The organism is Halomonas sp. CSM-2 (assembly GCF_002119345.1).
Taxonomy (GTDB): Bacteria; Pseudomonadota; Gammaproteobacteria; order Pseudomonadales; family Halomonadaceae; genus Vreelandella; species Vreelandella janggokensis.
The window spans coordinates 114402-229744 of the sequence record NZ_NBYR01000005.1 but is presented as its reverse complement, the minus strand read 5'-3'; the positions used below and the strand labels follow the sequence as shown (position 1 = coordinate 229744).

Sequence of the window (115343 nt, the reverse complement as noted above, 5' to 3'; positions counted from 1 at the left end):
CCAATTGTTCGGCGGTCGCTAAGTCGACATGATTGAACCCCGCCGAGCGCAACGCCACCAGCCGTGTTCCGCTGTCGTGAAGAAGGTGTAGAACGGTGGAATCCAGATGGTCGTTCACAAACACGCAGACCCCTTCATAGCCTCTCGCCAGCATCGCCGTATCAGCGTTTAGACGCACGTCAAAAAAACTCAGCTCGTGATGCTTGTCCTCATTGGCAAGGGTCAGAAAGGTTTGGTCATAAGGCTTGGCGCTAAACACGGCGATGCGCATGGCGGTTGCTCCTGTCGAGGTTTCAAGGTCAGCATAGGCAAAGCGCCTATTATCTGCCTGAACAGCGCAGGGCGTTGTTGGCAAGGATCAAGAAAGTGGTTATTAGAAAAAAGAAAGCCGCTCCAGAGGAGCGGCAAAAGACCGTGACTAGCAATGAGAGGGAGAAACCATGACAGGAAAGTGGTAATGATTGCCAAATCTGTCGTGGTCTGTGGCGTCTCATCAAACGCCACAATCACAATGTAATAGTTCTCATTTACCTCGTCAACACAAATACGAATATTTTTTATTTGCTTTTTCATCCGCTCGCCAATTGAAGCCAAACCGGTAGCGTCAGCATCGCCAGTAGCGTCTGACCGGTGATGATCGCAGCCATCAATTCGGCATCGCCACCCAGCTGGCGAGCCAGAATATACGCTGACGTCGCCGTGGGCAGTGCGGCAAACAACAGCGCGACGTCGCGACTCACCGTATCCAGGCCAACCAGCCACGCAAGCCCCAGCACTAACGCAGGCATCAGCAACAGCTTGACGCTGTTCGTCGCCAGCACGCCACGATCAACGCGCAGCAGCGCTGCCGGGCGCAATGCCACCCCCACAGCAACCAGCCCAAGCGGCAAGGCAGCACGGCCTAGTAGATCGACGGTATCGTGGCTCCAGCCCGGCAGCCCTATGCCGGAAAGATTCAACACAATACCCAGCAAGCACGCCAGAATCAGGGGGTTCTTGATCAGTGCCATGATGCTTTTGCCAATGCTGGCGTTGCCGAGCGTGCCGGCGGCAACAAAGCTGGCCACGCACATGATATTGACCACTGGCACCATCAGCGCCACCGCCACGGCGGCGGTGGTGGCGCCGGCGCTGCCGTGCAGGGCCGCCGCCCCGGCAACGCCCACATAGGTATTGAAACGCACCGCGCCCTGAAACACCGAGGTAAATGCCGCCGGCGTCAGCTTCAATCTTGCGCGCAGCCGCCAGAGCAGCAGCCCAAACGCGGCCATCGCGCCGAGCAGCACCAGCGCCAGGCGGGTCACCGGCACCTGGCTGACATCCGCTGTCGACAGCGTCGCCACCAGCATGGCCGGGAAAAGCACAAAGTAGATCAGCCTCTCCATGTGCGGCCAGAACGTATCGCTGGGCCAGCGTTTGACGCCCAGCGCAGCGCCCAGCAAGATCAATAGAAACAGGGGGCCGAGGGCACCGCTAATGCTTGCCATTGGACTTCCTTATCCTTTTGTTGGCCCACGCCGTGACAGGTGCGGGTTTACTGTTACTATGAACATAGCTACCCAGTCGTCAATAGGGTCGAGTTCATCGCCTGCAGGGAGATACCATGGCCTATCCGAAACTATGGCTTGGTGTCGGCGCTGCCGCCGCACTGGTTGTGGCGAGTGGTGCCGTGTTCTACAAGGCCACGCTGACGCCGCAAAGCGACATGCCGCCTGGCGGTGAGATTGAACTGCCGTCCACCCGAGGCGACTTTTCGCTGTCCCAGCTTGCTGATGACCAGATTGCGCTGCTGTCGTTCGGCTATACCTATTGCCCTGACGTATGCCCTATGACGCAGTCGGTCAAGCGCCAGGCGCTGGCTGAGCTTTCAGCCTCGCAACGCGAAAAAGTGGTGCCTGTCATGGTCACCGTCGACCCCCAGCGCGATACCCTGAAACGGCTCGAAGAGTACCTGGCGTTTTTCGGCGAGGACTTTATCGGGGCCAGCGGCAACCAGGCCGAACTGAATGACGTGATGTCCCGTTACGGAGTCATTACGCGGCGCGTTGAGGCGCCCGACTCCGCCATCGAGTACACCATTGACCATAGCTCATCACTCTACCTAGTCGACCGCGACGGCGATATCTTGCAACGTGTACTGTATTCGCCAACGCCGCAAGGGCTTACGGCTGCCCTATCGCATGAACTGGGTCGTTAATCCTGCCCAGGTGTTGCTTGCAGTCGTTCCAGCATGGCCACTAGTGCCTGGACCTGCACGCCTTCACGGGTATCGTGCATCGGGGCTAACTGTGAGGAACGCTCGGCATAACCCCACCAGTCCCAGCAGCCTTGAGGGTTCATCATGCTGCTCTCCGCCTGGGGGTAAAGCACGACCTGCTGATGCAACGCTGCCCAGTCATTGAGCCCGCTGTGGCGTACAAATGCATCGCCAATCGCGTCTTCATTCATCTGACAGCCGTGAAGTGCCACCGTGACCTGACATCCGCCCTGTTCGCAACCTTCGGGTATAAAAACAAAGCCGCTATCGGCCAGCCCGGCCACGGCGAAGTCGGACTGATCAAAGGCGCTTAAGTGACCCTGGCCCTCATCGTTCCTTCCGCGCTCGGGGTACAGAAAGCGCATCATGGCCCCAGCGACATCGTCATCGCAGGCAAGCAGGTAGCTGCCACCCCCCTGCTGACAGTCGCCCAAGGCTCGTGGAGGCGGCAACTCATCGTCCAGCCTGACCGGCCAGCCATGGCCGGTGTCTTCACGCCGAACGACGCGCAGCTGATCGGCACCGGACAGCCAGCGCTCCCATTGGGCTGCCAATAAATCGCCCAAATCAGGATCCACGACATCGTCATCCTCGCCGTGCCACAAAAACACCCTTAATTGACTGAGCGTTTCCCGTGGCCCCACCTGACCTGCCGCCTCGTAGCGGCGACGGCGATTTTCAAGCCTGTCGAGGGATGGCTCGCCGCCCGATGTCGTCATGCAGGTACTCAGCGCCCGGCTTAACGAGCCTTCCGCACATCCCCAAGGGCCCGCCGCCAATACGCCCACTGCACTGAAGCGCTCAGGAAAGGCCACGGCCAACTGCGTGGCCATGTACCCACCGGACGAAATACCCACGACGCTGACAGCCCTCTTGTCAGCGCCTAGCGCGGCTAACGGCTCGGGCGCTGCCTGAACAACCGTCGCTCCCTCCAAGCCACCGATAAACAGCAACCCACTGATCCAACAGCGCGGAGATAGACACGACGGCAATGGCATCACTTATTCAACGTCCAACAGTTCTACACGGAAGGTGAGCACCTCGTTGGGACCAATCGGGCCCTGGCCACTTTCACCGTAGGCTAGGTCGGAAGGGATATACAGCATCCAGCTGTCGCCCACACTCATTGCTTGAAGGGCTTCTTGCCAACCTTCGATTACCTGATTGACCTGGAAGCTGACCGACTCGCCGCGTTCATAGGAACTATCAAAGACCGTGCCATCCAGCAGCATGCCTTCGTAATTCACCTCGACGGTGTCTTCGGGGCCAGGCGACTCGCCCTCGCCTGACTCAAGCACTTCGTACTGGAGGCCTGACTCGGTGACGGTCACCTCATCGCGCTCGGCGTTTTCGGCGAGGAAAGCTTCACCGGCTTCACGGTTCGCTTCACTGGCTTGCGCCGCTTCCTCTTGGCGGGCCGCCATGGATTGCTCCTGAAAAGCCATCAATGCTTCGCTCATTTGCGCTTCATCAAGCGCCAGATCATTACCTTCAAACACATCGCGTATGCCGTCGGTAAAGGTGTCGATATCCAGGTCTTCGACATCGGCCTGCATGCTTTCACCCAGCGTAACGCCCAGGCTATAGGCCAAACGCTCTTCTTCTGTTTCCGGCGCCGCAGCGGCCAAGGGAGCCACCAGTAGTAAGCCAACCAGGGCCGTTGAGGAAATCGCTACGTTCATAGAACACCTTTTTTGCGTGGTGCGAAGCACCGTGATGAGGGTAATGGATGCGTATTGAAAGGACACTTAAAAGAGTAACACCCGCCGCCCCAGGCTGCATCTGCCGAGGCGGCGGGTGTTATTACCCTGCGATATCTCCGGGGAAGAGCGTTACACCACCATCGTGGGGCAGTGAGCTGAGCCTGCCACTCGCTGGGAAACACTGCCCAACAACAGGTTTTTATCGCCGTTGGTGCCTTGGGCACCGATAACGATCAAGTCACACTCACGTTTGCGGGCAAAGCGAACGATGGTTCGCGATGGTCGACCTCCCTTGACGAAGGCCCGCACGCTCCCGCTATCAGCCCCCATCTCTATCGCATGGGACTTGGCGTGTACCGCGATTTCCGTGGCGTACTCCTTCAACGCATCGTCAGGAATGTCCAGCTTGCTGGGCCGCACCATGGAAAGCGATGCCTCAAGCAGGCTGTGGTGCTTGAACACACATAGCAAGTACAGCTCTGCGCCGGTCAGCATGTGCAGGCCTACGGCTTTCTCAAGCGCCTTGAGGGCGCCCTTGGAGCCATCCACCGGCACTAATATGCGGTTGAACATTGGCGTTCTCCTTGTGACGACTTAGCGAAACGCTATATCGCGCAGGAACAGGGCAATTTGCGGGAACATGATCAGGAGCACGGCCGCCAGAATCAACATAAAGATAAACGGCGGGGTGCCCTTGATCACATCCCAATACGGGCGCTTGAAGATCGCAATGGCGGTAAAGATATCGCACCCAAAGGGCGGCGTCGCCGAGCCGATGGCCACCTGCAGGGTAATCAAAATCCCGACCAAAACAGGATCCAGCCCGGTGGAGGCAATTGCTGGCGCAAAGATGGGTGTCAGTACCAGGATCACCACAATCGGGTCGACAAACATGCATGCCACGAAGAACGCGATACAAATGGCAATCAGCACGCCGGTGGGGCCTGCTTCATTGACGCCCACTGCCTCCAGAATCGCCTGGGGAATCTGCGCAAACGAGATGATCCACGAAAAGCTGTTACCCACGGCCACGAGAATAAACACCACGGCGGTAATCAAGCCCGTCGATTTGGCAATGGCGTAAATATCATTCACTTTCAGCGAACGGAATACCAGGAACTCGAGGAAGACGGCATACAGCACACAGGCCGCAGCAGCTTCAGTGGGGCTGAAAATACCGCCATAAATACCGCCAACGATAATGACCGGGAAACCCAGCGGCCAAAGCGCCATGCGCACGGCCCTACCGCGCTCTCCCCAGGTCGACTTTGGCTCGGTAGGGACGTTTTTCACCGTCGCATAAATCATGCTGTAGGCAGCGAACATCATCAGAATCATCAAGCCAGGTCCGATCCCGGCAATAAACAGCTCACCAATAGACGTACCTGAAATGACCCCGTAAATAATCATGCCGATACTCGGCGGAATCAAAAAGGCAATATCACTGGAGTTGATAATCAACGCCAGGGTGAACGAATCCGAATACCCCGCTTTCAACATACGCGGCCGCAACGGCGAACCAACGGCCACTACCGTGGCCTGCGTCGATCCCGACACTGCCCCGAACAGCGTACACGAAGCGGCCGTGCTGACGGCCAGGCCGCCTTTCACATGGCCGATAAACGACATGACCATGTCGATCAGCCGACTGGCTGACTGGCCCCGGGTCATGATATCGGCGGCCAGAATAAACATCGGTACCGCGATCAGCGATGCGGGACGTATCCCCGCCATCATCTGCTGAATCAGGGTTTCCATCTGCCCCAGCCCGTTGAACATCATGTAAAAGCCAATGGCCGAGGCGGTGATCAACGGGATCATCATCGGAAAGCCCAGCAACAGCAGGGCAATCATCGTAGTGACCATTATTGTCGTCATAGCGGTTCCCCTAGGCAGCGTTGCCCTGCGTTAGACTTCCGTTTCGGTATCTTTATAACCATCCACCACCCCGGTGGAGAGGTACACATCCCGGGAGGTCATGTTCTTAATTGCCGTTAGCAGGTATTGAATGCCGGTAATCAAAAAGCCCATCGGTACCCAGAGATAAATGATCCAGATGGGTAGCCCCAAGGATGGCAGCACGCGCCCTTTGCTATACAAATCGATGATGTAAAACACCGAGTAGTAAAGCAAAAAGAACATGACCATCGAGGTAAACAAGGCAATGACGATCATCAGTAATTTGCGACCTCCAGTGGGGAGGGCATCGTAGATGGCCGACATGCGAATATGCCGACCGTGCCGGGCGGCGTAGCCAATACCGGCAAACGTAATCATGATAATCAGGATACGGTTAATCTCACCTGTAAACATGATGCTGTGGCCGAACACAAAGCGTGTAACCACGTTAGTGACCGTATTCAGAGCCATGAGCAAAACACCCATCGCCAAAATGACGGCTTCTAATTTGCTGATAGCTGTATCAATCACCCCTAAAAAACCGGGCAAGCCAGAGCGGTAGCTTTTCTCAGACTCTTCTTCGGTCATGGCCGGACTCCTTTTATCACGCAGCCTTGCGCTAGCGATTTCACCTTTCCACACCGATCTAAATGCCGGAAATTGTTGTGCCATCCACGGCTAACATAATTAGCCTAGCGGTAACCCAACGTTACTGGTTCAACGCTGGATGAACGAATTACTTTCCAACAAGCGAATTGATATTGCTATTGATCATATGAGAAAGGGGCAGCCGCTGGCCGCCCCTTTGGTCCTTCCGTTGCAGCACCTTGTATGGCGAGGGCTGCTTATTCTTCGTCGCTGGAGACTTCTTCCAAGTCTTCCTTGAACTGATTGAGCAACTCTTCACCGCGCTCACCGGTCATTTCCAGAAATGCTTCCTCAACCTGAGGCGCACGTTCACGGAAGGCCTGAATCTGCTCTTCATTCAAACGCGTGACGGTGACTTCATCAGAGGCTTCCTGAATTTTGGCAAGCGATTCTTCGGCTAAGCCCTGGATATGCTCGATGGTATGATCATAAGCCACTTCAGAGGCTTCCTGGACCAGTTGCTGATCTTCTTCGGAAAGACCTTCGTAGAAGTCCTGGTTGGCCATCATCGCAGTGGTAAACCAGCCGTGACCGGTAAAGGTCAGGTGCGGAGACACTTCATACAGACCGCCGGACTCGATCCAGAAAATCGGGTTTTCTTGACCGTCGATAACGCCGGTCTGTAGGCCACCATAGACTTCACCCCAGGGCAACGGCGTTGGCGTAGCCCCGAACGCGTCGTAGGTTTCCGACAACAGCGGGTTGGTCATGGTACGGATTTTCTTGTTATCCAGCCCCTCGGGAGAGGTGAACGGCTCGTTGGTCGTCACGACCATCTCACCTTCCGGATACATTTGCAGTAGCTCTAAGCCTTGCTCAGCATAAAGCTCTGGGAACATCTCGTTGATGGCTTCGCTCTCGTCGAAGAACTCAAGTACGGTTTCTTCGTCGGTGGGAAGCAGGTAGGGAATGAAAAAGATTTGTGCTTCAGGGATGAGCGAGCCGGTGAAACCAGGCGACTGGTTGACGAACTGGAGAATACCGTTCTGGGTCTGCTCCATGATGTCATCGGACTCGCCCAGCTCGCCAAAGCGATAGACTTGGACGGTATGATCGGAATTGTCTTCGATGTGCTCTTTGAACGCATAGGCGAAAACGTCCTGAACATCACCTTCATATTCTTCGTGCGCGTAACGCCAGTTGTCTGCCTGAGCGACGCCCGACATACCAACCAACAGTGCACTGACGCTCGCCGTCGTTACTAACTTGCTTGCCTTCATGCGGTGTTCCCCTTGCAGTGGTAAGCGCGCTGTACGAGTGCGCAGGAATCTGCTTTGATCGGCGCGTCTCACAACGCGCAGTGTTGTGGCCACTGTGCAATCGCTGAATGGCGCTGCACATCTCAGAGGCCGAATAACAGTTAGTTATTCAAAAGCAGCTAATTTTCAGGCTAGCGCGCCCGCCGTAAGGGGTCAAGTTGCTGACCTAGCACGCTAAAGGCGTGTTGAAGGGCCTGTCGTGTTTTTGACCCACAACCTTCCATTTTCGCATCTTGTGGCAATAAAACGTTTTCTTGCAGCCATCTTCCCGTATCTTGCGAGCTAACTGGCACATTTCTCAGGCGTGCAGTGGGCTGCTCGTTGTCCAATGCCCACGTTTGCCAACGTTGAAGGTTTTCACGCTCGGCGAGCAGCTCTGCCTGTTTGATCCGCTCACGCAGGGCGGTAACGGTCTCACTTGAGGCATCGTGATGCTTTAAATCGCGCCTTAGCCCGCGCAGCACTTCTGTCACCCCAGTCTGCCAATCACGGCGCGCCTGGCGCAGCGCTTCAAGCGACTCTGGTAACGCCTCGAGTCCATGCACATAAAGCCAGCCATGAAACAACAGCTCGCAGACATCCACGCCTGCGTCGTCCTGTAGCGTCAGGCACGCCTGCTCGACGCCGGGGCGACTATAAAAGGTTAGCGCGAAATCCCACAGCGGTGTCTGCTGAAGCGCCGCGAATCGGGTAGAATCAAGCGCACTAGAATCTGGCATTGTATGACCCACCTTATTCGGGAGAACGCATGATCGCACTGCGCCAAGTCGCCCTGCAACGCGGCACGCAAACGTTACTCGACAACGCCGACCTCACCCTACCCGACGGGGTGAAAGCGGGGATTATCGGGGCTAACGGTGCAGGCAAATCGAGCCTCTTTAAACTACTCCTGGGCGAACTCGGCCCGGACCAGGGCGACGTCGAACTGAGCGGTGGACAGCGTATCGCTCACATGGCTCAGGAGGTCGATGCGCTGGACCGGCCGATTATCGAGTATGTACTGGATGGCGACATCGCCCTTCGCCAGGCCGAAACGGACCTACAGGCCGCCAGGGATGCAGGGCATGCCCACCGGGAGGCTGAACTGCACGGCTTGATTGAAACCCTCGACGGTTATCGCGCCGAATCCCGCGCAGCACAGCTGCTGGTCGGGCTCGGCTTTTTTCAGGCGGACCTCGATCGACCGCTTTCGGCGTTTTCCGGGGGCTGGCGGATGCGCGTCAACCTGGCCCGCACGCTGTTCATGCCCTCCGACCTGCTACTGCTCGATGAGCCCACCAACCACCTGGACCTTGATGCGTTGCTGTGGCTGGAGCAATGGCTCACCCGCTATCCCGGCACATTGCTGTTGATTTCCCACGACCGCGATTTTCTTGATGCCGTCTGCGATCACATTGTGCATATGCATCACCAAACGATGGAACTTTACCGCGGCAACTATTCACTTTTTGAGCGCACCCGCGCCGAAAAGCTTGCCCTCCAGCGGGCAGAAGCCGCCAAGCAGCAGGCACGACGCGAGGAAATCGAGCGCTTTATCGCGCGTTTCCGTGCCCAGGCCACCAAGGCCAAGCAGGCCCAAAGCCGCGTCAAGATGCTGGAGCGCATGGAAGATATTGCCGTCGCCCATGTCGATTCGCCCTTTCATTTCACCCTGCCCGCCTCGGATAAAACCTCTCACCCGCTACTGGTGCTCGACCAGGCCACGCTGGGTTATCGCGGCGATGCGGGCGATATCGTCCAGCTAGACAAGGTCAATGTTACCCTCCTGCCGGGTAGTCGGATCGGTCTGCTAGGCCCCAACGGGGCGGGTAAATCAACGCTGATCAAATCACTCACTGGCGAGCTCGAATTGCTGAATGGCAAGCGGGTGCCCGGCGAGCACTTGGCGATTGGTTACTTTGCCCAGCATCAGTTGGAAGGGCTCGACGTGACCACCACCCCATTCGTGCATGTACAGCGGCTATCGCCCACCGTCAGCGACCAGGAAATCCGCAACTTCCTGGGTGGGTTCGGCTTTAAAGGCGACGACGCCTTTGGTCAGGTAGCCACCTTTTCAGGCGGCGAGAAGGCGCGTTTGGCGCTGGCCCTGGTGGCGTGGCAAAAACCCAACCTGCTGCTGCTGGATGAGCCCACCAACCACCTGGACCTGGAAATGCGTGAGGCACTGACCCAGGCGCTGGCCAGCTTCGAAGGCACCGTCATCCTGGTATCCCACGACCGTCACCTGCTGCGCGCCACGGTGGATGAGTTCTGGCGGGTCGCCGACCATCGCGTCGAGCCTTTTGACGGCGACCTGGACGACTACCGAGCGTGGCTGAAAGCACGCCTTGAAGAAAGCCGCCGCGACAGCCGCAGCGAGAAAAACGAACGCCAGGCCCAACAGCCCAGCGGTGATCGCAAGGCGGCTCGCAAAGCAGCCGCTGAATTACGTGAGAAGTTGCGTCCACTGAAAAAGCAGCGTGACCAGGCGGAAAAAGCGATGGAGAAAACCCAGCAGTCACTGGAAAAGGTCGAGGAAATACTGGCCGACCCTGAGCTTTACACCGACAACGCTCGAAAAGCTGAATTGACCGATGCCCTGGCCCGCCAAGCTGATATCAAGGCGCGCTTGAACGACGCCGAAGCTGAGTGGCTGGCCGCCGAGGAGGCACTGGAAGCCATGGAAGCTGAGTTAGTGGCCAGCGAGAACGCCTGAAGACCCGCTCAGCTCTCCAGCAAGAAGGTCACCGGCCCGTCGTTCACCAGCGAGACCTGCATATTGCCGCCAAATTCGCCGGTAGCGACGTTCTGCCAGGCGGATTGCGCCTGGGCCACCAGATAGTTAAACAGCTGCTCGCCTTCATCGGGGGGCGCGGCGCTGGAAAAACTGGGCCGCAGGCCTTTATGGGTATCAGCGGCCAGAGTGAACTGTGACACCAGTAGCAGGCCGCCCTCGGCCTGTTGCACATTCAGATTCATCTTGCCATTGGCATCGCTGAACACACGGTAGTTCAGCAACTTGTGCAACAGCTTGTCGGCATCCGCCTGGCTATCGCCCTTTTCAATGCCCACCAGCGCCAACAGCCCGTGGTCAATGGCGCCCACGTTATCACCTTCGATATCAACGCTTGCCCTGGTTACCCGCTGAATCAATGCTTTCACGCTATGCCTCGCTCGCAAAAGCGCCAGTATAACGCGCTTGCCAATACCTGATTACCGCCCTAACAGCGCATCGCGGAAGTCTTCACCCAGAGGACGTTCGCCTAGCCAGATACCAAAGAGAGCACTGGCCAGTTCTGCATTACCGCCCTCGAATAGAATCTCGTCATTCAATGCCAAGCGCAGCGTATCGCCGTCCCAGCTCAAGACATAGCGGTCCTGTGGCTCGACATCCTGATAACGTTGGTTAAAGGTATTAATATCGGCTTCCAGCTGCGAGTACTCATAGGCGGTCAGGTTTTTTTGCAGCGTTTCTGTGGTGGCGTCGGCAAACTCTTCGGCCTCGATATCATGGAAGTAAGCTAACTCGAGGCGGCGGGGTATATCGCTTTGCGGCTGGGGATCAGTCTCGCCTTCTGCCTGGTAATACGCCCCGGCATAGGCGGTCCAGATCATGTAGGTAAAAACGCCGCTGCCGATAAGCGCATAGCGCTGGCCGTTCTCTTCCAGGGTTCGCTCGAAGCGCTCACCTTTTTCGCTGACTGTCTGCGCCCAAAGGTCTGAAGACCCAAACAGCAGCAACGCGCCCGCCAGCCATACACCAACGCGATACCCGCAAGGCTTGAGAAAACCGACATGTAACGACATAGCAAGGCACCTCTTATTGTTGCAAGACAGCACCTATACTACATAAAAACCAAATAAAAGTTCCGTATAATTACGCCCTGCATAGCATCACGTCACAGTGAGGCTCACTCAATAGCATATCGGTCATCTGGCTCGCATGGTGCGGTTGGTCGCGGCTGCCGATCACCACCAAATCAGGGGTGTGGCGCTTGATGTAAGCATTCAAGACCTCACACGGGGAGCCGTGCTCCAGCACCAGCTCAACGTCGGGAACGCCCGCCAGCTCGTCCATCAAACTGTCAATTTCCTGAGCGAGCCGTTCGCGCAGCCGCGTCACCTCGTGATCTCGCCATTGCGCATAGTAAGGGTGCGAGCCAAGTTCACGCTCGCCCGGCAAGCTCCAGGCATGCAATAACGTCAGTGATGCATCAGGAAAACGCTGCAACGCTTCCCGCAGACTGTGCCGAGCCGTCAGAGAGAAATCGACGGGCACCAGTATCGACCCCCACGGCTGGGTAGGCGGCTGCGAGGCAACCACCACAGGGCAAGGCGCACTGCGGATAATGCGCATCAGGGTAGTCCCCGCAAGCAGGTCTTTCTGTCCGCGCTTGCGATGCATACCCACTACGACCAGGTCTGCCTGGCGCTCATGGGCCTCGCGGATAATTTCAACGTAAGGCGCGCCAGCCACCGTCTGGATCAGCGTCTTGGGTTCTTCGAGGGCGTAATCTTCACGGACATCTTTGAGAGTGGCGGCGATATCGTCTACCACCGCCGCTTCAACCTCGTGAAAGACGCGACGGGGCAGGTAGGGATCGAGCACATGGACGATATCGAGCTGCGCGCCGTCGGCGTAAGCCAGGCGCAGCGCTCTGGCAAAGGCGGCGCGGTTTTCGGCAGAGAGGTCAGTGGCAAACAGTAGGGTACGGGTCATCGCAAACGCTCCTCGGCCTGCTAGCAACACCCTTCAGCATGGTGCGCAACGGTCCATTGCGCAAGCTAAACGGTGACGCCACCCCGGCGAGCAGCGCTGTGCTTTACCACCAGGCGTGAAAGTGATGCACCGGGCCGCGCCCGTTACCCACATTCAGCCTGACACTGGCCTCCAAACCGGCATGCAGCCATTGCTTGGCCTCGGCAATCGCAGCAACTGGGGCGTCATTTTCAGCACCTGCCGGGAGCTTGGCGAGGCAGGCCGCAATAGCTGAAGAAAGCGCGCAGCCGGTGCCGTGCAGGTTTTCCGTGGCGATCCGTGACGCTGGCAGCCAGCGGTGCTCATTGGGCGTCGCCAGCAAATCGGGGCAGGTCTCGCCCCGCAGGTGGCCCCCTTTGAGCACCACATAGGGCGCGCCAAGCTGCGTCAAGCCCGGCAGCATCGCTTCCATCTCATCCAGTCCGGTGGGCGATGGTGCGTCGAGCAGAACAGCGGCCTCGGGCAGGTTGGGGGTAATCACGTCCGCCAGTGGCACCAGGATATCGCGCACCGCCCGGATACCTTCATTATCGACCAGAATATCGCCGCTTTTGGCCACCATTACCGGGTCGAGCACGATCCAGCGTGGCCGGCGTCGACCCAGCACCTCGGCGATCACCTCGGCCACGTCGCGGCTGGCGACCATACCGATCTTGACGGCATCGATCTCGACATCGTCGAGCAGGTTCTCCAACTGCTCGCGAATCGCCTGGGGCGACACCGGATATACCGAGGCGACACCGCAGGTATTCTGGGCGATCACCGCCGTAATCACATTGGTACCGTAGACCCCGAGTGCCGAGAAGGTTTTCAAATCGCCCTGCAGCCCAGCGCCACCGGAGGGGTCGGAGCCGGCGATGGTAAGCACATTGCGCAGGCGGGAATCAGTAGACATGAGGATCCTCGGATAAAAACAGTATTCAGCTAGGATACCCAAGCCGAGGCGTTTGTGCTGCCTTAAAAACGCAAATGGCCGCCCGAAGGCGGCCATTTCATGCAAGGCTCGGCGTATTATTCGGCGCTGTCGCCTTCAGGGTTACGCGCGTTGTAGTATGCCTGTTCGGAGATCGCGTGATAGTCCTCGACCTTCTCCTGGAAAGCCTGATAGGACTCGTAAATCCGCGTTGCCATCTCGCTGGATTCTGCCAGCTCTGCAACGACATCTGCCGAGTGTTCACGTGCCTGCGCTAATACGTCATCAGGAATGCGTCGCAGCTCGACATCATGCTCGTTGACCAGTGTTTCCAGCGCATCATTGTTACGCGCGGTGTACTCGTCCAGCACGTTGGCATTGACGTCGCGTACCGCGGTTTTCAGGATCGCTTGCAGGTCTGCCGGCAGTTCGGCCATGGCCTCTTCGTTGACGATCGCCTCGAACATCACGGTCGGCTCGTGCCAGCCCGGATAGTAGTAGTAATCCGCCGCCTGGTGCAGGCCAAAGGCCAGGTCGTTATAAGGACCAATCCACTCGGTTGCGTCGATCGCGCCCGACTGCAGCGAGGTAAAAATCTCACCGCCCGGCATGTTCACGATCGCCACGCCCATGCGGTTCATGACTTCACCGCCCAGGCCTGGCATACGCATTTTCAGGCCATCCAGGTCATCAACCGAGTTGATCTCCTTGTTGTACCAGCCGCCCATTTGCACGCCTGAGGCACCGGCCACCAATACGTCGACGCCAAATTCATCGTAAAGCTCGTTCCACAGCTCCATCCCGCCACCGAAGTGTAGCCAGGCGTTCATTTCCTGGGCGTTCATGCCAAACGGCACAGCGGCAAAGAACTGGGCAGCGGGGGCTTTGCCCTTCCAGTAATAGGAAGCGGAATGACCAAGCTCAGCGGTACCGTCGGAAACGGCGTCAAATACCTCAAACCCTGGCACCAGCTGACCGGCACCAAAGACTTCGATGGTCAGGCGGCCGTCCGACATTTCATCCACAAGCTCGGCAAGACGCTCGGGGCCTTGGCCGACACCCGGGAAGTTTTTCGGCCAGGATGTGACCATCTTCCAGCGGAATTCTTCTTCTTGAGCCTGGGCGTGATTATCAATGCTCGACACCGCCAGCAAACTGGCGGACATGGCGGTCGTCATGGCAATGGCGATGGGGAGTGTTTTAACTTTCATACATGAACCCTCTAGCTTTCTATTATTACTGTTATGGGTAGGAAAACACCGCTCAGCCATGTGCTTCAGGCGTTGGACCAAGCGGCTTGCTGCAAATGGTTAATGAGTTATTTAACTGCGTAAGTACTAGGTTGTCACGTCCTTGCGTTGATAGCAGCGGCGACTTTCAACTTATTGCTAGCCGCCGAACTGCGCGGGCAGCCACGTTGCCAACTGCGGAAAGAACGTTAGCATCAGCAACATGCCCAACTGCATCAGGATAAACGGAATCACCCCGCGATAGATCGCCGAAGTCGGCACTGACGGCGGCGCCACCCCACGCAGATAAAAGAGAGCAAAGCCGAACGGTGGCGTCAAGAACGACGTTTGTAGGTTAATCGCAATCATGATGCCGAGCCAGATCGGATCAAGCCCCATGGCGAGCAGAATCGGGCCGACGATGGGCACCACCACGAAGGTAATTTCGATAAAGTCGAGAATGAAACCCAGCAGGAAGATAACCAGCATCACGATGATCGTTGCGCCCACCACGCCGCCGGGCATACCTTCAAACAGCTCGGTGACCATGTGCTCGCCACCATAAGCCCGGAATACCAGCGAAAACAGCGCCGCCCCGATCAGAATCAGAAACACCATGGTGGTGACGTTGGTCGTCGAACGCAGAACGTCTTTCAGGGTCGCCATATCCAACTGGCGATAGGCTAGCGCCAACACCAGGGCGCCAAAGGCGCCCACGGCGGACGCTTCGGTAGGTGTCGCAAAGCCACTGAGGATCGACCCAAGCACCGCCACAATCAGCACCACGGGTGGCACCAGACCTTTGAGCAGCAACATGCCAAGCCCCGAGGTGTGACCAAGCTCTTCCATCAACTCCTTTCGATCAGCGGCGGGGGCCATGCTCGGGCGCCACCATGCGATGAGCGCTACGTAAACCATGTACATGACCACGAGGATTAAACCCGGCACCAGTGCGCCCATGAAGAGATCACCCACCGATACCGTTTTCGGGCTGAAAATCCCCATATCCAGCTGCGCTTGCTGATACGCCGATGACAAGACATCACCCAGCAGTACCAGCGCGATGGAAGGGGGAATAATCTGACCCAGCGTGCCGGTGGCACAAATCGTCCCCGTCGCAAGCGAGGTGCTGTAGCCACGCTTCAACATCGTCGGCAACGACATCAGGCCCATAGTGACCACGGTTGCCCCCACGATGCCTGTGGATGCGGCCATCAGCATGCCTACCAGCGTCACCGAGATACCCAAGCCACCGCGCATGGCACCAAACAGCAGTGCCATGGCATCGAGCAGCGTTTCGGCGACTTTGGATTTCTCGAGCAAAACCCCCATCAAGACAAATAGCGGCACCGCCAACAGCGTCTGGTTGGTCATGATGCCGTATAGTCGGTTGGGCAGCGCAGCAAGATAGCCACCATCGAAATTGGCATCGATTCCCATGGCTTGGAGGCCCAGCCCCATACCGGCAAACAGCAGCGCCGTGCCCGCCAGCGAGAGCGCCACGGGAAAGCCGAACATCAGGACAATACAGATGACGGCAAATAAAACAATCGGCATGAATTCCAGCATCAAAGGCGCTCCTCATGATGGTCATCATCTTCGGCGGGCGCTATCCGTCCGGCCAGCACATAACCATTGCGTACAACTTCAATGACGCCTTGAACGATCATCAGCAATGCAAATAGCGGTATCAGGGTTTTCAGTGCGAACACGGCCGGAATGCCGCCGTGATCAGGGGAGCTTTCGAGGATGCGCCAGGAATTGGCCACGTAACCCATGCTCGATGCAATGATGAACACCATCACCGGCATCAATAACGTCACAATGCCCACCACATTGATAAGGGCCTGGCGGCGTGGCGACATTCCCCGGTAGAAGATGTCGACCCGCACATGACCGTCGTGCCGAAAGGTATAAGCCGCGGCAAGCATAAAGACGCTGGCATGCATGTACATCACCAGCTCTTGCATAAAGATACTGTTCACGCTGAACGCATAGCGGAGCAGTACAATCGCGAACTGAATCAGCATCATGATGATGATCAGCCACGCAAGGGATCGCCCGAACCACTCTGAAGCGCGGTCCAGCGCACCTATCAACGCAGGTAGTTTTGTTGTGTCCGACATGGAAGTGTCTCGCGTAAAACGGCTAAGAGGAGTCAGCGCCCCAGACAATAGCGCAAATACGCAGACATTGCAGCGTCCCTGAACAGCGAGACGCGCTTATCTATTAAACGCTTGCGCGAATCGCCGCTAGACAGGCTTCAGGAAGCGGCAAATCGACGGCAATGGGCAGATGGTCAGAGAACAGATGATCCAGTACCTGCACATCCACCACCTCGAGGGACTGGGAGAGCAGAATATGGTCCAGCGCTCGCCGCGGCTGCCAGGATGGGTAGCTCAGCAGGGGTTTTACCGGGTGTAGCGGCAGGGCGTCATTGAAGCGCTCGTGGGCATGCAACTGATCCGGTGTGCAGTTCAGATCCCCCATTACCACCACATGGCGCAGCGGCTGGATGATTTCACTGAGGTAGTTGAGCTGCCGCACGCGACCGCGATGGCTCAGCGCCAGATGCGCGACAAAGATATGCAGCGCATCCGGCCCCTCACCAAAGCGCGCGTGTATGGCACCCCGCCCCGGCATTGCGCCTGGCAAACGATGCTCCTCTATCTGACTGGGAACCATCCGCGACAGCAGCCCGTTGCTGTGCTGAGCAATACGGCCCAGATTGCGGTTCAACTGCTGGAAATGGTGGGGCAATCCCGACTTGGCGGACAGGTATTCGACCTGGTTAACGCGGCTTGAGCGAAAGCTGCCGCCATCGACTTCCTGAAGCCCGACCACATCGAACCTGCCCATCACCTCGGCCATCAATGCCAGCCGCTGCAAACGTTGGGGATGGGGCAGAAGATGCTGCCAGCTGCGCGTTACGTAGTGATGATACGCCGAGGTCTGAATACCGACCTGGAGATTAAACGTTAACAGACGCAAGTGGCCGCTGCTCAGCAGCGGTGCGTGTGCCTCCAGCTCTTTCATGCAAAACCCCGTGGTGAATGCAGCGTCACAAAGCGTTACTCTTGGCGCGCTTCACGGACCTGATCAACCAGGGCGTCGGCGATATTGGGCATGTTTTCAAGGCTACCGGCGCTGCTTGGCGTCACGACATAGCGACCATCGACCACCAGCGCGGGCACACCCATCAGGCGCATATCGCGCATGCGGCTATTGGCTTTGTTCACGTTGCTGCGAACGTTAAAGGCCGTGAGGGCTTCCTTGGCTTCCTCTTCGCTAACGCCATAATCGGTGAAAAAGGCGGCGATCTCGTCTTCATCGGTCAGAGAACGCTCGTCCTGGTGGATGGCGTCGAAGAAATCCGCGTGCAGGTCCTCTTCAATACCGAGTTCTTTCGCGGCGTAGAAGGCGTTGGCATGGGTATTCCAGTCGCCGCCCATGGTCGCCGGCATTTTTTCAACCGTCACGTCATCATCGAGGGTTTCGTACCACTCATTAACATGTGATTGCAGGCGATAGCAGTGCGGGCAGCCAAACCAGAATACCTCCAGCACTTCTATTTGCCCCTCCTCAACCTGCGTCTCAACCGGCTCGTCGAGCACTTCGTAGTGCTGTCCTTCAACCAACTCTTGGGCACTGACTGCCGCTGACAAGCTTAGTCCGGCAACCGCAACCATTAACGTTTTCAACATAGTGACTCTTCTCCGTGGGAAAGCGACCTTGTGACCCCAGCGTTCGGCTGGGGTTCCACGCTTGGCAAAACAAGTGATTAATAACATGAGCTTATTGAGGGCGGTCGTTTAATTCAAACCCAGCAGATAATTAGCTACCGCCTGCATGTCGTCATCGCTCATTTTTGTCGCGATATCACGCATCACGCCGTTAGGGTCGTTATCCCTGTCGCCGGCGGCAAAGTCCTGCAGGGTGCTGACCGTGTAATCGATTTGCAGCCCCGAGAGTGCTGGATAAGCCGCACTGCCTATTCCCCGGCCGGTCGGCGTATGGCAGGCACTGCAGGCCGGAATGCCATTCTCCCTGTCACCGGCCCGGTACAGCTCTTCACCACGGGCCAACAGCGCTTCGTCATCATCCGCCTGGCCAAGATGAGGCTCCTGCCCGGCGTAAAAAGCGGCCACGTCCCAGGCGTCCTGGTCATCAAAATTATCCACCTGACCCGCCATCTGCGGCACCTCACGGCGGCCATCACGAATATCCATGATTTGTTTGGCAAGGTACGACATCTGCTGGCCCGCCAAATGAGGAAATGTCGGTGTAGGGCTGATACCAGCTTGCCCGTGACAAGCCGCACAGGGCGTTGCCAGGGTTTCACCGGCGGCCGCGTCAGCCTCCGACCGAGGATCTGCCGCAGCGCTCCCCGCGGCACCCAGGGAAATGGCCAGGCTTGCCAGTAATGTTCTCATCGCAATTCCATTATGGTTGGTGTTATCAAAGCCTCCGCACGACACACAAGCTGACACGTTGGTCGCTGCCCGGCAGAGCACGGTGTTACACTACCCGCGGGCCATAGAAACCCATTTGTGTGCAGTATAGCGAAGCCTCCAAATTGCAGAAATCTTGTCGCGCATTGTTGGTCACCTTATTGATTGTTTTTATCTTTGTTTGTCAGGATTAATGCCATGCCTACCCCCCATGATAGTTCAGCTGTGCGACTTAATTACCCCACCGCGCAATTTATGACCAGCGCGCCTACGCTCGCCCTATGCCCGGACGATACCGGTGCCGAAGTCGCGTTTGCCGGGCGCTCGAACGCCGGAAAATCCAGTGCGATCAATGCCCTTACCCAGCAGAAAGCGCTGGCCCGCACCTCGCGTACGCCGGGGCGCACCCAGTTAATCAACTTCTTTAGCGTCATGAATGATGAGGCATACCGCCTGGTCGATCTCCCCGGATATGGTTACGCCAAAGTCCCCGAAACGGTCAAGCTGGAATGGCAGCAGCACATGTCTGACTACCTGCGCGGCCGCTTCAGCCTGCGCGGGTTGGTGCTGTTGATGGATGTACGCCATCCGCTCACCGAGTTTGACCAGATGATGCTGGGGTTCGCCGACCAGCGTGACATGCCGGTGCATATTCTGCTCACCAAGGCCGACAAGCTGAAAAAGGGCCCGGCCAACGCGGCGTTGCAGCAAGTGCGATCACGCCTGAAGGAGTGGGAGGACCTGGTATCGGTTCAACTGTTCTCGTCGCTCAAGCGTGACGGGGTCGACACCCTCGCACAGCGTCTGGACCAGTGGTTGAAGACGCCTCAATAAGGCGTCTTCAATGCCGCCAGCACGCCGCGCAGCTCTCTCACATGGCCAATCTGATGGACGCCCTTGGGCAGCGCGTCGTGACGCTCCTCGCTGATCCACACCGCGTGCATGCCCAACCGCAGGGCCGGGACTATGTCTTCTTCCCAGGAATCGCCCACGTGCATGGCGTTGTGCGGCGCGACCTCGAAGCGTTCAAGCGCGGCCAGAAACGCCGTGGGGTCGGGCTTGGGGGCCAATAGTTCACCGGCGGCGATCGCCACTTCAAAGTAACCCGCCAACGGTTGACGTTTGAGGTGAATATTACCGTTGGTAATGGCCGCCAGCCGATAGCGTTGCCCAAGGTCTGACAATAACTCGGCGGCTTCGGGGTGCGGCGTCACCTGTACGCGCAAACGATGGAATTCATTCATGGCAGCGGCGGCCCACAGCGTTGCAGCGCTGCGCGGCAAGCCTTGGGTCTCGAGCTGCGCTTCCAGGGCACGTAAACGCAGCCAGGTAAAGTCGCCACGTCGTTCGGGCACTTCCAAGGCCAGTCGCTTTCGGCGTTGCAGATAATCCTCAAGCCCTTGATCAAACCCTAGCCCCCACGACGGCCAGCAACGTTCGGCCAACCAAGCGGCGAGGTTTTCACGCAGCCAGCCGTAATGCCCGGTTTCCGTTCGCGCCATCACGCCGCTGTTATCCCAGAGGGTATCGTCCAGATCAAAGGTAATCGCTTTGAGTGAGGTCATGGCTCGCTCCGTGGGCGGCGTTTTGCGCGAGGGTGCGCGGCGTCGTAGCTGGTTGCCAGGTGCTGCCAGTCCAGCCGTGTATAGACCTGGGTGGTCGAGAGGTTGGCATGCCCCAGCAACTCCTGCACCGCACGCAGGTCCTGGCTGGACTCGAGTAAATGGCTGGCGAATGAATGGCGGAGTCGGTGAGGATGCAAATGCTCGGGTAGCCCCCGCTCAATGGCAAGCAATGCCAGGCGCTTTTGAATCGCCCGATGTCCCAGGCGTGCCCCACGCTGGCCGACAAACAGCGCTTTTTCAGCGTCAGGCGCCCATTGGGGCCGGACGCTCAACCAGGCCGCCAGCGCCTGCCGGGCTCGACGCCCCACCGGCACCTGGCGGGGCTTGCCGCCTTTTCCCAGCACGCGTACGCGATGGTCCTGAAGAGCCTCAAGGTCGAGTGACGCCAGCTCCGCCAAGCGCAACCCACTCGAATAGAGCAGTTCCAGCATTGCCTGATCGCGGCGCGCCAGTGGCGAGTCATCGTGGGGCGTATCCAGAAAGCGCGCCAGCGTATCGACATCCACCGGGCGCGGTAAGTGCTGGGGTTGCTTGGGTGTACGGACCAGATCCAGCGGGTTATCGGCGATGACGCCCTGCTTCACCAGGTAATCGGCGAAGCGCGATAACGCCGCGCGGCGCCTGGCGAGGCTGCGTGGCGCAAGCCCCCGGCGGCGCTCTTCCCCCAAAAACGCGCGCAGCAGATGCTGGTCGAACGCGGCGGCATCGTCGTCCTGGCGCTCAATAAACCCGCACAGCGCGCCAATATCCTGGCGGTAAGCAGCCACCGTTGCCTCGCTTGCGTGGCGTGCGAGCGAGGCGAGAAACGCCTCAGCGTGCTGGCGGGTAGCGTCGTCATTCATGGGTGGGCGTCAGGCGAATCAGCAGCCGTGCCACGATATCGCCAAGGTACTCGGTAAACAGCGTATCCATACTGGCGCGGTACTGATCGGCATCGGGGCTGGCAATCAGCAAGTACCCCAGCGGCTCACCCGCAGAAAGCCGCGAAATGGCGCATGACCCCGCCTTGCGTGGCGCTTTGACGTGGGGTAACAAGCACTTCCAGTCGCTGACGCTGAGTTTGGCGCAACGACTGGTGCGGCCATCGAGCAACGCCGCCAACCGGGCACTGGCATGCTGATCCAGCACATGCCGGGGCGGCTGCGGGAGTGAGGGTTCGTCGTCGCTTAATGTCGCGGGGCACCATAGCGCCATGGCGGGGGTGTTGAAGCGCTCACTAAGCTGCGTGGCCAACGCCTGGGCCAAAGCGTCACGCGTGTCGGCCTCCACCAGCGCCAGCAACGTTTCGCGCAGCCGTCGGTACTGGGCCTCGTTATGGCGAGCGGTTTCCAGCAAATGCTCAAGACGCCCTTCGGCGGTCTCGGCGCGCTGGCGTAAGTCGATCACCAGGCGCTCGAGGAGCGACACCGCCCCTTCAATATGCGGATGAGGAACCTGCAACTGCTGCAGCAGCCCTTCCCGCCCCACGAAAAAATCGGGATGACGCGCCAGCCAAAACGCGACTTGATCGGGGTCGAGCGTTTTGCGCGGTTCTGGGGCTTGGGACATCGCCGTTCTCCTTGGGTTAGTCAAAGACTGCTTGCTCTATCGGTTGTTCAAAAGCGCTAGTAAATCGCTACCCGGCCGTCAAAGACATGCGTCGCCGGCCCCACCATGATCAGCGGTGACTCGGGTGACGACCACTCGACACTCAATTCGCCGCCGAGTAAATGGACGCGCACCGGGCTTTTTAACAGCCCCTGGCGGATACCACTGGCAACGGCGGCGCAGGCCCCGGTACCACAGGCTAGCGTTTCGCCACTACCGCGTTCAAATACCCGTAGCCGGATTTCGCTTGCCGACAGCACCTGCATGAACCCCACGTTCACACGCTTGGGAAAGCGCGGATGCGCTTCGAGCAGCGGACCCAAACGCGCGACGGGAGCGGTATCAACGTCATCGACCTGAAGCACCGCATGGGGGTTGCCCATCGATACCACACCCAGTTGCAGCGTTTCACCATCCACCTCGACATCGTGCAGCGGCTGGTCGCCCGGGGCGTCGAACGGCACGGCTGCCGGATTAAAGCGCGGCTGACCCATGTCGACACGCACCAGGCCGTCGTGCTGAACATTCAACACCAGCGGTCCGCCAGCGGTTTCAACACGAATTTCGTGCTTGTGGGTCAGACGCTGTTCACGGACAAAGCGCGCAAAGCAGCGCGCCCCATTACCGCAGTTTTCGACTTCGCTGCCATCAGCGTTGTAAATCCGGTAGCGAAAGTCCATATCAGGGTCGCGGGGCGGCTCCACGATCAGCAGTTGGTCAAAACCGATGCCAAAACGCCGATCCGCCAGTTGGCGTATTTGCTCGTCGCGCAGGCGGGCGCGCTGGGTGACCAGGTCGACCACCATAAAGTCGTTGCCGAGGCCGTGCATTTTGGTGAAGTGCAAAAGCATTAGCAGCCTCCTTCGGGCAGCAAGGCTTCACCGGACCACAGGCTTTCCAGCGTTTCACGGGCGCGGACCAGATGACAACGTTCGCCGTCTACCATCACTTCAGCGGGGCGCGGGCGGCTGTTGTAGTTGGAGGCCATGACAAACCCATAGGCGCCGGCGGACCGCACGGCCAGCAGGTCGCCCGCGGCAATCGCCAACTCGCGTTCTTGACCCAAAAAGTCGCCCGTTTCACAGACCGGCCCCACCACATCGTAGATTGAGGTTTCGCGCGCTGATCGCGTATCCACCGGGACAATGGCCTGCCATGCCTGATACAGCGCCGGGCGTATCAGATCGTTCATGGCGGCATCCACGATGGCAAAGTTCTTGGTTTCGCCAGGTTTTAAAAACTCCACACGGGTGAGCATGATCCCCGCATTGGCGGCAATCGAACGACCGGGTTCGAACAGCAGCGTCAGTTGCTCGCCGCCTTCCCAGCGCGACAGGCGCGAGAGTAGCTGGCTTGCGTAGTCAAACGGGTGCGGCGGGGTTTCATCCCGGTAGGGCACGCCAAGGCCGCCGCCCAGGTCCAGATGGTCGATCTCGATGCCACGCTCGCGCAGGCGCTCCATGAGCACCAGTAAACGCTCCAGCGCATCCAGAAACGGCGCGGTTTCGGTAAGCTGCGAACCAATATGGCAATCCAGGCCCTTGACCTGCAGGTTGGGCAGACTTGCGGCCAGTTCGTACACCGTCAGGGCATCGTCGACGGGAATGCCGAACTTGTTGTCCTTAAGGCCAGTGGAAATGTATGGGTGGGTACCCGCGTCCACATCGGGATTGACCCGCAGCGACACCGGGGCCACCTTGCCAAGCTCACCCGCCACGGCGTTCAGCCGCTCGAGCTCGGGGCGTGACTCGACGTTGAAACATTTGATGCCCACTTCAAGTGCCCGGGCCATTTCATGGGGCTGCTTGGCCACGCCGGAAAACACGACCTTGTCCGGGTCACCGCCCGCCTTGAGCACGCGCTCAAGCTCGCCCACCGACACAATGTCAAAACCCGCTCCCAGCTTGGCCAACAGCCCCAGCACGGCGAGATTGGAGTTTGCCTTTACCGCGTAGCAAATCAGGTGTGGATGGCCGCCCAACGCTTCGGTGTAGGCGCGGAAATGGCGCGTCAGTGTTGCCTTTGAATAGACATAACAAGGCGTGCCGTATGTCTCGGCGATACGGTCAAGCGGGACATCTTCAGCAAAAAGCAGGCCGTCACGGTCGTTAAAATGATCCATTTAACCCTCCTGCTGATCGACATTATCGTCATCGGGCAGGTAGAGCGGCCCTTTTTGTCCACAGCCGACCAGCAACAGGGCCACCACGGCGAGTAAGGCAATTTTTTTCATAGTGCCCCCCCTTTCAAGGTTGCCAGTGCCTCGCGGGCACGCTGGGCGGCGGCACGCACCTGGTCGGGGGCCGTTCCGCCGATGTGATTGCGCGCGGCCACAGAGCCCTCCAGCGTCAGCACCTCGAATACATCCTGCTCAATAGTGGCCGAGAACTGCTTGAGTTCATCTAGCGTCATTTCTGAAAGGTCTTTTTCAGTCCTCAGGCCATAGGCCACCGACTGACCGACGATCTCATGGGCATCACGGAAGGCCACCCCTTTGCGCACCAGGTAGTCAGCCAGGTCGGTGGCCGTGGAAAAGCCTTTGCGCGCCGCTTCAAACATGCTGGCTTTTTTCGGCTCGATGGCCGGCACCATGTCGGCGAACGCTTTCAGGCAATCACGCACGGTATCCACGGCGTCAAACAGGGGTTCCTTGTCTTCCTGATTGTCCTTGTTATAGGCCAGCGGCTGGGACTTCATCAGGGTCAGCAGGCTCATCAAGTGGCCATAGATGCGGCCCGTCTTGCCACGCACCAGCTCAGGCACATCTGGGTTTTTCTTCTGCGGCATGATCGACGAGCCGGTACAGAAGCGGTCGGGCAAATCGATAAAATCGAACTGGGCGCTGGTCCACAGCACCAGTTCTTCGCTCATGCGCGACAGGTGCATCAACAGGATACTGGCGAAGCTGGTGAATTCGATGGCGAAGTCGCGATCGGACACGGCGTCCAGCGAGTTTTCCGCCGGGCGCTCAAAGCCCAGCAGTTCGGCGGTCACGTGACGATCGATCGGGTAGGTGGTACCGGCCAGCGCCGCAGCACCGAGGGGCATCACGTTGATCCGCTTGCGGCAGTCCAGCAGGCGCTCGTGGTCGCGGGCGACCATCTCTTGCCAGGCCAGCAAGTGGTGGCCAAAAGTCACCGGCTGGGCGGTCTGCAAGTGGGTAAAACCGGGCATGATGGTCTCGGCTTCGCGGTCAGCAAGCTCGATCATTCCCTCGCGCAGGCGGACAAGCTCGGCTTCTATGACGTCGATGGCGTCGCGCATGAACAAGCGAATATCAGTGGCCACCTGATCATTGCGCGAACGCCCGGTGTGAAGCTTTTTGCCGGTAATACCGATCTTGTCGGTCAGCCGGGCTTCGATGTTCATGTGCACGTCTTCCAGCGGCACCGACCACTCAAACTCATCGCGCTCGATTTCGCCCTTGATCTCACTCAGGCCGTTGATAATCGCGTCACGCTCGTCGTCGGTCAGCACGCCGACGCGCGCCAGCATCGTCGCGTGGGCGATAGATCCCTGGATATCCTGGCGCGCCAGGCGTTGATCAAAATTGACGGACGCGGTAAAGCGTTCAACAAAGGCGTCGGTGGGCTCGCTGAAGCGACCGCCCCAAGACTGGTTCGTAGCTTGGCTCATCGGAGGCATATCCTGCTGACAAAACAATTAGAGTCGATAGCGGAAAGTGTAACAGAGTCGCCCTCGGGAGCGGCACGCCGTTTTTATCACGACGGCATCAATGCCTAGGGCGTCGACAACGTCGGGGGCGACGCTAAGAAATCAAGCAGGGCGTTCAATGGCATGGGGCGCGCGAAGTAGTAGCCCTGCAAGTAGTCGCAGTGACGTTGAGCAAGGTAGGCAAACTGCTCAGCGGTTTCCACGCCCTCGACCAGCACCTCTAGCTCCATCTTTCCCGCCATGGCAACAACGCCATCAATGATGGCGGCATCGTGGCGATCAGTAATCACATCACGCACAAATGAACGATCAATTTTGATTCTGTTAATGGGAAGGCGTTTAAGGTAGCTCAAGCTGGAAAAACCGGTGCCAAAGTCATCCATGGCAATGTGAACGCCCAACTGCCGTATGCGCTTCAGCGCTTGAATGGCCTGCTCCGCGCTATCCATCAATACGCCTTCGGTCAGTTCCAGCTCAAGCAGTTCCGGCGCCAGGTCGCTTTCCTCAAGCACCCGTTCAACCGTTTCCAGAAAACCGGGGCGCTGGAAATGCATCGGCGAAACATTCACCGCCATGGTAATTCGCCCCAGGCCCAGCTCGTTCAGTTGCTTGGCAACGCGGCAGGCAGTGGCGAGCACCCAGTCGCTGATCGGGATGATTTGCCCGGTGTCTTCCGCCAGGCCAATAAAATCCCCGGGCGGAATGAAGCCACGTTCAGGGTGCGGCCAGCGGATCAGGGCTTCCACGCCCACCACCTTGCCACTGGGCCCGTGCATTTGCGGCTGGAAATACAGCTCGAACTGCTGCTGCTCAATCGCATACTGCATCGCATTGCGCAGGCTGACCCGTTCGCTGACCTTGCGGTTGAGATCCTCGGTATACCATTGGCAGGTATTACGCCCGCGACGCTTGGCCTTGTACATGGCCAAGTCAGCCTGCTGGATCAACTGGGAAGGGTCACTGAGGGTACCGTCGCTCATCGCCCCACCGATACTTGCGGTAATGCGCAACTCGCTGCCTTGATGCCAGTAGGGTGTCGCCAATCGTTTGAGAATCCGCTCAACCACTTGAATCACGTCGCTGTGGTGAGCCAGATCCGGCAGGAGGACCACAAATTCATCACTGCCGAAACGCGCTACGGTATCCCAGGGGCGCAGTTCCTCTTCCAGCCGCTTGGCGACCTCCATCAGAATAAAGTCACCGACTTCATGCCCAAGGGTGTCATTGATCGGCTTGAATTCGTCCAGGTCGATAAACAGCACGGCGAGATGACGCTGGTAGCGGCGCGCCACCAGGCATCCCTGATCCAGGCGCTGGGTCAGCAGCGTCCGGTTGGGCAACCCCGTCAGCGCATCATGGCTGGCGTTATAAGCCAACTGTGCCTGGTACTCGCGCTGTTCAGAGATATCGTTTTGCACGCCGATGAAATGGGTCACTTGCCCCAACGTATCGCGCACCGGAGAAACGTATAAATCGTTCCAGAAAGGCCTGCCATTGCGCCGATAGTTGCGAATTACCACATGCACTTCTATACCATCAGCGACACCCCGGCGTAGCTGCTTGACCGTATTTGGATCGGTATCGTCGCCTTGCAAAAAACGGCAGTTGCGGCCAAGCGCTTCCTCGCGGGTATATCCAGTGATCCGCTCAAAGGCGGTATTAACGTACACGATAGGCAAGTCAGCATGGGCCGCATCCGCAATGATCATGCCATTGGTACTTGACTCGACGCTGCGTTCGAGGAGCTTCAGTCGGCTTTCGGTGGCTTTGCGATCCGACACCACCCGCGCGATGACATAGGCCACCCCGTCGCCCAGCGAAGGATCGACCTCTAACCAGTGAAGCGCCTGTGAGGACGAGCGGGCCCGCACCTCGAAGATGGGAACATCGTGCCCCTGGATCAAGCGCTCAAACATTGTCTCGATGAGAAGGTGGTCCCGCACGTCAACCACCTTGCCACAGTGCCTACCCACGAGTGCGTCCGCTGAATAACCCAGCAGGTTCTCAAACGCAGGGTTTACCTGCAAAAACCGCCCTTCCAGGTCAATACAGAAAAATAAATCATGGGAAAGCAGGAAAAATTGATCCAGCTGTCCATACGGTGCAGAGGGCGTCATAGGGTATCCTGAGGCAAGCAACTTGGGACGCATTCAAGATCACTTGCGGTATTGGTTATTTTTACTGGGTAGCCGGGTGCTTTATGATGAGAACTATCATAATTTGACGCGCCGTGTCAGCGGCAAAAGGAGAATAACGTGGCATCTATCACCAAACTACGCATCGCCACGCGGAAAAGCCAACTGGCGATGTGGCAAGCGGAGCATGTTCGCGACCGCCTGATGGCGGCGCACAGCGGACTTGAGGTTGAACTTGTGCCGCTGTCCACGCGAGGCGACAAGATCACCGATACACCGCTTTCCAAAATTGGTGGCAAAGCATTATTTGTCAAGGAGTTGGAAGAGGCCATGCTGGACGGTCGCGCCGACATCGCGGTGCATTCCATGAAAGATGTCCCCATGCATTTCCCCGAAGGCCTGGGCCTGTCGATAATTCTCGAAGGCGCCGACCCCACCGACGCCTTTGTCTCGAACCATTACCGCAGCCTTGACGAGCTGCCGGAGGGGGCTCGCATTGGCACGGCCAGCCTGCGACGGGGACTACAGATGCGCGAGGCGCGTCCTGATCTCAGCATTCTGAACCTGCGCGGCAATGTCCAGACCCGCCTGGGCAAGCTGGATAGCGGTGAATTCGAGGCGATCATCCTGGCCACCTCCGGCCTCAAGCGGCTTGGCCTGGACGACCGCATTACCCAGGCGATGCCGCCTGAAATCTGCCTACCCGCCTGCGGGCAGGGCGCCCTTGGCATTGAGTGCCGACTGCACGATCCTGAATTAATTGCACTTCTGGCGCCGTTGGACGATGCTGATACTGCCACACGCGTTCGCGCGGAAAGGGCGATGAATACGCGCCTGGAAGGCGGCTGCCAAGTGCCCATTGCCGGTCATGCGGTGCTGGACCTTGATAACGAGACGATGTGGCTGCGTGGGCTGGTCGGCAACCCGGAAGGCACCGAAGTGCTCCGTGCGGAGGGCCACGGCTCGATGCACGAACCCGAAGCGTTGGGTATTCGCATCGCTGAGGAGTTGCTTGACCAGGGAGCAGGCAAGATTCTGGCCGAGGTATACGGCAACGAGATATGACGCTACCGGTACTGATCACCCGGCCTGGTACTCGAGGGACAGTGCTTGCAGAGGCACTGCGCCGCGAGGGCGTCAACGCTGAGACACTGGACGTGATGCAGCTTCAGGCGCTGCCCGAAGACACGACCTTGCGCCAGGTTTGGCTAAATATTGATCAGTACCATAAGATCGTTGTTGTGAGTCCCTTTGCCGCTGGCTGCTTGAGCGAGGCGCTTGATCGCTACTGGCCACAGCTGCCGGTCGGCATTGACTACTATAGCGTTGGTCAAAGTACAGCGGCCTTGCTTTACGACCAGTTAGGCGTGCGCGTGCATGTCCCGCCGCCGCGTGAGAGTGAGGATACCAGCGAAGCGCTGCTGCGCTTGGCATCACTGCAAAGGCTATCCCACCAGCGCGTATTGATAGTCGCAGGTGAAGGCGGTCGACCGCTATTAGCGGATACGCTTGCCGAACGCGGCGCGCAGGTGACCGCTTTGGCCGTCTACCGACGCCGCTTGCTGACACCATCGAGCCCCGTAAAAGCTCGGCTCGCAACGGGTAATTACCGGGCGTTGATCGTCACCAGCGGCGAACTCTTAGAACATCTGGCAAAATGGTGCCAACCGGCAGCGTTGAACCAACCGCTAATCGTTTCCAGTCGCCGTTTGGCTACACTGGCTGAAAGACTGGGGTTTTGCGACCCCATTGTGGCGTCAGGGGCCACACCACCGGCGTTAATCGCCGCGTTGGCTCGGACCTAGACCCAGCGGGTGCCGATGTCGATCAAGGAACTTAACAAGGGCTAGCGACAGATGAGCAAACAAACAAGCGATCAGGACGACACCCAGAAAAACGCGGCGAATACCGCTGGTGAGGACAAGGCGGCGCCGTCGTCATCCTCCACAACCGGCTCCCCTCCTAATGGCGTCCCTGGTAGTCATGGCGACGATTCCAGCCCCTCGACAAACACCTCAGCGTCGTCGCAGACGCCTGCTTCCTCATCCAGTGGTCAGCGCTCACGGCGACGCCAGAAAAGCGCCAAAAACGCCGCTCAGGATACAACCCAGCCAAAGAACCAAGGCGCCAATCAATCAAGCGACGGGCAACAAGCCTCTGCGTCCAGCGATCCCAAGAAGAGTGGCTCTTCACAGGATACCTCTTCCAGCAGCGCAAAAAGTCCTGCTTCGTCGTCAACGCCTTCATCCGGCAACAAGCAAAGCCCGCCGTCCCAATCCACGCCGCCCACTGGCGGCGGCAAAGGCAAAGGCGGGTTTGCCATTGTGTTGGTACTGCTACTGGCGATAGCGGTGGGCGTGGTCGCCTGGCAGGGCTGGCTACGCTTGGAAGCCCAGCAGCAGCGACTTAATGAACTCAGTGAAAGCAGTGCGACGCAACAGGCCGTTGACGACCTTGCCGCGCAGCTTGAAAACGCTCAGGCCCAGCGCGAGCAACAGTTTGACAGCACCATCAGCGAGCTGCGCGATGAGTTTGCCAACTATCGCAGCAACGTCGACGACACCCTGGACGACGTACTGGCGCAACTATCTCAAGAGCAGGAAACCGATGAGCGCGACTGGCTGCATGCCGAAGCCGCTTATTTATTGCGCCTCGCCAACCAGCGTCTGCAGTTGGAAGGTGATGTTGAAGGTGCCACTGCGCTGCTGCGCACCGCCGATGCGCGCCTGGAAGATGCCGACAACCCTGCCTTGACATCCGTCCGGCGGGAAATCGCCAACGAACTGGCCGCCCTTGATGCTGTCCCGCGCCTGGACCGCACCGGGGTCTATCTGGCGCTGAATGCGCAACAGGAACGCGTCGCCGGGTTGCGCCTTTCCCAGGCAGTGGAAGAGCGTGCGGTGACCTCGAGCATCGAGCAGCCGCCCACAGGCACCTTCGAGCGACAACTGGCCCGCTTCGGCGAAGAACTGAAAGACCTGGTGATGATTCGCCACCATGACGAAGCCCTGGAAGCGCTGGTCACGCCGGAGCAGGAATCATACCTGCGCCAAAGTCTGCGGCTGATACTTGAGCAATCCCAGTTAGCCTTGCTCAAAGAAGAGCAGTCGCTTTACGAAGCGAGTATCGACAAGGCGTTGGAACTGATCAACGGTTACTATGACACCTCTCGGGAAGAAACCCAGCGCGTGATCGAGCGCCTTGAAGAACTCAAGGAGGTGACCGTCGAGCCCGAACTGCCGGATATCAGCGGATCGCAACAGGCCATGGCGGAATTTATCGACAACCGCCACGAGTCGCGCCAGCAACAAGAGGGAGGTGAGTCATGAGAAAGCTCATCCTACTGATTGTTGCCGGGCTCGCCGTTGGGGCGCTGTTTGGCCACCTGATGATGTCAGTGCCCGGCTACTGGCTGATACGCGTCGGTGACACCTCGGTGCAAACCTCCTTCTGGTTTGGCCTTGTACTGCTGTTGGCCGCCTTTCTGGTGCTGCATTTTATACTGCGCCTGCTAAGCGGCATGATTCGCCCGGTAGGCCGATTTCGCACCTGGAATAGCCGCGCCCGCAACCGCCGTGCCATGAAGCGCACTGTGCGGGGGCTGGTGGCCATGACCGAAGGGCGCTGGAAACGCGCAGAAAAAACGCTGGTGAAAGCGGCCGATGATTCCAGCACGCCGCTGGTGAACTACCTATCGGCAGCCCTGGCGGCACACTATCAAGGCAACTACACCCAATCCCAAGAGCACATCAATCAAGCCCAACTGACGACGGAAGGTGCTGATACCGCCATTGGCTTGATGCAGGCGCAATTACTGATCGACCGCCAGCAGCCTGAAGAAGCGCTGGCAATTCTTAACCGCTTGGACAAGCAGCTGTCTAATCACCCGCAAGTACTCAAGCTTCTCAAGCAGGTCTTCCTGAGCGTCAACGACTGGGAAGGATTACGCCGGTTGATCCCTCGGTTAGCCGCGCAAAAGCTGATTTCACAGCAGGAGCGCGAAGAACTCGAGTTCAAGGCATACCGTGAGCTGATTATCTTCGAGGCCAAAAATCCGAGCGATATCGAGCGTGTTCGCAGCCTCTGGGCAGACATGCCCGACTACCTGCGCGGCAAGACCGAGCTCATCGTGCTGTACGCCGAGGCCCTGCTACAGGCCAACGAAGACACCATTGCCGAACGGTTGCTGAATCACTCTCTCGATCACCACTGGGATGCCCGGCTTGTGAAGCGTTACGGATTGCTCAATGTCGATCCGTCACGCCAGCTCGTCAAAGCGGAAAAATGGCTTCAGGAACGGCCTAACGACCCCGAGCTGCTGCTTGCCTGCGGGCGATTGTCACTACGCACCGGTAAATGGACCAAAGCACAAGAGTACTTTGAGGCCAGCCAACGCCAACGCCCCAGCGGTGTGGTCTGCGCCGAGCTTGCTCGCCTCTACGCCAGTCTCGGCGAGCATAACAAAAGCCAGCTTTACTACCGCCACAGCGTGGAAATGCTGGCCAAGTCGCTGCCTTCGCTGCCCCAGCCAAGCGATGCCAATGACAGCCAGCCAGACATAAAAAAGACCAAGCGGCGAGCTTAGTAACGAAAGATTGCACTGATTAAGCATGATAGATGAACTGCCTCTCCTCAACGTCGTGGATAGATTGAGGTTGAGGCAATCATGTATTACATAAGCCAGGTTATGATTCAGTCTAACGCAGCACTATCGCCAATGGTCCAGCACCAAGAGACCTACGTATCCCCGCAGCCCACATTGGTTTGGACGTATATAGAGCGAAAATATTTTCCTCAATCGTATAGTATCGAGCATGACGATGTCGTATTCCAAGGTGACCCCTCACTATCGGAGCGGTCAGCTCATTTGTGACAACCCAGATCAAAGTTAAGCCGCTTAATCCAATTCTGATTCTAATAAGTCAGATGTTGCACTTATCAGTTGAGCTCAGGATTTAAACGTCAACAAGCCCTAAAAATTTGGATAATTAGGACCTCCCCCTCCTTCCGGCGCAACCCAGGTGATGTTTTGCGCGGGGTCTTTAATATCGCAAGTTTTGCAGTGAACGCAGTTTTGGAAGTTGATTTGGAACTTGGGCTTTCCCTTATCATCCTCAATCACTTCATAAACACCTGCAGGACAGAAGCGCTGTGCGGGTTCAGCATACTTAGGGAGATTTTCGCGAATCGGCAACCCTGAATCAGCCAAGCGAAGATGGCAGGGCTGGTTCTCTTCGTGGTTGGTATTGGAGAGAAATACCGACGAGGACTTATCGAATGATAGCTTGCCATCCGGCTTGGGGTAGTTAATTTTATCGCATTGATCAGCCAGTTTAAGCGTGCTGTGGTCGGGGATTTTATCGTGAAGGGTAGGCAGCTTGCCACTGAGTAGCTGATTGGCAAAGTTGTATGCCCCACCAAGGATGGGTCCATACTTGTGAATCGCAGGTCCAAAGCTTGCACTTTCTTTTAATTCGGCAAATGCCCAACTTCCTTCCCACTTCTTGGTGAAAGACGTGAGTTCTTGGCCGCCTTCGTCACCGACTTGGAGCGCCTCAAAAACGCTCTCAGCTGCTACCAAGCCGGATTTCATTGCCGTATGTAAGCCTTTGATCTTGGAAAAATTTAGCGTACCCGCATCACAACCGATTAAAAGTCCGCCCGCGAAAGTCATTTTAGGCAAGCAATTGTAGCCACCTTTGGTGATGGCACGAGCCCCATACGCCACGCGCTTGCCGCTCTCCAAATACTGGCTAATGACCGGGTGGTGTTTCATCCGCTGGAATTCATCAAACGGAGAGGTCCAAGGGTTCGGATAAGATAGATCAATGATCAACCCCACCACGACCTGATGATTCTCCGCATGATAGAGGAACCAGCCGCCATGGGTATCGCTATCCAGTGGCCAGCCCGAGCCATGCATCACTAAGCCGGGCTCATGCTTATCAGCCGGAACATCCCACAGCTCTTTTAGGCCGATACCGTAATGCTGCGGATCGCGCCCGGCATCGAGAGCGAACTCTTTGATTAGTCGCTTGCCAAGATGGCCGCGTGCCCCCTCGGCAAAAAGAGTGTATTTGGCACGCAGCTCCATGCCCGGCATATAGCCATCTTTTGACATGCCGTCAGCAGACACTCCCATGTCGCCGATCATGATGCCGCGAACAACCTCATTTTCGATAATAGGCTCCTGAGCGGCAAAACCAGGAAAAATCTCGACGCCCAGTGCCTCTGCCTGCTCAGCGAGCCAGCGGCTTAGATTGCCAGCGCTGATTACATAGCGTGTGATATCCCCGCCGGTATTATGCATGCTCTTCGGCACAAGGACATTAGGTAGCTTCTGCGCTTTTACGGCGTCTCTGAGCAAGTAGACTTCATCGCGGATTACAGGCGTTGTCAGCGGTGTGCCTCGCTCTTCCCAATCGGGGAAAAGCTCCTTTAAAGCGCGGGGTTCAAACACGGCACCCGAAAGAATATGTGCGCCCACCTCTGAGCCTTTTTCCACCACGCATACACTGAGTTCTTTCTTGGCCTCATTAGCCTGTTGCATCAGGCGACACGCGGCGGATAGACCTGACGGTCCCGCGCCGACGATCACAACATCAAACTCCATGCAATCGCGTTCTATGTTTTCCATGTTTGGATGCCTTATTTTTTTAAGTTCAGAAAAACGCCTGTATGCCAGTCTGTGAACGACCCAGAATCAGCGCATGGATATCGTGCGTGCCTTCATAGGTATTGACCGACTCCAAATTCACCATATGGCGAATCACACCATACTCGTCCGACACCCCGTTGCCGCCGTGCATATCTCGCGATAAGCGGGCAATATCCAATGCCTTGCCGCAGTTGTTGCGCTTTATCAAAGAAATCATCTCCGGCGCCCAATTACCGCTATCAAGCAGGCGGCCCACCTGAAGCGCGCTCTGCAAGCCCAGCGTAATTTCGGTCTGCATATCAGCGAGCTTTTTCTGAATCAGCTGATTGGCCGCGAGAGGGCGTCCAAACTGCTTGCGATCTAGCGTGTATTGACGCGCGGCATGCCAGCAGAATTCAGCGCTACCCATAACACCCCAAGCAATTCCGAAGCGCGCTTTGTTCAAACAGCCAAACGGTCCCTTTAAGCCGCTAACATTTGGCAATAAGTTCTCTTCCGGTACAAAAGCGTTATCCAGTACGATCTCGCCGGTGATTGAGGCACGCAATGAGACCTTGCCCTCGATTTTCGGCGCGCTGAATCCCTCAGTGCCCCGCTCAACGATAAAGCCTTTTATCTTATTATCGTGTGCAGCGGATTTAGCCCATACCACAGCGACATCGGCAATCGGGCTGTTGGTGATCCAGATTTTCGCGCCAGTGAGGCGGTAACCGCCATTAACTTTCTCTGCACGCGTGACCATCGAGCCGGGGTCAGAGCCGTGGTCGGGTTCGGTCAAACCGAAACACCCTACCATCTCTCCAGTGGCAAGCTTGGGTAGGTACTTATGCTTCTGTTCCTCGGAGCCATAGGCTTCGATCGGGTACATTACCAACGATGACTGTACGCTCATGGCCGAGCGATAGCCGGAATCGACACGCTCCACTTCACGGGCGATGAGGCCGTAAGCAACATTATTGATGCCAGCGCCACCGTATTCTGTCGATACCGTCGCGCCCAAAAGGCCCAACTCACCCATCTCCGACATGATCTCCCGGTCGAAACGTTCTTCGCGAAATGCTGACAGAACCCGTGGTTGTAATTTTTCTTGGCAGTATTCATATGCTGCGTCACGAATCTGACGTTCTTCGCTGGTCATTTGCTGTTCCAGCAGAAGCGGGTCGTCCCAATTAAAGTGACTCATCCTCTCAGCTCCAACAATTATTGTTTAACAAAGCAAACCAATTATTCGCCAAGCAAAATCAGCAGCTGCAATTGATATGCGATTGACAGACAGTAATATCAATTTTTGAATAATAAAACAATATTTTGCTATGCGGAATTAAAAAATAGATGAATACAGCTCGAAAAGTTTTAACACTGCTTCTTTAATTTTACCTCTGACACTACAAAGCTCTTTTCCGTCGTCCTAAAACATAAAAGACAATGTTAAAACCATTTATAATCAATAATTTATGGAACTACCTCCAATGGCTATGCCCAGAAAATTACCATTCGGAACATGTTGCAAAATAAATACGACTCATCTGTTCGTACTTTGCCAATGGATAATGATGTACCCACCAACACTAGTTCGAAGACCCAATCAGAACCCGCAAGATCACCTGCTGGAACAGCTGGTTTGTGCCGTGGGGTTGCCGAGCTACAGATGGTTTCCCCTCTGTATCGCGCTCTTAGAGTGGTGGATTTTTGCGGCTCGAATCAGGCTGGGGTGTTACTCATCAGCCAGTAGCTGCTGGCGCAGCGATGGCCAGTAATGCACTGGCATCGCATACGAAGCCAGTGCAATCACTATCTAGGAAATGTTAAAAACTATATTGTGCCGAGACGTGCACTCGGTCCAAATCGAAGGCATCACCGTCGACTTCCTCAAGATCGAAGCGCTGGTATTCGATACCGTAGGTAGTGTTCGCCATCGGCGACCACATGAGGTTAACAAAGGCCGTGTCATAGCTATCAGTCATATCACCTGCCCCCGTATCGACCAGCCCGGTACGCGAGTAGGCCAGTGAACTGCGTAATTCATCAGTCCAATAGTGTCGATAGATTGCCGAGGCCCCCCAGGAGTCAACGCCATCAATATTGCCTTCTCCGACCTGCGCATCAGGGTAAGAACGCAGGCCCATGTAACGTCCAAGGTTGCCATAATTAGCCTGTAGACGAAGATCATCCTGCCCAACGGTAGGTAAGCGGGCTGTCACACTGTAGGCGTCTTCCCACTCGCTGTCGTCATCGACCCCGTTGTCGACTTCCAATCGGCGTGCCAGAGCCGCCACCGATACATGCCCCCAATCACCGTCAAAGTTTACCCGCCCAACGATATCCGGAACCGACTGATCATCGCCACCATCTTCAGGGTTCTCAAGAGCAAACTGTAGATTACCGCCCTCGAAAGGTCGGGTATAACGCAATTGCGCCTGACGCACGAAGATGACGCTAGCATGCTGGCCAAAGGCATCGACCTCACCCAACCCATTGAGATCCATAAAGGTCGACCAGGTCTGGCCAGCCAACCAGTTGCCCCAGCTACCGTAGGCATGGCGCAGACGCGGTGCATAGGAGTTACTGACAAATTCGTTGGCCTCACCATCCGCGCCGTAAAAATCCATCTCGACGAATGTCTTAAGCGTATCACCCGCCAGCGGTGTGGCCGTCCCAACGTTCAGGCGGCTCTGGCGCGCGCTAAAGCTAGTGCGGCTACCCAAGTCCTCATCGACGTTACGCAGGGAGCCAGCCGAGACGATCTCGCTAGCCTTGCCATCACTAAATCCGTTGTTGGCTACCGTGGCCTGAGCCTTGACGTATCCGCCAATCGACAGCGTGGTCTCGCCAATCTGCAGATCACCCTTCGGTGTGCGAGTGACAACATTGTCACTTACCGTAGCGACCTCCTCCTTTGTGGAGCTTTGTTGTGACTTGAGTTCGTCAATTTGAGACTGCAGTGCCTGCATCTGAGCTTGCAAGGCCTCGACATCAGCGGGGGCCGTTTGCGCACTCGCTATTCCCATGGGAAGCATCAGGGAAGTGCCGATGATTGTTAATGTTATTTTGCGTTTGAAGGGTCTGAACATGCTATTCCTCATTATTTTTAGGCGCGTGACTGCTTTTCCCCCGTCCCTCTGGGGCAACAGATCGACAAGAGATGTCACGCTGGGATGGCATGAGCACTGCGCTCAAACCGATGGAGCGGGGGATCCGCCCCGCTGCCGCGCCATCTTGGCGCTTGCTCAGTTAACGACTAACTCTATTAAGGGCTGGTGCTGGATAGTCCTCCGAGATGCCCACTTCAATCTCACGTATAACGTTGACGCTCTTGTTGGGCGCATCGCTCTTTGAGGCGAGGGAGCCTTGGCATGCCAGTCAAAATCTTTCCGATCTAATTGTTGTCGGTGTCGTTTATCTGTTTACCGAAGATAACCAGCCGGAGCTTCTCGGCATCGCTAATGTTATATTTTTCTTGTGATTTCGCTATGCAAAATCTAATTTCATATTAAAATGCTAAAACCCCTGAACTAGAACGTCAAGTGCTTCAGCTAGTGCCTATACCAAAGGAGTAAGAGCTAAATGTCTGAATCGAAGAGTAGAGCAGAATATTGGCCAACAGCCGTCTGCGATTCCTAAATAAATTAGCTTGGTAACTGACTGACATCTACCAATTGTCTAGCGGGTTATAACTGCCCATTGTCAATGAGAGCCTCTACCAATAATGACATTGACAGCTACCCAGCGGCTTCTCTACTATCAATTGACCGTTTTGCAAAACCAAGTACCGCACAGCAAAACAATAAAGAGCAGAATGTAACTCAACCATAAGCACAACCACAATAAAGGAGCATCCCAATGCATCCATTTGCGCACCGACTACTCATCGCCGCTTTACCTCTATCACTGCTCGGCGCCGCTGTTAGCCACGCCAGTGACATTGAACTGCCCGGCACCATGGCTTGGACTGCCTACGGCACCAACTCGAGTGGTTACGCCCAAGCCGTGGCCATCGGCAACATGCTGCAGAACAAATACGATTCATCAGTGCGTATTTTGCCCGGTGATAATGACGTATCACGTATGACACCGCTCAAGCAGGGTCGTGTTGACCTGTGCGCCTGCGGAATATCCAGCTACTACGGGGCAGAAGGCGTGATGATGTTTGCCGACCCAGACTGGGGGCCTCAACCGCTGAGAGTCATTACCACCTCCACCGCTTCGTTTGGCCTTTCCTTAGCAGTGGCAGGCGACTTAGACGTTGAAACACCCGCCGACCTCGAAGGTAAACGCATCGCCTATATCCGCGGCGACGATGCACTCAACAAAGGCACCGAAGCATACCTAGCATTTGGTGGCCTGACTTGGGACGACGTCGAACGAGTGGATTACCCTGGCTACGGACGCTCATTCGACGGTATTATCGCCGGTGATGTCGACGCCTCGTTCACCACTACCGTAACCCCGCCCGCCCAGCAGCTTGCCAGCAGCCCACGCGGCATTAGCTGGCCGGTACTAGACCCTGAAGATGAAGCGGGCTGGGAGCGCATGACCGAAGTGGCGCCCTATTTCCGTCCCCATGAAGTCACCGCAGGCGCGGGGGGGATTAGTGCTGACAACCCAGTGCCCAGCGCCAGCTACCCGTACCCCATTGTGGTTGCCAATCAAGACCTGGATGACAACGTTGCTTACGGCTTGATCAAGGCCATGCAGGTAAATTTTGACGACTACAAAGACAACGCGCCCGGCGCCCTTGGCTATGCCTTGGAAGAACAGGATTTTCAATGGGTCATACCCTTTCACGATGCGGTCGTGGAGTACTACAAAGAGATCGATGTGTGGACCGATGAAATGCAGGCCCACCAGGATAAGCTCGTTGAACGCCAGGATGTACTGCTAAGCGCCTGGGAAAGCTTTATGCAAGACGCACCTGATGAGGAAGAAGCATTTACTGCTGACTGGATGGAAGCCCGCGCTGCCGCACTCAGCGAAGCTGGCTTCGAACCGATCTTTGAGTAATACGCCACGGGGCGGCGCTCGCCGCCCCTGCTGATTGACCGGATGCCCCCATGACTACAGAAACCTCGCCTGCTAATCCTCAGCAGGTTAAAGAAAAGATCAGCCAAATTCGTCAGCTTCCCACCGCGCTGCAATGGATTCCAGCCACTGTCACCGTTGTCTTGATGCTGATGACGCTGGATTACCTGTTCAATATCGGCTGGCTTACCTTTGTTACTGGCCTGGAAACGCAGTTTTACTATGCCGTCGTCGCGCTGCTACTTCCATTGGTTTTTCTGCTCTGGCCTCTACGTAGCAGCCTGCAAGAACAGCCTATTCCTTGGTATGATTACCTGCTCAGCGCTTCGACACTCATTGTTGGGGGCTACTTTGTTTATAACGCTGTGCCAATACTGGAGCGCGGTTGGGCGTTTGCTGCCCCGGATGTGGCGATTTACGCCAGCTACGCTTTTTGGCTGCTGATTATTGAAGCATCACGCCGGGCGGGTGGTTTACCGATTGCAATTATTGCGGGTGTGTTCTCGCTCTACCCGCTGGTGGCAGATATTGTCCCTGGCCCTATTCAGGCGTTTCCTTCAAGCCTTGAAGAGACGGCCATGTACCACACCATGAGCACCGAAAGCATCATGGGTGTACCGCTGCAGGCATTCGCCGGCCTGGTTATTGGTTTTTTGGTGTTTGGTGTCGTGCTGCAAAAAAGCGGCGGTGGTAAATTTTTTATTAACCTAGCCTTTGCCTTGTTGGGCCATGTGCGCGGCGGCCCTGCCAAAGTATCGATTTTCTCCAGCGGCCTGATGGGCTCAATGAGCGGCAGCGTCATTAGTAACGTACTGACCACGGGCGTTTTATCGATCCCGGCGATGCGCCGTATTGGTATGAAACGATCCTTTGCAGGTGGGGTGGAAGCCTGTGCCTCAACCGGTGGCGTCCTAATGCCTCCGGTAATGGGTGCCACTGCCTTTGTCATGGCGATGTTCCTTGATATTCCCTACGCCAGTATTGCCCTGGCAGCGGTCATTCCTTCAGTGCTCTACTTTTTAGGCCTGTTTATCCAGATCGACGCCTACGCGGCACGTAACGATATTAAAGGTTTACCCGCCGATGAACTGCCCTCTCTTTGGCAAACCATAAAAGAGGGCTGGTACTTTATCTTCGTTTTCGCATTGTTGGTCTGGATGCTTTTGGTCATGCAGCGTGAAGCTGTAGCGCCCTTTTACGCCACTGCACTGTTATTGGTACTCAATCAACTTTCTAAACACAATCGCTGGGGCTGGAAAGACGTCGGCGATACTCTCTCTTCTGCCGCCAAGTTATTTGCAGAACTGATCGCGATTTTAGCCGGCGTAGGCATGCTGGTAGGTGCGCTCTCCATGACCGGGCTTTCCGGCACCATTGCCAACGACTTTATTAATATCGCCGGTGGCAGCGTACCACTACTGCTGATTATGGGCGCTGCTACAAGCTTCGTGCTGGGCATTGGTATGACCGTCACCGCTGCGTATATCTTCCTCGCCGTCGCGTTGGCACCTGCGCTGATTCAAGGCGGCGGGCTCGATCCCATGGCAGTGCATATGTTCATCCTTTACTGGGGCATGCTGAGCTTTATTACCCCGCCGGTGGCGCTGGGTGCCTTTGCCGCGGCCACTGTGGCTGGCGCCAAGCCCATGGAAACGGGCCTGCAAGCCATGCGTTTGGGTAGCGTGATTTATTTTATTCCTTTCCTCTTCGTGCTTAATCCCGCACTGATTATGCAGGGAGCGCCACTGATGATCGTGGCCGTATTTATCCAAGCCATCATCGGCATCATTTTATTTGCCTCAGCCATGCAGGGTTACCTGATGGGCGTCGGAAGACTGGGGTATGGGACGCTCCAAGAGGGCATTATTCGTGCCCTGGTATTAATTGCCGGCCTGCTATTGGCGCTTCCCGGCGGCGGCATGGTACCGCTTAGTCAATGGGAGTTAATCGGCCTCGGCGCTGCGGCACTGCTACCCGGGGTCGTTTTGGCTCGACTGAGTCAGCGCCATCATCAACGCTCGCTTTCTGCCAGCGCTTAACCTAGCAGGCAAACACACAAGGAAATTTATGCACACAATAACAAGACGCCCTCTCGCAGTTGGCAGCGTGGTAGCTGGAATGCTGCTGCTCGCCAGTCATGTCAACGCCATGCCCAGCACCCTTAACTGGACCGCTTATGGCACAGGCACCAGCGGCAACGCGCAAATCATGGCAATTAGCCAATTGCTGCAGGAAGAGCATGGCACCCAGTCGCGGGTGATCCCCGGTGAAAATGACACCATGCGCATGACGCCATTAAAAACGGGTCGCGTTGATCTTTGCGCCTGCGGCATCGCCAGCTACTACGGCTCCGAAGGCGTAATGATGTTTGCCAGACCTGATTGGGGGCCTCAGCCCATCCGCGTCATTTCAACCTCGATGGCGACCTTTGGGCTAGGCATGGCGGTGGCCGGCGACGTTGAGATCGACTCAATCGCTGACCTAGAGGGCAAGCGGCTGGCTTACCTGCGCGGTGATGACGCGCTAAACAAAGCCGCCGAGGCGTATCTGGCATTTGCCGGGTTAACCTGGGACGACGTTGAACGCGTCGACTTCCCCGGCTATAACGCCGCCTTCGATGGGATTATCAGCGACCGTGCCGATGCCGCCATCACCACAACGGTCACGCCAGCGGCACAGCGTCTTACGGCAAGCCCACGCGGGCTTCAGTGGCCTGAATTACCCGCTGAAGATGAAGCCGGTTGGGAACGCATGCTCGACGTGGCGCCCTACTTTCAGCCACACACCGTGACCTCGGGGGCAGGTATTGATGCCGATCAGCCGCTTGCCAGCGCCAGCTATCCCTACCCCATCATGGTCAGCAATGCCGATCTTGCCCCTGAAACCGTTCGTGGCTTGATCACCACGCTGGTCGAGTCCTTTGACGAATATAAGGACAACGCTCCCGGCGCCAGCGGCTATGCGTTGGAAAACCAGAATATGACCTGGGTAGTGCCTTTCCACGATGCGGTGGTCGACTATTACCGAGAAACTGGCATCTGGACAGACGAGATGGAAGAGCACCAGAACGCCCTGGTTGAACGCCAAACGCTGCTAATGGAAACGTGGCAGGACTATAAGGCTGAGGCGCCGGATGATGAAGAAGCGTTTATAGCGGGATGGATGGAGACGCGTCGTACAGCGCTTGAAGAGGCCGGGCTTAACCCCGTCTTCTAACACTTGATCGTGACGACTGTATAAGCCGCCAGCGGGCGGCTATTTATTCCGCAAAGCGAAATATGGGAGCAAGCAATGTCCGTTCATTACCAGCGCCACGGCGACATAGGCGTTATTCAAATTACCAATCCGCCGGTCAATGCTTTGAGTCGTGCGGTACGCCGTGGCTTAGTCGATGCGCTTGACGAGGGTATTACTGACGCAGATGCTAAAGCGCTGGTCGTGCTAGCCGATGGCCGCACCTTTATTGCCGGAGCGGATATTCGTGAGTTCGGCAAGCCGCCTCAAGACCCTCTACTGCCCGATGTGATCACCCATCTGGAAGCCTGCCCAAAACCGCTGATTGCCGCGCTACATGGCACAGCCCTGGGCGGCGGTTTAGAAGTGGCACTAGGTTGCCACTACCGAGTCGCGCTGGCGGGAGCCCGCGTAGGGCTACCAGAGGTAAAGCTTGGTCTGTTGCCTGGTGCCGGTGGCACCCAGCGTTTGCCGCGCTTAGTGGGCGTTGAGCCCGCATTAGAGATGATTACCAGCGGGCGCTTTGTAGAGGCTGAGGAAGCCTTGGAGGCGGGCATTATCGACGCCATCAGCAATGCAGAAACGCCGCTTGACGCGGGCCTAGCGGCAGCTAAAGAGGTACTGGCAGGTAACCAAACGTCGCGCATCACTGGTCAACTACCACCTCCTTCAGCTGATCCCCAGGCGATCGACTCTACGCTGTCGCGTCTTCACCAAGAATCTCCCGATCTCTTCTCGCCGTTTCGCATTGTTGAAGCGGTGGAGGCCTGCGTGACGGCTGAAACGCTTCAAGATGGCCTGCGCAGCGAGCGGGAACTGTTTTTGGCCTGTATGGACTCCCCCCAACGCGCCGGACTCATTCATCTGTTTTTTGCCGCGCGCAGCCCTCACTTAGTGCCAAATATTGACAACGCCAAGGCTTTTAATCGCGTCGCCCTAATGGGCGAGCATCCGCTATTCGAGCGCCTGCAAAAAGCCGCTCAACGGGCGGGGATTACCCTCACTAGCGCACCTGACGCTGCCACCGAGCTATGTCTACTGGCGCCGAATACGCCCATGGATGCTGCCGTGGGATGCCCCGTCATCAAACTGGACGAGATCGGCATCAGCAGCGGGACTGAGGCAGCATTACAGTTAGTCATCCCCGAGGGCGGCAGCATGGTAGAGCTGGTCAACTTAAGTGCAGAGCCACTGATCCAGCAGCAGGCTGCCCTCACCTTAAAGACGCTAAAAGCCAACGTCATGGTCAGCCAACGACAAAGCCTGCTCAATACCATGCACGCTGAAATTAAAGAAGCATCAGGCAGCGGACGGCAATACGCTTTAGAACAGGCGAGCCTCAGTATCGCCAAAAACGGCTTCTGTTACCGCGAGAGTGACATCGATTTGCTGGGGGTAGAGGCACTGGGCTATCCGCGCCATCTAGGTGGGCCTCACCGCCAGGCAACCCTTAAGGAAACACATTAATGAACCTCACTTTTAGCCCCGAAGAGCAGGCATTCCGTGCAGAGGTACGCCATTTTCTAGCCGATGCGCTACCCAGCGATATTAGCGAACGCGTGCGCTTGGGCCGCCACCTGCGCGCTGATGATCATCTACGCTGGCAGAACATTCTCAGCGAACAGGGTTGGCTCGCCTCTAACTGGCCAAAAGAGCACGGCGGACCAGGCTGGGGACCGGTACAGCGGCATATATTTGATGAAGAGTGCGCCGCGGCCCACGCGCCGACGGTCGTGCCTTTCGGCGTCAACATGGTGGCTCCGGTCATCATGAAATTCGGCAGTATCGAACAGCAACAGCACTATCTGCCGCGCATTTTGAGCAATCAGGATTGGTGGTGCCAGGGCTACTCAGAGCCCGGTGCGGGTTCCGATTTGGCAGGTCTGAATACCCGCGCGGTACGCGATGGCGACCACTATATCGTCAATGGTCAGAAGACCTGGACCACCTTGGGCCAGCACGCCAACATGCTGTTTTGCCTAGTGCGTACCGACCCAGAGGCTAAAAAGCAGGCGGGCATTAGCTTTCTGTTGATCGATATGCAAACGCCGGGGATTACCGTACGACCCATTATTACCCTGGACGGTGCCCACGAAGTTAATGAAATCTTTTTAGACAACGTGCGGGTGCCGGTTGAAAACCGCGTCGGAGAAGAGGGCCAGGGCTGGACCTGCGCCAAATTCCTGCTCACCCACGAACGCACCGGCATTGCAGGGCTTGGCCACGCCAAGCAGGCATTGCGCCACCTGAAGTCTCTCGCCAGCCGGGTTGAGCATCGTGGCAAACCGCTGTTGGACCTGCCCAGTTTCCGCCAGCGGGTGGTCAAAGCCGAGCTTGAGCTGATGGCGCTGGAAGTAACCAATCTACGCGTGATAGCCGCAGCCCGGGATGGCGGCGTGCCCGGCGCAGAAAGCTCGCTGCTGAAAGTGCGTGGCTCAGAGCTGCGCCAGGAGCTAAGCGAGCTCACCCGCCGCGCCCTTGGCCCTGCTGCTCTGCCGTTCTTCCCCGACTTCCTGCATGGTGATGCCAGCCTGGACGATGAGCGCGCCCAAAGCGCCTCCGCCAGTGCTCAATACTTCAATCGCCGCAAGCTGTCGATTTATGGCGGCTCCAACGAAATACAGAAAAGTATTGTCGCCAAAACTATTTTAGCTATGTGAGGAAGTCACCATGGATTTTGCTTTAACCGACGAGCAACGCATGCTCGAAGAGACGCTCTCTCGCTTAGTGGCCGATCAGGTTTCCGCAGAGCAGCGCCGTGCGATGCTTGCCGCTGCCCCCGAAGGTGCCTCTGCACTCTGGCGCACCTTTGCTGAGCTTGGCCTACTGCATATGCCCTTTAGTGAAGACGTAGGTGGGCTGGGTGGCGATGGCACCGACCTGATGATTATTATGCAGGCACTCGGGCGAGGCCTGGTGCCAGAACATTATCTTGCGGGCCTTGTGCTACCCGGCCAGTTATTGGCCCTGACCGCTAACAGCGAGCAGCAGAAACACTGGCTAACCCCACTACTTGAGGGCAAACACCAATTGGCGTTTGCCTGGCAGGAATATAGCACCCGCTATGATGCCTTTACGGTATCTACCCAAGCTAAACAGCAAGACGGTCAGTGGCAGTTAAATGGCAGAAAAGATGTCGTTCTGAACCTCGAAGCGGCGGCAGCTACGCTGGTCACGGCACAGTTGGAGAGCGGCAAATTAGGGCTATTCATTGTGCCCAGGGGTGCGCCCGGCGCATCGTCGCACCTTTATTGCACTATCGACGACCAAGCTGCCGGTGATCTCACGCTAGACAAGGTTACACTGCCGTTAGCCCATTGCCTGAGCGAAGATATCAGCGATGCGCTGGCCGAGGTTCTGGCCCTAGGTCGCGCGGCAATCTGCGCTCAAGCCATCGGCGCAATGGAAGAAGCCTGCGACCAAACCCTGGCCTATCTTAAAGAGCGCAAGCAGTTTGGCCTGCCACTATCCACCTTCCAGGCGCTGCAACACCGCATGGTGGATATGCACTTACACCTGGAGCAATCCCGCTCCATGGCGATTTTAGCGGCAACCAGCCTTACCCTGCCTGCCAGCGAGCGGGATTACAAAATTGCCGCGGCCAAGGCGTACTGTGGCGAATCAGCGCGCTTTATTGCCGAACAGGCCATCCAGCTTCATGGGGCAATGGGCATGACCGAAGAGTGCTATGTCGCGAACTACGCCAAGCACCTGGTGATGTTCGATCACTACCTGGGCGATAGCGACTACCATCTCGAAACGGTCAGTGATCTGTTAAGCGTTGCCTAGGGAGCATGATATGTCCGATCGCACCGGCGAATTAGTCACTGTCAGCGCTAATGAAAACGGCGTTGTCGAAGTAGCGATTGCGCGCCCAGAAGTCCGCAATGCCCTGAATGAAACCACCGCCTTGGCGCTCAATCAAGCGCTGGCGGCGGTAGCGACTGATGAACGGGTTCGCTGCGTCATTCTGCGCGGTGAGGGCAGCGCGTTTTGTGCGGGGGCTGATCTGTCGGAGTTTGAGAAGGCGACGTCTCAGCCCGCCAGCGAGCGGCTGGAAAAGCTCTTTCTGCCCGCCCTGCGCAGTTTAATGACGATGGAAAAGCCGGTGATTGCAGCGGTTAGTGGCGCCGCGGCAGGCATAGGGGTTTCCTATGTGCTGGCCAGCGATATGGTGGTCATGGGCCGTTCCGCTTACTTGAAGCTTGCCTTTATCAATATCGGTTTGATCCCCGACGTCGGCGCCTGCTGGCATCTGGTACGCAAGCTTGGCCACGCCCAGGCGTTTGAGATGGCCGCCTTGGCGACCCCCATTTCGGGTGAGCGCTGCGTGGCGCTCGGCTTGGCTAACCGGGTCGTTGAAGATCACCAGGTGCTAGCAGAAGTGCGTTCGTTGGCCCAAGCGCTGGTGGGTCAATCGCCTCAGGCGTTAAGTGCCACCAAACGCGCGCTGCGTGAAGCCGCACAGCGATCGTTGAGTGACACAATGGCGTTAGAGGGCGAGCTACAGGATCAGTGCAAGGCCTCTGAGGATTTCCAGATGCGAGTGGCGGCGTTTCGTCAAAGCCGCCGTAAATGATTCTGCGCCTGCTGATAATCTGCGCGTAGCGTGGCGACTTCTTCGGCCACGCTATTCAGTGTGGCAATACTACCCACGCCCTGCCCTGCGCCCCAAATATCCCGCCACGCTTTTGCTTTACTGCTACCGCCTGAGCCGTAGCGCATCGAGCTTTTATCGCCTTCAGGCAGCGCATTAGGGTCTAATCCCGCCTTTTCAATGCTTTGTCGCAAGTAGTTACCGTGCACGCCGGTAAACAGGTTGGTATAGACAATGTCTCCCGCTGCAGCGTCCAGCACCATCTGTTTGTAGGCGGCTTGAGCATTGGCCTCTTGAGTGGCAATAAAACGCGTGCCCATATACACCAAGTCGACGCCTAGCGCCTGGGCGGCAACGATCTGCTCGCCTTTGGTGATCGCCCCCGCCAGCACCAGCGGCCCGTCATAGAAGCGGCGCACCTCGGCCACAAAGGCAAAGGGATTTAAACGCCCGGCATGACCGCCCGCACCGTGGCACACCAGTATCAATCCATCGACGCCTGCATCCACTGCTTTCCTAGCATGACGCAGCGTAGTAACGTCATGAAAGACCAAGCCGCCATAGGCGTGTACCTTTTCCACTACACGATTAGGCGCGTGCAAGCTGGTGATCACCAGCGGCACTTTAAACTCGGCGCACAGCGCCACATCGTGCTCTAAACGATCATTGGTAGGGTGGACGATTTGATTAACCGCAAAGGGCGCTGAAGGCTGTTCTGGATGACGCTCGTCATAATCAGCCAGGGTTTGGGTGACCTGCTCCAGCCACTCGCGCAGCACCTCCGCTGGGCGGGCATTGAGCGCGGGGAAAGCACCCATAATGCCCGCCTGGCACTGGGCAATCACCAACTCAGGCCCGGAGACGATAAACATCGGAGAGCCGATCACCGGCAGAGTTAACGAAGCGGTTAGACGCGTTAGCATAGGCAACTCGCTGGGTTATTATTGTAAAGTCGCTAAAAAGCCCCTTACGGGGCTTTTACGAGACTCTTTTCAAGGCGTTTACAGCTTGCTTTCCAGCTCCGGCAGGATCTCGAACAGATCGCCCACCAGGCCATAATCCGCGACCTGGAAGATCGGCGCTTCGTCGTCTTTATTGATCGCGACGATCACCTTGGAGTCTTTCATGCCCGCCAGGTGCTGAATGGCACCGGAGATGCCCACGGCGATATACAGATCCGGGGCAACGATCTTGCCGGTCTGGCCGACCTGCATATCGTTGGGGACAAAGCCGGCATCAACCGCGGCGCGGGAGGCACCAATCGCCGCCCCAAGCTTGTCGGCAATGCCATCGAGCAGCTTGAAGTTCTCACCGTTGCCCATGCCGCGACCACCGGAGATGACCACCTTGGCGCCACCCAGCTCCGGGCGGTCCGACTCGGCCAGTTCCTGCTTGACGAAACTGGACTGGGCRTTGTCRACCACGGTATCAACGGCTTCAATGGTGGCGCTRCCACCATCGCCCACGGCATCAAAGCCGGTGGTACGCACGGTGATGACTTTCAGCGCGTCGTCGCTCTTGACGGTCGCAATKGCGTTGCCGGCGTAAATCGGGCGCTTGAAGGTATCAGCGCTATCCACGGCAAGCACATCGGAAAGCTGGCTGACATCTTTCAAGGCCGCCAGACGCGGCAGTACGTTCTTGCCAGTGGTAGAGGCGCTGGCCAGYACGTGGGTGTAGCCATCGGCCAGTTCGACCAGCAGYGCGCCCATGGGCTCRGCAAGCTGGTGGGCRTAAACGGCGTTATCCGCAACGCGTACTTTACTCACRCCRTCAAGCTTGGCCGCCGCCTCGGCCGCGGCCTGAACGCCTTCACCGGCGACAAGAACGTCGATATCGCCACCAATGGCTTTAGCCGCGGCCACGACGTGGGCCGTGGCGCCCGCCAGYTGGCCTTCATGMAGGTCGGCAAGTACCAAAATGCTCATAAAATCAGCTCCTTTCAAAGCGCTTGTCTCGAAGAACTTGTCTCAAAGTACGGGKTGTAAAGAACCGACCTTAAAGAACCTTGGCTTCGTTTTTCAGTTTGTCGATCAGCTCGTCTACCGAGGCCACTTTGATACCGCCTTTGCGCTCCGCTGGCGATTCGACTTTCAAAAGGCTGACCTTGGACGCCATCTCGACACCCAGATCGGCGGGGGTCTTCACGTCCATGGGCTTTTTCTTGGCTTTCATGATATCCGGCAGCTTGGCGTAGCGCGGCTCGTTGAGGCGCAGGTCGGTCGTGACGATCGCCGGCAGCGTCAATGCAACCGTCTGCAGGCCGCCATCGATTTCACGGGTGACGTGAACCTTGTCACCGTCGACGGCCACCTCTGACGCAAAGGTACCCTGGGGCAGGTTGGTCAAGGCGGCAAGCATCTGGCCGGTCTGGTTATTGTCGGTGTCGATGGCCTGCTTGCCGAGAATCACCATGCCCGGTTGCTCTTCATCAACCACCTTGGCCAGCAGCTTGGCCACGGCCAGCGATTCAGCGCGCTCGTCGGTTTCGATATGAATGGCGCGATCCGCGCCCAGCGCCAGCGCGGTGCGCAGTTGCTCCTGGGCGGCCTTGGGGCCCACCGTCACGGCGACCACTTCCGTCGCAACGCCCTTCTCTTTCAGACGCACGGCTTCTTCCACGGCAATTTCGCAGAAAGGGTTCATGGCCATTTTGACGTTGGTAAGATCGACGTCAGAGTGGTCTGCTTTGACACGAATTTTGACGTTGTAGTCGATGACGCGTTTCACCGCGACAAGTACTTTCATAGGTTCCTCGCTTGGCTTGTGGTGAAGCCGTTAACCCTGGATGGCACCCACCTGGCAGGCACCTTGAGAAGCTTGGGATATCACATTGCGGCCCATGGAAAGGCTACCGCATAAAATTCATTCGAGCGTTTGATAGGTGTGCAAGTAAAAAACCTTTTTAATTTGCCATAGCCTACCTGCCTGCAACAATAGGGGTTGCTTACGGCCTTGGTCGAATCCCCATCGATAGATAGGCCGCCATTCACCATCGCTAAATGTTAAATCGCCATTTAGCATCGTAGGCGTGACCTTACACAGGTATTATGCCTATTATGAAGGATAACCAGAAGCAAACGACCGTTTAAAATTAAGGCCATGTTTTTATAAGCTAGTTCCCAATCGCTAGTCATTGTAAACAATGGCCCTTATGAGAGTAAGGAGACACCAGGTGGATAACGTTGAACGCGATGTGATGGACTTTGACGTGGTCATCGTCGGAGCTGGTCCCTCAGGACTGGCAGCAGCCTGCCGTCTAATGCAGCAGGCCAACGACGCGGAGCAGGAACTGACCGTCTGCGTGGTTGAAAAAGGCTCGGAAGTCGGCGCGCATATTCTGTCCGGCGCCGTGTTTGAACCCCGCGCTCTCAACGAACTGTTTCCCGACTGGCAAGAGCGCGGTGCGCCCCTTAACACGCCCGCCATCCGCGATGATGTTTACCTGCTGAAAGATGCTGACAAGGCGCAGAAACTGCCCAATGCCCTGGTGCCCAAGAGCATGCATAATACCGGCGGCGACCTGACCCGCTACGTGATCAGCGCTGGCAATTTATGCCGCTGGCTGGCGGAACAGGCAGAGGCCCTGGGCGTGGAGATATTCCCGGGCTTTGCCGCCCAGGAAGCCATCGTTGAAGACGGTGCGGTACGTGGCATCCTCATCGGCGACATGGGCGTGGCCGCCGACGGTTCGCCAAAAGAGGGCCATATGCCCGGGATGGAACTGCGTGCGAAATACACCCTGTTTGCCGAAGGCGCCCGCGGTCATATTGGCAAACGTCTGATCGAAGACTTTTCACTCGACGCTGGGCGCGACCCTCAGCACTACGGCATCGGCCTGAAGGAGCTTTGGGACGTGCCTGCCGACAAGCATGAACCCGGCGTCGTCCTGCACGGTTCCGGCTGGCCTCTGGACAACAATGCGCATGGTGGCTGGTTCCTCTACCACGCCGAGAATCAGCAGGTGGTGGTCGGCCTGATCATGGACCTGAGCTACCAGAACCCCTGGCTGTCACCGTTCGACGAATTCCAGCGCATGAAGCATCACCCGGTACTCAGCCAGTATCTGGAAGGCGGAAAACGCGTCGCCTACGGCGCCCGGGCGATCACAAAAGGCGGCTTCAACTGCCTGCCCAAAATGACGTTTCCAGGCGGCCTGCTCATCGGCTGCGATGCGGGCACGCTCAATTTTGCCAAGATCAAGGGTCTGCACACAGCCATGAAGTCGGGCATGGTGGCGGCAGAAAGCGTGTTTGAAGCGATCAAGAACGGCGACGAGGGCGCCCAGGAACTGACGAGCTTCACCGACAAATGGGAAGCCAGCTGGGCATATCAAGAACTGAAAGAAAGCGCCAGTTTCGGCCCGGCGATTCATAAATACGGCACTGTCGGCGGCGGCGCGTATAATTTTGCCAATCAGCTATTGGGCAACAAACTCCCCAACCTTCACGATACGACCACCGACCATGGGGCTCTCAAGCCCGCCGACGAGTGCGAGAAAATCGACTACCCCAAACCCGACGGCAAGCTATCATTCGACAAACCTTCGTCGGTGTTCCTGTCCAACACCAACCACGAAGAAAACCAGCCTTGCCACCTGCGGCTGGACGATCCTGACCTACCGATTCGCGACAACCTGCCCAAGTACGCTGAACCCGCGCAGCGCTACTGCCCGGTAGGTGTCTACGAAGTCGTCGAAGATGATCAGGGCGAACCTCGCTTCCAGATCAATTTCCAGAACTGCATCCACTGCAAGACCTGCGATATCAAGGATCCGGCTCAGAATATTACCTGGGTAGCACCGGAGGGCGGCGGCGGCCCCAATTACCCGAATATGTAGCGGTCGCTGTGACGCAACCCGCATGTCAATAAGCCTAAATGCCCACTGGGGCATTTTCTTTATCAGGCCAGCCGCTCGATGGGCGCTCGGCTGGCAATCAGCCGTCGCCGCCCTGCCTGATCAAAGCGCACATCAATCACCGGGTCGCTTGGGTTACCTTCCACGGTGGCCACCTCGCCTTCACCGAATACCGCATGGTGCAACCGCTGGCCAGGATAGAACGCGCTTGCGGTGTAGCCTGCCTGGGGGGCCTGAACCTGGGGCGCGGCCAATTCAATGTCATCACGCCCTAGCTGGCTGAGATAACGTCCCACAAGCGATGGCGACGTGACCGTCAGCGTGGGCGACGGCGTCTTGTCGCTGGCCAGGCAGGCGGCGACCTGCATGCTGTCCTGCCAGGCACTTTCGGCAATAAAACGGCTGGGCCGATGTGCACCGCCGTCGTGAAGCACAAGCAACTGTTCTTTCGAGCGCGTGATCGCGACGTAAAACAGCCGCCGTTCTTCTTCCAGGCGGTCATCGGTGAGCGGGTTATCCCGACTGTAATAAGGAAAGTCTTCCTCGTTGACACCCGCCACGGCGACGAAGGGCCACTCAAGCCCCTTGGCGCCGTGAACGGTGCTGATCAGCACCCCCGCCGCTTGATTCTCTACCGGCCGCTCCAACAACTCGATAAATGCATCCGGGTCTGAAACGCTTTGCGCCTGCTCGATCAGCACGTCCAGCAAGCGCACGTCCTCTTCGCCCTTATCGCGCCGGGCGGCGGCGCGTTTCAGGGTTTTCTCGGCCTCGATGGTGTCAACCACGTACTGCAACAGCTTGGCGGGCGGCCATGCACTGAGCTGCGGCAGTTCGCACAGCAACGCCCAGCGTTTTTTCAGCGTGCGCCGTTGGATGGGCTTTAAATCACTGATCACCGGGTCGTGATTTTCCGGCCATGCTTGACGACTGGCGAGCTGCCGAGCCAGGCGCTGCAGGCGCTCACGGGCCACGAAAGGCGTGGGCTGGGCCAGCAGCAAGGTGAGTTGTTCGGGATCTTGCAGCAATGTCGGACGACGGGAAAGTTTTAAATACCCGGCCAGCGCCTGAACCAGCGGCAGGCGAAACACAAAGCGGTCTTCCCGGGCCAGCCGAAAGGGGATGCCAGCCTGCAGAAGCGCCAGTTGAAACGGCACCGAGAGCGCCCAGCTGCGTACCAGGAGACTCACGTCGCTCAACACACGGCCCTGCGCCTGCCAGTCAATCAACGCATCCAGCAGCTGTCGACCGCCCTGCCCCACTGACAAGCGGGTATCCGGATTGTGGGTCGCGGCCAAACATAGCTGATCCGGCCGACGCTGGTTGGCGGCAATCGCATGGTTGGCCGCCAGTGCCAGGGCATGGCCGTGGCGAAACGTGGTCGAGAGAGGGTAATCGGTTGCTTCACCAAAGGTGGTGGTAAAGTTTTCCAGCATGGTATCCGGCCGCGCGCCGCGCCACTCGTAGATACACTGGTTGGCGTCGCCGACCGCCATCACGGAGGCTCTTTTACCCGCCAGAACCGCCAGCAAGCGCTGCTGGGCCGCATTGATATCCTGATACTCATCGATGATCACGTGATCGAGAAAGCCCTCTACCCGGCTGCGTAAGGCGCTATCGGCCTCGATTGCCTGCAGCGGACGGTAAAGCAAATCCGCATAGGTCATCACCCCTTCACTACGCAGCAGGCGTTCGGCCTCCTTGAAGGCGGCGGGGAAATAGTCCGTATCGGGGTCGTAATTGAGACGTTCAAAGAGGGCCTCTGGCGCCATCATTTCGGCTTTAACCAGACCGCAAAAATGGGCCAGCGTCTCGAGTCGATCGCCTTCCAGCGCCGCATCGCGGCGCTCAACGGCATCGCTGAGCACATTCAGGCTGGCCTGGCGAAGCAAACGCTCGAGCTGCCATTCCGCCGACAACAGGCGACGCGGCGCCAGGACGCCCCAGCGGCACAGGCTTTGCGTCAGCCGGTGACCCAGCGAGTGGAAGGTACGAACGTCAGGTAACGCCTGGCCGGATGGCGCCATACTGGCCAACCGACGCTGAAAATCTTCCCGGGCGGAGCGGTTAAACATCAGCACCAGGATGCGCTTGGGCGGAACACCACTGCCGAGCAAATAGTGAACCCGCGCGGCCATGGTGGTGGTTTTACCGGCGCCGGCCACCGCTGCAACACGGGCATGGCCCTCATCGTGGTGAATGACGGCTTGCTGTTCAGCGGTTAGCTTCACGACCCCTCGCTGGGCGATAACCCATCAAGCTCATGCCCTTCAAGGTAGCCGATGGGATGCCAGTGACCAGCACTGTAGACACTCAGCGCCTGACGACCGGCCCTTTCATCGCGTAACTCAGCAACGTCGGCAAGCTGATAATAGACATGGCGATGCAACCTGGCAGCCAGTCCGAAACGTACGGCAATTTCCGGCACATGGTCTCCCTGGGGCGTCTCGCTCAACGTCAGGGGGTGCTCGGCATCAAGGCGCACGACGTCGTCAAACTGCGTGGTCAACCACCATGCATCGTCACGAAAATCGGCTTCCACGGCGACTAGCGGCCGATCGTCCACCTGAATACGCCAGCGCTCGATCGGTGTTACCAGGCAATAGCCCTCGGCATCATGACGCAGCAAGGTCGACAGCAACCGCGCGACGCTGGCACGGGCAAAGGGCACGCCCTCGTGCCACCAGCCACCCTGGGCGTCGATACGTATATCCATATCGCCTGACAAGGCGGGCTGCCAGTCATCAAGTGGCGGTATGCTGGAAGCGCCCTGGCGATAATCAAGCAATCGGTCTATGTTCATCGTATTACCTCGCCCTGGCCCGCCTACTTAGCCAATAACCCCGATTGTGCCAACGCTTGCTTAACCTGTTCGGGGGCGTCGGGGGCCGCATTACGAAATAGCTGATAGAAATTGGCCGTGGTCTGCATGGCGACTTCATCAACACTGATGCCACGCGCCTCGGCAATGCACTCGGCCACTTCAACCACCCAGGCGGGCTCATTGGGTTTGCCACGATACGGCACGGGTGCCAAATAGGGGCTGTCGGTTTCGATCAGCAACCGGTCAAGGGGCAACTGGCACGCCAGGGTACGCAGCGACTCAGCATTGCGGAAGGTGACAATCCCTGATAATGAAATATAAAAGCCTAAGCGTACGGCGTCACGCGCCATCTCGATATCTTCGGTAAAGCAGTGGAGTACGCCCCCGACTCGCGGGTCGCTGTGCTCACGCAGCAAGGCCAGAGTGTCTTCCTTGGCATCGCGGGTATGCACCACCACGGGCAGCTCGAGCTCACGAGCGGCGATCAAGTGGCGCTTGAAACGTTCATACTGAACCCCTGCCGACACGCGGTCCGCATAATGGTAATCAAGGCCCGTCTCGCCAATGGCCACCGCGTCGAATTGCTCCGCCGCCTCCTTGATATCACTGACACCGGGTTCGACCGGTGCGTCATGGAGAGGATGCTGGCCCGCCGATATCACGACATCCCCGTGCTCTCTGGCAATGCCGGCAAGTTTGGGCATGTCCTCAAGCGTCACGGAGATGGCAAGAAACTGGTTGACGCCAACGTTGCGGGCGGCCTCCAGCGTGGCCGCAAGGCTGCCGTTGTGTGTGGTGTCGGATAAGCGGTCCAGGTGACAGTGGGAATCAACAAACATGTCGCTCTCGTGGTGGGCGTTAAAGAGTAAATGAGGGCGCAGCTTTATCCAACTGCCCCGCCAGAAGGGTTTCAATACGGTCACGCACCCGGTAATCCTGCGCGTGGAAGTGAATGCCGATCCCCGGCATGCGCCGACCGCTGACACCGTCGGGAGACACCCAGATCACCTCGCCGCTTAGCGAGAGACGCTCGCTCTCCCCCGGCAGTGTCAGCAGTAAATAAACGGTCTGGCCCAGGTCATAGTAGCCGCGCGTGGGAATGAACATGCCACCGCGGTCAAGAAACGGCATATAGGCAGACAATAAAGTGGGCACATCGGGCACCGTGAGGGAGAGCGCTTTTTGCGTTGCCATAACACCTCGCAAGTCGGTCTAGGAGCGGAGTAATGCCGACCAGCGCACCAGCCACGCTTCCAACACAAGCTGCGGATTGGGGTTGGCACCAACGGCGAGCAGGCGGCGCTGCTCGCGGGCATAGTCCAGCAGCTTAAACCAGTCCCGTACCCGGGCATTTTTCACCGCTTGACGGTAAAGCGGAAGCAAATCGGGATTACGCAGGGCAGAGGTGGAGCCGGACAACCCCAGCCTGATCAGGTCTTCAAGCCAGGCAATACCGTACCATAAAATGGCATCTATCGCCTGACGGTCTAATCGCGCGGCTTCAGATACCGGCTCCCCGCCGCGTACCAGTTGCTCGAAGCAGTCGTGCAACTGCTGACGCAAGGCGCGCGCCTCAGGAGCGGCAAGCTCGACCGCCCTCAACGGCAGCCCACCTGACACCTGCCACCAGAAGCGCGCTTCGTCCTCGCTTGCCAACTGCTCGGTCAACCAGCCCAGGCAATCGGCTAACGCGACGCTGGGTAGCGGCCACTGCTGGCATCGTGAGCGAATGGTGGGCAGCACTCTGGACGGCACATCCGCCAACAGGATAAATAGTGTCTGATCGCCCGGCTCTTCCAGGCTTTTCAACAGTGCGTTTGAAGCGGCCACGTTCATGGCTTCAGCCGGCGAGATAACGATGACCCTGTAGCCACCCTGCTGCGCGGTTTGCGAGACAAAGCGATTGACGTCACGAATGGTATCAATACGGATCTGGCGCTTGCCTTCCTCCGGCGAAATGCGTAGCAAATCGGGATGGTACCCGGACGCCAGCAGCTGACAGCTGCGGCATTGACCACAGGCCTGCTCACCGGGGGCGGCACACATCGTTCGGGCAATCAGTGCCTCTGCCAGGCGCTGCTTGCCTACGCCATGCTCGCCGCTGAACAGCAGCGCATGGGGCATTCTCCCAGCATCAGCAAGACGACATAGCTGGCGCCAGGTGGGGTCATGCCAGGGCAGCACACCGCTCAGTCCCATAACGCGGCTCGACCGGCCAGGGTGTCACAGATATCGGACTGGACCTCTGTCAGGGGTTGGTGGGCGTTGATCAGGGCAAACCGCTCCGGCGCTTGCTCGGCCCTCGCCAGGTAGGCATTACGAACAGCCTGAAAGAAGTCTGCCTGCTCCTTTTCAAACCGGTCTCGCTGGGTATGCTGGTCGCGCAGGCGTGATTCCAGGCGTTGCCTGGCAGCATCGTGTGGCATATCCAGCAATAGCGTCAGGTCAGGCGCCACTCCCTTCTGCACAAATGCCTCAAGCGCTGCGATACGCTCTACCGGAATCCCACGGCCGCCGCCCTGATAGGCGTATGTCGCGTCAGTGAAACGGTCACACACCACCCAGGCGCCTCGCGCCAGCGCGGGCAGAATCTTTTCGGCCAGGTGCTGGGCGCGGGCGGCAAACATTAACAGCAGCTCGGCGTCGGTGTGCAGCCATTCCTCGGGGGCGGGGTCCAACAACAGTTGGCGAATCGCTTCTGCCCGGGGGGTTCCCCCTGGCTCCCGCGTGGCCACCACTTCGATTCCCTGAGCCTCCAGCCAGGCCACCACGAACTGCATATTGGTGGACTTCCCTACACCTTCACCGCCTTCTAGGGTAATAAAGCGACCGCGCTTCGTCATCATGGCCTCTGGATTTGGGTAATATTAGTCACGGTTACGGATATACCGGTTCACGGCGTTGTTGTGCTCCCGCAGCGTGCTCGAGAACTTGTGGGTCCCGTCACCCCGCGAGACAAAATACAGCGTGTCGCCCGGCAAAGGGTTCACAGCCGCTTCCAGCGAGGCCCGCCCCGGCATCGCGATTGGCGTCGGCGGCAGCCCATCAATCACATAGGTGTTGTAGGGCGTGGCCTCGCGTAAATCGGCATGGGTAATCCGCCCATCGTAGCGATCCCCCATTCCATAGATAACCGTCGGGTCGGTTTGCAGCCGCATGCCGCTCTCCATCCGCCGCTTGAAAACGCCCGCAATTTCACGCCGTTCTTCAGGTGCTCCGGTTTCGCGTTCGATCAACGATGCCATGATCAGCGCTTCATAGGGCGAGTCGATGGTCAGGTCGTCGTCGCGTTCGGCCCAAACCTCGTCAAGTATGCGTTCCATACGTTCAAGCGACTGACGCAGGATATCAACGTCACTCATCCCCAGGTGATAGCGATAGGTATCGGGGAAGAACCAGCCTTCCGGGTGCGTCCCCTCTCGATCAAGCAATGCCATGAGCTCCCCATCGCTCATATCCGCTGTGCGCTGTTCAAGCTTGGGGGCTGCCGCCAGTTGCTCACGCATCTGGGCAAAGGTCCACCCTTCGGGAATGGTCAGCGGATATGTTACGACATCGTTGCTGCCGAGCAGCGCCAAAAGCTCCATGCCGGTAATGCCAGGCTCGAGAAGATATTCCCCTGTGCGCAGGTCCGGCAATTCATCCGGCTGAAGTTTCGTCATCAGTTGGAACGCCCAGGCATCCTCAATAATGCCTTGCGCCTCCAACTCGGCGACCACGCGATTGAGGCCGGCACCAGAAGGCACCTGATAAAGCGTGGGCTCACCAATCGACAGCGGCGCATCAAGCCGCTGCTGCCAATAAACATAACCACCCGCGACACCGGCAACGCCAACCACGGCCATCACGGCCAGTGCAACCACCAAGCGTTTCACTATAAGACCTCAATATTCAATACGTTAAGACGTCGCTGGGTAACCGAGCAGCGGGTGGGCCACGGCTTGCAAGGGATCATGCCTGGGCGCTCCCCAGCGACGAAGAGGGGCGCCTTCAGCCGTCCACAACGCATTGACCGGCCATACACCCTGCACTGAGTTGGCCAGCCACAACCGGTCAACCGCCGCGACCTCATCGATTGCCAGTTGAGCAGGGGTCACGAGCTGTGCATCAATCAACGCGGCGCGCAGCGTACCTTCCACACCACACTGATCCAGCGTCGGCGTCATGATGCACCCGTTCTGTTCCCAAAACAGATTCATGCTGGTGGCTTCCACGACCAGGCCGTGGTTATCAGCCAACAGACCTTCACGGTAGTCCGTTGCCTGCCACTCCTGGCGAGCCAGCACATTTTCAAGACGATTGAGGTGTTTGATACCCGCCAAGCGGGGTTGCCGGGCCAGGCGTAGCGAACAGATACGTACGCTAACCCCCTTCGACCAGGCCGACGAATCCGGCTGAAAAGGCACACGACGGCTCATAAGACGGGGGGCCGCCACGTCAGGAATCGCGTAGCCACGACCACCGCTCCCCCGGGTGACGATAATCTTGAGCACCTCCCACCCGACAGTGGGTGCTGCTTGCCAGGTGGCCGACAATGCGGCTGGCGAAGGCGGGTCGATCATCAACCGCTGACAGCCCTCCAGCAGCCGCTCCACATGCTGCTGCCAAAGCACCGGCTGACCATCGTGCAGCAGAACAGTTTCAAATACGCCGTCACCGTAGGCCAGCCCGCGGTCGTCAAAAGGTACCCAGGGCTGACTCATACAGGCTTACACCTTTTTGAACAGCAATGACCCATTGGTACCGCCAAAGCCGAAGGAGTTCGACAGCACAGCATCGATACGCATGTCACGAGCCGTGTGCGGTACGTAATCGAGTCGGCAGCCCTCCTGCGGGTTATCCAGGTTGATCGTGGGCGGTGCGACCTGATCGCGGATAGCCAGCACGCTAAACACCGCTTCCACAGCGCCAGCCGCCCCCAATAGGTGGCCAATCATCGACTTGGTCGAACTGACGGCCACTTGCTGAGCAGCCTGCCCCATGACTTTTTCGACAGCTCGACTTTCAGCCAGGTCGCCCGATGCCGTTGAGGTACCATGGGCATTGATATAATCCACCTCGGCAGGATTCATCTGCGCGTCCTTGATGGCATTACTCATCGACAATGCAGCACCACTGCCATCTTCAGGTGGTGACGTCATGTGATAAGCGTCATCGCTCATGCCAAAGCCTGCCAACTCCGCATAGATGGTTGCGCCGCGGGCCTTGGCGTGCTCGAACTCTTCAAGCACCATCACACCGGCCCCGTCTGACAACACAAAGCCGTCACGGTCGGTATCCCAGGGACGGCTGGCAGCCTGCGGGTCATCGTTGCGGGTCGACAGCGCGCGTGCGGCTGCGAACCCCCCCAGCCCCAGCGGTGTGGTGGCCATTTCCGCGCCACCGCAGACCATCACCTCGGCATCACCATAGGCAATGGTGCGGGCGCTGTAACCAATATTGTGCGTTCCCGTGGTGCAGGCCGTGGTAATCGCAATATTGGGCCCTTTAAAGCCGTGCTGAATCGCCATATTGCCCGAGATCATATTGATGATGGACCCTGGGACAAAAAACGGCGATATCCTGCGTGCACCGCCTTTATTCAGCGCATCATGATTATGTTCAATCATGGGTAACCCGCCAATGCCGGACCCGATCGCTACACCAATACGGTCAGCGTTGGCCTCGGTACACTCAAGGCCTGAGTCCTGAATTGCCTGAGCACCCGCGGCCATGCCGTACTGGATGAACAGATCCATCTTGCGGGCATCTTTAGGGTTCAGGTACGGGCTGATATCAAACCCTTTTACCGACCCGCCAAACCGCGTGTTAAAGCCGCTGGTATCGAAATGCTCAATCGGCGCGATACCGCTTTGCCCGGCCACAATGTTGGCCCACGACTCATGGACCGTATTTCCAACTGGGGTCACCAGGCCTAACCCGGTTACCACTACCCTTCTTCGCGCCATCAATCTTCCTCCAGGCATCCATGGTGACTCGACCCTTGTGAGTCATTATCAGTCGTCAAAGTTGCCGCTAGTATAACGGAGATTGAACGTTATATTCAGTGCGACCGCAAAGCAAAAAAGCCGCCCCTGGAAGGACGGCTTTTTAATGCGGGTAGACATCAAGCCACCTACCCGGGTTCGATGCATCAACTACCCCTTACTGATGGGCGTTAACGTAGTCGATAGCTTCTTGAACCGTGGTGATCTTCTCGGCTTCTTCGTCCGGAATCTCCGTATCGAATTCTTCTTCCAACGCCATGACGAGCTCAACTGTGTCAAGCGAGTCAGCACCCAGGTCTTCAGTAAAAGAAGAGCTATTCTGGATATCTTCTTCTTTAACGTTCAGGCGCTCAGCCACTACTTTCTTTACGCGCTCTTCAATAGTACTCATCAACGTACTCCAGTCATTCACATTAGCCGTTTTGGATAACCAGCTATTTGGGAACCGCAAGCCAAAAGCTGCGGGGTAGTTTATAGACGCCCTTGAGCTGACGCAACCGCCAAACTCAAGGCCATCAACGCATATTCATGCCGCCGTTGACATGCAGTGTCTCGCCGGTGATGTATCCTGCCGCATCACTGGCCAGAAATCCCACGGCAGCGGCAATTTCATCCGGAGAACCCAGGCGCGCCAACGGAATCTGCTTGAGCAGCATGTCGTGCTGCGCTTCCGGTAGCGCTTCGGTCATGTCGGTGGCGATAAACCCCGGCGCCACCGAGTTGACCGTAATGGCACGCGAGGCAACTTCACGGGCCAGCGCTCGGCTAAAGCCTTCCATGCCAGCCTTGGCCGCCGCGTAGTTAGTCTGGCCCAAGTTGCCCATGGTCGCCACCACGGAGCTGATCGACACAATACGCCCAAAACGCGCCTTGGTCATCCCTCGCAGGCACGCTTTGCTGACCCGGTAGACAGACTTGAGATTGGTATCCATCACCGAGTCCCATTCGTCTTCCTTCATGCGCATCAAGAGATTATCGCGCGTGATACCGGCATTGTTGACCAGAATAGTCGGCGCGGCAAACCGTTCAGCAATGGTTTTCAAGACATCATCGATGCTCGCCTGATCGGTGACATCAAGGCATAAGCCAGCCCCTTCAATGCCCTGATCTGCGAAGTCAGCGTCAATGTTGGCTGCACCAGCTTCGCTGGTCGCGGTACCAACGACAATACGTCCCTGGCGGCTCAGTTCGTAAGCGACTGCCCGGCCGATGCCACGACTGGCACCCGTAACAAGCGCAACTCTACGTTCTTGGGTCATAAGGTACTGCCTTTCACCATGTAAATAAGCAAGGATAGCGGAAAATCACCACTTATCATGCATCATCCGCCAACGCGTCGCGAGCCAACTCAAGCGCGGCATCCAAGCTATCGGGATCGTTGACCGCCAGACTTTTACTGCCACGCACAATACGCTTATTCAAGCCGGTCAGCACTTTACCCGGGCCACACTCGATGAACACGTTTGCTCCCTGGGCGGCCATTGTTTCGACACAGTCGCTCCAGCGCACAGGCTGATAAAGCTGTTCAATCAGTCGCGTGCGCAGCGTATCGACGTCAGCATGCGCCTCGGCGTCTACGTTTTGGATGACTGTGTAGCGCGGCGGACGCAGTTCGATTTCCTGCATCGCTGCCGCCAGGCGGTCTGCCGCAGGGCGCATGAGGTCGCAGTGCGAAGGCACGGAAACCGGGAGCGGCATCGCCCGCTTGGCGCCCGCTTCCTGACACGCCACAATCGCCCGCTCAACGGCCGCTTTGCCGCCCGCAATCACTACCTGGCCCGGGGCATTGTAGTTGACAGCTGAAACGACGTCCCCTTGCGCTGCGTTGGCACAGGCGGCCTCCACAGACGCGTTATCGAGGCCCAGAATGGCGGCCATACCGCCTTCTCCCGCTGGCACTGCGTGCTGCATGGCCTCACCGCGAAGACGAACCAATTTAACGCCCTCGGCAAATCCAAGCACACCTGCGCATACCATGGCGCTGTATTCACCCAGGCTGTGCCCGGCCATGACCGTCGGGCGCGGCCCTTCCAGCTCTTGCCAGACGCGCCATATCGCTATACTGGCGGACAGCAACGCTGGCTGAGTGCATTCGGTAGCATTTAGCGAGGCATCTGGCCCCTCTTGCACGACTTTCCACAAGTCGTAGCGTAACGCATCCGATGCTTCCTCAAAGGTCGTTCCCACCACGCTGTAACGCTCGGCAAGCTCGCGCAGCATTCCAAGCTGCTGAGAGCCCTGCCCGGGGAAAATGAGGGCAAGGGGTTGAGACATGTCGTTCACCTTTGCTCTTGTAGGCATTTGCTCAATTGAGCGATAGACGCGGTTATGGGCACATCCTGCTGCTCGCCATAACCCGCTAACCTGCAATGCAGTGACATCATCACTGCACCATTAAAAAAGTCGCTACTCATTGAAAGACCAGCGCTTGGCAAGCCGCTCGGGCAGGTTGTGCTCAACCTCCTGCATCGCGCGGCGAATGGCATAGTAAAAACCATCTGCACGGGTACCTCCATGGCTTTTCACCACAATTCCCTGCAAGCCTAGTAAACTGGCGCCGTTGTAGCGTACCGGATCCAGCTCTTGTTTTAAGTGCTTTAACACGGGCTTGGCAACCCAGCTCGCCAGGCGCCCTCTCAGGCGTGACGCAAACGCCAGCTGCACCCGCTCGACCAGCATACCCGCCAAACCCTCGCTTGCCTTGAGCACGGCGTTGCCCGCAAAACCATCACAGACAATCACATCCAGTTCGCCTTGGAAGATATCGCCGCCCTCAGCATAACCAAGGTAGTCAAATGGCAAGCTGTCCGCCGATTCTTGAAGCAATCTATCGGCTTCGCGCACGCTGGCACTCCCTTTGGTTGACTCGGCACCAACGTTGAGCAACGCCACGCGAGGGCGCGCGATACCGTCCACCTGCTCTGCCATTGCTGCACCAATCAGGGCAAACTCGACCAGGCGGCTCGCCGGCGAATCAACATTAGCGCCCAGATCCAGCAGATAGCAGCGCCGCCCGCAGCGCGCCGGAATGGCCGTGCTGATAGCCGGACGCGACATACCCGTCAGCATACCCAGCTCTCGGCGGGCCAACGCTACCAGGGCGGCCGTATTGCCAACGCTGACACCCGCCTGGGCATCGCCTTTGGCCAGGCAGCGTAGCATTTGCGCCATACTGGTCGACTGCCCGCGACGCAACGCCCAGGCAGCCGTCGCCGTCGTCGCAACGCTATCAGCCACATCGTGGACCGCTAAACGTGACGTTGCCGCAGCCAAAGGCCGCGGCAAACGCGAGAGCTCAGCACTGATATGCTGATGCGGACCAAACAGAACAAGCTCTAGACCAGGGGTATCGATAACAGCCCTGGCAGCCCCTTCAATCAGCGCGTGAGGGCCTTCATCGCCCCCCATCACATCAATTGCTAGGCGCACAAAGCACCCATTCGTTTAGTCGTATCGACCGGCAAAGACGCTTTACGCGTCAACCACCTTGCGACCGCGATAGAAACCATCCGGCGAAACGTGGTGACGCAGGTGGGTGGTGCCGGTTTCTTTGTCTTGAGACAGCGTCGGAGCGGTCAAGGCATCGTGGCTACGACGCATACCGCGCTTGGAACGAGTTTTACGGTTCTTTTGAACTGCCATGGGATTACTCCAGGGTCTGTCGGATTATGGGTGCTTACTTCTTGCCTTTCAGCGTGCTAAGCACCGCGAAAGGATTGGCGGGGGCTTCTTCCTGCTCCCCACCTTCTGTCTTGCTGACCAGTTGCTCTGCCGAAACGTGGCAATCTGCTTCGTCGTGGTAGACCACTTGAGGCAGACTGAGGATTAATTCATCCTCGACGACCGTCAGCAAGTCCAGCTGTTCATGTTCCACCAGCACCGGTTCATGACTGGCTGGCAGCTCTCCGGCCAGGCTTTCATCGGCGACCATCCCTAATAGAAAATCGCTGGTGACGTGCTGGCTGAGCGGCTCCAGACATCGGCGGCAAGGAAGGGCCAGTGTTGCTTGCATATGACCACGAATTTCACGTCGCCCCTGAGCATCAACACCAAATTCGAGCACGACGTGACAGTCACCCGATTGGAGTCCGGCTTCTTCGGCGAGGCGTGGCAGCTTATCAAGCGCTACCAGGCCTTCGAGTCGTTCGCGGCGGGCTGCAAGCTTATAAGGCTCAACCCGGCTGGGGAGTTGTGAGGTCAACATAGGCGCGCAATGATAGGCACTCCCCATGCTGGTGTCAAAGCCAAGGGCATAATTCTTTGTGGTCGCGCGATAGGATAAGGCCCAAGTTTGGGTAAACTGGGCATCCATCAGGCCCATTGACCGCAAAAGCCACTTACCTTACGAAGGAAAAACGCATGTCTAACGCAACACCTGCGCTGGTGCTGGCTTCAAGCTCGCGTTCGCGCCGCGCACTGCTCGACCGACTGCAATTGCCTTATCAATGCTGTTCGCCCGACATTGACGAAACACCGCAAATGGGTGAAACGCCGCAGCGGTTGGTGCATCGCCTGGCGTTAAGCAAAGCCAACGCCGTGGCTGACCGGTTTAACGACCACTTGATCATCGGCTCTGACCAGATTGCCGTCTTCGAGGGCGACATCCTGGGCAAGCCGCACACCAGCGAGCGCGCCGAACACAATCTCAACCGCTTTTCCGGTCAACGGGTGACCTTCCTTACCGGCTTAGCCCTGCTTGACACGCGACACCAATCTCACAGGGTCCACGTGGAGCCCTTCGAGGTTGTCTTCCGACAGCTGAGCCAAGAGGAAATAAGCGTTTACGTCGCTAAAGAGCAGCCGCTTGATAGCGCTGGAAGCTTTCGCATGGAGGGTCTGGGCATCGCGCTGTTCGAGCGCCTTGAGGGACGCGATCCCAACGCCCTGATGGGGTTACCCTTGATCGCCCTTTGCGACATGCTACGCCAAGCGGGCCTCGACCCGCTTGGCGCCAACCTTCTTCAGGGTGACTGAAAGCGCAGCGGCGAAGGGGATGTATCGACCCCCAGCAGTTGAGCGGCCGTCTGAGTGAAGCGCCGGGTCAGCCGATCAAACGGATCCAGGCTCGGCGTGTAGTTTTGCCACTCAGCCTCATCGCTGTACTCACGGGCAACATCATCGATACTACCCAGCTGGTCGACCAACCCCAGCGTCTGGGCCTGCGCGCCACTCCAGACAAGGCCACTGAACAAATCGTCGTTATCGCTCAAGCGATCTCCGCGTCCCGCTTTTACATCATCAATAAACTGCTGGTGGGTGCTTTCGAGTACGCTCTGCCAAAACGCCTCATCTTCCTCATCAAAGGGCTGAAAAGGATCCAGAAACGCCTTGTTATCACCTGCCGTCAACACCCGCCGCTCGATGCCCACGCGGTCAATGGCCTCTTCCAGGCCAAAACCGGCGTATATAACGCCAATCGAACCGACCAGACTCACCGGGGATGCGACGATGTCATCAGCCGCCGCCGCTATGTAATAAGCACCACTGGCACCAATATCTTCAATGACGGCCACAATGGGTTTATCGCCCGACTCCCGTAACCGCATGATTTCCGAATAAATGCGCTGTGACTGCACAGGACTGCCGCCCGGGCTGTTGATATGCAGCACAATGGCCTCGGCGCTATCGGCGTCCCAGGCGTTGCGCAGCCCTTCAATGATACGTTCAGCATTGGCTGGCGCGTCCGCGGCGATCACGCCGTTAACGTCCACTCTGGCGAGGTGCGCGGCAGCGGGCGTCGCTTCCGACGGGGCATAGAAACGGTATATACCCAGCCCCAGCGCCACCGCGAACAGGGTCAGCATCAGCAGACGAAAAAACAGCTTCCAACGACGCGAGCGCCGCTGCTCTGCCAACACGCCGCCAATCCAGTGATCCATCATCTCGATCTGCGCCAACCGCTGGCGCTCGCGCAGCGTATCAGCGTCGTCACCGGGCTGCCCCGCCTCCTCATTTCCCTTGTTTGGGGGCACTTCGGGGCCCTGGGTCCAACGATCTGCCATCTTTTGTTGCTCGGACGATGGCGATGCATCGTTGTTCATGTTGCTGCGGGAATCATCATCCTTCATCACTTACCCCTGTAGCCAGGTAAAAAGTTCATCAACGCTGTGCACGATCTCATGCGGCTGGCTAGCCGCCAGGCGCTCAGGGGAATGAACGCCATAACTGACGCCGACGCGAGGCATACCGAGCGATCGAGCCATTTCCAGGTCATACTCGGTATCCCCCACCATGACCGCCCGCTCAGCAGGCACCGATAGCTCGTCGAGCAATTCCTGCAGCATTTGCGGGTGAGGCTTGGAACGTGTTTCGTCGGCGGTGCGGCTGGCGTGAAACCAGTCGAGGCTACCCGTCTCCTGGAAAATCCGGTCCAGACCACGGCGACTTTTGCCTGTCGCGACCGCCAATCGCTGCGCCTCATTTAACCGAAGGCGCGCCAAATGATCTTCCACACCAGCGAAAAATCGCATGGGAGTGGTATCCACATGCACAAATTGATGCGCGTAGCCTTGGCGGAGACGCTCGGCCTGCTCTGGCGATATACCCGGGCAAAGCGTTTCAATGGCTTCAGGCAATCCCAGACCGATGATGTTCTCGATATCCGCCTGGGGAAGCGTACCCAATCCCGCTTCGATACCCGCCGTCTGCATGCACGACACGATACGCGGCACCGAATCCATCAGCGTACCGTCCCAATCAAAGATGACCAGTTCATAGCGCATGGGAACTCCTTATCGGCGCACGCGATTAAGTGTGTCTTCCAGCGCCTCAGGCAGCGGCGCCTTGACCGTTACAGGACGTCCATTGGAAGGCTCAGGAAAGGTCAGTGCGCGGGCATGCAAAAATAGTCGGCCAAGCCCGAGCTGCTTGGTAAGCAGGCCGCTCTCTCGATTGGCATACTTGTCATCCCCGAGCAGCGCGTGACCGGCATGCGCGGCATGCACACGGATTTGATGCGTCCGCCCGGTCACCGGCTCGGCCTCGATAAGCGTGGCTTTTTCAAACGTCTCGACAACAGCGAAGTGCGTGCGCGACACCTTACCATCGGGATCCACCCTGACACGCCGCTCGCCGTTGCCCGCGTCATAGCGATCCAGACGGGCGCTTTCGTAGGTCTTACGTGCCGGCCAGCGGCCTGCCACCAGCGCCAGATAGCGCTTGTCCATGCCGTGCTTTTTCAGTGACTCGTTCAGGGTGACAAGCGCATCGCGGGATTTGGCCAGCAGCAGGCAGCCCGAGGTATCGCGGTCCAAACGGTGCACCAGTTCTAAAAACGTCAGGTCGTCGCGCACCTGACGAAGCGCCTCGATCAGGCCGATTTTAACCCCACTGCCGCCATGGACGGCGAGCCCTGACGGCTTATTGAGCACCATCCAGTCCGGCCCCTCCATAATGACGCTGCCGACAAGCAGATCACGCAAATTATCGCTGACTTCCTTGACCGCCTCGCGGGGCGCCAGACGAAGCGGTGGAATGCGCACCAGGTCGCCCGGCTGAAGCCGGTAATCGACCTTGATGCGTTTTTTATTCACTCGCACCTCACCCTTGCGCACGATCCGGTAAATCAACGCACGCGGCGCGCCTTTAAGGCGGGTCATCAAAAAATTATCAATTCGCTGGCCAGATTGTTCCTGGGCAATTTCCACCCACTGTACTTCACGCCCTTCGGCCATTGCCGCGCACTCCTGCTGATAGGCTAAAACGGCATTCTACCGTAGACCCAACACCAATGCGTCAATTGCTGGTCGTTTGCTTTACTGTTATATTCCAAAGCGCTTACCGGCTGATAGAGATCATTGATAGCATCGCGTTGTCATTAAGCTAATTGATGGTATCAAGATGATGTTTGGCCAGCGCCTGCCCGACTAACACGCAGGCCGAAGCAAGAGGCGTGGTTCAGTGTACGCATTACCCACCCCTCGCCGTAAAAAAATGCAGTAACTCTGCCGCCCGTTTTCCATACGGCAGACAAGATTGTGCCCAACCCTGAACGGTGGGCAATCGCTTAAAACGCCACGTCCTAAGTAGCCAGGCTGAAACGTCACAACGCGCTGCCTGCTTAAGACGACAAAGTTCAACACCGTGCCGATGACGGTGTTGGTGAATCGATGAATGCCAGGTGTTGGCGGTGTCAGCAGGGCCGGATGGACGTGACAGCCACCGAAACATGTCTTGCCTCCGCCACGTACTCAACGCCTAATTAGCCAGGTCGGCGATCATGCCGTCCTGGTAAAATGCGTCAGCATCGCTATGCGCCGAGCACAAGCACGCAGCACCCAGCGGTTCGCCACATCACCCCCAAGGTGGTTCGTCGGCACGCTACGCTATGCGAGACATTATGAAAAGAATGCTAATCAATGCGACCCAGCCTGAAGAGCTGCGCGTCGCTCTGGTTGATGGACAACGGTTGTATGATCTGGATATCGAGTCCGGCGCAAGAGAGCAGAAAAAAGCCAATATTTATCGTGGCAAGATCACTCGTGTTGAACCCTCACTGGAAGCAGCCTTCGTTGATTTCGGCGCCGAACGTCATGGTTTTCTACCGTTAAAGGAAATCTCGCGGGAATATTTCATCAAGGATGTTTCCGGCCGTCCGAGCATCAAGGAAGTACTCAAAGAGGGCCAGGAAGTCATTGTCCAGGTCGATAAGGAAGAGCGCGGCAATAAAGGCGCAGCGTTAACCACCTTCATCAGTCTGGCCGGGCGCTTTCTGGTGCTGATGCCTAACAATCCGCGCGCCGGCGGCATCTCACGCCGTATCGAAGGCGACGAGCGTAGCGAATTGAAAGAGGCCATGGGCCACCTTACCGTACCCGATAAAATGGGTCTGATCGTGCGCACCGCTGGCATCGGCCGGAGCCCTGAAGAACTGCAATGGGACCTGGACTACCTCGTTCAGGTATGGGAGTCGATCACTACCGAAGCGGGTAAACGCGCCGCCCCCTTCCTTATCTACCGCGAATCCAACGTAATCATTCGCGCGATGCGGGACTACTTGCGCCAGGACATCGGCGAAGTCTTGATCGACAGCCCCGAGATACACGCTGAAGCGCTCGCCTTCATTCGTCAGGTGATGCCGTCTTACCAGCAGAAAATCAAGCTTTACGCCGATGAAGTGCCGCTGTTCTCGCGTTTCCAGATCGAATCGCAAATCGAAACGGCCTACCAGCGCGAAGTCAAACTGCCGTCCGGTGGATCGATCGTTATCGACCATACCGAAGCCCTGGTATCCATCGATATCAACTCGGCCCGCGCCACACGTGGCAGCGATATTGAAGAAACCGCGCTGCAAACCAATTCAGAAGCCGCCGATGAAATCGCTCGTCAGCTACGCCTGCGCGACATTGGCGGCCTGGTGGTCATCGACTTTATCGACATGGGGCCCGCCCGCAACCAGCGTGAAGTTGAAAATCGTATGCGCGATGCCCTCAAGCTTGACCGGGCACGGGTACAAATCGGCCGCATCTCTCGCTTTGGCCTGATGGAAATGTCACGTCAGCGGCTGCGTCCTTCACTGGGCGAAACCAGCGGCGTGGTCTGCCCGCGCTGCAACGGTCAAGGCACCATTCGCGATGTCCGCTCGCTCTCGCTATCCATCATGCGCCTGATCGAAGAAGAGGCCATGAAAGAGCGCAGCGCGCAAATACGGGCTATCTTGCCAGTCCCTGTGGCAACCTACCTGCTTAACGAAAAGCGTAGTGTGCTGGCCGACATCGAATCCCGCCAGGGCGTTCGCGTCGTTCTGCTGCCCAACCCGGACATGGATACCCCCCATTACGATGTGCAGCGTCTCCGCGATGACCACCTCGACGAAGACGACAGCCAAACGCTCTCAAGCTTTGAGCTGTCCACGGAGAGCGACATCGGCAAAGAACCGGCGCCAAGCTTTGTCCCCCCTGCCCAGCGGGCTGAAGCGGCGGTTAAAAGCGTTGCCCACAACGCCCCTGCTCCTGCCTCGTTGCAGCATGAACCAAGCCCGGAAAGCCCGGCACCTGAAAGCAACACCAGCGATGCCAGCATGCTGGGTCGCTTCATGCGCGGCGTTGCCAAATGGCTGGGTAGCGATGAACAGCGCCCCACGCCCACTAACCAGACCAAGAAGCCGTCAGAACCAGCCGCGCCGCGCAAAACCGAACGCACACCCTCCGCTCGCCGTGAAGAGACGCAACCCAACCGACAGCGCAGCGATAGTGCGGCCAAGAGCAATACGGGCAATGCCCAGCGCAGTACCGGCAACGAGACCGACGAAAAGCGTAACGGCCCAAGCCGGACCCGCAACCGTCGCCGCCATCCCCAGCAAGATGATGGCAACAGCGCACAGGGCAATGACAAAAAGCCAAACCGTCAGAAGGACACTGCTCAGGCAAGTTCTGCCAAGGGCAGCGACAGCGATACAGCAGGCAAAAGCGCACCCCCCAAAGCCCGTCGCGAGTCGAACCGTGACACCTCTCGCAATGCCAGTGACGCGAATGCCAATGCCAGCGACACCAAAAACGCTGCCAAGGCCAACGCCGATACGCCGACGGCCAAGCAGGATGACGGCAAGCCCAAGCGCACGCGTAACAACCCGCGCCAGCGCACGCGTCAGCAGGCTATCAATCCGAAGGCCGAAGCCGAGCAGCTAAAACTTCAGGAAGAGGCTGCCAAGGCCCCCAGCGAGTCGGATAATGCATCAAATGACGCGGTGACAGGCAACGGCAACGAGCGCCAAGCAGATAACCACGCGACCACCGAGACTGCATCGCAGGCAACTCAGCCAACGGCCGCTGCGCCAGCGGACACGGCCAAGCAACCGCCCGCTGAACAGGAAGCAACCTCCTCTTCAGTAGATAGCATCGCTGATTCAGTCGACGAGGCGCCAACCACAACGGCTGAAAGCCCTGCCGATAATGCGGCCAAGGCCCGCAAGTCGACTCAGCAACGGCGTCAGCCAAAGCGCAATTCGCGTTCGAAAGGTGGCGATACGGCATCGAATGAAGGCACTGACGCAGTGCCGTCACAAGACCAAGCGACTGTATCAGAGGAGGAGGCTTCCACCCCCTCCGAGGCCGCCGAAGCGCCAGCAGCCCAGGCATCGGTAACGGAAGAGACGCCCAAGGCTGACCCCGTCGCTGATCAGGCGGGTGCTAACACGTCTTCAACAACAGCGCCGGAGCAGACTGCCGCCCCAACTGCCGGTACAGACGCGCCTGAGGACAACACCTCAGAGGCCGCCTCTAAGCCAGCCGCCAGCGACGAAACGGCTGAGGTAAGCGAGCAGCCGACAGCGCAGACGCCGCAGGACAACGATGGCGAGCAAGCCGCGTCAGCGCCCGAGGCGTCGGAGAAGGCACCTGAGCAAAGCGCTTCTCAAGAAAGCACTTCTGAAGAAAGCACTTCTGAAGAAAACGCACCTGAAGTAAGTGCTGAAGAACCTGTTAAAGCGAGTCCTGAAGCGGAAGTCGAAGATAGCCCTGCTAAGCCAGGCGCTACTGAAAAAGACACTGCTGTGAAAACCTCGCCTGAGCAGGCACCAGCCACGGAACCAGCGGCTGAAACGCCGTCGCAACCTGCGCAGCAAGCAGCGCCCGACAGCGAAGCAGTGGCTAAAGAAGCCGCAAAACCGCGCCGTCGTCGCAGCCGGGCACATAATGACCCGCGCGAGAAACGCAAGCAGCAGGCAAACGACAAGAACGCCGACTAACGACCAAGTCAGCCGAGCGGCACCAAAACAAACGCCCCGCCGTTGTTAACGGCGGGGCGTTTTTTGTGTGCAACCGAAACGGATCATCCCGTGATCAGACGCGGCTCCGGGGTTAGCCTGACAGCAAAGCGTTCAGCAACCCGCTCAGCGACCGTATTGGCCAACGCCAGCAGGCCCTGGCGGTTCCCGCCGCCGAAATGGACCAGTACCAGCGCTTGACGCTCGTGAACCGCAAACGCCCCCTGACGAAATCCTTTTAAGCCGCACTGGTCAATTAACCAACCTGCTGCCAGCTTCGTTTGCCCGTTACCTTGAGGAAAACAGGGCATCTCAGGGTAGCGCTGGCGTAGCGTCGCGGCCAGTTGATCGGTCACAAACGGGTTTTTGAAAAAGCTGCCCGCATTGGCCAGTTCTTCAGGGTCCGGTAGCTTTTCACGGCGGATGTCGCATACTGCGTTGGCCACTGCCAGCGGCGTAGGTGACGCCGGCACCCTTGTTGCCAAGTCCCCATAGCCCAGCGTGACCAGGGGCTCACGGGACAGTCGCAGCACCAGCCGGGTAATAATGACCGTTTCCGCCAGTGCGCCTTTGAAGATACTATCGCGATAGCCGAACTGGCAGGCATCGCGGCTCAACCAGCGCACCTCCCCGGTCGTCCGATCAACCACCTGCACCGCGTCGAGCCTATCCGCCAGCTCTACCCCGTAGGCACCGATATTTTGCACCGGGGCTGCGCCACAATCACCAGGTATCAGGGCGAGGTTTTCGGTGCCCCATACCCCGGATGCTGCCAGAGACATGACCAGTCGGTGCCAGTTCACGCCCGCGCCCACATGAACAAACAGTTGATCGCCCCGCGCTTGAAGCCACCACTGTTCAAGCAATGGTCGAAGCACGATGCCGCTGAGCCGGGCTGGCAACAGCACATTACTACCGCCGCCCAGCACGGTTACCGACCACCCTTCTTGTCTGGATTGGGCAAGCACCTGCTGCAATTGAGCCAGCGTGCGAGGCGCCGCGTACCGTTCGGCCACACACGGGAGACGCAGCGTATTGGCATCACTCAGATCGACTTCTCGCTGGACTGACACTGTGCTCATTTCAGTGTTCACGCTGGATATGCTCAACCAGACCTTCGGCAGCAGTCTCAAGCAGGTTGAACACCCGCTCGAAGCCTTCATCGCCACCGTAGTAAGGGTCCGGTACCTCGCTTTCCGCCAGGTCGGCAAAGTCCAGAAACAGCCCCACATGGGCATTGGCGTGCGCAGGTTTCATGGCGAGCATCGCGCGAAGATTGTCGCGATCCATCCCCAGCACATAGTCGAAGTCAGCGAAATCCTGAGCTTGCAATTGGCGAGCCCTCAAACCGCTGATATCGATACCTCGCTGTTCTGCCGCTGCCTGCGCACGCGGGTCGGGCGCATTGCCTACATGCCAACGCCCCACGCCACAGGAGTCGACGACCACGCGATCCTGATATCCGGCGCGCGCCAGCGCGCGGCGAAACACGCCTTCAGCCGTTGGCGAGCGGCAGATATTACCTAAGCAAACGAACAGCACCTTCACGATTCACTCCTTCTGCTGTGTTGGCGCCAATAACGCGCGCACACGGGCTAGATCTTCAGCGGTATCGACCCCGGCCGGGTTCAAATCACAGGCCAACGCAACCTGAACCGTATGGCCATACTGCAGTGCGCGCAGCTGCTCGAGCTGCTCAAGCTGCTCGAGGCTTGATGCAGGCCAGTCGCAATAGGCATGCAGGAAGCTGACTCGATAGGCATAGAGGCCGATATGGCGTAGCCACGCATCGGTATTGAGCCCCGTAGGCGGCTGCGAAAAATGTTCACGATCCCAGGGAATCGGTGCCCGGGAAAAGTACAGCGCCCGCCCCTGAAATGAACGCACCACCTTGACGACATTGGGGTTGAACAGTGCATCGATATCCGCAATCGGTTCCGCCAGTGTCGCGATGGAGGCCTGATCATCGTCCGCCAAACGCTCGGCCACCTGATTGATCAGCGCCGGGGGAATCAAGGGTTCGTCCCCCTGGACATTGACCACCAGCGCCGACTCATCCAACGCCAACTGGTCGGCAACCTCGGCCAGCCGGTCGGTTCCGGAAGCATGGTCCTCGCGTGTCATGACGACCTCGGCGCCGTAAGGCTCCATGGCCGTCCGAATACGTGCATCGTCGGTGGCCACCACGACACGGCTGGCGCGGCTCTGGCAGGCGCGTCGCCAGACATGGGCAATCATCGGCTCTCCCGCAATATCCAGCAGTGGCTTGCCCGGTAATCGGCTCGAACCATAACGGGCGGGAATCACCACGGTAAACGACAATGCCATTCACCCCTCTCCTTTGCGGCCTGGTGACGGAGGAAGTTTTTCATCGACATCCAGCGCACGCGCCGCCTCCGGCAACATCACCGGAATGCCGTCTTCAATCTGATAGGCCAGGCCATCGTAAACACAATGCAGCTCCTGGGCCTCGCGGTCGAAATGCAACTTGCCTTGACACAGCGGGCAGACCAACATTGCCAGCAGTTCCTTATCCATGAGCGTTTCTCCTGTCTCATGTAAGCGCTGACAGCTTGCCTGTCAGCCAATGCTCAAAATCAGGTGGAAGCACGGCTTCCACATCGAGAACCCAACTATCCGGCGGGGCGAACGCCTGACATTTCACGGCATCCTTGGCGGTCATCACCAGCGGACGCCCTCTCCACTGGTTCAGCAATGTCTCGGTCAACGGCTGATGATCCGCCAGCGGATGCCACTCGCCTGTTACCCCCAGTGATGTCAATGCCGCAAAAAAACGCTGGGGATTACCAATGGCAGCCAGCCCGTTCACCGGGGCTTCAAACGGCAGCGGTGCCAGCGGAAACCGCTGACCATCGTCAAGTCGGCGCCAGCTGCATGGCCCCAGGTGCATCTTGACGGCCGCTACCGGCAACTCACAAGTGTTGACGCCATTCACGATGACGGCATCGACACTCTTCAACCGGTCTGGCGGTTCGCGCAGCGGGCCTGCCGGCAGGCAATGACCATTTCCCAGTCCACGTGCGCCATCAATCACCACCAATTCAATATCGCGCGCCAGGTGGAGATGCTGCAAGCCATCATCGCTGATAATCAGATCGCAACCCGCCTGGACAAGTGCCTCCACCGCTCGGGCACGCTGTGGGTCGACCATGACCGGAAGCCCCGTCTGCTGGGCCAGCATCAGCGGCTCATCGCCGCTCTCGCTTACCGGCGTGGTCGGCGTTACCCGCAGTGGGTAGCGTTCGGCACTCCCCCCATAGCCGCGTGACACGATACCCGGCGACCAGCCTTGCGCTGCCAACCGGTTACCCAACCATGCCACCAGCGGGGATTTACCCGTACCGCCCAGGGTGATATTACCCACAATGATGACCGGCACCGGCGCCCGCCATGCGCGTCGCCTGCCAGTCTGAAACTGACGCGCCCGTCGCTGCATCAGCCATTGATATAGCTTACCCAAGGGCCGCAAAGGCCATAGCCAGCAGCTACCTTGGTAGGCACCCACAAGCCAGCGGTCGGCAAGCTTCACTGGGGCTCCTGAAATTGCAGCTGGTGCAGCGCCGCGTAGGCACCGCCTGCCGCCAGCAGGGTTTGATGACTGCCCTGCTCAATAATGCGTCCCTGATCCATGACGATAATCCGATCGGCGCGCTCAATGGTAGACAATCGGTGGGCAATCACCAGGGTCGTGCGACCCTGGCAGACATCTTCGAGCGCCTTTTGGATGTAACGCTCTGATTCGGTATCCAGAGCGGAGGTGGCCTCATCCAGAATCAGTAACGGGGCATCCTTGAATATCGCCCGCGCAATGGCCAACCGCTGGCGCTGACCGCCTGACAGCATCACGCCGTTTTCCCCTACCACCGTGTCATAGCCCTGGGGAAGCTGGTCGATAAACTCATCTGCATAGGCGGCTTCAGCCGCCGACTTGACCGCCGCAGGGTCCGGATTATCCAAGCCGTAAGCGATGTTCTCGGTAATCGAGGCATTGAACAGCGTAACCTGCTGGGAGACCAGTGCCATTTGCTGACGCAGGGGGCGTAACGCATAATCGTCCAGTGGCACATCATCGATGGTGATGTCCCCCTCACTGGCATGGTAAAAGCGCGGCAGCAAGCTCACTAGGGTCGACTTGCCGCTGCCGGACCGCCCCACAATCGCCACCATCTCGCCGGCTGCCACATCAAGATTGATATCTTGAAGAACATAGGGCTGATCATCGGCATAGCGGAAACTGACGTTTTCGAGCTTGACGCGACCCGCCAATCGTTCGACCCGATACGTACCGCTATCGCTTTCGGGGGCCTCATCCAGCAGGCCGAACAGTTCGGCGGCGGCGGCTATCCCTTTCTGGATTTCGCTGTTGATTTCCGACAGCTGACGAACCGGCTTGATCATCAGGGCGGCCGCGGTAATAAAGGCGACAAATTCACCCGGCGTCATACTGGCCATCAGTGAGGGTGCCATAGCCAGCCAGACAAGAATGGCCATCGAGATCGCCACCAGAATCAAAATCACCGGTGAGCTGATGGCGCGCGTCATCGCTTCCTTCATGCTTTGTCGGCGATTCTCTTCGCTGACGCGCTCGAAACGCTGCTTTTCATACATTTCCGCGCCATGGGTGCGAACCACCCGGTGACCCGAAAGCGCTTCGGAGGCCACATGGGTCACGTCGCCCATGGAGTGCTGAATACGCTTGGAAAGCCTGCGAAAGCGCTTGCTGGCGTAGCTCACCACGCCTGCAATAATCGGCGTGACGCCCAAAAACAGCAGCGTCAGCATCCAGTTGGTCCATAGCAAATAGCCCAGCAGGCCAATTACGAACAAGCCTTCACGTAGCAGGATGGTAAACGCTTTGGTCGCGGCTCCCGCAACTTGCTCCACATGGTAGGTAACCCGGGACACCAGATGACCGCTGGAGTGATGATCAAAAAACATGCCCGGCAGGTGGAGCATGTGGGCAAAGACATCGCAACGCAGCGTATGAATCACATAGCGCCCGACATACGACATGAAGTAGGTACTCAGAAAGGTTCCGATGCCCCGCGCGGAAAACATGATGATGACAAATAACGGAAGGAAGAGCCGGAACGAGGCGTCGGGGTCTTGGATGCCGTCAATCAGGCGTTTCATCATTTCCGCCAGCGCCGTGCTTGACGCGGCATAAATCACAAAACCCACCAGCGCCAGGCTAAAGGCACGCCAGTGCGGCTTTACATAGCTTAATAAACGTTTATAGAGGACCCAGCCTGATTCAGTCACACGAGCTCCTAAGCAATAGCGTGCAGTGGGGGAATTCTACCTGATGGCGCTGCGCATCAACACCGCTGTCGAGGCGTCGACTCCCGCAGGGGATTTATTTCAAGCGAGGCACCGGGTGAGAGGCGTAACTGGATGGCACCATCTTGCGCGGTATTCCATAAGCAGCTCCCCTGCTCGCGAAAACGCCGCACAACGTCGTCATTGGGGTGACCAAAGGGGTTATCGCGCCCGGCACTAAAAATAACATGCCGGGCATCGGCCGCCCGCACGAACTGCAGCCCCGAACTCGAGGCGCTGCCGTGGTGTCCAGCGACCAATACCGTAACGGGTGAATTAATATCTCCGATCAACCGCCGCTCGACCTGACGGCCGACATCGCCGGTGATTAACACCTGCTGTTGGCCCACCTGAACCGACAGCACGCACGACCGGTCATTGGACGAGGATTCGCCCTGGTCCGCGTTGGGCCACAATACGCGGTAATGCGCGCCATCACGCTGCCACTCGTCACCCCGTTGACAGTCAAGACGTTGCACCGCAAGGGGTTCCAGGGCAGGCGCACGCCATTCCTCCACCTGGTGCTGGTCGCGGAGCGCCTGCACGCCCCCTGCGTGGTCACTATCGCTATGGCTGACAAGCACCAGATCGAAGTGCTGCCCCGGCGGCCATAGGGTTTCAAGGGGCATAAATCCCGAGCGATAACGCGGCCCCGTGTCCACAAGCATCCGCTGATGGGTGCTACGCAGCTCTATAAGTTGACCCTGCCCCACATCGTAAACGGTGATAAGCAGGTCATCGCCTGAGAGGCGAGGAGACGCTGGCCAAAAAGGCACCAACATGACAATGGTAAGCGCCCCTCGCTTGAGCCACCTGGCCGTGCCGGGCAACCCCCAGCATAACGCCATCACAAGAAGCCCCAATGCCCATGGCAGTTGCAGGTAGCGCGGCGGCTCCCATAGCGGCCAGTGCACCACTGCCACCTCCAAGGCACTGTAAAAGCCACCCAACCCCTGCTCGAACAACCACCAGGCCGCTGTCGACGCGTAAGGCACTGGCGTCAACAACCAACCCAACAACGCCAGCGGCACCATGAAAAGGCTCATAAAGGGGACGGCGACAAGATTAATCAGGGGAGCCGTCGGTGCTACCCGGCCAAACGCGACAAGCACCGCCGCCGCCATCAACGGTGCCAGCAGACATTGGGACCGCAGCACGGCCCAAAACCATCCACGCAGGCCTTGGGGGCGTGGCCTGCCTTGCCAAATGATGATGAGCCAGGCAACAGCCACAAACGATAGCCATAACCCGGGTCGCCAAAGGGCAACGGGATCGATCACCAATACGGCGGCCAATGCCAGCCACCAGCCTTGCCAGGGGCCCGGCGCGTGGCGACCACTCAACACCCAGAGACCCACAACGCTCATGATCATGGCGCGCATGGCCGGCGGCTCCATACCCGCCAGCAGCGCATAACCAAGGGCCGCTGCAGCCGATAGCCACCAGGGCCACGCTCGCAGGCGCCAGTTACCCGGCGTTATCCAGCGTGCTGCCTGGCGCGCCAACAGCAAAACAAAAGACGCCACCAACCCCACATGCAAACCGGAGATCACGACCAGGTGGGTCGTGCCACTGGCGTTGAGCAGCTTCCAGTCACTCTGGGTGAGCTGGTCTCCCAGCCCCAATGTCAGCGCCGCCAGCCAACGCCGGGTGCGCGGCGAAAGCGGCTGTTCTTCCAGCATGGCATGCGCTTGCTGACGTAGTGAGAACGAGGCAGCGGTTAACCGCTGAGCAGATGGTTCCTGTCGGACATAGCCGGTCGCATCGATACCTTCGCGCCATAGCCAGTGGGCATAGTCGAAAGCACCGGGGTTCATAAAGCCGCTGGGCGGGCGCAAACGCAGCGTCATCATCCAGCGCTCGCCTGGTTGAGGCAACGGCGACTCCAGGGCGTATGCGCTGACCCGAACCCTTTGCAGGCGCTCGCAGTCTGGCCGAAGATCCGGTGCCTCACAGCGCTCCACCTGCAATAACAGGCGTAGGCCACCGCTTATCTGCTGGGTCTGAGTAATACGCCCTTCAACCCGAACATCCTCGCCGGAGAGGCCGACGGGTAATTGCCGTGCCCACTGGGACTGGATGGCCACCACCCCCCAACAGACGATTGCCAGCCAGAGGCAATAGCGCAAACGCACTGTCGCCAGGACAAGCAGCAAAATGCCCAGCGCAGAGGTCAGCCACAGCGTATTACAGGCGGGTCCTAGCCAACTGCCAAGAACAGCTCCCGCCATCACGGCCACTGCAACCGGCATCGCAAGCCCAATGCGCATATTGCCCTCCCTGGCACCGCCTTATCACCGCCTTGGCGTAGCCGAAACCCTGTCCCTTATGGATAATGGGCGGCATTCACAGGCAAGAGTGTCCGACATGCCTCGCCGTTTCTTTCAACGCTATATGCCCAGGCCCGATACGCTAAAGCGTCAGCGGTCGCTGCGTTTCATGGCGCCACTGATTGCCGACCCGCGTTTGTGGCAACTGACGCGACGCAGCGTCGCCAATGCGTTCAGCGTGGGGCTTTTCTGCGCCATGCTGCCGATTCCTTGCCAAATGGTGGTAGCGGCCATAGGTGCTCGCTTCAGCCGCTGCAACCTTGCTCTTGCGGTGGGCCTGGTGTGGATTACCAACCCACTGACAATGCCGCTATTTTTTTACGGTAACTATTGGATTGGTACCTTTTTTCTGGATACGCCTGCACGTGAGGCGCCTTCCCGCCTTTCGACACAATGGCTGGCCGAACAAATGCATAACATCATGCCTGCCCTGCTGCTGGGCTCCCAGGTGTCAGCCCTGGTCCTGGCGGTAATGGCCAATATTGCCGTCCGCTTGATCTGGCGCTGGCACGTTTCCCATCACTGGAAGCGCCGCCGCCAAAAAAGGCGGCAGCGGCGGGCCCGTGTCGAAGCAGAATTCGACGATTAAGGCTGCTGTACGAGTTTTCCACCATCCAGTTTCATCATCCGATCCTGGTGCCCCGCCAGGCCAATGTCGTGGGTGACAATCACGAAGGCGCAGGCGCTTTCGCGCGCCAGCTCATCCATTAGCGCCAGAATCGTGGCGGCGGTGGTCTGGTCCAGATTCCCCGTAGGCTCATCCATTAATACCAAGCTGGGATCCGTGACCAGCGCGCGGGCAATGGCCACCCGCTGGCGCTCCCCGCCGGATAATTCACCCGGCTTATGATCGGCCCTGTCCTGCATACCCACCCGTGACAAAATCTGCATGGCGCGCTGCTCGGCCGTTTTTTTCGCTTGCCCGCGAATGATCAACGGCAGCGCGGCGTTTTCTACCGCCGTGAACTCTGCCAGCAAGTGGTGGAACTGATAGACAAAGCCGATATAACGGTTGCGAAAGCGCCCCAGCGCCGTCTCATTCAGACCCGCCAGGGGTTGATCCGCGATCACGACATCGCCTTTAGTGGGCCGGTCCAATCCACCTAACAAATTTAGCAGTGTCGTCTTGCCCGACCCTGAGCTACCCACAATGGCAACGCGCTCGCCCGCATGCACTTGAAGGTCAAGGGTATCGAGGACGGTTAAATCCTGCGGCCCTTCACTGTAAGTGCGAGTCAACCCTTCGCATTTAAGCATTACAGGGGCTTGATTCGATGTCGTCTCAGACATGTTGGCATCCTTATTCATAGCGCAGCACATCCGCAGGCTGGACACTAGCGGCTCGCCAAGCCGGGTATAACGTTGATAAGAACGTCAACCCAAAGGCAGCCAGCACAATGTTTCGAACATCTTCAAAGTGTAAACGCGACGGCAAATCACTGATGAAGTAGACCCCTGCGTCGAGGAATTTAATATTCAAGAAACCCTCGACCCAGCCGATCAGATCGGAAATCGTCAAGGCGAGCAACACACCGACAGCGACGCCCACGGCAATCCCGATCAAGCCGATAGCCAACCCCTGCACGATAAAAATGCCCATGATCGAACGCGGCGTGGCACCAATGGTTCGCAGTATGGCGATGTCAGCCCGCTTGTCGGTGACGACCATGACCAGGGACGACACAATATTAAAGGCGGCGACCGCAATGATGACCGTCAACAACAGCGCAATCATGCGTTTTTCCATCTGGATTGCCTGGAAAAGATTGCCCTGTGAATAGGTCCAGTCGCTCCCTCGATAGCCGGGGCCCAGTTCATTGAGGATAGCCTGTGTTTCGCTACCGGCGACAAACAGGTCGTCCAGCTCAAGACGCAGCCCCCCGATCGCATCACCAAGACGACCAAGCGTCTGCATGTCCTCGATATTAGCGTAAGCTAAGTTAGCGTCAAGCTCAGCGCCAACGCTAAAGATACCGCTCACGGTGAAGCGTTTGAGACGCGGAAATACGCCCGCCGGGGTAATCGAGGCCTCAGGAACCAGCAATGTCACTCGATCACCCACACCGACGCCCAGGCGTCGGGCCAACATCGACCCCAGCACCACGTTCCATTCGCCCGGCACCAGGTCACTTAACTCACCTCGTTGCATGTGGTCGCCAATAATCGATACCTTATCTTCCCAGTCGGGGTGGATACCGTTGACCATGGCGCCTTCATTGTTGCCGCCAACCGAGAACATGCCCTGCTGTTCGACATAGGGGGCGACCCCCTCAACGCGGTCACGCTGCATAATCTTTTCGGCCAGCGACTGCCACTCCACCATGCCATCACGGGCTTCGATTTTGGCATGCGGCACCATGCCCAGAATTCGGGTACGCAGCTCATGGTCAAACCCGTTCATTACCGACAGAACGAGAATCAGTACCGCCACGCCCAGCATCAGTCCCAGCATGGAGGTCAGCGATATAAACGAAATAAAATGGTTTCGGCGTTTAGCGCGCACGTAGCGCAGCCCCACCAAAAAAGGCAAACGATCAAGCATGGCGTCATTCCTTATAAGTCAGCGCTCATGGTACGGTTTTTTTAGCATCGCTGCATATGTATAAGCGGGCTTTAGAGGCACATCAGCCGCCAGCGTTCCCTCATGATTCTCTATACTTGCAACTTTTCGCGCCAGCCCCTACATTGCGCCGATTCGACTGGCGCCAGGCGCGCTCTCTTTTAACTTCGCTGCGAGCGGCTTTACGTTGATCACTTCGACCTACCGTTTATTACCCGAGTGGCATCCTCAAGATGGCATTCAACTCACCTGGCCACGCCCGGAGGGCGACTGGCAGGCGCTCCTGGGTGGCATTGAAGGCACACTTGAGCGTATTGTCGTCGCCGTGAGCCGCTATCAAAGAGTGCTCATCAGCGTGCCTGACAATGCCACGCGCACACGCCTGGCAGCGACATTCGACGCCTACGGGGTACCCGAAGGTCAGTTGCTGTTGTGCGTCGCGTCCAGCAACGACACCTGGGCACGCGATCACGGGCCGATTACCGTCGCCGATGAAACGGGGGCGTTGCAACTGCTGGATTACACCTTTACCGGCTGGGGCGGTAAATTTCCTGCTGACCGCGATAACCAGTTGACCCACCGGCTTGCCGAGGAAGGCGTTTGGAACTGCTGTGTAAGCCGCCGCGAGCTAGTGCTGGAAGGAGGCGCGATTGAGACGGACGGCGACGGCACCTTGCTCACCACCGAGGCCTGCCTGCTTAATCCCAATCGCAACCCGCAGATGACGCGGCATCAACTGGAACAACAGCTTGAGAAAGACTTAGGGATAGATCGCGTGCTGTGGTTGGCCCATGGCCATCTGGAAGGCGACGACACGGATAGCCACATTGATACCCTGGCGCGTTTTTGCAACCCGACGACAATCGCCTATGTGCGCTGTGACGACCCGACGGATCCTCACTACCCAGCCCTGCAAGCGATGGAGCAGGAGCTGCAGGCGTTTCGGCAGCGTAATGGCGAGCCCTATCGGCTAATTCCGCTGCCCTGGCCTCAGGCCTGCTATGCACCCGACGATGGTCGCCGCTTGCCAGCCACTTACGCCAATTTTTTGATCATCAATGGCGCTGTACTGGTACCCACCTACGGGGACCCCGCCGACGTTATCGCGCTGAACGCTCTGGCGGTCGCCTTTCCCGAACATACGCTTATTCCCATTGAGTGCAGTCACGTCATTCGCCAACACGGCAGCCTGCATTGTTTAACCATGCAGCTCCCCAGAGGCACGCTCGCCACTGCTCATCAGACCGCTGAGGAATCATCATGAAAAGCCCCGTCACCGTTGGCATCGTCCAACAGCAAGCCTGGCCCGATAAAACCCAAAGCCTGGATGCCAGTGAAGCAGGCATTCGCAACGCTGTGCAGCAAGGGGCTCAGCTGGTATTGCTCCAGGAATTGCATGCCACGCACTATTTCTGCCAGTACGAAGACCCTGCGGTGTTCGACCTGGCCGAGCCGCTGGACGGACCCACGGGCCAACGGCTCGCTGAATTGGCCCAGGAACTGGACATCGTACTCGTCGGCTCCCTGTTCGAGCGCCGGGCGCCCGGTCTTTATCACAATACCGCGGTGGTATATGACCGCGCCAAGGGCCGCGTGGGGCACTATCGCAAGATGCATATCCCCGACGACCCCGGGTTTTACGAGAAATTCTATTTCACCCCAGGCGATCACGACGCCGCGCGCAATGAGGGGTTCACTCCCATCGATACGTCGCTCGGCCGCCTGGGCGTGCTCGTCTGCTGGGACCAGTGGTACCCCGAAGCCGCGCGACTGATGGCTCTTGCCGGCGCCGAGTTGCTTCTCTACCCCACCGCCATCGGCTGGGATCCCAACGACGACGATGCCGAGAAGGCCCGTCAGCAGAACGCCTGGACGCTCATCCAGCGCGCTCACGGTGTCGCCAATGGATTACCCGTGGTCGTCGCCAACCGCGTTGGCTTTGAGGCCGACCCGTCTAACGTGGGTGCGGGCATCCAGTTTTGGGGAGGCAGTTTTGTCTGTGGCCCGCAGGGTGAACTGCTGGCGAGCGCGGGAGAGACGACAGAACAGCTGGTCGTGGAGGTCGATATGGCACGCAGCGAGAACACGCGGCGTATCTGGCCTTACCTGCGTGACCGCCGTATCGATGCGTATGGCGAGCTGACCCGACGCTTCAGGGACTAGGCGCCTGATGCTCTTCTGTTGTTAAGCAAAACGCCTGCCTGGGATTAACCAGACAGGCGTTTTTCATGCCCTGCTTACTTCCTTACTTCCAGAAATCGCGGATGGAGGCAATCCCCTGGGCGCCAACGGCCCGGGCGTGATTGGCATCAAAACGCGTCATGCCGCCCAACGCAAAGACCGGCATGCCGGCGTGCTCCACCCACTGCTGAAAATCATGCCAGCCGATGGGGGCTACGTCGGGGTGCGACGGCGTGGTGCGCAACGGCGATAGCGAGACAAAGTCACAGCCTAGCGAGGCAGCCTGTTCCAACTGCTTGGGGTCATGGGTCGACGCCGATAGCCATTTATTTTCCGCAATTGGCCGACGTTCAAGCTGCATTAGACGCTCGCTGGTCAGGTGAATACCGTCGGCATCCACCTGATCAAGCAGCGACGGATCGCCATTGAGCAGCAAGCGAGCACCGACCTCATGGCAAAGGGCGAGTGCACGCTCAGCCCTTGCCACATAGGCCTCCGGCGTTAACTGCTTGGCACGTAGCTGCACCAGGCGAATACCATCTTCGCTCAACGCCCGGGTGAGTGACGCCTCAAAACGGGCTTCATCGGCTTCTTCACCGGTAATCAGGTATTCAGTCGGCAACATGACAGCCCGCAAGATAGGCAAATTTGCCGCCGGGAACGGGTAATTCACCAGTTCCTCCATGGGGACCCAGCGAACGGCCTGGCCTTCGCGACCGAAAGGTTCACCGGCAAAGGCATGCACCTGCCAGACATCGAGCAGTATATGCTTATCCGAATACTCATGATGCACTCGGATTAATGGTTGCGCATTGACAATTTCGACACCCAGCTCTTCGTGTAACTCCCGCTTCAAGCCTTCCAACCCGGTTTCGTAGGGGGCCAGCTTGCCGCCGGGAAACTCCCATAACCCGCCGTGATCAACATTCGAAGGCCGCCTGGCAATTAACACCTGCTGCTTGTCAGCACTGATAATGGCAGCGGCTGCCACATGAACCCGTCGTTTAACCATGATATTCATTGCATCTCTATCCACTGTGTGCACACCCGCTGAGCGATAGTGGTGTTATATCGCTACGTTAAGATCTATTGACGTCGAGGGAGCGACGATAGTTTGTCGCTTAGCTACGATAATCAGCGTTGATCGATACATAGTCATGGGAGAGATCCGACGTCCACACTGTGGCACTATCGTCACCCCGCCCCAGACAAATGCGGATGGTAATCTCATCGTTGGCCATCACCTGGCTACCGGCTTCTTCCGTATACCCCGCCGCTCGACCGCCGTTTTCCACCAGGCGCACATCGCCAAGCTCGATGATGACCTTTTCAACGTCAAACGCATCGACTGGCGCACGACCAACGGCGGCAAGAATACGTCCCCAGTTGGCATCGGACGCATAGAGTGCCGTCTTGACCAACGGAGAGTGGGCAACGGTAAAGGCCACATCAAGCGCTTCCTGGCGGCTACGCGCCTGCTCGACCTGCAAGGTGACAAACTTGGTCGCACCTTCACCATCGCGAATAATGGACTGCGCCAATTCCGTCATTACCCGCTGCAAGCCGTTGCGGAATATCTCGATATGCGCATCGCTTTCAATACGCACCCCCGTGCCGGTTGCCGCCAGCATGCAGGCGTCATTGGTCGAGGTATCGCTGTCAACGGTAATACAGTTGAACGAGCGATCGACCGTTTCGCGCAGCAGGCGATCCAACAATGCCTGATCGATTCCCGCATCCGTCACTACAAAGCCCAACATGGTGGCCATGTTAGGCTTGATCATGCCCGAGCCCTTGGCGATCCCGTTGATGACAACCTCCCGGTTTCCGATCGCCAAGGTCACGCTCGCCCCCTTGGGACGTGTATCGGTGGTCAAAATACCTTCAGCCGCGTTTTGCCAAGCTTGACCATCGCTTGCCAAATCGCCAAGCGCCACAGGAATGCCGTCCAGAAAGCGTGCCATGGGCATTGGCTCGCCGATCACGCCCGTGGAAAACGGCAGCACGGCATAAGGATTGGCACCCACCTGCTCAGCAACTGACGCGCAGCTGTTCTGAGCGTCCTTAAGGCCTGTGTCGCCGGTGCCTGCATTGGCATTGCCCGTATTGATCAACCAGAAACGAGGGACTTGACCGTTTTCAGCGCTACGCTGAAGGTGCTCCTTTGCCACTTTCACCGGAGCGGCGCAGAAGGCATTACGGGTAAACACCCCCGCCACCGTCGAGGTCTCGGGCAACTCAATAACCACGACATCACGGCGGTCTGGCTTTTTTATCCCGGCCATGGCCGAACCCAAACGCACCCCGTCAAGGGTCGGCATAGAAGGGAAAGGCATCGATCCTACCGCCATGTAGTTCTCCTTAAACGTGGCTTTTGCACTTAGTCGAGTTTACCGCAACACTGCTTATACTTTTTGCCTGATCCGCACGGACAGGGGTCATTGCGCCCCACCTTGGGGCCCTCGCGACGAACGGGACGGCCGTCGGCGCCAGGCGCCTCTTTAGGCGCGTCGGTATCCTCGGCCGCGGCAGAGTCCGGGTCATCATGGCGACTGGCGGCAGTGGCTTTTTCACGTTCCAGCGCTTCACGACGCTTCTGCTCGAGGGCTTCCACTTCTTCCGGCTGGCGCACCTGTACATGGCTGAGAATCCGCGTCACGTCTGCCTTGATGTTAGTCAGCAATTGCTGAAAAAGCTCAAACGCTTCACGCTTGTATTCCTGCTTGGGATTTTTCTGCGCATAGCCACGCAGGTGAATACCGCGACGCAGGTGGTCCATGGATTGCAGGTGCTCTTTCCAACGGGTATCGAGAACCTGCAGCATCACCTGCTTTTCAAACCGGCGAATAAGCGCTTCACCGGCGGCGTCGATTTTCGCACCGTAGGCTTCGCGGTGCATGGTGTGCAGGCGTTCACGCAGCTTCTCTTCGTTGAAGCGTTGATCCGCTTCTGCCCATTCGACCACCGGCGCATCCAGGTTGAACTCGGTTTTCAGGTGCGCTTCCAGGCCCGGCAGGTCCCATTGCTCCGCCAGGCTTTGCGGCGGAACAAAGTCGCTGATGGCGTCTTCCATGACTTCTTCATGGATACCCGCAACAGCGTCTGCCACGTTATCCGCCGCCAGGATATCGTTACGCTGCTGATAAATGACCCGGCGCTGGTCGTTGGCCACATCATCGTATTCAAGGAGCTGTTTACGAATGTCGAAGTTGCGCCCCTCGACTTTTTTCTGCGCTCGCTCAACGGCATTGGAGACCATCTTGTGCTCGATGGCTTCGCCACGCTCCAGGCCCATCGCCTGCATCAGACGCTTGACGCGGTCAGAGCCGAACAGTCGCATCAAACTGTCTTCGAGGGACAGGAAGAAACGAGTGGACCCTGGGTCACCCTGGCGCCCGGCACGGCCGCGCAGCTGATTATCAATTCGCCGCGACTCGTGGCGTTCGGAGCCGATCACATGCAAACCGCCGGCTTCCAGAACGGCGTCGTGACGCTCCAGCCATTCTGCTTTTAGGGCATCAATCTGCGCCTGGCTGGGCTGCTGCAGTTTGGCCACTTCAGCTTCCCAGTTACCCCCCAGCACGATATCGGTACCCCGGCCCGCCATGTTGGTGGCGATCGTTACCGCCCCAGGACGCCCCGCCTGGGCAATGATCTCGGCTTCACTTTGGTGTTGCTTGGCATTGAGAACGCTGAACGCGAGTTTGGCCTCGCGCATCAGGTGCGCAATGTATTCGGAGGTTTCGATGGAGGCCGTACCCACAAGCACAGGGCGACCCGCCTCGGTCTGCACCTTGACATCCTGAATGATGGCTTCGTACTTCTCTTCCGCGCTCAGGTAGACCAGGTCATTGAGGTCTTTACGCGTCAACGGCCGATTGGTGGGAATCACCACCACATCAAGCCCATAAATCTGGCGGAATTCAAAGGCCTCGGTATCGGCCGTCCCGGTCATACCGGCGAGCTTGTCGTAGAGGCGGAAGTAGTTCTGAAAGGTGGTCGAGGCCAGGGTCTGGCTCTCGCGCTGAACCGTGACGCCTTCTTTCGCTTCGACAGCCTGGTGCAGACCCTCGGACCAACGCCGCCCCGGCATGGAACGGCCGGTGTGTTCGTCAACGATCACCACCTGATCGTCGGCGACCATATAGTCCACGTCGAGATGGTAAAGATGACGAGCCCGCAACGCCGAGTGCATGTGCTGGAGCAGGTTGAGGTTTTGAGCCGCGTAGAGGGAGTCATCTTCCCCCAGCAGCCCCTCCTCACGCATGAGCGCTTCGACCTTGTTGTGGCCCTGCTCGGTCAGCTCGACCTGTTTTTGCTTTTCCTCGAGGACGAAATCCCCCGTGACCGGCGTTTCGTCGTCCTCGGACTTTTCGCCTTTTTCCAACTGCTGCGACAGGCGATCAACCACTTTGTAAAGGTCGGTATTCTCGTCGACAGCGCCTGAAATAATCAGCGGCGTACGGGCTTCATCGATCAGGATCGAATCCACCTCATCGACAATCGCGTAGTGCAAGTCACGCTGGACTTTATCTTCAAGCGAAAAGGCCATGTTATCGCGCAGATAGTCAAAGCCAAATTCGTTGTTAGTGCCGTAGGTAATATCACAGTGATACGCATGACGCTTTTCAGCACTGGTCTGACCACTGAAAATAACCCCGACAGTGAGCCCTAAAAACTCATAAAGCGGGCGCATCCATTCAGCGTCACGGCGGGCCAGGTAATCATTCACTGTCACGACGTGAACGCCTTTCGCCGGTAGCGCATTCAAGTAAACGGCGAGGGTCGCCACCAGGGTCTTACCCTCGCCGGTTTTCATTTCGGCGATACGGCCGCGATGCAGGGTGATCCCGCCGACCATCTGCACATCAAAGTGACGCATCCCCATGACGCGTTTGCTGGCTTCACGGACCATCGCGAAGGCTTGCGGCATTAAGCTGTCCAGCGACTCACCGTCCGCCAGTCGCTGACGCAGTGTCGCCGTTGTGCCCTGCAGTTCGGCATCGCTTAATGCCTCGAACTCACTTTCCAACGCATTAACGTGCTGCACGCTTTTGAGCATGCGTTTCACATCACGGTCATTTTTTGAACCGACGACCTTACGTAATAAATTATTGATCATGTAGTTTCCAACTAACCGCGAGCGCCCTTGACAGGGCCACCCCGTTCCATAAATGAAGAAGGTTGACTGATTTTTCAGCGGTAAAACGGGGAATTCTGAGGGGGGCCACGACGGCTGAACACATCATGTGCGGCCACTAGCACACTAACAAACCGCTTGAATGCGAAAGGTCTAGGTGATGTTAAGGGCTTCAACACGACCCAGAAGCGCCGCATAGCGCGACGCCGGGTTGCCATCAAGCGTGTCCGTGCGCGCAAGACGGCAGGCACCCAAATACACGCCACGACGCTGCGCTCACCACCCCGCAGCGCTTCTGCATAGGTCAGGTTAGTCGGCAATAAACAGCCGACCAACAGGCCTGCCAGCCACCAGCGCGCCAGACTATGGCGACGCTGACGCCGAGGCAATACCGAGGCAATGTTCAACGCTTGCGACATGCTGTGGACAAACTCCTGAGCGTGTTAGGCTTTAAGGATCGGGCAACCTGACGTGTGCCCGACATCACCTTTGCCAGAAAGCATCTACATAAGGCACCTATGTAAAGGTAAAGTCCCCATGCATAGGGCAATAAGCGATACCTTAGGAATCAAGCGTATGAGTATAAAGGTTAAGCGATCTCAGGCCCAGCCCATCAGCCGTCTGATGGGCAAGTCGGGCGATATCGGCAAGCTTATGCGCCTCTCAGCACTTATTGATCAGGCACAACGGCATTTGCAGGCCCACTTGCCCGAGGCAATGCGTGAGCATATTTATGTTGGCGGATTCCGAGACGGACGCTTGACATTGATTAGCGGCCAGGCCCAATGGCTAACTTGGCTGCGCTACGAACAGGACCGCTTGCTAAGCCTTATTCATCAGTTGCCGGGATTCGAGGGCGTCACCGGATTTACCTTCAAGGTGCGTCCTGTAAGGACCATCCAGCCACCTTTACGCAATACCCGCTCTCTGTCGCGTTCAGCCGGCAATACGCTCAGCCAATGTGCCGAAGACACCGACCACCCTGCCCTCAAGCGGGCCTTGGAACGACTGGCCTCCCACGCACCGGATGAAGCCAGCAACGAACCCAGCCATGAAGACTGACCCACAAAACAAAACGCACCGCCATGGCGGTGCGTTTTTCGAGCAGTCAATCAGGCGAACAAGACTGACTACGCCATGGCAGGTGCCGAGTAGGAAATCGGCGCCACGGCCTGTTCTTCTTCAAAGGTGACAATTTCATAGGCATCGGGCTGAGCCAGTAACTCGCGACATAATTGATTGTTCAATGCGTGACCCGACTTTACGCCGCGGAACTCGCCAATCAGGCTATGACCTAGCTGGTACAGATCACCAATGGCATCCAGCACCTTGTGCTTGACGAACTCGTCTTCGTAGCGCAACCCGCCCTCATTGACGATTCGATAGTCATCGACAACGATGGCATTATCCAGGCTTCCACCTAATGCCAGGTTGTTCGAGCGCAAGAATTCGAGATCGCGCATAAACCCGAAGGTACGCGCACGGGAGACTTCTTTAACGAAGGAGGTCGTCGAAAAGTCGATCAGTGCCGTTTGCTTTTGCTGGTCGAACACCGGGTGATCAAAGTCGATGGCAAAAGAAACCTTGAACCCCTGATGCGGCAGGAAGGTCGCTTCTTTATCGTCTTCTATCACGCTGATCGGACGCTTGATACGAATAAATTTCTTGGCTGCTTCCTGCTCCAGAATACCCGCCGATTGAATCAGGAAGACAAACGGGCTTGCACTGCCGTCCATGATAGGCACTTCTGGGGCGCTAACATCGACATACGCATTATCGATGCCCAATCCAGCAAACGCCGACATCAAATGCTCGACAGTCGCGACTTTGACACCCTGATAGCTGAGTGCAGTACACAGCTTGGTATCTTCAACCAACTCTGCGCGGGCAGGCACCTGGGCCATTGGCTCCAGGTCCGTTCTGACAAACACAATCCCCGTATTAGCGGGCGCCGGACGCAAAGCCAGATGAACTTTTTTACCCGAGTGTAAACCCACTCCGGTGGCACGAATGATATTTTGTAAGGTGCGTTGTCTGATCATGGGCAGTGGTCGAACTCTAATAACGGGGATAACCGCAAGGGATGAAAGTTATCAAACAGTGTTCACTTTAACAGCAAACGAGAGTTTTGACCAATAAAACTCTCGTTTGGCGGTAGCATGAACCTGATAGCTTGTATCAATCCGCTTGGCGGCGAAGAAACGCGGGGATGTCCAGGTAGTCGTCAGCATCCGCAGCGCGACGCTTTTCAGGGCGTGCAGGTGTGCTTTCGGCAGCTTCGGCACGGCTGCTTGCCTGCTGGCGCATTACCGTCGGCTGTTGCAGCTTGCGGTAATCTGCAGAGGTTTCCGCCGTCCGGCGAGCCGGCTCGCGGGTAGCCGCTTTAGGCTGACCACCATCCAGGCCTGCCGCCACCACCGTTACACGCAGCTCGTCTGACATTTCCATATCAATGGAAGTTCCCACGACGATCGTCGCTTCCTGGGAGGCAAATTCCTGAACCGTGGCGCCCACGTCGTTGAATTCGCCAATCGATAGATCAGGACCTGCCGTGATATTGACCAGAATGCCGCGGGCGCCGTGCAGATCGATATCTTCCAGCAGCGGGCTGCGGATAGCCTTTTCAGCGGCTTCGCGGGCGCGGTTTTCACCTGTCGCACCGCCGGTGCCCATCATCGCCATGCCCATCTCGGACATCACCGTGCGCACGTCGGCAAAGTCGACGTTGATAATGCCCGGGCTCGTAATCAGCTCGGCAATGCCCTGGACAGCCCCCAGCAGCACATCGTTGGCTGCGCTAAAGGCGGTCAACAAGGTGGCATTTTTGCCTAGAACAGAGAGCAGCTTTTCGTTGGGAATGGTGATCAACGAATCCACATGCTCCGAGAGCTCTTTCATGCCCTCTTCTGCCGCGCGCATCCGCTTGGGCCCTTCAAAGGGGAAGGGGCGCGTCACCACCGCCACCGTCAGGATACCCAATTCCTTAGCCACCTGCGCGACGACAGGCGCACCACCGGTACCTGTACCACCGCCCATACCAGCGGTGATAAAGACCATGTCAGCGCCATTGAGAAGCTCAGCGATACGCTCACGATCTTCCATCGCCGCCTGACGGCCGACATCCGGATTAGCTCCCGCACCCAGGCCTTTGGTGATTTCACCCCCAAGCTGCAGAACCGTCTTAGCGGATACCCGCTTTAATGCCTGAGCATCGGTGTTGGCGCAGATGAACTCGACGCCTTCGATGTTGCTTTCGACCATGTGGTTAACTGCGTTGCCACCACCGCCGCCAACGCCAACCACTTTGATGACCGCACTGCTCGAGGGTGCGCTATCTACCAATTCGAACATAAGCCCCGTCTCCTGAACCGCGCTTGCGGCCCTGTCAGAAATTTCCTTTGAACCAGCCTTTGATTCTTGCCAGCGCTGCACTGCCATCCTTGACGTCACGCCGGGAGACGTCAGTACGCCCCTTGTGCACAGGGATGACTCCCCGTTGACTTTCTCGACCATGCCCATGGCGGGATTCCTGCAGTGCATAATGCAGTAAACCCACACCCGTTGCATAGATAGGGTTGCGTACTACGTCTGACAACCCTTTGACATTTTGTGGACACGCAATGCGAACGGGCATATGAAAAATCTCTTCAGCCAGCTCGCCCACGCCTTCCATACGTGACGTACCGCCCGTCAGCACAATACCGGCAGCGACCATGTCCTCATAGCCGCTGCGACGCAGCTCGTCTCTGACCAGCGTAAACAGTTCCTCATAGCGTGGCTCCACTACTTCGGCCAGGGCTTGCCGGGAAAGGTCCCGAGCCGGCCTGTCACCTACGCTAGGTACCTTGATCATTTCGTCGCTTGCCGCTAACTGAGTCAGCGCGCAAGCGTACTTTACCTTGATCTCTTCAGCGTGCTGCGTCGGGGTCCGCAACGCCATCGCAATGTCGTTGGTGACCTGATCGCCGGCAATAGGAATCACCGCCGTATGGCGAATGGCACCTTCGGTGAAAATCGCCATATCGGTTGTTCCTCCACCGATATCGACCATGCAGACACCCAGCTCGCGCTCGTCCTCGGTCAGCACTGCCATGCTGGACGCCAGTTGCTCGAGGATAATGGCATCTACATCCAGACCACAGCGGCGTACACACTTTTCAATGTTCTGTACCGCATTGAGGGCGGCGGTTACCAAATGAACCTGCGCCTCAAGGCGAACCCCCGACATACCCAGGGGCTCGCGAATACCGCCTTGAGCGTCGATTGAAAACTCTTGGGGCAGCACATGCAGAACGCGCTGCCCTTCTGAAACAGCGCGCGCGCGCGCCGAGTCAATCACTCGTTCGATATCCGAGGGCGTCACTTCACGCTCTTTGATGGCCACCACACCATCGGAATTCATCGATTTGATATGGCTGCCAGCCACGCCGACATAGACAGAATGAATGTCGCAGCCTGCCATCAGTTCGGCTTCTTCAACGGCGCGCTGGATTGATTGCACGGTCGACTCAATATTAATAACCACGCCGCGCTTCATGCCCCGCGAAGGATGCGAGCCAATACCTGCAATTTCAATTCCACCGTCGTCGGTCGGCTGACCGACGATCGCGACGACCTTGGACGTTCCAATGTCCAGCCCGACCACCATGTTGGATGCGTTGGGTGAGCCTGCCATGAGTCGGGAAATCTCCTTGTCGCCTTAAATAAAAAAACAATTAACGTTCAATTCTACTTGGGCACTAGTTAATAAGAGTGCCAACTTGTGTCTTTGCGATGCTGAGCAGTGAGCTAACTTAATCGGCAATATTAACATTTATAATTCACGATTGGCTCATAGTATAGAAACAATCAGCGCATTACGACTAGTCAATTATCACAATAGTCGCCATCAAAGCGAAATAAAACCCCATTCGCGCGGTTTTCATCGACAGCGACTGCTTACTTTACACCGTTAAACGATGTTTCATCGACGCGTTACTCTTCTTGCACATCAAATTCACTTTCTCCGTGCCAAGCCACCGCCACCCCATTGGGGTAGCGTAAATCGATATAACGGATGCGTTCGCTTAAACGACTCAATTCCCGCTGCCAGGAAGCGCTTAAACGCGCCAGCCGCACTTGATGTTGACGACGCCCCAACATAACCCAGGTGCTATCATTTAACTGTAACCGCCAAGCGCCACGCGGCTCTAATCGTAACTGCGTTAACCGTAGATTCAGCCCTGCGAAATGCGGGGTTAATTGGTGGTAATAATCCAACACTTCTTTACTGCTACCAGCGGGGCCTGCCATATCGGGCAAGCCCTTGGGCGCTTCCATCGGGGCGAATGCAAAAGCTTCGCCTTCTGCGTTAAGCAGAAAGTCGTCATTCCAGCGGGCCACAGGGGTTTGTTCAATCAGCTCAAATACCAGCGCATTGGGCCATTCACGTGTTATGCGCACTTCATTCAACCAACCTATGCGCAATGCCTGTTGCCTTAACGCCCCCAGATCAGCAGATAACCACTGAGTGTCCTCAACGACAGGTGCCAACTGGGTCCGTAGATAATCAGCATCGACGTAGTCCCAGTCGCCCCGAATAGAGACACGCTCAATGGGGCGATCAAGCCACAGCCATAGCGCCTGTCCACCTGCCACCAACAGCAGACCCAACATCAAAGCACCCAACCAGGCCTGGCGTTTTTTCATGAGGCGCTCTTTTGGCCGGCCGTTTGCAGGATACGCATCACCAACTGATCAAAATCCATACCGGCATGGGCAGCCGATTGGGGCACAAGGCTGTGGTCGGTCATCCCGGGCACGGTATTGACTTCGAGTAACCAAAAGCGCCCTTCACTGTCACGCATCACGTCAACGCGCCCCCAACCCTGCCCACCCACGGCGGCAAATGCCTGTTGGCAGAGCGCTGCCAGCGCAGACTCGTCCTTTTGCGACAGACCGCACGGCAGATGATATTGCGTCGTATCGGTTAAATATTTGGCTTCATAGTCGTAAAAGCCACCCGGCACTTCAACGCGAATGGCGGGGAGCACCTGATCGTCTAACAGACTCACCGTGTATTCATCGCCTTGGATGAATCGCTCTGCCATGACCCGCGCGTCGAAACGGGCGGCATCATGATAGGCGGCTTCCAGGGCTACCTGATCGTCGACAATGTTGATGCCAAGCGTCGAACCCTCGTGGACGGGTTTGACGATCAGCGGCAAGCCAAGCTGCGCGACAACCCCAGCCCAGTCAGAGTCTGCATGCAGCATGATGCTTTCCGGCGTTGGCAACGCCAGCGCATGCCATACCTGCTTGGTTCGTTGCTTATCCATACCCAATGCCGACGCCAGGACACCACTGCCCGTATAGGGAATGCCCAATAGCTCAAGCGCCCCTTGCAGCGTACCGTCTTCCCCGCCACGGCCGTGCAGCGCGACAAAAACGGCGGTTGGCGCCAGCTTTTCCAGACCGACCAACCCGCCCTCGCGCGGGTCGTAACCCTGGACATTAACGCCCTGACGCTCCAGCGCCGCAATAATCGCGGCGCCGCTCTTCAATGACACTTCACGCTCGGCAGAATGACCGCCATAGATGACGACAACACGCTCAAGCGATAGGGATTCAGAGTTGAGTCCGCTCACAGGTCTACCTCATTTAACGCCAACTGGGCTTGCGCCAGGCGCAGCGAGATACCGCCGACATCCCCGGCACCCTGGGTAATCAAAATGTCGCCGGGGCGCAGCACGTGACTTAGCAGGTTAGGCAATTCGTGTTTATGCTCGACAAATAGCGGATCGACCTCGCCACGCTGACGAATCGAACCCGCCAGCGTACGGCCTTCTGCCCCGGGAATCACCGCTTCACCAGCGCTATAAACGTCCAACAGCACGAGCGTGTCCACCTGGGAGAGCACCCGGACAAAATCCTCGTATAAATCGCGCGTCCGGCTATAACGATGCGGCTGATAAAGCATCACCAAACGCCGCTCAGGCCACCCCGCCCGAACCGCCTGAATGACCATATCCACTTCTCGAGGATGATGACCATAATCATCCACCAGCATGACGTCACCGCCCGTCGGGCTGGGGTAATGGCCATGCACCTGAAAGCGGCGCCCTACCCCAGCAAAGCTCGCCAGGGCGCGCGTGATCGCCTCATCACTGACACCCGCATCGGTGGCCACCACGATGGCCGCCATCGCGTTCAATGCGTTGTGACGTCCCGGCATGGCCAGTCGTATGGGTAGCGGGTCGGCATCACCTGGACGCAATGCGGTAAACGATACCTCGCCCCCTAGCTGCTCAAAATCGGTGATTCGGTAGTCGGCATCCGCGTCGAACCCGTAGGTGACGAACTGACGTTTCACCTGGTCACAGAGCTCGCGCACATTGGCATCATCCGTGCAAAGCACCGCCAGCCCGTAGAAAGGCAGATTATGAAGAAATTCGACAAACGTGCTTTTAAGACGCGAGAAGTCACCACCGTAAGTTGCCATGTGGTCGGCATCGATATTGGTAACGATGGAGACCATGGGCTGCAGGTGCAGGAATGACGCATCGGATTCATCGGCCTCGGCCACCAGATAATCACCCTCACCCAGCCTTGCATTGGCACCCGCGCTGGTCAGCTTGCCACCGATCACAAACGTCGGGTCAAGGCCGCCCTCGGCCAGTATCGTTGCCGTCAAACTGGTGGTCGTGGTTTTGCCATGGGTACCGGCCACCGCGATGCCGTGGCGAAAGCGCATCAGTTCGGCGAGCATTTCAGCGCGGCGCACCACCGGTACGCGGTGATCGTTGGCCCAGCGAATTTCTGGATTCGTCGGATCGATGGCGCTCGATACCACCACGACATCCGCCCCCGACACGTGTGCCTCAGCGTGACCGATCGATATACTGACACCACACTGGCTCAAACGCTCGGTAACGGGCGAAGGTTTCAAATCGCTGCCGCTGACAGCGTAGCCCTGGTTGGCTAGCACCTCCGCGATGCCGCACATACCTGCACCGCCGATGCCAACAAAATGAATGCGCCGAATGCCGCGACCAGTGGGGGCGGTCGTTGCTGATGCCGCCTTGGTTACAGAGTGGGTCACACAGTCTCTCCTTGCGGTATCACAGCCAGACACCCGTCGGCCAGGCGCTGGGTTGCTTCCAAGTAGGCAGCCTGGCGTGCATTAGCGGCCATCGCCGCCAGGGTGTCAGGCGTTAATAAATTTGCCAATTCATGGCTAAGGCGCTCGGCGGTCAGCTCGGACTGAACGATGCACAGTGCCGCCTTTGCCTCGACAAGCACCTGGGCATTGACGCGTTGGTGATCATCTACCGCGAAAGGGAAAGGCACCAGCAAGGCTGGCTTGGCCGCTGCCGCCAGCTCCGCAACGGTCAATGCCCCGGCACGGCAAACCACTAGATCGGCCCAGTCATAAGCCGCCGCCATGTCACCAATAAATGGCTCTACAAGCGCCTCGACGTCCTGCTCGGCATACAGAGCCGCGGTATCAGCATCACGCGCCTTGCCGGCCTGATGCCATATAGCCGGCCGCTGCGCAGCCGCCAGACGGGCGATCGCTCCGGGCAGTCGCTCGTTAAGGGCAACAGCGCCCAGTGAACCACCGACGACCAACAGGCGTAGAGGGCGGTCTGTCATGGTCGCCGAATCGCGCGGATGATCGCCCAAGGAGGCAATATCCTCGCGGACCGGATTGCCAATCACTTCCGCCCGTTGGCCAAAGGCCTGCGGAAAAGCCGCATAGGTGCGGCTAGCCAGGCGCGACAACACCCTGTTCGTCAATCCCGCCACCGCGTTCTGCTCATGAATCACCAGCGGAATGCCCAATGTCCTGGCGGCCAGGCCGCCAGGACCACTGGCAAAACCACCCAACCCAACCACAACTTGAGGTTTGAATGCTGCCATGACACGGCGGGACTGACGTACCGCGCGGCTCAGGTTCAAAGGTGCCTTCAGCCAGCCTGTCAGACCATTACCGCGCAGCCCTGAAATAGCAATGGTATGCAGAGTGATACCCGCGTCGGGCACCAGCCGGTTTTCAATGCCTTTCGGACTACCCAGCCACTCAACTTCGACACCCTGAGCCATCAGAGCGCGCGCCAACGATAAAGCAGGCATCACGTGGCCCCCGGTTCCTCCTGCCATGATGAGCGCTCGGCGCGCTGGCTGTGTCACAGGCAACTCCTTAAGCTTGATTATGAGAGGCGTGGTTCACGACGCGGGCGATAGGGCGTCGAGGCACGTTTTGGCTGTTGGCGCGTTTCCACATCGGTGCGCAACAACAAACCGATCATGACGCCGGTCACCAGCAAGCTGGAACCGCCATAGCTCATCAGTGGTAGCGTCAATCCTTTGGTTGGCAGCAGTCCAGAGCTTACCGCCATGTTGATAAACGCCTGAGCCGCAATAATGAAACCAATACCATAGCTGACATAAGCGCCAAACAGATGCCCTGACAGCTCAGCTCGACGCCCTACCAACATGGCCCGGGCAATCAACAGCGTAAATAACACCACCACTGTGATGGCGCCCAACATCCCCAACTCTTCGGCGACCACTGCAAAAATAAAATCGGTATGCGCCTCGGGGAGGTAATGCAACTTCTGCACGCTGTTGCCAAGCCCGGTACCGGTGACATGACCACGGCCAAAGGCAATCAGTGCCTGGGTCAGCTGATACCCCGTCGCGAACTGATCGGCCCATGGGTCCAAAAAACTGGTCCAGCGAGCCAGCCGGTAGGGTTCAAGCGCCACCATCATCACCGCACCCGTCGCCAACAGGCTGCCACTACCAATCAATAAAGTTAGCGACGCCCCCGCCATCATCAGCATACCAATCACGCACGCTGCAAATACCACCATACCGCCAAAATCGGGCGCTAAAAATAACAGCCCGGCCGGCACGGCCAATACGGCCAGTGGCCGCCATATGCTGAATGGCTTGCGTCTGAGGTCGTAAGCAAAGCGTGACATGAAAGCTGCCATATAAAGAATCAAGCCAATCTTGGCGAGCTCGGATACCTGCAGGCTAGGCAATGGGCCGGGCAGTGCAATCCAGCGTTTGCTGCCGTTGATTTCCTGACCGATGAACAGAACCAGTGTCAGAAGGAAAATATTGACAAGCAGAATCAGACTGGCGTTTTGACGCCAGACCTCCAGCGGAAGACACAACATCACCAGGCATGCCGCTATGCCGAGCAGCAAGAACACACCATGCTGCTGTGCATAGTGATAGCTGTCATCGACCAACCCGATAGAGGCCGAACTCACCATCACCCAGCCGAAACCCGCTAGCGCCACCGCCACCACGATCAACCAGACGTCACAGGGCGCCCCTTGGGTAGACAGTTTTTGGCGTAGATCCTGGAATCGCTTCATGACGTTGCCTCGCTGGAGAATCGTGCCTTTTGCTCTACCCATTGACGAAAGGCATCGCCTCTTGCCTGGTAATTGACGAATTGGTCCAGACTCGCACAGGCCGGCGACAGCAGCACACAATCACCGGGTTTCGCAAGCGCATATGCTTCTTGCATGGCATGCTCCAGCCCTTCCACCAGACGCGTCTCGACGTGGTCAGCCAACGCCTCATCCAGCCGCAATGCATCTTGGCCGAACAAGATAACGCAGCGTGCGCTGGCGCTTAATGGCGCCGCCAGGGGAGAAAAATCGGCCCCCTTCCCCACCCCGCCTGCCAGCAATATCAACCGACCTGTTAAGCTGGCGCTAATGCCTTCAATGGCCGCAAGGGTCGCTCCCACATTGGTACCCTTGCTATCGTTCACCCATTTAACGCCGTCGAGTTCAACGATTAGCTCGCTGCGATGGGGCAATCCCTTAAAGCCCTTTAATGCCTCGCACATGGCCGTTTGATCAAACCCCAATGCGTCCCCCATGGCCAGGGCGGCCAACCCGTTAACGTAATGATGCTGGCCTACCATCGCCAATTGATCGGCGGCAAGCCAAGGCGCTTTCCCCTTCATCAGGGTTAACTGCCCCTGCTCTATCGCCAACCCAAAATCACGACTGCCTGGCGCCTGATTGCCAAAGCGAGTCAGCGTGGCAACCGGCTCGTTGGGAAACGTCATGGGATCATCGGCATTGACAACAGCATGCTGGGCACCGTGAAAAATGGCTTGCTTGGCACGACAATAGCCTTGCATATCGCCATGTCGGTCCAGGTGATCTTCCGATAAATTTAAAAAGGCGGCTACCGCCGCCCCAAGGCGGGGGGTGGTTTCGAGCTGAAAACTGGAAAGCTCAAGGATGAATAGCTCAGCGTCAGGCTGTTGCGCCAATAGATCCAGTGCCGGGGTGCCGAGATTACCGCCAACAGCGGCGTTGACACCTGACACCTGGGCCATCTGCCCGAGCAGGGTTGTCACGCTTGACTTGGCATTCGAGCCGGTAATCGCGGCAATGGGGGCAGATGCTGCACGCACAAAAAGGGCCATTTCGCCGACCAGCCGGGGCTCGCCAGTACGGGGGTTCATCTGCGCCGCCAGCGGCGCTAAGGTCGGATGATGGGGGTCGACACCCGGGCTCACCACGACTTCTTCCACCGCGTCAATATCCAGGACCTCGAGGGGGCCGCAATGAACGACCACGTCAGGATGGGCGCTGTGGAACGCAGCCATTTCAGGTGGTTCCTCGCGGGTGTCCGCCACCATGAACGACACGCCCTGTCGCGCCAAGTGGCGACATATCGCCCGCCCCGAGATTCCCAGCCCCACGACGAGCGTTATTCCTGGTGGAACATGAACCATCCCGGCTCCCTCACACCGACCCATGTCTGGCCCGGCCGCATTGAAAATGAAAAAACTTAACGGACTTTCAGCGTGGCTAGACCCAGCAACACCAGTACCACGGTAATGATCCAGAAGCGCACGATCACCCGCGGCTCTGGCCAGCCTTTCAGCTCATAGTGGTGATGTAGAGGCGCCATTCGGAAAATCCGGCGTCCAGTAAGCTTGTAGGAACCAACCTGCAAAATGACCGAGACGGTCTCCAGAACGAAAATACCGCCCATGATGAACAACACGATTTCCTGGCGGACAATAACGGCGACGACGCCAAGCGCAGCGCCCAGTGCGAGCGCTCCCACGTCGCCCATAAAGACTTGTGCAGGGTAGGTATTGAACCAAAGAAAACCCAATCCAGCGCCCGCTATCGTGGCGCAAAAAACAGCCAGCTCTCCGGTGCCCAGAATAAACGGGATATGCAGATAATCAGCGAAAAGTGCGTTGCCGCTGGCATAGGCAAAAATCGCCAGCCCCATCGCCACCAGCACCGTCGGCATGATAGCCAGGCCATCCAGGCCATCGGTCAGGTTGACGGCATTGGAGCTACCGACAATCACCAGATAGGTTAGCAGGATATAAAAAACACCCAGAGGAATCGCGACGTCTTTCAACGTCGGTATCAACAAGCTGGTCTCGACCGCCGAGGCTGCGGTAAAGTAAAGAATCAGTGCCGCACTCAAGCCGACCACTGATTGCCAGAAATATTTCCAGCGTGCCGGTAAACCCCGAGGATTTTTCTCGACCACCTTGCGGTAATCATCTATCCAGCCAATCGCGCCAAACCCCAGTGTCACGCCTAGCACGACCCATACGTAGTGATTGGTCAGGTCCCCCCACATCAAGGTGCTGATGGCCATGGCCATCAGAATCATCGCCCCTCCCATGGTCGGCGTGCCGGCTTTTGAGAGGTGTGATTGCGGACCGTCATCACGCACGGCCTGGCCAATTTGCCCTTCGACCAGCCGCCTTATCACCCAGGGCCCTAGCCATAAGCACAGAAACAAGGCTGTCAGGGCGGCTAAAATCACCCGTAAGGTTAAATAGTTAAAGACTTGAAAGGCAGATTGATACTGCGACAGAAAATTCGCCAAGTGAAGTAACATGAACGGCGTTTACCTTATCTTATCCGTGCGCAGGGCGGTGACAACTTGTTCCATGCCTGCGCTGCGCGACCCTTTTACCAGCAGGCTGGCATTGGGCGGCAACGTATTATGAAGATGACGCACAAGCGTCGCGTGATCATTAAAATTCAACCCACCATCAAAGGCATCGCTGGCCGGCTTGGCCACTTCCCCCAGCGTTAACAGAAGATCAACACCCAACTGGGCCGCATACCGGCCGATATCAGCATGAAAAGCGTTGGAGTCGCTACCCAGTTCCCCCATTGCCCCCAAGGCACACCAACGTGGCCCAGGAAGGCTCATCAACGTATCCAGCGCGGCTTTTACAGCGCCAGGGTTGGCGTTATAGCTATCATCAAGCACGCTTGCCCCACGTAAGCCGGGTAGCACACCCAGCCGGTTAGGCAGTGCGGACAAGCACGCCAGACGCTCGATCACCTGCGCCGACGACACGCCCAGGGAGAGCGCCGCCGCCGCCGCCGCAAGCGCATTACTCACATTATGCTTGCCCAGCAGCGGTAAATGCACCCGCCCAAGGGATTGGCCTTGATAGTTAAGCGTGAAAGCATAACGCCCTTGGGAGTCACAGGAAAGCGCTTCGGCCCAGATATCGGCCGGTGCCTTGATGCTGAAGCTGATGACACGACACGGCGCAGCACAGGCCGCCCAGTAGGCATAATAGTGATCGTCGCGATTTAGAACCGCCACGCCATCGTCCGCCAAACCGCTCAGCACTTCGCCCTTGGCCTGGGCAATCTGCCCCATACCGCCGAACTCGCCGACATGAGCACCGGTCACATTGGTAATAACGGCGACCTGAGGCCGAGCCAGACGCGTCGTCCAGGCAATTTCCCCCAGATGATTGGCCCCCAACTCGACTACCGCCGCCTGGTGCCCTGGCGTCAACGCCAGCAAGGTTAACGGCGCCCCAATGTCATTGTTGAGGTTCCCCTGGGTGGAATGAACCGCGCCCAGCGGTGCCAGCAAGGCGGCCGTCATGTCTTTTACCGTGGTTTTGCCGCTGTTGCCGGTCACCGCTACCAGCGGGCCTTGCCAGGCTTCGCGCGCGGCGGCTGACAGCAGCCCCAACCCCAGACGGGTATCAGGACACACCAATTGTGGCAGCGGACTCTTCACTGGCGTTTGCACCACAGCCGCAGCCGCCCCCGCCTGCTGTGCCTCGGCCAATAGATCATGACCGTCAAACCGTGGCCCCTTGAGGGCGACAAAGAGCCCTCCCGCCACCATCTTGCGTGTATCGGTGACGACAGTACTGATGGGCATGTCCGCCAAGGATGGCGGCGCTTCAACAGCGAGCGCCGCCGCCACGTGACCGAGGGTCCAGTCCATCTAGAGCGCCTCCCGAGCGGCCAGTGCGGACTGTACGGCCTCACCATCATGGTAGGGGTAGCGCACCCCTTTGATTTCCTGATAGGGCTCGTGACCTTTACCCGCCACCAGAACGACATCATCAGGGTTGGCGTGACGGACCGCATAAGCAATCGCCTCGCCTCGCTCGGCTATTTCCAACGGCTGAGCCTTCTGAGTGAAGCCTGCCAGAATGTCGGCGCGTATACTGTCGGCAGACTCACCCCGGGGATTATCATCGGTCACGATCACGCCATCCGCATGCGCTTCTGCCACACGCGCCATCTCGGCGCGCTTGCCGGTATCACGTTCACCGCCACAGCCGAACACGCACCATAATTTGCCCGCATGTCCATCAAGGGCGCGCAGTGCATTATCAAGCGCATCCGGCGTATGAGCATAATCGATCACCACACTGGGAGAGCCTGCCTGGCGGTAGCACTCCATGCGTCCCGGTACCGGGCTAAGCGACTCTGCCGCCTCAAACAGTGAATCCAGTGACTCGCCCAAACCGTATAGCGTTGCCATGGCCAGCAACACGTTATCCAGATTAAAGCGCCCCATCAGTGACAGCGACAGCGTTTTTTCACCATCCGGCGTGGCGATCAGTGCCTGCTGGCCTTCACTATGAGGATTCCAGCCCACCACGCGCAGCGTGACGGCCTCTTCAGTGCCTGTCGCCAGGACGCGCACATGGCTATCGCAGCCGGCCAACATCAGACGAACGAGCGGGTCATCACCGTTCATCACGGCAAGGGCAAGCTCAGTACGTCTGAATAACTTGGCCTTGGCAGCCGCATAGGCAGCCATACTGCCGTGATAATCCAGATGATCACGGCTCAAATTGGTGAACACGCCGGTCGTGATATCAACGCTATCCAGCCGCGATTGATCAAGGGCATGGGATGACACTTCCAGCGCCACACGCTTGACACCTTGACGAGCCAACCCGCCCAGCGCCGCATGCATGGCAAGTGCGCCGGGCGTTGTCAGCCCGGTATCGCTCAGCGCGCCCAACCGGCCTACGCCCAAGGTACCGATGACGCCAGCCGGTGTACCCAGTGCATCGCTTAACGCGGCAATGTAGTGCGTCACCGAGCTTTTCCCATTAGTTCCCGTGACCCCGATGACTTCAGGGCCTTGAGGCAATTGAAAAAGCGCGCGCCCAAGCTCCCCAAGCCGTCGCGTCAGATAAGGTAACTGCAGAACACGGCCATTGAGCGTGATCTCACCATCGCTTGCATGTGCAAGCACCAGGCCCGCACCTGCTTCAAGGGCGCTATCAATAAAATCGCGACCGTCTAGCCGTCCACCTGGAACGGCCACAAAAATATCGCCAGGGCCGATCTGGCGAGAATCGCTGGTAATATTGATATTGTCGGACAACGATGGCAGCGAGGCGGGCAGCCCACCGGCTGGCCACACCTTGGTGAGCGCTTGTATCACCTCATTCGGGCTGAGCGTCATGCAATCTCCTTCCCACTAGTCCGCCTCTCTATCAGGAGGCACGTCCAATAACCTTAGCGCATTACCTGTCACATTTGAAAATACCGGCGCTGCCACGGCACCCCCATAGAATTCGCCTGCCTTGGGATGGTCGATCATGACCACCGTCACGATGCGCGGATCCGAGATCGGGGCAATCCCGGCAAACACACTACGGTAAGCGTCTTTTGCATATCCCCCCTGGCCGGATTTACGAACCGTCCCGGTCTTACCACCTACACGATAACCTTCAACCCGAGCTCGTCGGCCACCCGTATAAGCGGCGACCGAGCTTTCCAGAATATCCAGCAAGTCATTAGCAACCCGGGGCTCTATGGCAGGGATGCCTTGAAGTGACTCAGAAAGACGCAGCAGCGAGGGCGGCAAACGCTTGCCGTCATTGGCAAGCGCTGTATAAGCACTCGCCAACTGAACGGCTGAAACCGACAGGCCGTAGCCATAGGACAGAGCGGCCCGCTCGCTGCGCGACAGGCGTATCGGTGAGGGCAAGTGGCCGGTGGCTTCACCGGGGAATCCCGTTTCCGTACTTTGGCCAAGGCCAAGCTGCCGATACTTTTCCCAGATCTCCGTCTCATCAAGCTCAAGGGCAAGATGCGACATGCCAATATTGGAGGACTTTTCGAGAATGCCCGCTAGATCCAGCTCACCGTAATTCCGAAAATCGCGGATCGTGTACTCGTCGATCCGCATCCAGCCCGGTGACGTGTCCACAATGGTATCGCGATCAAAGCCCTCGTTTTCCAACACCGCCGACATCGCCAGCGGTTTCATTACCGAGCCGGGCTCGATAACATCGACCAACGCCTGGTTGCGCAGCCCGCGGGGGTCTAGCCCTGCCCGATTATTCGGGTTATAGGAGGGTAGATTGGCCATGGCCAGCACTTCACCACTGCGGGCATCCATCATGACCAGAACACCACCATCCGCCTTGTTTTCAACGACCGCTGACCGGAGTTCCCGGTAGGCCATGTACTGCAATCGCTGATCAATTGAGAGGGTCAAATCGCCACCCGGCTGAGCTTCACGGATAACATCCAGCTCCCTGACCAGTCGGCCACGACGATCCTTGATAATGCGTCGCTGCCCCGGACGACCGGCCAGGTGAGGCTGGTAGGCAAGCTCAAGCCCTTCCTGTCCGACATCATCAACGTTGGTCACGCCAAGCAGCTGTGCCGCCACTTCACCTGCGGGGTAGTAACGCTTGTATTCCCGCTGGGGGTAGACCCCTGGTGTGCGCAAATCGAGGATACGTTGAGCGGCTTCAGGCGTCATTTGGCGACGCAGGTACATGAACTCATGCTCGCTATAGCGCGCCACTCGAGCCTCAAACGACTCCAGCGACATACCCAGTGCCTGGGCCAGGACGATACGCTGAATCGCATCGTCGGGTAGTTCCTGGGGGTTCGCCCAAAGCGTAACTACTGGCGTGGAGATCGCCAGCGGCTCGCCATTGCGATCAGTAATCATCCCCCGGTGGGCAGGGATGACCTCATTACGCAGCGTACGCGCATCCCCCTGGCTTTGCAGAAAAGGTCGGTCGATCACCTGCAGCAAGGTAATCCGCCCTATCAGGATCGCGGACGCCAGGACAATAAGCAGCATGACAAAGAAAAACCGCCCACCCGGCAGCGGAGGAGCGACAGGCGCTTGGCGTGAACTGACGCCCCGGCGCTGAGTGCTCATGGCCGAATTACCTCAACGTCATCAACATCGGGAATACGCATCCCCAGACGCTGTGTGGCAATCTGCTCTATGCGCGCAGGCGTTGACCACGCGCCTTCCTCCAGCAGTAGCTGACCCCATTCAGTGTTCAACTGGTTCCGCTCTTGCTCTAGTTGCTGTAGCTGAGCGTACTGCCCCCGGGTCGCATGGGTGGTCACGACGACGCAAAAAGCCGTTGCCAGGCAGGCTAAAAAAAGCAGGCTAAGAGCCACTGGCCAGGGCCGCAGACGTAAAGAAAACGGCCATCCGGCCTGCAAAGAAGACCACCACCGATCAAGTTGCTCCAAACTCATACTGACATCCGTGATCACTCTCGTTTGCGCGCAGCACGCATGACCGCACTTCGGGCACGCGGGTTCTCGGCCACTTCGGCATCGCTCGGCCGTCTTCCTTTACCCAACGCCTCGAGACGACGGCTCAACTGGTCATCTCGAATCGGCACGCCCTTGGGTAGATGTGTATCGCCTCGCACATGATGGCGAATAAAACGCTTGACCCGGCGATCCTCGAGCGAATGGAAGCTGATGACCACCAAATGCCCCCCCGGCGCCAAGGCCTCGAGGGCAGCCTCAAGCGCGGCATCCAACTGTTCCAACTCGCCGTTTAAATAAATCCGCAGGCCCTGAAATGCCTTGGTGGCCGGATGACGGCCTTTTTCCCATGCCGGATGGGCGGCTTTCAGTACGTCGGCCAAGTCCACCGTATGCGTAAATGGCGCCTCGGCCCGCCTATTGACGACCGCCCGCGCAAGCCGTTTTCCAAAGCGTTCTTCGCCATAGGCTTTGAATACGTGCGCGATGGTGGCTTCACTGGCGTGAGCAAGAAATTCTGCGGCGCTTTCCCCTTGACCGGGATCCATACGCATATCCAGAGGGCCATTGCGCATAAAGCTGAAACCCCGCTCAGGGTCATCAAGCTGTGGCGATGACACGCCAACATCGAGCAAGACCCCGGCAAGCTTGCCGTGCACACCCTGCTCGCGGGCAACATCGCCCAGCCGGGCAAAGTCGCGCTGTACCATGGTAAATCGTGAATCGGCGATATCTGCCGCCGCCGACACGGCTTGAGGATCCCGGTCGAGGGCAATCAAGCGACCTACCTCATTCAAGCGCGACAAAATGACCCGGGAATGGCCGCCACGGCCAAAGGTGCCATCAAGGTATATGCCATCAGGTTGATGAACGAGGACATCGACAGCGCCGTCCAGTAGCACACTGGTATGCTCGAATGGAGCGCTAGCCTGATCAGATGACGGCATGGTAAAGCTCACAGGTAGTCCAGGTCACAGACAGTACACTCACAGGAGAATGAGGGGCATGCCTGGGCATGCCCCGATGAATGGGGAGTCGGCCGATAAGCCGGGTTCTGTCGTGGACAGTCATTCCTCTAGGCACTGCGTTACCACAGCGCTCAAGCAACCTACCCGGACCCAGCGCGGGCCACGCCATTGGGTCCCTATTTGGTCTTGCTCCGAGTGGGGTTTACCTTGCCACGCACTGTTGCCAGGCGCGCGGTGCGCTCTTACCGCACCCTTTCACCCTTACCGGCCCCGAAGGGCTTAGGCGGTCTACTCTCTGCTGCACTTTCCATCGGCTCACGCCGCCCAGGCGTTACCTGGCACTCTGCCCTATGGAGCCCGGACTTTCCTCCCCCAACACCTTTTGAGGGGCATTAGCGGCGACTGTCTGGCCAACTCCGGCGGCAAGCATACCAGTGCCCAACGTTCGCCTCAATGCTCGCCTTTCATGCCTTGCAAGCGGGCATACCAGGTTTGCTTACGACCGCCGAACAGGCGGGCAGCAACACTTGCCGCCTGTTTGACACCAACGCCTTCTGCTAGCAACGTCTCAAGCAGGGTTTCGGCGTCAATCGCCTGCTGCTCACTTTGCGCTACCGGCGGCGAACCTGCGACGATCACGACAAACTCGCCGCGCGCCTGATTCGGATCGCTGGACAACTGCGCCAGCAACGACGACGGCGTACCGTGCAGAAATGTCTCGAAGGTTTTGGTCAGCTCGCGAGCCAGGACGACCTCGCGGCCTTCCAGCTGTTCATGCAAGGCCTCCAGGGTATGAACGATACGATGCGGGGATTCATAAAATACCAGCGTCTCCTCGCGCACCTTCCAAGCCTCCAGCGCCTGTCGTCTCGCGCCGGGCTTAGCAGGCAGAAACCCGCCAAATACAAAGCGATCGGTAGGCAAGCCGGCTGCAGACAACGCGGTAATCAGTGCGCAGGGGCCAGGTATCGGCACAATATGACGATTACGCGCGCGCAGTTCACGCACCAATACGAACCCCGGGTCGCTGATCAGCGGTGTCCCAGCGTCGCTGATCAAGGCAATATCCTCCCCCGCTTCAAGGTAGCGATCCAGGCTATCGACCCGTCGCGCTTCATTGTGCTCGTGCAACGATACCATCGGCTTATTCAAGCCCAGATGCGACAGCAAGCGGGCGCTGTGACGTGTATCCTCAGCGGCAACGCGGGCCACCTCACCCAGCAGTCGCACGGCGCGGGCAGAAAGATCATCCAAATTCCCAATCGGCGTGGCGACCACGTACAATGTACCCGGCGGTGTATGTGTCATCGTGACTCCCAATTCGTCAATGGCTTGCCCCTCGGTACGCTATGCTTGTGCAATAGTCGCCAAATCGTTGACAAGCAGCGACGGTGCAAATGGAAACTAAGGAAGGATACATGAAACAGTCATTACGTGGCTTTCTTGCCGCTACGCTCATGGCGCTTTTCGTTGCGGGCTGTGCGACACAGCCCCCCGGCGTCGTTGATCGAGTACCCGACGAGGACCCTGGTCGCCTGCTTAGCCAGGCGGAAGAACAGGCCCCGGAAGAAGCAGCCAGAACGCGCCTAGAGGCGGCCAATATTTTTGCCCGCCAGGGCCAACGCGAAAATGCCTTTGAGGCGGCTGACAACATTGACGAACAAGCGCTGTCCGAAGCAAACCGGGTTCGCTGGGCACTCCTTTTTTCCGAGTTAGCCCGCGCACTCAATGCACCTGACAGCGTCTTGCGCGCCACCCAGGTGCTTGATGACGAGTTGCCGATGCAGGCCGACCAGCAGCGCACGCTTGAAGACCGCCAGCGCTGGGCACGCGAAGCGCTCGACAAACCCGATCCGGAACGCTTTGCACTGCCTGAACTCGAAGGCGAAACGATCAACCGTATCGTCGTGGCACTCCCCGAATCCGGCGCGCTCAGCAGCGTCGCCGAGACCATTGCCTCCGCCATGCGCCGCCATCACGACATCACCGGCGACAATGTACAACTGAGCTTCCTGGATGCTTCGCAGTACTCGCTCAACGAGCTTTATGATCGCGCCCAGCAGATGAACACCCAGGTGATGATTGGGCCGCTGGACAAGGAACTGGTCACTCAGCTTGAACAGCGCGACAGTGTTCCCGTGCCGACATTGGCCCTCAACTACGGGAGTGGCGATCGCAATCAAGCCAAGCGGCTTTTCCAATACGGCCTCTCGGCTGAAGATGAAGCGCGTCAGGCCGCACGCCGCGCTTGGCAGGATGGCCACCGCCAAATGGCACTTATGGTACCCGATAACAACTGGGGGCAGCGCGTCGGCGAAGCTTTCTGGAACGAGTGGCATCGCCAGGGAGGCGATATCAGCAACGCAGTGCGCTACAACCCTGACAATCCGGTTTCTGATGCGGTAAAGACAGCCTTGAACGTTCGCGGTGAGCGCGCCCAGTTGAATGATATTGATGCCCTCTTCCTACTCGCGCTACCTGACTATGCTCGCCAGGTGCCGCCCACCATGGATTACTACTACGCGCCCGATCTTCCCATCTATGCCACTTCCCACCTTCACGAAGGACGGGGTCAGACGCGCCTTGACCAGGACCTCAATGACGTCATGTTCATGGACATTCCCTGGCAAATTCCTGATGCCGCCGTGGGTGGTGAAGAAGTACTGCCTTTCTACGACAGCTACCAGCGCCTCCGGGAAGAGCCCGATGCCTCGATGTTCCGATTAATGGCCATGGGTGTCGATGCCTATGAAATTGCCACAAGCCTGTCTGATTTTTCTGCACTGGAAGGCTTTGATGGCAGCACAGGCAAGCTGTTTCTCACCGGTGACGGCAGGATCTATCGCGAGCTGCCCTGGGCCAAGTTCCAGAACGGGACACCTGTGCCGATTTTAATCCCGGGCTTGATGAGCAATGAAGAAGACAACGACGCAAGCGATGACGACTAGCTCGAAGACGGCACGAGCGCGCGGGCAAGCCATTGAGCAGCTTGCCGCGCAATGGCTGCAGCAGCAGGGACTGCGCTTAATCGCCAGTAATCACCATGTTAAAGGCGGTGAGCTTGACCTGATCATGGAAGATGCGGATATTCTGGTTTTTGTAGAGGTCAAACATCGCAAATCGAGCCGCTACGGGCATCCTCTCGAGTCCGTAACGGCTCAGAAACAGCAGCGGCTTATCCGGGCCGCACGCCTTTATTTGGCCTCCAGGCGACACCCGTCAGCGTGTCGTTTTGATGTTATCGCCATGACCGGCATGCCCCCTCAGATGGAAGTCGAGTGGGTAAAAGCCGCTTTTGATGCCTTTTGAATCGACAACCAGGAAGCCCTAATGGACTTTCAACCACGCATACTGGACCACTTCAACGCCAGCATTGATACCAAAACCTACGCCAGCGAAGTGCTGCCGCCTTTTATTGAGGTCGCCAGTCAGATGATGGTGCAATGCTTGGTAAGCGAAGGCAAAATTCTTGCCTGCGGAAACGGCGGCAGCGCGGGAGATAGCCAACATTTCTCGTCAGAGTTGCTCAACCGCTTTGAGCGCGAGCGGCCGAGCTTACCGGCACTGGCGTTAACCACGGATACCTCCACGCTAACCTCGATCGCCAACGACTATACGTATAATGAAGTATTTTCTAAGCAGATCAGGGCGTTAGGTCAACCGGGCGACATACTCCTGGCCATTTCGACAAGTGGCAATTCGGCTAATATTGTGCAGGCTATACAAGCCGCTCACGACCGTGACATGACAGTCGTGGCGTTAACCGGCCGGGATGGCGGTGACATGGCATCGCTACTGGGTCAGGATGACTGCGAAATTCGTGTGCCGGCGACCTCCACGGCACGCATCCAGGAAGTGCACTTGTTGGTCATCCACTGCCTTTGCGACTTAATCGATGAGCAACTATTCGGCGGCTAACCCCGCCCTGCCGAAAATGAAAAGGAACCTATCAATGACTCCAAACCTCTCAGCCTCACGTTTTTCTCGTTTGTTAATGGCCGCCACCCTGGGTGCCAGTATTCTGCTCGCAGGTTGCGCGACCAATACCGCTGTCGATGCTTCAAATTACGGTCAACGTGGCGAAGATGTCGTTGCCATTGACGAAACAATTGAACGAGAAGTCGGGCGTGCGCTGGACCGAGCTGACGGACGGCTGGGTGACGCTCGCATTCGCCCCCATAGCTTCAATGGCGTCGTGCTGCTGGTAGGCCAAGTGCCCAGCGAAGAATTGCGCGAGATGGCCGGAAACGTCACCGCTGACTTACGTGGTGTCAATGACGTACACAACGAGCTCACGGTGTCGGCCCGCCTACCCAGCACCCAACGCTTGACCGACACCTGGCTAACCAGCAATGTTATCGCTCAGCTGGCGACCAATGACCGCATTGACTCTTCAAAGCTCAAGGTCACGACGGAAAACGCCAGCGTTTACATCATGGGAATGGTGACGCGTGAAGAAGCGGACCGCATCGTCAATACGGCTTCCAACGTGGCCGGCGTCCAGCGGATTGTAAAAGTCTTCGAGTATATCGACTGACCCGACGCGAAAAATAAATGAAAAAGCCTCGCTGTTCAAAACAGCGAGGCTTTTTCATTTAGGAAGACTTCAAAGGAAGTCTATCGCGTTACTTCACCACCCGGAGCGATGGTTTTTTCTTGCCGGGCTTATCCTTAGATTCACTGTCTGATTCCGACGTTTTCGTTGGCATTTCCTCAGAGGAAGAATCCGCCTCACCGGTTGATTCGGTCGCCGCCAATGTTGGCTTGCTTGGCGGAGTGGCTTCGTCTGTCGCCTCTTCCTCGCCCTCGAGCGGAGTTAATTCCGGCTCGTGACCGAACACCATACCAGCGCCGTTTTCCCGGGCATAAATCGCGATGAGTGCCGGCGTTGGAATCATCACCTGCATGGGCTGCCCACCGAAGCGCGCATTAAAACCAATGGCCTGGTTTTCCATAAACAGGTCGCGAACCGCTGTAGGCGCAACATTGAGTACGATTTGGCCGTTTTGCACAAATTGACGCGGCACTTCAACACCAGGCTGAGTGGCATCCACCACCAGGTGCGGCGTGAGTTCGTTGTCCAACAACCACTCGTAAAGCGCTCGGGCAATATAAGGACGGCTCGATTTCATCTCGTCTCGCTCCTCCCAGAGAGAAGGCCTCGCCAGGCGAGGCCTGAGTGGGTTCAGGCACGCATCTCTTTTTCACGCTCATTCAATGCGGCTTTAAATGCGTCTCGCTCGAACACCCGCGACATATAGTTTAATAGCGGCTTTACCTGTTTTTCCGGCAACTCAATATTCAGTGCCGGCAAACGCCATAGTATCGGCGCCAGACAGCAGTCCACCAGAGTGAATTCGTCACTCATGAAATACGGCATGTCTTCAAAAATAGGTGAAATGCCGATCAGGCTCTCGCGCAGCTCTTTACGTGCTTTTTCGGCTTCTTTTTTTCCACCGCTGGTGATTTGTTCGACCATCGGGCACCACTCGCGTTCGATGCGATGCATCCAAAGGCGGCTCTGCGCACGTGCCACGGGGTAGACAGGCAAGAGTGGTGGATGCGGAAAACGCTCATCCAGGTATTCCATCATGACCTTCGACTCGTAAAGCACCAGATCACGATCAAGCAGCGTAGGAACGCTATTGTAGGGGTTCAGGTCGGCGAGCTCGTCAGGGACATTCTCGTCGGAGACATCGACGACGTCGACAGCCACCCCCTTCTCAGCCAACACAATGCGGACACGATGACTGAAATGATCATCATTACCTGAATAAAAAATCATCGACGACCGTTTGGCCACAACTCCCATGAAACCATCCTCGCAACGAATCAATCTTGAATAATAACACGTCCACCCCACCCTTGGGGAAGGCAACGCCATGCATTACGTTAAAGGCTAACACGAAAAAGGCGCACGACTTGACCGTGCGCCCGGGATTGCCCTGAATCAGAGCCTCAATGAATATCGCGCCAATATTCGCGCTTGAGGAGATAGGCAATGA

General features: G+C 57.8%; 108 protein-coding genes, 1 other RNA gene and 1 pseudogene (2 of these 110 cut by a window edge). 25 read left to right on the top strand and 85 right to left on the bottom strand.

Going from position 1 to position 115343, the window contains the following annotated elements:
* The 3 genes in view from B7L15_RS06050 to B7L15_RS06045 are tightly spaced (each overlapping or abutting the next) and all read right to left on the bottom strand, a layout consistent with a single transcriptional unit that may run on beyond the window.
* Window positions 1-271 carry the 5' portion of a 2-hydroxyacid dehydrogenase gene (locus B7L15_RS06050; protein ID WP_085918098.1) on the bottom strand. It extends 716 nt beyond the left edge of the window, so 271 of the gene's 987 nt are visible here — the first part of the coding sequence; the start codon lies at window positions 269-271; the stop codon falls past the left edge of the window.
* Complete coding sequence (locus B7L15_RS19525) at window positions 223-573, bottom strand: hypothetical protein (protein WP_176243640.1); 351 nt, start codon at window positions 571-573, stop codon at window positions 223-225. The genes B7L15_RS06050 and B7L15_RS19525 overlap by 49 nt, the downstream gene beginning before the upstream one ends.
* Entirely contained in the window at window positions 570-1487 is a 918-nt protein-coding gene (locus B7L15_RS06045) for an AEC family transporter (protein WP_085918097.1), read from the bottom strand. Before B7L15_RS06045 ends, B7L15_RS19525 begins: the two co-directional genes overlap by 4 nt.
* A 116-nt stretch (window positions 1488-1603) precedes the next feature.
* On the opposite strand from B7L15_RS06045, the gene B7L15_RS06040 reads away from it, so the two are divergent.
* A complete protein-coding gene (locus B7L15_RS06040) occupies window positions 1604-2197 on the top strand; it encodes an SCO family protein (RefSeq protein WP_085918096.1) in 594 nt (197 codons plus the stop codon).
* On the opposite strand, the gene B7L15_RS06035 is transcribed toward B7L15_RS06040, so the two are convergent.
* From B7L15_RS06035 to B7L15_RS06005, 7 genes are all read right to left on the bottom strand, one after another.
* Window positions 2194-3255: an alpha/beta fold hydrolase gene (locus tag B7L15_RS06035; protein WP_085918095.1), complete on the bottom strand. Its 1062-nt coding sequence runs from the start codon at window positions 3253-3255 to the stop codon at window positions 2194-2196. The two genes, B7L15_RS06040 and B7L15_RS06035, sit on opposite strands and share 4 nt — an antisense overlap.
* 3 nt (window positions 3256-3258) lie before the next feature.
* Window positions 3259-3939 (bottom strand): FKBP-type peptidyl-prolyl cis-trans isomerase, encoded by a 681-nt coding sequence (locus tag B7L15_RS06030; RefSeq protein WP_085918094.1) that lies wholly within the window; start codon window positions 3937-3939, stop codon window positions 3259-3261.
* Window positions 3940-4089: 150 nt separating this feature from the next.
* Window positions 4090-4533, bottom strand: a complete 444-nt coding sequence (locus tag B7L15_RS06025; RefSeq protein ID WP_066316329.1) for a universal stress protein — start codon at window positions 4531-4533, stop codon at window positions 4090-4092.
* A gap of 21 nt (window positions 4534-4554) precedes the next feature.
* Window positions 4555-5838: a TRAP transporter large permease gene (locus B7L15_RS06020; protein ID WP_085918093.1), complete on the bottom strand. Its 1284-nt coding sequence runs from the start codon at window positions 5836-5838 to the stop codon at window positions 4555-4557.
* A 30-nt stretch (window positions 5839-5868) separates the two neighbouring features.
* On the bottom strand, window positions 5869-6447 hold the full coding sequence (locus B7L15_RS06015) for a TRAP transporter small permease (protein WP_085918092.1): 579 nt from the start codon (window positions 6445-6447) through the stop codon (window positions 5869-5871).
* Between the two features lie 257 nt (window positions 6448-6704).
* Complete coding sequence (locus tag B7L15_RS06010; RefSeq protein WP_085918091.1) at window positions 6705-7727, bottom strand: TRAP transporter substrate-binding protein; 1023 nt, start codon at window positions 7725-7727, stop codon at window positions 6705-6707.
* 170 nt (window positions 7728-7897) lie between these two features.
* Window positions 7898-8485 (bottom strand): TIGR02444 family protein, encoded by a 588-nt coding sequence (locus B7L15_RS06005; protein ID WP_085918090.1) that lies wholly within the window; start codon window positions 8483-8485, stop codon window positions 7898-7900.
* 29 nt (window positions 8486-8514) lie between these two features.
* Here B7L15_RS06005 and B7L15_RS06000 point away from each other — a divergent pair, with 29 nt between their 5' ends.
* A complete protein-coding gene (locus B7L15_RS06000) occupies window positions 8515-10461 on the top strand; it encodes an ABC-F family ATP-binding cassette domain-containing protein (protein ID WP_085918089.1) in 1947 nt (648 codons plus the stop codon).
* 8 nt (window positions 10462-10469) lie between these two features.
* Here the strand turns inward: B7L15_RS06000 and dtd are convergent, their stop codons facing one another.
* From dtd to B7L15_RS05950, 10 genes are all read right to left on the bottom strand, one after another.
* Window positions 10470-10907 carry a D-aminoacyl-tRNA deacylase gene (gene dtd, locus B7L15_RS05995; protein ID WP_085918088.1) on the bottom strand — a complete coding sequence of 146 codons (438 nt, stop codon included), beginning with the start codon at window positions 10905-10907 and terminating at the stop codon, window positions 10470-10472.
* Between the two features lie 51 nt (window positions 10908-10958).
* A complete protein-coding gene (locus B7L15_RS05990; RefSeq protein WP_085918087.1) occupies window positions 10959-11552 on the bottom strand; it encodes a chalcone isomerase family protein in 594 nt (197 codons plus the stop codon).
* Window positions 11553-11622: 70 nt separating this feature from the next.
* Window positions 11623-12465: a universal stress protein gene (locus B7L15_RS05985; protein ID WP_085918086.1), complete on the bottom strand. Its 843-nt coding sequence runs from the start codon at window positions 12463-12465 to the stop codon at window positions 11623-11625.
* 103 nt (window positions 12466-12568) lie between these two features.
* The gene (gene thiD, locus B7L15_RS05980) at window positions 12569-13399 is read right to left on the bottom strand and encodes a bifunctional hydroxymethylpyrimidine kinase/phosphomethylpyrimidine kinase (protein WP_085918085.1); all 831 of its coding nucleotides are present in this window, start codon (window positions 13397-13399) and stop codon (window positions 12569-12571) included.
* Window positions 13400-13515: 116 nt separating this feature from the next.
* Window positions 13516-14628, bottom strand: coding sequence for a TRAP transporter substrate-binding protein (locus B7L15_RS05975; RefSeq protein ID WP_085918084.1), 1113 nt, complete (start codon window positions 14626-14628; stop codon window positions 13516-13518).
* A gap of 177 nt (window positions 14629-14805) precedes the next feature.
* Window positions 14806-16215: a TRAP transporter large permease gene (locus B7L15_RS05970; protein ID WP_085918083.1), complete on the bottom strand. Its 1410-nt coding sequence runs from the start codon at window positions 16213-16215 to the stop codon at window positions 14806-14808.
* Window positions 16215-16772: a TRAP transporter small permease subunit gene (locus B7L15_RS05965; protein ID WP_085918082.1), complete on the bottom strand. Its 558-nt coding sequence runs from the start codon at window positions 16770-16772 to the stop codon at window positions 16215-16217. The genes B7L15_RS05970 and B7L15_RS05965 overlap by 1 nt, the downstream gene beginning before the upstream one ends.
* Before the next feature lie 103 nt (window positions 16773-16875).
* Window positions 16876-17682 (bottom strand): endonuclease/exonuclease/phosphatase family protein, encoded by an 807-nt coding sequence (locus B7L15_RS05960; RefSeq protein ID WP_085918081.1) that lies wholly within the window; start codon window positions 17680-17682, stop codon window positions 16876-16878.
* Between the two features lie 35 nt (window positions 17683-17717).
* A complete protein-coding gene (locus B7L15_RS05955) occupies window positions 17718-18350 on the bottom strand; it encodes a thiol:disulfide interchange protein DsbA/DsbL (protein WP_085918080.1) in 633 nt (210 codons plus the stop codon).
* Window positions 18351-18458: 108 nt separating this feature from the next.
* Entirely contained in the window at window positions 18459-19079 is a 621-nt protein-coding gene (locus tag B7L15_RS05950) for a c-type cytochrome (protein ID WP_085918079.1), read from the bottom strand.
* A 216-nt stretch (window positions 19080-19295) separates the two neighbouring features.
* Between B7L15_RS05950 and yihA the strand changes: the two genes are divergently transcribed.
* Complete coding sequence (yihA, locus tag B7L15_RS05945) at window positions 19296-19931, top strand: ribosome biogenesis GTP-binding protein YihA/YsxC (protein ID WP_085918078.1); 636 nt, start codon at window positions 19296-19298, stop codon at window positions 19929-19931.
* On the opposite strand, the gene B7L15_RS05940 is transcribed toward yihA, so the two are convergent.
* The 8 genes from B7L15_RS05940 to B7L15_RS05905 form a co-directional block, all read right to left on the bottom strand.
* A complete protein-coding gene (locus B7L15_RS05940; RefSeq protein WP_085918077.1) occupies window positions 19925-20662 on the bottom strand; it encodes an HAD family hydrolase in 738 nt (245 codons plus the stop codon). The genes yihA and B7L15_RS05940 overlap by 7 nt on opposite strands.
* The gene (locus B7L15_RS05935) at window positions 20659-21564 is read right to left on the bottom strand and encodes a tyrosine recombinase XerC (RefSeq protein ID WP_085918076.1); all 906 of its coding nucleotides are present in this window, start codon (window positions 21562-21564) and stop codon (window positions 20659-20661) included. The genes B7L15_RS05940 and B7L15_RS05935 overlap by 4 nt, the downstream gene beginning before the upstream one ends.
* Window positions 21557-22270, bottom strand: coding sequence for a DUF484 family protein (locus B7L15_RS05930; RefSeq protein WP_085918075.1), 714 nt, complete (start codon window positions 22268-22270; stop codon window positions 21557-21559). Before B7L15_RS05930 ends, B7L15_RS05935 begins: the two co-directional genes overlap by 8 nt.
* 56 nt (window positions 22271-22326) lie before the next feature.
* On the bottom strand, window positions 22327-23160 hold the full coding sequence (gene dapF, locus B7L15_RS05925) for a diaminopimelate epimerase (protein WP_085918074.1): 834 nt from the start codon (window positions 23158-23160) through the stop codon (window positions 22327-22329).
* Complete coding sequence (gene lysA, locus B7L15_RS05920; RefSeq protein WP_085918073.1) at window positions 23160-24431, bottom strand: diaminopimelate decarboxylase; 1272 nt, start codon at window positions 24429-24431, stop codon at window positions 23160-23162. Before lysA ends, dapF begins: the two co-directional genes overlap by 1 nt.
* Window positions 24432-24542: an LPS translocon maturation chaperone LptM gene (gene lptM / locus B7L15_RS05915; RefSeq protein WP_082925969.1), complete on the bottom strand. Its 111-nt coding sequence runs from the start codon at window positions 24540-24542 to the stop codon at window positions 24432-24434. It abuts the gene before it with no gap.
* The gene (gene argH, locus B7L15_RS05910; protein ID WP_085918072.1) at window positions 24539-25945 is read right to left on the bottom strand and encodes an argininosuccinate lyase; all 1407 of its coding nucleotides are present in this window, start codon (window positions 25943-25945) and stop codon (window positions 24539-24541) included. The genes lptM and argH overlap by 4 nt, the downstream gene beginning before the upstream one ends.
* A gap of 104 nt (window positions 25946-26049) precedes the next feature.
* The gene (locus B7L15_RS05905; RefSeq protein ID WP_085918071.1) at window positions 26050-28101 is read right to left on the bottom strand and encodes a putative bifunctional diguanylate cyclase/phosphodiesterase; all 2052 of its coding nucleotides are present in this window, start codon (window positions 28099-28101) and stop codon (window positions 26050-26052) included.
* Window positions 28102-28239: 138 nt separating this feature from the next.
* Here B7L15_RS05905 and hemC point away from each other — a divergent pair, with 138 nt between their 5' ends.
* The 4 genes and pseudogenes from hemC (at window position 28240) to B7L15_RS05885 (ending at window position 32704) form a co-directional block, all read left to right on the top strand.
* Window positions 28240-29184, top strand: a complete 945-nt coding sequence (gene hemC, locus B7L15_RS05900) for a hydroxymethylbilane synthase (RefSeq protein ID WP_085918070.1) — start codon at window positions 28240-28242, stop codon at window positions 29182-29184.
* Window positions 29181-29959, top strand: a pseudogene (locus tag B7L15_RS05895) (uroporphyrinogen-III synthase). The gene hemC and the pseudogene B7L15_RS05895 overlap by 4 nt, the downstream one beginning before the upstream one ends.
* Window positions 29960-29975: 16 nt before the next feature.
* Complete coding sequence (locus B7L15_RS05890; protein WP_085918069.1) at window positions 29976-31448, top strand: uroporphyrinogen-III C-methyltransferase; 1473 nt, start codon at window positions 29976-29978, stop codon at window positions 31446-31448.
* Window positions 31445-32704, top strand: coding sequence for a heme biosynthesis HemY N-terminal domain-containing protein (locus B7L15_RS05885; RefSeq protein ID WP_085918068.1), 1260 nt, complete (start codon window positions 31445-31447; stop codon window positions 32702-32704). Before B7L15_RS05890 ends, B7L15_RS05885 begins: the two co-directional genes overlap by 4 nt.
* A gap of 387 nt (window positions 32705-33091) precedes the next feature.
* On the opposite strand, the gene B7L15_RS05880 is transcribed toward B7L15_RS05885, so the two are convergent.
* The 3 genes from B7L15_RS05880 to B7L15_RS05870 form a co-directional block, all read right to left on the bottom strand.
* The gene (locus B7L15_RS05880) at window positions 33092-34756 is read right to left on the bottom strand and encodes an electron transfer flavoprotein-ubiquinone oxidoreductase (RefSeq protein WP_085918067.1); all 1665 of its coding nucleotides are present in this window, start codon (window positions 34754-34756) and stop codon (window positions 33092-33094) included.
* A gap of 25 nt (window positions 34757-34781) precedes the next feature.
* Window positions 34782-35960, bottom strand: coding sequence for an acyl-CoA dehydrogenase (locus B7L15_RS05875; RefSeq protein WP_085918066.1), 1179 nt, complete (start codon window positions 35958-35960; stop codon window positions 34782-34784).
* A 622-nt stretch (window positions 35961-36582) separates the two neighbouring features.
* The gene (locus B7L15_RS05870; protein WP_085918065.1) at window positions 36583-37848 is read right to left on the bottom strand and encodes a DcaP family trimeric outer membrane transporter; all 1266 of its coding nucleotides are present in this window, start codon (window positions 37846-37848) and stop codon (window positions 36583-36585) included.
* 769 nt (window positions 37849-38617) lie between these two features.
* Between B7L15_RS05870 and B7L15_RS05860 the strand changes: the two genes are divergently transcribed.
* From B7L15_RS05860 to B7L15_RS05830, 7 genes are all read left to right on the top strand, one after another.
* Window positions 38618-39778: a TAXI family TRAP transporter solute-binding subunit gene (locus B7L15_RS05860; protein WP_085918063.1), complete on the top strand. Its 1161-nt coding sequence runs from the start codon at window positions 38618-38620 to the stop codon at window positions 39776-39778.
* Between the two features lie 50 nt (window positions 39779-39828).
* Complete coding sequence (locus tag B7L15_RS05855; RefSeq protein ID WP_085918062.1) at window positions 39829-41835, top strand: TRAP transporter permease; 2007 nt, start codon at window positions 39829-39831, stop codon at window positions 41833-41835.
* A 28-nt stretch (window positions 41836-41863) separates the two neighbouring features.
* Entirely contained in the window at window positions 41864-43012 is a 1149-nt protein-coding gene (locus B7L15_RS05850; RefSeq protein ID WP_085918061.1) for a TAXI family TRAP transporter solute-binding subunit, read from the top strand.
* 75 nt (window positions 43013-43087) lie between these two features.
* Window positions 43088-44497, top strand: a complete 1410-nt coding sequence (locus B7L15_RS05845; RefSeq protein WP_085918060.1) for an enoyl-CoA hydratase/isomerase family protein — start codon at window positions 43088-43090, stop codon at window positions 44495-44497.
* On the top strand, window positions 44497-45690 hold the full coding sequence (locus tag B7L15_RS05840) for an acyl-CoA dehydrogenase family protein (protein ID WP_085918059.1): 1194 nt from the start codon (window positions 44497-44499) through the stop codon (window positions 45688-45690). Before B7L15_RS05845 ends, B7L15_RS05840 begins: the two co-directional genes overlap by 1 nt.
* Before the next feature lie 10 nt (window positions 45691-45700).
* The gene (locus B7L15_RS05835; RefSeq protein ID WP_085918058.1) at window positions 45701-46819 is read left to right on the top strand and encodes an acyl-CoA dehydrogenase family protein; all 1119 of its coding nucleotides are present in this window, start codon (window positions 45701-45703) and stop codon (window positions 46817-46819) included.
* A 10-nt stretch (window positions 46820-46829) separates the two neighbouring features.
* The gene (locus B7L15_RS05830) at window positions 46830-47609 is read left to right on the top strand and encodes an enoyl-CoA hydratase/isomerase family protein (protein WP_085918057.1); all 780 of its coding nucleotides are present in this window, start codon (window positions 46830-46832) and stop codon (window positions 47607-47609) included.
* On the opposite strand, the gene B7L15_RS05825 is transcribed toward B7L15_RS05830, so the two are convergent.
* From B7L15_RS05825 to B7L15_RS05815, 3 genes are all read right to left on the bottom strand, one after another.
* A complete protein-coding gene (locus tag B7L15_RS05825) occupies window positions 47591-48550 on the bottom strand; it encodes an NAD(P)H-dependent flavin oxidoreductase (RefSeq protein ID WP_085918056.1) in 960 nt (319 codons plus the stop codon). The two genes, B7L15_RS05830 and B7L15_RS05825, sit on opposite strands and share 19 nt — an antisense overlap.
* 78 nt (window positions 48551-48628) lie before the next feature.
* Window positions 48629-49555, bottom strand: coding sequence for an electron transfer flavoprotein subunit alpha/FixB family protein (locus tag B7L15_RS05820; RefSeq protein ID WP_085918055.1), 927 nt, complete (start codon window positions 49553-49555; stop codon window positions 48629-48631).
* Between the two features lie 70 nt (window positions 49556-49625).
* Complete coding sequence (locus B7L15_RS05815) at window positions 49626-50375, bottom strand: electron transfer flavoprotein subunit beta/FixA family protein (RefSeq protein WP_085918054.1); 750 nt, start codon at window positions 50373-50375, stop codon at window positions 49626-49628.
* A gap of 427 nt (window positions 50376-50802) precedes the next feature.
* Between B7L15_RS05815 and B7L15_RS05810 the strand changes: the two genes are divergently transcribed.
* Window positions 50803-52467 carry an electron transfer flavoprotein-ubiquinone oxidoreductase gene (locus B7L15_RS05810; RefSeq protein ID WP_085918053.1) on the top strand — a complete coding sequence of 555 codons (1665 nt, stop codon included), beginning with the start codon at window positions 50803-50805 and terminating at the stop codon, window positions 52465-52467.
* A 62-nt stretch (window positions 52468-52529) separates the two neighbouring features.
* Here B7L15_RS05810 and B7L15_RS05805 read toward each other — a convergent pair whose 3' ends face one another.
* The 15 genes from B7L15_RS05805 to B7L15_RS05735 all read right to left on the bottom strand — a co-directional run bounded on the left by B7L15_RS05805 (window position 52530) and on the right by B7L15_RS05735 (window position 65500).
* On the bottom strand, window positions 52530-54716 hold the full coding sequence (locus B7L15_RS05805; protein WP_085918052.1) for an ATP-dependent helicase: 2187 nt from the start codon (window positions 54714-54716) through the stop codon (window positions 52530-52532).
* Complete coding sequence (locus B7L15_RS05800) at window positions 54713-55288, bottom strand: DUF1285 domain-containing protein (protein ID WP_085918051.1); 576 nt, start codon at window positions 55286-55288, stop codon at window positions 54713-54715. Before B7L15_RS05800 ends, B7L15_RS05805 begins: the two co-directional genes overlap by 4 nt.
* A gap of 23 nt (window positions 55289-55311) precedes the next feature.
* Window positions 55312-56148 carry a TatD family hydrolase gene (locus tag B7L15_RS05795; RefSeq protein ID WP_085918050.1) on the bottom strand — a complete coding sequence of 279 codons (837 nt, stop codon included), beginning with the start codon at window positions 56146-56148 and terminating at the stop codon, window positions 55312-55314.
* 19 nt (window positions 56149-56167) lie between these two features.
* Window positions 56168-56503: a PilZ domain-containing protein gene (locus tag B7L15_RS05790; RefSeq protein ID WP_085918049.1), complete on the bottom strand. Its 336-nt coding sequence runs from the start codon at window positions 56501-56503 to the stop codon at window positions 56168-56170.
* Window positions 56504-56521: 18 nt separating this feature from the next.
* Window positions 56522-57508, bottom strand: a complete 987-nt coding sequence (locus B7L15_RS05785) for a DNA polymerase III subunit delta' (RefSeq protein WP_085918048.1) — start codon at window positions 57506-57508, stop codon at window positions 56522-56524.
* A complete protein-coding gene (gene tmk, locus B7L15_RS05780) occupies window positions 57499-58152 on the bottom strand; it encodes a dTMP kinase (protein ID WP_176243639.1) in 654 nt (217 codons plus the stop codon). Before tmk ends, B7L15_RS05785 begins: the two co-directional genes overlap by 10 nt.
* Before the next feature lie 24 nt (window positions 58153-58176).
* Window positions 58177-59187, bottom strand: coding sequence for an endolytic transglycosylase MltG (mltG, locus tag B7L15_RS05775; RefSeq protein ID WP_085918046.1), 1011 nt, complete (start codon window positions 59185-59187; stop codon window positions 58177-58179).
* A 21-nt stretch (window positions 59188-59208) separates the two neighbouring features.
* Window positions 59209-60012, bottom strand: a complete 804-nt coding sequence (gene pabC / locus B7L15_RS05770; RefSeq protein WP_085918045.1) for an aminodeoxychorismate lyase — start codon at window positions 60010-60012, stop codon at window positions 59209-59211.
* Window positions 60013-60018: 6 nt separating this feature from the next.
* Window positions 60019-61257 (bottom strand): beta-ketoacyl-ACP synthase II, encoded by a 1239-nt coding sequence (gene fabF / locus B7L15_RS05765; RefSeq protein ID WP_085918044.1) that lies wholly within the window; start codon window positions 61255-61257, stop codon window positions 60019-60021.
* 196 nt (window positions 61258-61453) lie between these two features.
* Window positions 61454-61687 carry an acyl carrier protein gene (acpP, locus tag B7L15_RS05760; protein ID WP_008956801.1) on the bottom strand — a complete coding sequence of 78 codons (234 nt, stop codon included), beginning with the start codon at window positions 61685-61687 and terminating at the stop codon, window positions 61454-61456.
* 124 nt (window positions 61688-61811) lie between these two features.
* Window positions 61812-62555 (bottom strand): 3-oxoacyl-ACP reductase FabG, encoded by a 744-nt coding sequence (fabG, locus tag B7L15_RS05755; protein WP_085918043.1) that lies wholly within the window; start codon window positions 62553-62555, stop codon window positions 61812-61814.
* A gap of 55 nt (window positions 62556-62610) precedes the next feature.
* A complete protein-coding gene (fabD, locus tag B7L15_RS05750) occupies window positions 62611-63570 on the bottom strand; it encodes an ACP S-malonyltransferase (RefSeq protein WP_085918042.1) in 960 nt (319 codons plus the stop codon).
* Window positions 63571-63702: 132 nt separating this feature from the next.
* Entirely contained in the window at window positions 63703-64725 is a 1023-nt protein-coding gene (gene plsX, locus B7L15_RS05745; RefSeq protein WP_085918041.1) for a phosphate acyltransferase PlsX, read from the bottom strand.
* Between the two features lie 42 nt (window positions 64726-64767).
* The gene (gene rpmF / locus B7L15_RS05740; protein WP_027335444.1) at window positions 64768-64938 is read right to left on the bottom strand and encodes a 50S ribosomal protein L32; all 171 of its coding nucleotides are present in this window, start codon (window positions 64936-64938) and stop codon (window positions 64768-64770) included.
* Window positions 64939-64972: 34 nt separating this feature from the next.
* Window positions 64973-65500: a YceD family protein gene (locus B7L15_RS05735; protein WP_085918112.1), complete on the bottom strand. Its 528-nt coding sequence runs from the start codon at window positions 65498-65500 to the stop codon at window positions 64973-64975.
* Window positions 65501-65655: 155 nt separating this feature from the next.
* Here B7L15_RS05735 and B7L15_RS05730 point away from each other — a divergent pair, with 155 nt between their 5' ends.
* Window positions 65656-66270 carry a Maf family protein gene (locus tag B7L15_RS05730; RefSeq protein WP_085918040.1) on the top strand — a complete coding sequence of 205 codons (615 nt, stop codon included), beginning with the start codon at window positions 65656-65658 and terminating at the stop codon, window positions 66268-66270.
* Here B7L15_RS05730 and sppA read toward each other — a convergent pair.
* Genes sppA through B7L15_RS05715 form a run of 3 tightly spaced genes read right to left on the bottom strand, consistent with a single transcriptional unit; the run spans window position 66258 to window position 68969 of the window.
* Window positions 66258-67364, bottom strand: a complete 1107-nt coding sequence (gene sppA, locus B7L15_RS05725; protein ID WP_085918039.1) for a signal peptide peptidase SppA — start codon at window positions 67362-67364, stop codon at window positions 66258-66260. The genes B7L15_RS05730 and sppA overlap by 13 nt on opposite strands.
* Before the next feature lie 3 nt (window positions 67365-67367).
* Window positions 67368-68018, bottom strand: a complete 651-nt coding sequence (locus B7L15_RS05720; RefSeq protein WP_085918038.1) for an HAD family hydrolase — start codon at window positions 68016-68018, stop codon at window positions 67368-67370.
* Between the two features lie 9 nt (window positions 68019-68027).
* Entirely contained in the window at window positions 68028-68969 is a 942-nt protein-coding gene (locus tag B7L15_RS05715; RefSeq protein ID WP_085918037.1) for an RluA family pseudouridine synthase, read from the bottom strand.
* Window positions 68970-69634: 665 nt separating this feature from the next.
* Between B7L15_RS05715 and rne the strand changes: the two genes are divergently transcribed.
* The gene (gene rne / locus B7L15_RS05710; protein ID WP_085918036.1) at window positions 69635-72979 is read left to right on the top strand and encodes a ribonuclease E; all 3345 of its coding nucleotides are present in this window, start codon (window positions 69635-69637) and stop codon (window positions 72977-72979) included.
* Window positions 72980-73062: 83 nt separating this feature from the next.
* Here the strand turns inward: rne and murB are convergent, their stop codons facing one another.
* The 7 genes from murB to B7L15_RS05675 are packed head-to-tail and all read right to left on the bottom strand — an operon-like array spanning window position 73063 to window position 80607.
* On the bottom strand, window positions 73063-74079 hold the full coding sequence (gene murB / locus B7L15_RS05705) for a UDP-N-acetylmuramate dehydrogenase (protein ID WP_085918035.1): 1017 nt from the start codon (window positions 74077-74079) through the stop codon (window positions 73063-73065).
* A gap of 1 nt (window position 74080) precedes the next feature.
* Window positions 74081-74545: a low molecular weight protein-tyrosine-phosphatase gene (locus tag B7L15_RS05700; protein WP_085918034.1), complete on the bottom strand. Its 465-nt coding sequence runs from the start codon at window positions 74543-74545 to the stop codon at window positions 74081-74083.
* A 3-nt stretch (window positions 74546-74548) separates the two neighbouring features.
* Entirely contained in the window at window positions 74549-75325 is a 777-nt protein-coding gene (gene kdsB, locus B7L15_RS05695) for a 3-deoxy-manno-octulosonate cytidylyltransferase (protein ID WP_085918033.1), read from the bottom strand.
* Window positions 75326-75535 (bottom strand): Trm112 family protein, encoded by a 210-nt coding sequence (locus B7L15_RS05690; protein ID WP_085918032.1) that lies wholly within the window; start codon window positions 75533-75535, stop codon window positions 75326-75328. It abuts the gene before it with no gap.
* 16 nt (window positions 75536-75551) lie between these two features.
* Complete coding sequence (gene lpxK / locus B7L15_RS05685; RefSeq protein WP_085918031.1) at window positions 75552-76547, bottom strand: tetraacyldisaccharide 4'-kinase; 996 nt, start codon at window positions 76545-76547, stop codon at window positions 75552-75554.
* On the bottom strand, window positions 76544-78280 hold the full coding sequence (msbA, locus tag B7L15_RS05680; protein WP_085918030.1) for a lipid A export permease/ATP-binding protein MsbA: 1737 nt from the start codon (window positions 78278-78280) through the stop codon (window positions 76544-76546). Before msbA ends, lpxK begins: the two co-directional genes overlap by 4 nt.
* Before the next feature lie 56 nt (window positions 78281-78336).
* A complete protein-coding gene (locus tag B7L15_RS05675; RefSeq protein WP_085918029.1) occupies window positions 78337-80607 on the bottom strand; it encodes a DNA internalization-related competence protein ComEC/Rec2 in 2271 nt (756 codons plus the stop codon).
* Window positions 80608-80704: 97 nt separating this feature from the next.
* Between B7L15_RS05675 and B7L15_RS05670 the strand changes: the two genes are divergently transcribed.
* A complete protein-coding gene (locus B7L15_RS05670; RefSeq protein ID WP_085918028.1) occupies window positions 80705-81256 on the top strand; it encodes a DUF2062 domain-containing protein in 552 nt (183 codons plus the stop codon).
* On the opposite strand, the gene B7L15_RS05665 is transcribed toward B7L15_RS05670, so the two are convergent.
* Window positions 81253-81957: an ABC transporter ATP-binding protein gene (locus tag B7L15_RS05665; protein WP_085918027.1), complete on the bottom strand. Its 705-nt coding sequence runs from the start codon at window positions 81955-81957 to the stop codon at window positions 81253-81255. The genes B7L15_RS05670 and B7L15_RS05665 overlap by 4 nt on opposite strands.
* Before the next feature lie 10 nt (window positions 81958-81967).
* Complete coding sequence (locus B7L15_RS05660; RefSeq protein ID WP_085918026.1) at window positions 81968-83209, bottom strand: lipoprotein-releasing ABC transporter permease subunit; 1242 nt, start codon at window positions 83207-83209, stop codon at window positions 81968-81970.
* 205 nt (window positions 83210-83414) lie between these two features.
* On the opposite strand from B7L15_RS05660, the gene B7L15_RS05655 reads away from it, so the two are divergent.
* Both B7L15_RS05655 and B7L15_RS05650 read left to right on the top strand, forming a co-directional pair.
* Window positions 83415-84491 carry an agmatine deiminase family protein gene (locus tag B7L15_RS05655; RefSeq protein WP_254902856.1) on the top strand — a complete coding sequence of 359 codons (1077 nt, stop codon included), beginning with the start codon at window positions 83415-83417 and terminating at the stop codon, window positions 84489-84491.
* Complete coding sequence (locus B7L15_RS05650; RefSeq protein WP_085918025.1) at window positions 84488-85390, top strand: carbon-nitrogen hydrolase; 903 nt, start codon at window positions 84488-84490, stop codon at window positions 85388-85390. The genes B7L15_RS05655 and B7L15_RS05650 overlap by 4 nt, the downstream gene beginning before the upstream one ends.
* An 82-nt stretch (window positions 85391-85472) precedes the next feature.
* On the opposite strand, the gene B7L15_RS05645 is transcribed toward B7L15_RS05650, so the two are convergent.
* The 4 genes from B7L15_RS05645 to B7L15_RS05630 all read right to left on the bottom strand — a co-directional run bounded on the left by B7L15_RS05645 (window position 85473) and on the right by B7L15_RS05630 (window position 90967).
* The gene (locus tag B7L15_RS05645; RefSeq protein ID WP_233337222.1) at window positions 85473-86429 is read right to left on the bottom strand and encodes a Nudix family hydrolase; all 957 of its coding nucleotides are present in this window, start codon (window positions 86427-86429) and stop codon (window positions 85473-85475) included.
* Between the two features lie 100 nt (window positions 86430-86529).
* Window positions 86530-87759 (bottom strand): bifunctional glutamate N-acetyltransferase/amino-acid acetyltransferase ArgJ, encoded by a 1230-nt coding sequence (argJ, locus tag B7L15_RS05640; protein WP_085918024.1) that lies wholly within the window; start codon window positions 87757-87759, stop codon window positions 86530-86532.
* A gap of 29 nt (window positions 87760-87788) precedes the next feature.
* On the bottom strand, window positions 87789-90530 hold the full coding sequence (secA, locus tag B7L15_RS05635; RefSeq protein ID WP_085918023.1) for a preprotein translocase subunit SecA: 2742 nt from the start codon (window positions 90528-90530) through the stop codon (window positions 87789-87791).
* 74 nt (window positions 90531-90604) lie between these two features.
* Window positions 90605-90967 carry a hypothetical protein gene (locus B7L15_RS05630; protein ID WP_085918022.1) on the bottom strand — a complete coding sequence of 121 codons (363 nt, stop codon included), beginning with the start codon at window positions 90965-90967 and terminating at the stop codon, window positions 90605-90607.
* A 157-nt stretch (window positions 90968-91124) separates the two neighbouring features.
* On the opposite strand from B7L15_RS05630, the gene B7L15_RS05625 reads away from it, so the two are divergent.
* Complete coding sequence (locus B7L15_RS05625; RefSeq protein ID WP_085918021.1) at window positions 91125-91610, top strand: DUF721 domain-containing protein; 486 nt, start codon at window positions 91125-91127, stop codon at window positions 91608-91610.
* Between the two features lie 68 nt (window positions 91611-91678).
* Here the strand turns inward: B7L15_RS05625 and lpxC are convergent, their stop codons facing one another.
* From lpxC to rsmI, 17 genes are all read right to left on the bottom strand, one after another.
* The gene (gene lpxC, locus B7L15_RS05620) at window positions 91679-92590 is read right to left on the bottom strand and encodes a UDP-3-O-acyl-N-acetylglucosamine deacetylase (protein WP_085918020.1); all 912 of its coding nucleotides are present in this window, start codon (window positions 92588-92590) and stop codon (window positions 91679-91681) included.
* 136 nt (window positions 92591-92726) lie between these two features.
* Window positions 92727-93899, bottom strand: coding sequence for a cell division protein FtsZ (ftsZ, locus tag B7L15_RS05615; RefSeq protein WP_085918019.1), 1173 nt, complete (start codon window positions 93897-93899; stop codon window positions 92727-92729).
* Between the two features lie 34 nt (window positions 93900-93933).
* The gene (gene ftsA, locus B7L15_RS05610; RefSeq protein WP_066321059.1) at window positions 93934-95223 is read right to left on the bottom strand and encodes a cell division protein FtsA; all 1290 of its coding nucleotides are present in this window, start codon (window positions 95221-95223) and stop codon (window positions 93934-93936) included.
* A 299-nt stretch (window positions 95224-95522) separates the two neighbouring features.
* Window positions 95523-96236: a cell division protein FtsQ/DivIB gene (locus B7L15_RS05605; protein WP_085918018.1), complete on the bottom strand. Its 714-nt coding sequence runs from the start codon at window positions 96234-96236 to the stop codon at window positions 95523-95525.
* Window positions 96233-97174 carry a D-alanine--D-alanine ligase gene (locus B7L15_RS05600; protein ID WP_085918017.1) on the bottom strand — a complete coding sequence of 314 codons (942 nt, stop codon included), beginning with the start codon at window positions 97172-97174 and terminating at the stop codon, window positions 96233-96235. Before B7L15_RS05600 ends, B7L15_RS05605 begins: the two co-directional genes overlap by 4 nt.
* Window positions 97171-98628, bottom strand: coding sequence for a UDP-N-acetylmuramate--L-alanine ligase (gene murC / locus B7L15_RS05595; protein WP_085918016.1), 1458 nt, complete (start codon window positions 98626-98628; stop codon window positions 97171-97173). Before murC ends, B7L15_RS05600 begins: the two co-directional genes overlap by 4 nt.
* Complete coding sequence (gene murG, locus B7L15_RS05590; protein ID WP_254902855.1) at window positions 98625-99719, bottom strand: undecaprenyldiphospho-muramoylpentapeptide beta-N-acetylglucosaminyltransferase; 1095 nt, start codon at window positions 99717-99719, stop codon at window positions 98625-98627. Before murG ends, murC begins: the two co-directional genes overlap by 4 nt.
* Before the next feature lie 20 nt (window positions 99720-99739).
* Window positions 99740-100921: a putative lipid II flippase FtsW gene (ftsW, locus tag B7L15_RS05585; protein WP_085918015.1), complete on the bottom strand. Its 1182-nt coding sequence runs from the start codon at window positions 100919-100921 to the stop codon at window positions 99740-99742.
* Complete coding sequence (gene murD, locus B7L15_RS05580) at window positions 100918-102306, bottom strand: UDP-N-acetylmuramoyl-L-alanine--D-glutamate ligase (RefSeq protein WP_085918014.1); 1389 nt, start codon at window positions 102304-102306, stop codon at window positions 100918-100920. Before murD ends, ftsW begins: the two co-directional genes overlap by 4 nt.
* Before the next feature lie 56 nt (window positions 102307-102362).
* Window positions 102363-103445 (bottom strand): phospho-N-acetylmuramoyl-pentapeptide-transferase, encoded by a 1083-nt coding sequence (gene mraY / locus B7L15_RS05575; protein ID WP_085918013.1) that lies wholly within the window; start codon window positions 103443-103445, stop codon window positions 102363-102365.
* A 9-nt stretch (window positions 103446-103454) separates the two neighbouring features.
* Window positions 103455-104813, bottom strand: coding sequence for a UDP-N-acetylmuramoyl-tripeptide--D-alanyl-D-alanine ligase (locus B7L15_RS05570; RefSeq protein ID WP_085918012.1), 1359 nt, complete (start codon window positions 104811-104813; stop codon window positions 103455-103457).
* Window positions 104814-106298 (bottom strand): UDP-N-acetylmuramoyl-L-alanyl-D-glutamate--2,6-diaminopimelate ligase, encoded by a 1485-nt coding sequence (locus B7L15_RS05565; protein WP_085918011.1) that lies wholly within the window; start codon window positions 106296-106298, stop codon window positions 104814-104816. It lies immediately after the preceding gene.
* Between the two features lie 15 nt (window positions 106299-106313).
* Window positions 106314-108020 (bottom strand): peptidoglycan D,D-transpeptidase FtsI family protein, encoded by a 1707-nt coding sequence (locus tag B7L15_RS05560; RefSeq protein ID WP_085918010.1) that lies wholly within the window; start codon window positions 108018-108020, stop codon window positions 106314-106316.
* Entirely contained in the window at window positions 108017-108352 is a 336-nt protein-coding gene (ftsL, locus tag B7L15_RS05555; RefSeq protein ID WP_085918009.1) for a cell division protein FtsL, read from the bottom strand. The genes B7L15_RS05560 and ftsL overlap by 4 nt, the downstream gene beginning before the upstream one ends.
* 14 nt (window positions 108353-108366) lie before the next feature.
* Window positions 108367-109317: a 16S rRNA (cytosine(1402)-N(4))-methyltransferase RsmH gene (gene rsmH / locus B7L15_RS05550; protein ID WP_085918008.1), complete on the bottom strand. Its 951-nt coding sequence runs from the start codon at window positions 109315-109317 to the stop codon at window positions 108367-108369.
* Between the two features lie 80 nt (window positions 109318-109397).
* Window positions 109398-109756, bottom strand: an RNA gene (gene rnpB, locus B7L15_RS05545) — RNase P RNA component class A.
* A gap of 32 nt (window positions 109757-109788) precedes the next feature.
* Window positions 109789-110646 (bottom strand): 16S rRNA (cytidine(1402)-2'-O)-methyltransferase, encoded by an 858-nt coding sequence (gene rsmI, locus B7L15_RS05540; RefSeq protein ID WP_085918007.1) that lies wholly within the window; start codon window positions 110644-110646, stop codon window positions 109789-109791.
* 110 nt (window positions 110647-110756) lie between these two features.
* Between rsmI and B7L15_RS05535 the strand changes: the two genes are divergently transcribed.
* The 4 genes from B7L15_RS05535 to B7L15_RS05520 are packed head-to-tail and all read left to right on the top strand — an operon-like array spanning window position 110757 to window position 113875.
* Window positions 110757-112286: a penicillin-binding protein activator gene (locus B7L15_RS05535; RefSeq protein WP_085918006.1), complete on the top strand. Its 1530-nt coding sequence runs from the start codon at window positions 110757-110759 to the stop codon at window positions 112284-112286.
* Window positions 112276-112647, top strand: a complete 372-nt coding sequence (locus B7L15_RS05530; protein ID WP_085918005.1) for a YraN family protein — start codon at window positions 112276-112278, stop codon at window positions 112645-112647. Before B7L15_RS05535 ends, B7L15_RS05530 begins: the two co-directional genes overlap by 11 nt.
* Window positions 112648-112668: 21 nt before the next feature.
* Window positions 112669-113256: a phosphoheptose isomerase gene (locus B7L15_RS05525; protein ID WP_066321086.1), complete on the top strand. Its 588-nt coding sequence runs from the start codon at window positions 112669-112671 to the stop codon at window positions 113254-113256.
* Window positions 113257-113290: 34 nt separating this feature from the next.
* Complete coding sequence (locus B7L15_RS05520) at window positions 113291-113875, top strand: BON domain-containing protein (protein ID WP_233337223.1); 585 nt, start codon at window positions 113291-113293, stop codon at window positions 113873-113875.
* A gap of 88 nt (window positions 113876-113963) precedes the next feature.
* Here the strand turns inward: B7L15_RS05520 and B7L15_RS05515 are convergent, their stop codons facing one another.
* The 3 genes from B7L15_RS05515 to B7L15_RS05505 form a co-directional block, all read right to left on the bottom strand.
* Entirely contained in the window at window positions 113964-114470 is a 507-nt protein-coding gene (locus B7L15_RS05515) for a ClpXP protease specificity-enhancing factor (RefSeq protein ID WP_085918004.1), read from the bottom strand.
* A 53-nt stretch (window positions 114471-114523) separates the two neighbouring features.
* Window positions 114524-115150: a stringent starvation protein SspA gene (gene sspA / locus B7L15_RS05510; protein ID WP_085918003.1), complete on the bottom strand. Its 627-nt coding sequence runs from the start codon at window positions 115148-115150 to the stop codon at window positions 114524-114526.
* A 146-nt stretch (window positions 115151-115296) separates the two neighbouring features.
* A protein-coding gene (locus tag B7L15_RS05505) for a cytochrome c1 (RefSeq protein ID WP_085918002.1) crosses the window boundary here: on the bottom strand, window positions 115297-115343 show its end. Its footprint extends 703 nt past the window's final position; the window shows 47 of its 750 coding nt (coding positions 704-750); its start codon lies off the right edge, out of view — the gene reads right to left on this strand; the stop codon is at window positions 115297-115299.

What these genes read in the sequence shown, in the direction of transcription:
- B7L15_RS06035 (WP_085918095.1), bottom strand. Translation starts at nt 3,255, where the DNA reads ATGCCATTGCCGTCGTGTCTATCTCCGCGCTGTTGGATCAGTGGGTTG.
- ftsZ (WP_085918019.1), bottom strand. Translation starts at nt 93,899, where the DNA reads ATGTTCGAATTGGTAGATAGCGCACCCTCGAGCAGTGCGGTCATCAAA.
- B7L15_RS06010 (WP_085918091.1), bottom strand. Translation starts at nt 7,727, where the DNA reads ATGAAGGCAAGCAAGTTAGTAACGACGGCGAGCGTCAGTGCACTGTTG.
- tmk (WP_176243639.1), bottom strand. Translation starts at nt 58,152, where the DNA reads ATGACGAAGCGCGGTCGCTTTATTACCCTAGAAGGCGGTGAAGGTGTA.
- lysA (WP_085918073.1), bottom strand. Translation starts at nt 24,431, where the DNA reads ATGGATCATTTTAACGACCGTGACGGCCTGCTTTTTGCTGAAGATGTC.
- B7L15_RS05890 (WP_085918069.1), top strand. Translation starts at nt 29,976, where the DNA reads ATGAGCAAACAAACAAGCGATCAGGACGACACCCAGAAAAACGCGGCG.
- B7L15_RS05650 (WP_085918025.1), top strand. Translation starts at nt 84,488, where the DNA reads ATGAAAAGCCCCGTCACCGTTGGCATCGTCCAACAGCAAGCCTGGCCC.
- murD (WP_085918014.1), bottom strand. Translation starts at nt 102,306, where the DNA reads ATGGTTCATGTTCCACCAGGAATAACGCTCGTCGTGGGGCTGGGAATC.
- B7L15_RS06045 (WP_085918097.1), bottom strand. Translation starts at nt 1,487, where the DNA reads ATGGCAAGCATTAGCGGTGCCCTCGGCCCCCTGTTTCTATTGATCTTG.
- lptM (WP_082925969.1), bottom strand. Translation starts at nt 24,542, where the DNA reads ATGAAAAAAATTGCCTTACTCGCCGTGGTGGCCCTGTTGCTGGTCGGC.
- B7L15_RS05905 (WP_085918071.1), bottom strand. Translation starts at nt 28,101, where the DNA reads ATGACGCCCTCTGCACCGTATGGACAGCTGGATCAATTTTTCCTGCTT.
- argJ (WP_085918024.1), bottom strand. Translation starts at nt 87,759, where the DNA reads ATGGCGGTAGGATCGATGCCTTTCCCTTCTATGCCGACCCTTGACGGG.
- B7L15_RS05735 (WP_085918112.1), bottom strand. Translation starts at nt 65,500, where the DNA reads ATGTTGACCTCACAACTCCCCAGCCGGGTTGAGCCTTATAAGCTTGCA.
- B7L15_RS05970 (WP_085918083.1), bottom strand. Translation starts at nt 16,215, where the DNA reads ATGCTGGAATTCATGCCGATTGTTTTATTTGCCGTCATCTGTATTGTC.
- B7L15_RS05840 (WP_085918059.1), top strand. Translation starts at nt 44,497, where the DNA reads ATGAACCTCACTTTTAGCCCCGAAGAGCAGGCATTCCGTGCAGAGGTA.
- B7L15_RS05855 (WP_085918062.1), top strand. Translation starts at nt 39,829, where the DNA reads ATGACTACAGAAACCTCGCCTGCTAATCCTCAGCAGGTTAAAGAAAAG.
- B7L15_RS06020 (WP_085918093.1), bottom strand. Translation starts at nt 5,838, where the DNA reads ATGACGACAATAATGGTCACTACGATGATTGCCCTGCTGTTGCTGGGC.
- B7L15_RS05645 (WP_233337222.1), bottom strand. Translation starts at nt 86,429, where the DNA reads ATGAATATCATGGTTAAACGACGGGTTCATGTGGCAGCCGCTGCCATT.
- B7L15_RS05830 (WP_085918057.1), top strand. Translation starts at nt 46,830, where the DNA reads ATGTCCGATCGCACCGGCGAATTAGTCACTGTCAGCGCTAATGAAAAC.
- B7L15_RS06025 (WP_066316329.1), bottom strand. Translation starts at nt 4,533, where the DNA reads ATGTTCAACCGCATATTAGTGCCGGTGGATGGCTCCAAGGGCGCCCTC.
- B7L15_RS05815 (WP_085918054.1), bottom strand. Translation starts at nt 50,375, where the DNA reads ATGAAAGTACTTGTCGCGGTGAAACGCGTCATCGACTACAACGTCAAA.
- B7L15_RS05625 (WP_085918021.1), top strand. Translation starts at nt 91,125, where the DNA reads ATGAGTATAAAGGTTAAGCGATCTCAGGCCCAGCCCATCAGCCGTCTG.
- B7L15_RS05690 (WP_085918032.1), bottom strand. Translation starts at nt 75,535, where the DNA reads ATGGATAAGGAACTGCTGGCAATGTTGGTCTGCCCGCTGTGTCAAGGC.
- B7L15_RS05850 (WP_085918061.1), top strand. Translation starts at nt 41,864, where the DNA reads ATGCACACAATAACAAGACGCCCTCTCGCAGTTGGCAGCGTGGTAGCT.
- yihA (WP_085918078.1), top strand. Translation starts at nt 19,296, where the DNA reads ATGCCTACCCCCCATGATAGTTCAGCTGTGCGACTTAATTACCCCACC.
- B7L15_RS05785 (WP_085918048.1), bottom strand. Translation starts at nt 57,508, where the DNA reads ATGGGACTGAGCGGTGTGCTGCCCTGGCATGACCCCACCTGGCGCCAG.
- argH (WP_085918072.1), bottom strand. Translation starts at nt 25,945, where the DNA reads ATGAGCCAAGCTACGAACCAGTCTTGGGGCGGTCGCTTCAGCGAGCCC.
- B7L15_RS05875 (WP_085918066.1), bottom strand. Translation starts at nt 35,960, where the DNA reads ATGAGTCACTTTAATTGGGACGACCCGCTTCTGCTGGAACAGCAAATG.
- B7L15_RS05535 (WP_085918006.1), top strand. Translation starts at nt 110,757, where the DNA reads ATGAAACAGTCATTACGTGGCTTTCTTGCCGCTACGCTCATGGCGCTT.
- kdsB (WP_085918033.1), bottom strand. Translation starts at nt 75,325, where the DNA reads ATGGCATTGTCGTTTACCGTGGTGATTCCCGCCCGTTATGGTTCGAGC.
- B7L15_RS05560 (WP_085918010.1), bottom strand. Translation starts at nt 108,020, where the DNA reads ATGAGCACTCAGCGCCGGGGCGTCAGTTCACGCCAAGCGCCTGTCGCT.
- B7L15_RS05520 (WP_233337223.1), top strand. Translation starts at nt 113,291, where the DNA reads ATGACTCCAAACCTCTCAGCCTCACGTTTTTCTCGTTTGTTAATGGCC.
- secA (WP_085918023.1), bottom strand. Translation starts at nt 90,530, where the DNA reads ATGATCAATAATTTATTACGTAAGGTCGTCGGTTCAAAAAATGACCGT.
- B7L15_RS05835 (WP_085918058.1), top strand. Translation starts at nt 45,701, where the DNA reads ATGGATTTTGCTTTAACCGACGAGCAACGCATGCTCGAAGAGACGCTC.
- B7L15_RS05715 (WP_085918037.1), bottom strand. Translation starts at nt 68,969, where the DNA reads ATGGCCGAAGGGCGTGAAGTACAGTGGGTGGAAATTGCCCAGGAACAA.
- fabD (WP_085918042.1), bottom strand. Translation starts at nt 63,570, where the DNA reads ATGTCTCAACCCCTTGCCCTCATTTTCCCCGGGCAGGGCTCTCAGCAG.
- B7L15_RS05955 (WP_085918080.1), bottom strand. Translation starts at nt 18,350, where the DNA reads ATGTTGAAAACGTTAATGGTTGCGGTTGCCGGACTAAGCTTGTCAGCG.
- B7L15_RS05605 (WP_085918018.1), bottom strand. Translation starts at nt 96,236, where the DNA reads ATGAAAAAACGCCAGGCCTGGTTGGGTGCTTTGATGTTGGGTCTGCTG.
- sppA (WP_085918039.1), bottom strand. Translation starts at nt 67,364, where the DNA reads ATGAAGGATGATGATTCCCGCAGCAACATGAACAACGATGCATCGCCA.
- B7L15_RS05870 (WP_085918065.1), bottom strand. Translation starts at nt 37,848, where the DNA reads ATGTTCAGACCCTTCAAACGCAAAATAACATTAACAATCATCGGCACT.
- fabG (WP_085918043.1), bottom strand. Translation starts at nt 62,555, where the DNA reads ATGACCCAAGAACGTAGAGTTGCGCTTGTTACGGGTGCCAGTCGTGGC.
- B7L15_RS06000 (WP_085918089.1), top strand. Translation starts at nt 8,515, where the DNA reads ATGATCGCACTGCGCCAAGTCGCCCTGCAACGCGGCACGCAAACGTTA.
- rsmI (WP_085918007.1), bottom strand. Translation starts at nt 110,646, where the DNA reads ATGACACATACACCGCCGGGTACATTGTACGTGGTCGCCACGCCGATT.
- ftsL (WP_085918009.1), bottom strand. Translation starts at nt 108,352, where the DNA reads ATGAGTTTGGAGCAACTTGATCGGTGGTGGTCTTCTTTGCAGGCCGGA.
- B7L15_RS19525 (WP_176243640.1), bottom strand. Translation starts at nt 573, where the DNA reads ATGAAAAAGCAAATAAAAAATATTCGTATTTGTGTTGACGAGGTAAAT.
- B7L15_RS05935 (WP_085918076.1), bottom strand. Translation starts at nt 21,564, where the DNA reads ATGAATGACGACGCTACCCGCCAGCACGCTGAGGCGTTTCTCGCCTCG.
- B7L15_RS05795 (WP_085918050.1), bottom strand. Translation starts at nt 56,148, where the DNA reads ATGTTTGTTGATTCCCACTGTCACCTGGACCGCTTATCCGACACCACA.
- B7L15_RS05825 (WP_085918056.1), bottom strand. Translation starts at nt 48,550, where the DNA reads ATGCTAACGCGTCTAACCGCTTCGTTAACTCTGCCGGTGATCGGCTCT.
- B7L15_RS05565 (WP_085918011.1), bottom strand. Translation starts at nt 106,298, where the DNA reads ATGACGCTCAGCCCGAATGAGGTGATACAAGCGCTCACCAAGGTGTGG.
- B7L15_RS05860 (WP_085918063.1), top strand. Translation starts at nt 38,618, where the DNA reads ATGCATCCATTTGCGCACCGACTACTCATCGCCGCTTTACCTCTATCA.
- B7L15_RS05885 (WP_085918068.1), top strand. Translation starts at nt 31,445, where the DNA reads ATGAGAAAGCTCATCCTACTGATTGTTGCCGGGCTCGCCGTTGGGGCG.
- B7L15_RS05670 (WP_085918028.1), top strand. Translation starts at nt 80,705, where the DNA reads ATGCCTCGCCGTTTCTTTCAACGCTATATGCCCAGGCCCGATACGCTA.
- B7L15_RS06030 (WP_085918094.1), bottom strand. Translation starts at nt 3,939, where the DNA reads ATGAACGTAGCGATTTCCTCAACGGCCCTGGTTGGCTTACTACTGGTG.
- dapF (WP_085918074.1), bottom strand. Translation starts at nt 23,160, where the DNA reads ATGCTTTTGCACTTCACCAAAATGCACGGCCTCGGCAACGACTTTATG.
- B7L15_RS05630 (WP_085918022.1), bottom strand. Translation starts at nt 90,967, where the DNA reads ATGTCGCAAGCGTTGAACATTGCCTCGGTATTGCCTCGGCGTCAGCGT.
- sspA (WP_085918003.1), bottom strand. Translation starts at nt 115,150, where the DNA reads ATGGGAGTTGTGGCCAAACGGTCGTCGATGATTTTTTATTCAGGTAAT.
- rne (WP_085918036.1), top strand. Translation starts at nt 69,635, where the DNA reads ATGAAAAGAATGCTAATCAATGCGACCCAGCCTGAAGAGCTGCGCGTC.
- B7L15_RS05845 (WP_085918060.1), top strand. Translation starts at nt 43,088, where the DNA reads ATGTCCGTTCATTACCAGCGCCACGGCGACATAGGCGTTATTCAAATT.
- B7L15_RS06040 (WP_085918096.1), top strand. Translation starts at nt 1,604, where the DNA reads ATGGCCTATCCGAAACTATGGCTTGGTGTCGGCGCTGCCGCCGCACTG.
- ftsA (WP_066321059.1), bottom strand. Translation starts at nt 95,223, where the DNA reads ATGGCAGGCTCACCCAACGCATCCAACATGGTGGTCGGGCTGGACATT.
- B7L15_RS05975 (WP_085918084.1), bottom strand. Translation starts at nt 14,628, where the DNA reads ATGAAAGTTAAAACACTCCCCATCGCCATTGCCATGACGACCGCCATG.
- B7L15_RS05985 (WP_085918086.1), bottom strand. Translation starts at nt 12,465, where the DNA reads ATGACCCGTACCCTACTGTTTGCCACTGACCTCTCTGCCGAAAACCGC.
- B7L15_RS05675 (WP_085918029.1), bottom strand. Translation starts at nt 80,607, where the DNA reads ATGCGCATTGGGCTTGCGATGCCGGTTGCAGTGGCCGTGATGGCGGGA.
- pabC (WP_085918045.1), bottom strand. Translation starts at nt 60,012, where the DNA reads ATGAGTCAGCCCTGGGTACCTTTTGACGACCGCGGGCTGGCCTACGGT.
- B7L15_RS05930 (WP_085918075.1), bottom strand. Translation starts at nt 22,270, where the DNA reads ATGTCCCAAGCCCCAGAACCGCGCAAAACGCTCGACCCCGATCAAGTC.
- B7L15_RS05990 (WP_085918087.1), bottom strand. Translation starts at nt 11,552, where the DNA reads ATGTCGTTACATGTCGGTTTTCTCAAGCCTTGCGGGTATCGCGTTGGT.
- B7L15_RS05660 (WP_085918026.1), bottom strand. Translation starts at nt 83,209, where the DNA reads ATGCTTGATCGTTTGCCTTTTTTGGTGGGGCTGCGCTACGTGCGCGCT.
- rpmF (WP_027335444.1), bottom strand. Translation starts at nt 64,938, where the DNA reads ATGGCAGTTCAAAAGAACCGTAAAACTCGTTCCAAGCGCGGTATGCGT.
- mraY (WP_085918013.1), bottom strand. Translation starts at nt 103,445, where the DNA reads ATGTTACTTCACTTGGCGAATTTTCTGTCGCAGTATCAATCTGCCTTT.
- ftsW (WP_085918015.1), bottom strand. Translation starts at nt 100,921, where the DNA reads ATGAAGCGATTCCAGGATCTACGCCAAAAACTGTCTACCCAAGGGGCG.
- murB (WP_085918035.1), bottom strand. Translation starts at nt 74,079, where the DNA reads ATGAGCACAGTGTCAGTCCAGCGAGAAGTCGATCTGAGTGATGCCAAT.
- B7L15_RS05965 (WP_085918082.1), bottom strand. Translation starts at nt 16,772, where the DNA reads ATGTCGGACACAACAAAACTACCTGCGTTGATAGGTGCGCTGGACCGC.
- B7L15_RS05950 (WP_085918079.1), bottom strand. Translation starts at nt 19,079, where the DNA reads ATGAGAACATTACTGGCAAGCCTGGCCATTTCCCTGGGTGCCGCGGGG.
- B7L15_RS06015 (WP_085918092.1), bottom strand. Translation starts at nt 6,447, where the DNA reads ATGACCGAAGAAGAGTCTGAGAAAAGCTACCGCTCTGGCTTGCCCGGT.
- B7L15_RS05665 (WP_085918027.1), bottom strand. Translation starts at nt 81,957, where the DNA reads ATGTCTGAGACGACATCGAATCAAGCCCCTGTAATGCTTAAATGCGAA.
- B7L15_RS05570 (WP_085918012.1), bottom strand. Translation starts at nt 104,813, where the DNA reads ATGGACTGGACCCTCGGTCACGTGGCGGCGGCGCTCGCTGTTGAAGCG.
- B7L15_RS05720 (WP_085918038.1), bottom strand. Translation starts at nt 68,018, where the DNA reads ATGCGCTATGAACTGGTCATCTTTGATTGGGACGGTACGCTGATGGAT.
- B7L15_RS05530 (WP_085918005.1), top strand. Translation starts at nt 112,276, where the DNA reads ATGACGACTAGCTCGAAGACGGCACGAGCGCGCGGGCAAGCCATTGAG.
- B7L15_RS05730 (WP_085918040.1), top strand. Translation starts at nt 65,656, where the DNA reads ATGTCTAACGCAACACCTGCGCTGGTGCTGGCTTCAAGCTCGCGTTCG.
- B7L15_RS05940 (WP_085918077.1), bottom strand. Translation starts at nt 20,662, where the DNA reads ATGACCTCACTCAAAGCGATTACCTTTGATCTGGACGATACCCTCTGG.
- lpxC (WP_085918020.1), bottom strand. Translation starts at nt 92,590, where the DNA reads ATGATCAGACAACGCACCTTACAAAATATCATTCGTGCCACCGGAGTG.
- B7L15_RS05960 (WP_085918081.1), bottom strand. Translation starts at nt 17,682, where the DNA reads ATGAAAGAGCTGGAGGCACACGCACCGCTGCTGAGCAGCGGCCACTTG.
- rsmH (WP_085918008.1), bottom strand. Translation starts at nt 109,317, where the DNA reads ATGCCGTCATCTGATCAGGCTAGCGCTCCATTCGAGCATACCAGTGTG.
- acpP (WP_008956801.1), bottom strand. Translation starts at nt 61,687, where the DNA reads ATGAGTACTATTGAAGAGCGCGTAAAGAAAGTAGTGGCTGAGCGCCTG.
- thiD (WP_085918085.1), bottom strand. Translation starts at nt 13,399, where the DNA reads ATGTCTACTGATTCCCGCCTGCGCAATGTGCTTACCATCGCCGGCTCC.
- B7L15_RS05525 (WP_066321086.1), top strand. Translation starts at nt 112,669, where the DNA reads ATGGACTTTCAACCACGCATACTGGACCACTTCAACGCCAGCATTGAT.
- B7L15_RS05800 (WP_085918051.1), bottom strand. Translation starts at nt 55,288, where the DNA reads ATGAACATAGACCGATTGCTTGATTATCGCCAGGGCGCTTCCAGCATA.
- fabF (WP_085918044.1), bottom strand. Translation starts at nt 61,257, where the DNA reads ATGGCGCGAAGAAGGGTAGTGGTAACCGGGTTAGGCCTGGTGACCCCA.
- B7L15_RS05790 (WP_085918049.1), bottom strand. Translation starts at nt 56,503, where the DNA reads ATGGCAACGCAAAAAGCGCTCTCCCTCACGGTGCCCGATGTGCCCACT.
- B7L15_RS05880 (WP_085918067.1), bottom strand. Translation starts at nt 34,756, where the DNA reads ATGGAAAACATAGAACGCGATTGCATGGAGTTTGATGTTGTGATCGTC.
- B7L15_RS06005 (WP_085918090.1), bottom strand. Translation starts at nt 8,485, where the DNA reads ATGCCAGATTCTAGTGCGCTTGATTCTACCCGATTCGCGGCGCTTCAG.
- B7L15_RS05515 (WP_085918004.1), bottom strand. Translation starts at nt 114,470, where the DNA reads ATGAAATCGAGCCGTCCTTATATTGCCCGAGCGCTTTACGAGTGGTTG.